The 110,441-nt window shown below is 64.8% G+C and carries 118 protein-coding genes and 4 tRNA genes (1 of these 122 running past the window's edge); 67 read left to right on the top strand and 55 right to left on the bottom strand.

The window, feature by feature from the left end:
• The 25 genes from WFP36_RS14355 to WFP36_RS14235 all read left to right on the top strand — a co-directional run.
• Positions 1 to 248, top strand: the end of a protein-coding gene (locus WFP36_RS14355) for a division/cell wall cluster transcriptional repressor MraZ (protein ID WP_336981423.1). Its footprint begins 259 nt before the window's first position; the window shows 248 of its 507 coding nt (coding positions 260-507); its start codon lies off the left edge, out of view; its stop codon occupies positions 246 to 248.
• Entirely contained in the window at positions 245 to 1,210 is a 966-nt protein-coding gene (rsmH, locus tag WFP36_RS14350) for a 16S rRNA (cytosine(1402)-N(4))-methyltransferase RsmH (RefSeq protein WP_336981421.1), read from the top strand. The genes WFP36_RS14355 and rsmH overlap by 4 nt, the downstream gene beginning before the upstream one ends.
• A 14-nt stretch (positions 1,211 to 1,224) precedes the next feature.
• Positions 1,225 to 1,725, top strand: coding sequence for a hypothetical protein (locus tag WFP36_RS14345; RefSeq protein ID WP_336981419.1), 501 nt, complete (start codon positions 1,225 to 1,227; stop codon positions 1,723 to 1,725).
• Positions 1,722 to 3,446 (top strand): peptidoglycan D,D-transpeptidase FtsI family protein, encoded by a 1,725-nt coding sequence (locus WFP36_RS14340; protein ID WP_336981417.1) that lies wholly within the window; start codon positions 1,722 to 1,724, stop codon positions 3,444 to 3,446. Before WFP36_RS14345 ends, WFP36_RS14340 begins: the two co-directional genes overlap by 4 nt.
• A complete protein-coding gene (locus WFP36_RS14335) occupies positions 3,443 to 4,909 on the top strand; it encodes a UDP-N-acetylmuramoyl-L-alanyl-D-glutamate--2,6-diaminopimelate ligase (RefSeq protein ID WP_336981415.1) in 1,467 nt (488 codons plus the stop codon). Before WFP36_RS14340 ends, WFP36_RS14335 begins: the two co-directional genes overlap by 4 nt.
• Positions 4,909 to 6,387: a UDP-N-acetylmuramoyl-tripeptide--D-alanyl-D-alanine ligase gene (locus WFP36_RS14330; RefSeq protein WP_336981414.1), complete on the top strand. Its 1,479-nt coding sequence runs from the start codon at positions 4,909 to 4,911 to the stop codon at positions 6,385 to 6,387. Before WFP36_RS14335 ends, WFP36_RS14330 begins: the two co-directional genes overlap by 1 nt.
• Positions 6,387 to 7,457: a phospho-N-acetylmuramoyl-pentapeptide-transferase gene (gene mraY / locus WFP36_RS14325; protein ID WP_336981413.1), complete on the top strand. Its 1,071-nt coding sequence runs from the start codon at positions 6,387 to 6,389 to the stop codon at positions 7,455 to 7,457. Before WFP36_RS14330 ends, mraY begins: the two co-directional genes overlap by 1 nt.
• Positions 7,454 to 8,794 carry a UDP-N-acetylmuramoyl-L-alanine--D-glutamate ligase gene (gene murD, locus WFP36_RS14320; protein ID WP_336981410.1) on the top strand — a complete coding sequence of 447 codons (1,341 nt, stop codon included), beginning with the start codon at positions 7,454 to 7,456 and terminating at the stop codon, positions 8,792 to 8,794. The genes mraY and murD overlap by 4 nt, the downstream gene beginning before the upstream one ends.
• A gap of 2 nt (positions 8,795 to 8,796) precedes the next feature.
• On the top strand, positions 8,797 to 10,041 hold the full coding sequence (locus WFP36_RS14315) for an FtsW/RodA/SpoVE family cell cycle protein (protein WP_419716645.1): 1,245 nt from the start codon (positions 8,797 to 8,799) through the stop codon (positions 10,039 to 10,041).
• The gene (murG, locus tag WFP36_RS14310; RefSeq protein ID WP_336981408.1) at positions 10,038 to 11,219 is read left to right on the top strand and encodes an undecaprenyldiphospho-muramoylpentapeptide beta-N-acetylglucosaminyltransferase; all 1,182 of its coding nucleotides are present in this window, start codon (positions 10,038 to 10,040) and stop codon (positions 11,217 to 11,219) included. Before WFP36_RS14315 ends, murG begins: the two co-directional genes overlap by 4 nt.
• Entirely contained in the window at positions 11,216 to 12,631 is a 1,416-nt protein-coding gene (gene murC / locus WFP36_RS14305) for a UDP-N-acetylmuramate--L-alanine ligase (protein WP_336981406.1), read from the top strand. Before murG ends, murC begins: the two co-directional genes overlap by 4 nt.
• Entirely contained in the window at positions 12,631 to 13,563 is a 933-nt protein-coding gene (gene murB / locus WFP36_RS14300) for a UDP-N-acetylmuramate dehydrogenase (RefSeq protein ID WP_419716639.1), read from the top strand. Before murC ends, murB begins: the two co-directional genes overlap by 1 nt.
• A 159-nt stretch (positions 13,564 to 13,722) precedes the next feature.
• Positions 13,723 to 14,649 (top strand): D-alanine--D-alanine ligase, encoded by a 927-nt coding sequence (locus WFP36_RS14295; RefSeq protein ID WP_419716644.1) that lies wholly within the window; start codon positions 13,723 to 13,725, stop codon positions 14,647 to 14,649.
• The gene (locus WFP36_RS14290; protein ID WP_336981402.1) at positions 14,650 to 15,633 is read left to right on the top strand and encodes a cell division protein FtsQ/DivIB; all 984 of its coding nucleotides are present in this window, start codon (positions 14,650 to 14,652) and stop codon (positions 15,631 to 15,633) included.
• Complete coding sequence (ftsA, locus tag WFP36_RS14285) at positions 15,633 to 16,913, top strand: cell division protein FtsA (RefSeq protein WP_336981400.1); 1,281 nt, start codon at positions 15,633 to 15,635, stop codon at positions 16,911 to 16,913. The genes WFP36_RS14290 and ftsA overlap by 1 nt, the downstream gene beginning before the upstream one ends.
• 134 nt (positions 16,914 to 17,047) lie before the next feature.
• The gene (gene ftsZ, locus WFP36_RS14280; RefSeq protein WP_336981398.1) at positions 17,048 to 18,736 is read left to right on the top strand and encodes a cell division protein FtsZ; all 1,689 of its coding nucleotides are present in this window, start codon (positions 17,048 to 17,050) and stop codon (positions 18,734 to 18,736) included.
• 117 nt (positions 18,737 to 18,853) lie between these two features.
• Entirely contained in the window at positions 18,854 to 20,578 is a 1,725-nt protein-coding gene (locus WFP36_RS14275) for an SPOR domain-containing protein (RefSeq protein WP_336981397.1), read from the top strand.
• Positions 20,579 to 20,739: 161 nt separating this feature from the next.
• A complete protein-coding gene (locus tag WFP36_RS14270) occupies positions 20,740 to 21,243 on the top strand; it encodes a type III secretion system chaperone family protein (protein ID WP_336981395.1) in 504 nt (167 codons plus the stop codon).
• 33 nt (positions 21,244 to 21,276) lie between these two features.
• Entirely contained in the window at positions 21,277 to 22,095 is an 819-nt protein-coding gene (gene proC / locus WFP36_RS14265; protein WP_336981394.1) for a pyrroline-5-carboxylate reductase, read from the top strand.
• 112 nt (positions 22,096 to 22,207) lie between these two features.
• The gene (locus WFP36_RS14260; RefSeq protein ID WP_336981393.1) at positions 22,208 to 22,954 is read left to right on the top strand and encodes a Bax inhibitor-1/YccA family protein; all 747 of its coding nucleotides are present in this window, start codon (positions 22,208 to 22,210) and stop codon (positions 22,952 to 22,954) included.
• 182 nt (positions 22,955 to 23,136) lie between these two features.
• A complete protein-coding gene (locus WFP36_RS14255) occupies positions 23,137 to 24,057 on the top strand; it encodes a hypothetical protein (protein ID WP_336981392.1) in 921 nt (306 codons plus the stop codon).
• A 122-nt stretch (positions 24,058 to 24,179) separates the two neighbouring features.
• A tRNA-Ala gene (locus WFP36_RS14250) sits at positions 24,180 to 24,255 on the top strand.
• 132 nt (positions 24,256 to 24,387) lie between these two features.
• The gene (obgE, locus tag WFP36_RS14245; RefSeq protein ID WP_336981390.1) at positions 24,388 to 25,446 is read left to right on the top strand and encodes a GTPase ObgE; all 1,059 of its coding nucleotides are present in this window, start codon (positions 24,388 to 24,390) and stop codon (positions 25,444 to 25,446) included.
• Positions 25,447 to 25,490: 44 nt separating this feature from the next.
• Positions 25,491 to 26,624 (top strand): glutamate 5-kinase, encoded by a 1,134-nt coding sequence (gene proB / locus WFP36_RS14240; protein ID WP_336981389.1) that lies wholly within the window; start codon positions 25,491 to 25,493, stop codon positions 26,622 to 26,624.
• Positions 26,621 to 27,529 carry an NAD-dependent epimerase/dehydratase family protein gene (locus tag WFP36_RS14235; protein WP_336981387.1) on the top strand — a complete coding sequence of 303 codons (909 nt, stop codon included), beginning with the start codon at positions 26,621 to 26,623 and terminating at the stop codon, positions 27,527 to 27,529. Before proB ends, WFP36_RS14235 begins: the two co-directional genes overlap by 4 nt.
• Positions 27,530 to 28,655: 1,126 nt before the next feature.
• Here WFP36_RS14235 and WFP36_RS14230 read toward each other — a convergent pair.
• The 9 genes from WFP36_RS14230 to WFP36_RS14190 form a co-directional block, all read right to left on the bottom strand.
• Entirely contained in the window at positions 28,656 to 29,459 is an 804-nt protein-coding gene (locus WFP36_RS14230) for a phosphoadenylyl-sulfate reductase (RefSeq protein ID WP_336981385.1), read from the bottom strand.
• Positions 29,446 to 29,886, bottom strand: coding sequence for a DUF934 domain-containing protein (locus tag WFP36_RS14225; RefSeq protein WP_336981383.1), 441 nt, complete (start codon positions 29,884 to 29,886; stop codon positions 29,446 to 29,448). Before WFP36_RS14225 ends, WFP36_RS14230 begins: the two co-directional genes overlap by 14 nt.
• A complete protein-coding gene (locus WFP36_RS14220; protein ID WP_336981380.1) occupies positions 29,879 to 31,513 on the bottom strand; it encodes a nitrite/sulfite reductase in 1,635 nt (544 codons plus the stop codon). Before WFP36_RS14220 ends, WFP36_RS14225 begins: the two co-directional genes overlap by 8 nt.
• Positions 31,513 to 31,812, bottom strand: coding sequence for a DUF2849 domain-containing protein (locus WFP36_RS14215; RefSeq protein WP_226796040.1), 300 nt, complete (start codon positions 31,810 to 31,812; stop codon positions 31,513 to 31,515). The genes WFP36_RS14220 and WFP36_RS14215 overlap by 1 nt, the downstream gene beginning before the upstream one ends.
• Positions 31,809 to 32,588 (bottom strand): uroporphyrinogen-III C-methyltransferase, encoded by a 780-nt coding sequence (gene cobA / locus WFP36_RS14210; RefSeq protein ID WP_336981377.1) that lies wholly within the window; start codon positions 32,586 to 32,588, stop codon positions 31,809 to 31,811. The genes WFP36_RS14215 and cobA overlap by 4 nt, the downstream gene beginning before the upstream one ends.
• A 75-nt stretch (positions 32,589 to 32,663) precedes the next feature.
• Positions 32,664 to 33,671 carry a mechanosensitive ion channel family protein gene (locus WFP36_RS14205; protein WP_336981375.1) on the bottom strand — a complete coding sequence of 336 codons (1,008 nt, stop codon included), beginning with the start codon at positions 33,669 to 33,671 and terminating at the stop codon, positions 32,664 to 32,666.
• Entirely contained in the window at positions 33,671 to 34,897 is a 1,227-nt protein-coding gene (gene metC, locus WFP36_RS14200) for a cystathionine beta-lyase (protein ID WP_336981373.1), read from the bottom strand. The genes WFP36_RS14205 and metC overlap by 1 nt, the downstream gene beginning before the upstream one ends.
• 8 nt (positions 34,898 to 34,905) lie before the next feature.
• Positions 34,906 to 35,763, bottom strand: coding sequence for a 3-mercaptopyruvate sulfurtransferase (gene sseA, locus WFP36_RS14195; RefSeq protein WP_336981372.1), 858 nt, complete (start codon positions 35,761 to 35,763; stop codon positions 34,906 to 34,908).
• A gap of 68 nt (positions 35,764 to 35,831) precedes the next feature.
• A complete protein-coding gene (locus tag WFP36_RS14190; RefSeq protein ID WP_336981370.1) occupies positions 35,832 to 36,578 on the bottom strand; it encodes a hypothetical protein in 747 nt (248 codons plus the stop codon).
• Positions 36,579 to 36,693: 115 nt separating this feature from the next.
• On the opposite strand from WFP36_RS14190, the gene WFP36_RS14185 reads away from it, so the two are divergent.
• Both WFP36_RS14185 and queF read left to right on the top strand, forming a co-directional pair.
• A complete protein-coding gene (locus WFP36_RS14185) occupies positions 36,694 to 37,083 on the top strand; it encodes a hypothetical protein (RefSeq protein ID WP_336981368.1) in 390 nt (129 codons plus the stop codon).
• Between the two features lie 70 nt (positions 37,084 to 37,153).
• Positions 37,154 to 37,621, top strand: coding sequence for a preQ(1) synthase (gene queF / locus WFP36_RS14180; RefSeq protein WP_336981366.1), 468 nt, complete (start codon positions 37,154 to 37,156; stop codon positions 37,619 to 37,621).
• On the opposite strand, the gene trxC is transcribed toward queF, so the two are convergent.
• The 9 genes from trxC to WFP36_RS14135 all read right to left on the bottom strand — a co-directional run bounded on the left by trxC (position 37,618) and on the right by WFP36_RS14135 (position 44,921).
• Entirely contained in the window at positions 37,618 to 38,073 is a 456-nt protein-coding gene (gene trxC, locus WFP36_RS14175) for a thioredoxin TrxC (RefSeq protein WP_336981365.1), read from the bottom strand. The two genes, queF and trxC, sit on opposite strands and share 4 nt — an antisense overlap.
• Positions 38,074 to 38,275: 202 nt before the next feature.
• Positions 38,276 to 38,962: an ABC transporter ATP-binding protein gene (locus WFP36_RS14170; protein ID WP_336981364.1), complete on the bottom strand. Its 687-nt coding sequence runs from the start codon at positions 38,960 to 38,962 to the stop codon at positions 38,276 to 38,278.
• Positions 38,959 to 40,164: an ABC transporter permease gene (locus tag WFP36_RS14165; protein ID WP_336981362.1), complete on the bottom strand. Its 1,206-nt coding sequence runs from the start codon at positions 40,162 to 40,164 to the stop codon at positions 38,959 to 38,961. The genes WFP36_RS14170 and WFP36_RS14165 overlap by 4 nt, the downstream gene beginning before the upstream one ends.
• Before the next feature lies 1 nt (position 40,165).
• Positions 40,166 to 41,221 carry an efflux RND transporter periplasmic adaptor subunit gene (locus WFP36_RS14160; protein WP_336981361.1) on the bottom strand — a complete coding sequence of 352 codons (1,056 nt, stop codon included), beginning with the start codon at positions 41,219 to 41,221 and terminating at the stop codon, positions 40,166 to 40,168.
• Positions 41,222 to 41,418: 197 nt separating this feature from the next.
• Positions 41,419 to 41,679: a hypothetical protein gene (locus WFP36_RS14155; protein WP_336981359.1), complete on the bottom strand. Its 261-nt coding sequence runs from the start codon at positions 41,677 to 41,679 to the stop codon at positions 41,419 to 41,421.
• Positions 41,680 to 41,842: 163 nt separating this feature from the next.
• A tRNA-Thr gene (locus WFP36_RS14150) sits at positions 41,843 to 41,918 on the bottom strand.
• 41 nt (positions 41,919 to 41,959) lie between these two features.
• Positions 41,960 to 42,871 carry a hypothetical protein gene (locus WFP36_RS14145; RefSeq protein WP_336981357.1) on the bottom strand — a complete coding sequence of 304 codons (912 nt, stop codon included), beginning with the start codon at positions 42,869 to 42,871 and terminating at the stop codon, positions 41,960 to 41,962.
• A complete protein-coding gene (locus WFP36_RS14140) occupies positions 42,835 to 43,590 on the bottom strand; it encodes a hypothetical protein (RefSeq protein ID WP_336981355.1) in 756 nt (251 codons plus the stop codon). Before WFP36_RS14140 ends, WFP36_RS14145 begins: the two co-directional genes overlap by 37 nt.
• 11 nt (positions 43,591 to 43,601) lie before the next feature.
• Entirely contained in the window at positions 43,602 to 44,921 is a 1,320-nt protein-coding gene (locus WFP36_RS14135; protein WP_336981769.1) for a replication-associated recombination protein A, read from the bottom strand.
• A gap of 105 nt (positions 44,922 to 45,026) precedes the next feature.
• Here WFP36_RS14135 and WFP36_RS14130 point away from each other — a divergent pair, with 105 nt between their 5' ends.
• Complete coding sequence (locus tag WFP36_RS14130) at positions 45,027 to 45,698, top strand: PadR family transcriptional regulator (RefSeq protein WP_336981354.1); 672 nt, start codon at positions 45,027 to 45,029, stop codon at positions 45,696 to 45,698.
• Positions 45,699 to 45,760: 62 nt separating this feature from the next.
• Positions 45,761 to 46,093, top strand: coding sequence for a DUF2218 domain-containing protein (locus WFP36_RS14125; protein WP_336981352.1), 333 nt, complete (start codon positions 45,761 to 45,763; stop codon positions 46,091 to 46,093).
• A 57-nt stretch (positions 46,094 to 46,150) separates the two neighbouring features.
• Here WFP36_RS14125 and WFP36_RS14120 read toward each other — a convergent pair whose 3' ends face one another.
• The 3 genes from WFP36_RS14120 to typA are packed head-to-tail and all read right to left on the bottom strand — an operon-like array spanning position 46,151 to position 50,279.
• Entirely contained in the window at positions 46,151 to 47,308 is a 1,158-nt protein-coding gene (locus tag WFP36_RS14120; protein ID WP_336981350.1) for a glycosyltransferase family 4 protein, read from the bottom strand.
• A 56-nt stretch (positions 47,309 to 47,364) separates the two neighbouring features.
• On the bottom strand, positions 47,365 to 48,408 hold the full coding sequence (locus tag WFP36_RS14115) for a DUF4424 family protein (protein ID WP_336981348.1): 1,044 nt from the start codon (positions 48,406 to 48,408) through the stop codon (positions 47,365 to 47,367).
• Positions 48,409 to 48,449: 41 nt separating this feature from the next.
• Positions 48,450 to 50,279, bottom strand: a complete 1,830-nt coding sequence (gene typA / locus WFP36_RS14110; RefSeq protein WP_336981346.1) for a translational GTPase TypA — start codon at positions 50,277 to 50,279, stop codon at positions 48,450 to 48,452.
• Between the two features lie 389 nt (positions 50,280 to 50,668).
• Between typA and WFP36_RS14105 the strand changes: the two genes are divergently transcribed.
• The 3 genes from WFP36_RS14105 (at position 50,669) to WFP36_RS14095 (ending at position 54,458) form a co-directional block, all read left to right on the top strand.
• Positions 50,669 to 53,347: a TonB-dependent receptor gene (locus WFP36_RS14105; protein ID WP_336981344.1), complete on the top strand. Its 2,679-nt coding sequence runs from the start codon at positions 50,669 to 50,671 to the stop codon at positions 53,345 to 53,347.
• Between the two features lie 106 nt (positions 53,348 to 53,453).
• Entirely contained in the window at positions 53,454 to 53,861 is a 408-nt protein-coding gene (locus WFP36_RS14100; RefSeq protein WP_336981342.1) for a DUF805 domain-containing protein, read from the top strand.
• A gap of 108 nt (positions 53,862 to 53,969) precedes the next feature.
• On the top strand, positions 53,970 to 54,458 hold the full coding sequence (locus WFP36_RS14095) for a DUF805 domain-containing protein (protein ID WP_336981340.1): 489 nt from the start codon (positions 53,970 to 53,972) through the stop codon (positions 54,456 to 54,458).
• Here WFP36_RS14095 and WFP36_RS14090 read toward each other — a convergent pair.
• Positions 54,455 to 56,989: an ABC transporter permease gene (locus WFP36_RS14090; RefSeq protein ID WP_336981338.1), complete on the bottom strand. Its 2,535-nt coding sequence runs from the start codon at positions 56,987 to 56,989 to the stop codon at positions 54,455 to 54,457. The two genes, WFP36_RS14095 and WFP36_RS14090, sit on opposite strands and share 4 nt — an antisense overlap.
• Positions 56,986 to 57,687, bottom strand: coding sequence for an ABC transporter ATP-binding protein (locus WFP36_RS14085; RefSeq protein ID WP_336981336.1), 702 nt, complete (start codon positions 57,685 to 57,687; stop codon positions 56,986 to 56,988). Before WFP36_RS14085 ends, WFP36_RS14090 begins: the two co-directional genes overlap by 4 nt.
• A gap of 59 nt (positions 57,688 to 57,746) precedes the next feature.
• Here WFP36_RS14085 and WFP36_RS14080 point away from each other — a divergent pair, with 59 nt between their 5' ends.
• Together WFP36_RS14080 and WFP36_RS14075 are read left to right on the top strand one after the other, a co-directional pair.
• Positions 57,747 to 58,472 carry an arylesterase gene (locus WFP36_RS14080; protein WP_336981334.1) on the top strand — a complete coding sequence of 242 codons (726 nt, stop codon included), beginning with the start codon at positions 57,747 to 57,749 and terminating at the stop codon, positions 58,470 to 58,472.
• 243 nt (positions 58,473 to 58,715) lie between these two features.
• Positions 58,716 to 59,399: a hypothetical protein gene (locus tag WFP36_RS14075; protein WP_336981333.1), complete on the top strand. Its 684-nt coding sequence runs from the start codon at positions 58,716 to 58,718 to the stop codon at positions 59,397 to 59,399.
• Between the two features lie 88 nt (positions 59,400 to 59,487).
• Here WFP36_RS14075 and WFP36_RS14070 read toward each other — a convergent pair whose 3' ends face one another.
• Together WFP36_RS14070 and WFP36_RS14065 are read right to left on the bottom strand one after the other, a co-directional pair.
• Entirely contained in the window at positions 59,488 to 61,353 is a 1,866-nt protein-coding gene (locus WFP36_RS14070; protein ID WP_336981331.1) for an ABC-F family ATP-binding cassette domain-containing protein, read from the bottom strand.
• A gap of 132 nt (positions 61,354 to 61,485) precedes the next feature.
• A complete protein-coding gene (locus tag WFP36_RS14065; RefSeq protein ID WP_336981329.1) occupies positions 61,486 to 62,085 on the bottom strand; it encodes a hypothetical protein in 600 nt (199 codons plus the stop codon).
• Between the two features lie 284 nt (positions 62,086 to 62,369).
• Between WFP36_RS14065 and WFP36_RS14060 the strand changes: the two genes are divergently transcribed.
• On the top strand, positions 62,370 to 63,140 hold the full coding sequence (locus tag WFP36_RS14060) for a DUF2189 domain-containing protein (protein ID WP_336981327.1): 771 nt from the start codon (positions 62,370 to 62,372) through the stop codon (positions 63,138 to 63,140).
• 418 nt (positions 63,141 to 63,558) lie between these two features.
• Here the strand turns inward: WFP36_RS14060 and recF are convergent, their stop codons facing one another.
• A complete protein-coding gene (recF, locus tag WFP36_RS14055; protein WP_336981326.1) occupies positions 63,559 to 64,644 on the bottom strand; it encodes a DNA replication/repair protein RecF in 1,086 nt (361 codons plus the stop codon).
• A gap of 247 nt (positions 64,645 to 64,891) precedes the next feature.
• On the opposite strand from recF, the gene WFP36_RS14050 reads away from it, so the two are divergent.
• Together WFP36_RS14050 and WFP36_RS14045 are read left to right on the top strand one after the other, a co-directional pair.
• A complete protein-coding gene (locus WFP36_RS14050) occupies positions 64,892 to 65,017 on the top strand; it encodes a hypothetical protein (RefSeq protein ID WP_336981324.1) in 126 nt (41 codons plus the stop codon).
• Complete coding sequence (locus WFP36_RS14045) at positions 65,014 to 65,220, top strand: PspC domain-containing protein (protein WP_336981323.1); 207 nt, start codon at positions 65,014 to 65,016, stop codon at positions 65,218 to 65,220. The genes WFP36_RS14050 and WFP36_RS14045 overlap by 4 nt, the downstream gene beginning before the upstream one ends.
• A 27-nt stretch (positions 65,221 to 65,247) precedes the next feature.
• Here WFP36_RS14045 and WFP36_RS14040 read toward each other — a convergent pair whose 3' ends face one another.
• Positions 65,248 to 65,985: a queuosine precursor transporter gene (locus WFP36_RS14040; protein WP_336981321.1), complete on the bottom strand. Its 738-nt coding sequence runs from the start codon at positions 65,983 to 65,985 to the stop codon at positions 65,248 to 65,250.
• A gap of 90 nt (positions 65,986 to 66,075) precedes the next feature.
• Between WFP36_RS14040 and WFP36_RS14035 the strand changes: the two genes are divergently transcribed.
• The 3 genes from WFP36_RS14035 to WFP36_RS14025 all read left to right on the top strand — a co-directional run bounded on the left by WFP36_RS14035 (position 66,076) and on the right by WFP36_RS14025 (position 68,189).
• Positions 66,076 to 66,152, top strand: a tRNA-Arg gene (locus WFP36_RS14035).
• A 192-nt stretch (positions 66,153 to 66,344) separates the two neighbouring features.
• Positions 66,345 to 67,418 carry a choice-of-anchor A family protein gene (locus tag WFP36_RS14030; protein ID WP_336981319.1) on the top strand — a complete coding sequence of 358 codons (1,074 nt, stop codon included), beginning with the start codon at positions 66,345 to 66,347 and terminating at the stop codon, positions 67,416 to 67,418.
• 456 nt (positions 67,419 to 67,874) lie between these two features.
• The gene (locus WFP36_RS14025; RefSeq protein ID WP_336981318.1) at positions 67,875 to 68,189 is read left to right on the top strand and encodes a TraR/DksA family transcriptional regulator; all 315 of its coding nucleotides are present in this window, start codon (positions 67,875 to 67,877) and stop codon (positions 68,187 to 68,189) included.
• 43 nt (positions 68,190 to 68,232) lie between these two features.
• Here the strand turns inward: WFP36_RS14025 and grxD are convergent, their stop codons facing one another.
• The 7 genes from grxD to WFP36_RS13990 form a co-directional block, all read right to left on the bottom strand.
• Positions 68,233 to 68,562 carry a Grx4 family monothiol glutaredoxin gene (gene grxD / locus WFP36_RS14020; RefSeq protein ID WP_336981317.1) on the bottom strand — a complete coding sequence of 110 codons (330 nt, stop codon included), beginning with the start codon at positions 68,560 to 68,562 and terminating at the stop codon, positions 68,233 to 68,235.
• A 36-nt stretch (positions 68,563 to 68,598) separates the two neighbouring features.
• Positions 68,599 to 68,832 carry a BolA/IbaG family iron-sulfur metabolism protein gene (locus WFP36_RS14015; protein ID WP_336981315.1) on the bottom strand — a complete coding sequence of 78 codons (234 nt, stop codon included), beginning with the start codon at positions 68,830 to 68,832 and terminating at the stop codon, positions 68,599 to 68,601.
• 4 nt (positions 68,833 to 68,836) lie between these two features.
• Positions 68,837 to 69,160 (bottom strand): DUF1476 domain-containing protein, encoded by a 324-nt coding sequence (locus WFP36_RS14010; protein ID WP_336981313.1) that lies wholly within the window; start codon positions 69,158 to 69,160, stop codon positions 68,837 to 68,839.
• A 49-nt stretch (positions 69,161 to 69,209) separates the two neighbouring features.
• Positions 69,210 to 69,812 carry a 3-isopropylmalate dehydratase small subunit gene (gene leuD, locus WFP36_RS14005; RefSeq protein ID WP_336981311.1) on the bottom strand — a complete coding sequence of 201 codons (603 nt, stop codon included), beginning with the start codon at positions 69,810 to 69,812 and terminating at the stop codon, positions 69,210 to 69,212.
• Positions 69,812 to 70,033, bottom strand: coding sequence for a hypothetical protein (locus tag WFP36_RS14000; protein WP_336981310.1), 222 nt, complete (start codon positions 70,031 to 70,033; stop codon positions 69,812 to 69,814). The genes leuD and WFP36_RS14000 overlap by 1 nt, the downstream gene beginning before the upstream one ends.
• Positions 70,034 to 70,064: 31 nt before the next feature.
• On the bottom strand, positions 70,065 to 71,498 hold the full coding sequence (gene leuC, locus WFP36_RS13995; protein ID WP_336981309.1) for a 3-isopropylmalate dehydratase large subunit: 1,434 nt from the start codon (positions 71,496 to 71,498) through the stop codon (positions 70,065 to 70,067).
• Between the two features lie 76 nt (positions 71,499 to 71,574).
• Positions 71,575 to 71,940, bottom strand: a complete 366-nt coding sequence (locus WFP36_RS13990; RefSeq protein ID WP_336981307.1) for a hypothetical protein — start codon at positions 71,938 to 71,940, stop codon at positions 71,575 to 71,577.
• Between the two features lie 186 nt (positions 71,941 to 72,126).
• On the opposite strand from WFP36_RS13990, the gene WFP36_RS13985 reads away from it, so the two are divergent.
• The gene (locus WFP36_RS13985) at positions 72,127 to 72,528 is read left to right on the top strand and encodes an acyl-CoA thioesterase (RefSeq protein WP_336981305.1); all 402 of its coding nucleotides are present in this window, start codon (positions 72,127 to 72,129) and stop codon (positions 72,526 to 72,528) included.
• 16 nt (positions 72,529 to 72,544) lie between these two features.
• Complete coding sequence (locus WFP36_RS13980; protein ID WP_336981303.1) at positions 72,545 to 73,063, top strand: sterol desaturase family protein; 519 nt, start codon at positions 72,545 to 72,547, stop codon at positions 73,061 to 73,063.
• A 6-nt stretch (positions 73,064 to 73,069) separates the two neighbouring features.
• On the opposite strand, the gene WFP36_RS13975 is transcribed toward WFP36_RS13980, so the two are convergent.
• The 11 genes from WFP36_RS13975 to WFP36_RS13925 form a co-directional block, all read right to left on the bottom strand.
• Positions 73,070 to 73,480 (bottom strand): SufE family protein, encoded by a 411-nt coding sequence (locus WFP36_RS13975; protein ID WP_336981301.1) that lies wholly within the window; start codon positions 73,478 to 73,480, stop codon positions 73,070 to 73,072.
• 24 nt (positions 73,481 to 73,504) lie between these two features.
• The gene (locus WFP36_RS13970; RefSeq protein WP_336981300.1) at positions 73,505 to 73,756 is read right to left on the bottom strand and encodes a hypothetical protein; all 252 of its coding nucleotides are present in this window, start codon (positions 73,754 to 73,756) and stop codon (positions 73,505 to 73,507) included.
• Entirely contained in the window at positions 73,753 to 74,037 is a 285-nt protein-coding gene (locus WFP36_RS13965; protein ID WP_336981298.1) for a hypothetical protein, read from the bottom strand. Before WFP36_RS13965 ends, WFP36_RS13970 begins: the two co-directional genes overlap by 4 nt.
• Positions 74,038 to 74,065: 28 nt before the next feature.
• Positions 74,066 to 74,338, bottom strand: a complete 273-nt coding sequence (locus tag WFP36_RS13960; RefSeq protein ID WP_419716643.1) for a hypothetical protein — start codon at positions 74,336 to 74,338, stop codon at positions 74,066 to 74,068.
• Positions 74,338 to 74,673, bottom strand: coding sequence for a hypothetical protein (locus WFP36_RS13955; RefSeq protein WP_336981294.1), 336 nt, complete (start codon positions 74,671 to 74,673; stop codon positions 74,338 to 74,340). The genes WFP36_RS13960 and WFP36_RS13955 overlap by 1 nt, the downstream gene beginning before the upstream one ends.
• 28 nt (positions 74,674 to 74,701) lie before the next feature.
• Positions 74,702 to 75,076: a hypothetical protein gene (locus tag WFP36_RS13950; protein ID WP_336981293.1), complete on the bottom strand. Its 375-nt coding sequence runs from the start codon at positions 75,074 to 75,076 to the stop codon at positions 74,702 to 74,704.
• 2 nt (positions 75,077 to 75,078) lie between these two features.
• Complete coding sequence (locus WFP36_RS13945; protein ID WP_336981292.1) at positions 75,079 to 75,390, bottom strand: hypothetical protein; 312 nt, start codon at positions 75,388 to 75,390, stop codon at positions 75,079 to 75,081.
• 24 nt (positions 75,391 to 75,414) lie between these two features.
• A complete protein-coding gene (pspC, locus tag WFP36_RS13940) occupies positions 75,415 to 75,795 on the bottom strand; it encodes an envelope stress response membrane protein PspC (RefSeq protein WP_336981290.1) in 381 nt (126 codons plus the stop codon).
• The gene (gene pspB, locus WFP36_RS13935) at positions 75,792 to 76,085 is read right to left on the bottom strand and encodes an envelope stress response membrane protein PspB (RefSeq protein WP_336981288.1); all 294 of its coding nucleotides are present in this window, start codon (positions 76,083 to 76,085) and stop codon (positions 75,792 to 75,794) included. Before pspB ends, pspC begins: the two co-directional genes overlap by 4 nt.
• A gap of 3 nt (positions 76,086 to 76,088) precedes the next feature.
• On the bottom strand, positions 76,089 to 76,838 hold the full coding sequence (gene pspA, locus WFP36_RS13930; protein ID WP_419716642.1) for a phage shock protein PspA: 750 nt from the start codon (positions 76,836 to 76,838) through the stop codon (positions 76,089 to 76,091).
• Between the two features lie 143 nt (positions 76,839 to 76,981).
• Positions 76,982 to 77,137 carry a hypothetical protein gene (locus WFP36_RS13925; RefSeq protein ID WP_336981286.1) on the bottom strand — a complete coding sequence of 52 codons (156 nt, stop codon included), beginning with the start codon at positions 77,135 to 77,137 and terminating at the stop codon, positions 76,982 to 76,984.
• A 152-nt stretch (positions 77,138 to 77,289) separates the two neighbouring features.
• Between WFP36_RS13925 and pspF the strand changes: the two genes are divergently transcribed.
• Positions 77,290 to 78,315, top strand: coding sequence for a phage shock protein operon transcriptional activator (gene pspF / locus WFP36_RS13920; protein ID WP_336981284.1), 1,026 nt, complete (start codon positions 77,290 to 77,292; stop codon positions 78,313 to 78,315).
• Positions 78,316 to 78,318: 3 nt separating this feature from the next.
• Here the strand turns inward: pspF and rnk are convergent, their stop codons facing one another.
• Complete coding sequence (rnk, locus tag WFP36_RS13915; protein WP_336981283.1) at positions 78,319 to 78,723, bottom strand: nucleoside diphosphate kinase regulator; 405 nt, start codon at positions 78,721 to 78,723, stop codon at positions 78,319 to 78,321.
• 402 nt (positions 78,724 to 79,125) lie between these two features.
• Positions 79,126 to 79,776, bottom strand: coding sequence for an FABP family protein (locus WFP36_RS13910; RefSeq protein ID WP_336981281.1), 651 nt, complete (start codon positions 79,774 to 79,776; stop codon positions 79,126 to 79,128).
• A gap of 228 nt (positions 79,777 to 80,004) precedes the next feature.
• Between WFP36_RS13910 and rimP the strand changes: the two genes are divergently transcribed.
• The 13 genes from rimP to pnp all read left to right on the top strand — a co-directional run bounded on the left by rimP (position 80,005) and on the right by pnp (position 93,013).
• Complete coding sequence (gene rimP, locus WFP36_RS13905; RefSeq protein WP_336981279.1) at positions 80,005 to 80,595, top strand: ribosome maturation protein RimP; 591 nt, start codon at positions 80,005 to 80,007, stop codon at positions 80,593 to 80,595.
• Between the two features lie 5 nt (positions 80,596 to 80,600).
• Positions 80,601 to 82,250, top strand: coding sequence for a transcription termination factor NusA (gene nusA, locus WFP36_RS13900; RefSeq protein WP_336981277.1), 1,650 nt, complete (start codon positions 80,601 to 80,603; stop codon positions 82,248 to 82,250).
• A complete protein-coding gene (locus WFP36_RS13895; protein WP_336981275.1) occupies positions 82,231 to 83,007 on the top strand; it encodes a DUF448 domain-containing protein in 777 nt (258 codons plus the stop codon). The genes nusA and WFP36_RS13895 overlap by 20 nt, the downstream gene beginning before the upstream one ends.
• 61 nt (positions 83,008 to 83,068) lie before the next feature.
• Positions 83,069 to 85,732 carry a translation initiation factor IF-2 gene (gene infB, locus WFP36_RS13890; protein ID WP_336981273.1) on the top strand — a complete coding sequence of 888 codons (2,664 nt, stop codon included), beginning with the start codon at positions 83,069 to 83,071 and terminating at the stop codon, positions 85,730 to 85,732.
• 35 nt (positions 85,733 to 85,767) lie between these two features.
• Positions 85,768 to 86,163 carry a 30S ribosome-binding factor RbfA gene (rbfA, locus tag WFP36_RS13885; protein ID WP_336981271.1) on the top strand — a complete coding sequence of 132 codons (396 nt, stop codon included), beginning with the start codon at positions 85,768 to 85,770 and terminating at the stop codon, positions 86,161 to 86,163.
• Between the two features lie 68 nt (positions 86,164 to 86,231).
• The gene (locus WFP36_RS13880; protein WP_336981269.1) at positions 86,232 to 86,810 is read left to right on the top strand and encodes a thymidine kinase; all 579 of its coding nucleotides are present in this window, start codon (positions 86,232 to 86,234) and stop codon (positions 86,808 to 86,810) included.
• Positions 86,807 to 87,358: a GNAT family N-acetyltransferase gene (locus WFP36_RS13875; protein ID WP_336981267.1), complete on the top strand. Its 552-nt coding sequence runs from the start codon at positions 86,807 to 86,809 to the stop codon at positions 87,356 to 87,358. Before WFP36_RS13880 ends, WFP36_RS13875 begins: the two co-directional genes overlap by 4 nt.
• Positions 87,359 to 87,394: 36 nt before the next feature.
• On the top strand, positions 87,395 to 88,081 hold the full coding sequence (locus tag WFP36_RS13870; RefSeq protein ID WP_336981265.1) for a site-2 protease family protein: 687 nt from the start codon (positions 87,395 to 87,397) through the stop codon (positions 88,079 to 88,081).
• 95 nt (positions 88,082 to 88,176) lie between these two features.
• A complete protein-coding gene (locus WFP36_RS13865; RefSeq protein ID WP_336981263.1) occupies positions 88,177 to 88,608 on the top strand; it encodes a hypothetical protein in 432 nt (143 codons plus the stop codon).
• Between the two features lie 73 nt (positions 88,609 to 88,681).
• Positions 88,682 to 89,188 carry a DUF2239 family protein gene (locus WFP36_RS13860; RefSeq protein WP_336981261.1) on the top strand — a complete coding sequence of 169 codons (507 nt, stop codon included), beginning with the start codon at positions 88,682 to 88,684 and terminating at the stop codon, positions 89,186 to 89,188.
• Positions 89,185 to 90,201, top strand: coding sequence for a tRNA pseudouridine(55) synthase TruB (gene truB, locus WFP36_RS13855; protein WP_336981260.1), 1,017 nt, complete (start codon positions 89,185 to 89,187; stop codon positions 90,199 to 90,201). The genes WFP36_RS13860 and truB overlap by 4 nt, the downstream gene beginning before the upstream one ends.
• 20 nt (positions 90,202 to 90,221) lie before the next feature.
• Positions 90,222 to 90,491, top strand: a complete 270-nt coding sequence (gene rpsO / locus WFP36_RS13850) for a 30S ribosomal protein S15 (protein ID WP_054532360.1) — start codon at positions 90,222 to 90,224, stop codon at positions 90,489 to 90,491.
• Positions 90,492 to 90,697: 206 nt separating this feature from the next.
• Complete coding sequence (pnp, locus tag WFP36_RS13845; RefSeq protein WP_336981255.1) at positions 90,698 to 93,013, top strand: polyribonucleotide nucleotidyltransferase; 2,316 nt, start codon at positions 90,698 to 90,700, stop codon at positions 93,011 to 93,013.
• A 193-nt stretch (positions 93,014 to 93,206) separates the two neighbouring features.
• Here the strand turns inward: pnp and WFP36_RS13840 are convergent, their stop codons facing one another.
• Positions 93,207 to 93,887, bottom strand: coding sequence for a class I SAM-dependent methyltransferase (locus tag WFP36_RS13840; protein ID WP_336981253.1), 681 nt, complete (start codon positions 93,885 to 93,887; stop codon positions 93,207 to 93,209).
• On the bottom strand, positions 93,871 to 95,109 hold the full coding sequence (locus tag WFP36_RS13835) for a BtaA family protein (protein ID WP_336981252.1): 1,239 nt from the start codon (positions 95,107 to 95,109) through the stop codon (positions 93,871 to 93,873). The genes WFP36_RS13840 and WFP36_RS13835 overlap by 17 nt, the downstream gene beginning before the upstream one ends.
• A 201-nt stretch (positions 95,110 to 95,310) precedes the next feature.
• Here WFP36_RS13835 and WFP36_RS13830 point away from each other — a divergent pair, with 201 nt between their 5' ends.
• The 5 genes from WFP36_RS13830 (at position 95,311) to WFP36_RS13810 (ending at position 100,724) form a co-directional block, all read left to right on the top strand.
• Entirely contained in the window at positions 95,311 to 97,467 is a 2,157-nt protein-coding gene (locus WFP36_RS13830) for a PA5441 family protein (RefSeq protein WP_336981250.1), read from the top strand.
• 28 nt (positions 97,468 to 97,495) lie between these two features.
• A complete protein-coding gene (locus tag WFP36_RS13825) occupies positions 97,496 to 98,200 on the top strand; it encodes a DUF3142 domain-containing protein (RefSeq protein WP_336981248.1) in 705 nt (234 codons plus the stop codon).
• A gap of 110 nt (positions 98,201 to 98,310) precedes the next feature.
• Complete coding sequence (locus WFP36_RS13820; RefSeq protein ID WP_336981246.1) at positions 98,311 to 99,183, top strand: SDR family NAD(P)-dependent oxidoreductase; 873 nt, start codon at positions 98,311 to 98,313, stop codon at positions 99,181 to 99,183.
• 121 nt (positions 99,184 to 99,304) lie between these two features.
• Positions 99,305 to 100,252: an SDR family oxidoreductase gene (locus tag WFP36_RS13815; protein ID WP_336981244.1), complete on the top strand. Its 948-nt coding sequence runs from the start codon at positions 99,305 to 99,307 to the stop codon at positions 100,250 to 100,252.
• Between the two features lie 16 nt (positions 100,253 to 100,268).
• Positions 100,269 to 100,724, top strand: coding sequence for a VOC family protein (locus WFP36_RS13810; protein ID WP_336981243.1), 456 nt, complete (start codon positions 100,269 to 100,271; stop codon positions 100,722 to 100,724).
• 825 nt (positions 100,725 to 101,549) lie between these two features.
• On the opposite strand, the gene WFP36_RS13805 is transcribed toward WFP36_RS13810, so the two are convergent.
• Positions 101,550 to 102,257, bottom strand: coding sequence for a GcrA family cell cycle regulator (locus WFP36_RS13805; protein ID WP_336981241.1), 708 nt, complete (start codon positions 102,255 to 102,257; stop codon positions 101,550 to 101,552).
• Between the two features lie 87 nt (positions 102,258 to 102,344).
• On the opposite strand from WFP36_RS13805, the gene WFP36_RS13800 reads away from it, so the two are divergent.
• Positions 102,345 to 103,223 (top strand): ABC transporter permease, encoded by an 879-nt coding sequence (locus WFP36_RS13800; protein ID WP_336981239.1) that lies wholly within the window; start codon positions 102,345 to 102,347, stop codon positions 103,221 to 103,223.
• A 10-nt stretch (positions 103,224 to 103,233) separates the two neighbouring features.
• Here WFP36_RS13800 and WFP36_RS13795 read toward each other — a convergent pair whose 3' ends face one another.
• On the bottom strand, positions 103,234 to 103,830 hold the full coding sequence (locus WFP36_RS13795; protein WP_336981238.1) for a hypothetical protein: 597 nt from the start codon (positions 103,828 to 103,830) through the stop codon (positions 103,234 to 103,236).
• 105 nt (positions 103,831 to 103,935) lie between these two features.
• Positions 103,936 to 104,316 (bottom strand): heat shock protein HspQ, encoded by a 381-nt coding sequence (gene hspQ / locus WFP36_RS13790; protein WP_336981236.1) that lies wholly within the window; start codon positions 104,314 to 104,316, stop codon positions 103,936 to 103,938.
• Positions 104,317 to 104,495: 179 nt separating this feature from the next.
• Between hspQ and WFP36_RS13785 the strand changes: the two genes are divergently transcribed.
• From WFP36_RS13785 to prfH, 4 genes are all read left to right on the top strand, one after another.
• Positions 104,496 to 104,585 (top strand) — tRNA-Ser (locus WFP36_RS13785).
• A gap of 577 nt (positions 104,586 to 105,162) precedes the next feature.
• Complete coding sequence (locus WFP36_RS13780; RefSeq protein ID WP_336981234.1) at positions 105,163 to 105,525, top strand: hypothetical protein; 363 nt, start codon at positions 105,163 to 105,165, stop codon at positions 105,523 to 105,525.
• Positions 105,522 to 106,622, top strand: coding sequence for an RNA ligase RtcB family protein (locus WFP36_RS13775; protein WP_336981232.1), 1,101 nt, complete (start codon positions 105,522 to 105,524; stop codon positions 106,620 to 106,622). The genes WFP36_RS13780 and WFP36_RS13775 overlap by 4 nt, the downstream gene beginning before the upstream one ends.
• Positions 106,619 to 107,239 carry a peptide chain release factor H gene (gene prfH / locus WFP36_RS13770; protein ID WP_336981231.1) on the top strand — a complete coding sequence of 207 codons (621 nt, stop codon included), beginning with the start codon at positions 106,619 to 106,621 and terminating at the stop codon, positions 107,237 to 107,239. Before WFP36_RS13775 ends, prfH begins: the two co-directional genes overlap by 4 nt.
• Positions 107,240 to 107,345: 106 nt before the next feature.
• On the opposite strand, the gene WFP36_RS13765 is transcribed toward prfH, so the two are convergent.
• Positions 107,346 to 108,242, bottom strand: a complete 897-nt coding sequence (locus WFP36_RS13765) for a beta-keto acid cleavage family enzyme (RefSeq protein ID WP_336981229.1) — start codon at positions 108,240 to 108,242, stop codon at positions 107,346 to 107,348.
• Between the two features lie 165 nt (positions 108,243 to 108,407).
• Between WFP36_RS13765 and WFP36_RS13760 the strand changes: the two genes are divergently transcribed.
• Positions 108,408 to 109,187 (top strand): helix-turn-helix transcriptional regulator, encoded by a 780-nt coding sequence (locus WFP36_RS13760; protein WP_336981227.1) that lies wholly within the window; start codon positions 108,408 to 108,410, stop codon positions 109,185 to 109,187.
• A 241-nt stretch (positions 109,188 to 109,428) separates the two neighbouring features.
• Here the strand turns inward: WFP36_RS13760 and WFP36_RS13755 are convergent, their stop codons facing one another.
• Positions 109,429 to 110,214, bottom strand: a complete 786-nt coding sequence (locus WFP36_RS13755) for a hypothetical protein (RefSeq protein ID WP_336981225.1) — start codon at positions 110,212 to 110,214, stop codon at positions 109,429 to 109,431.
• Between the two features lie 5 nt (positions 110,215 to 110,219).
• A partial coding sequence (locus WFP36_RS13750) for a DUF6152 family protein (RefSeq protein ID WP_336981223.1) occupies positions 110,220 to 110,441 on the bottom strand: 222 nt, incomplete at its 5' end.

Here is a 110,441-nt window from a genome sequence, read left to right as displayed (position 1 = left end):
CCGACCTGCGCCGCATCCAGCTTTTCGGTTTCGTCGAAATCCCCTTCGACGCATCCGGCCGCTTCATCATGCCCGAACATCTGATCGGCCTCGGCTGCCTGACTGACGGCGTGTTCTTCCAGGGCGCGGGCACTTTCTTCACTCTGTGGAACCCCGAAGAACTCTATCGCATGGGCGAAGGCTGGGAAGGCGCGCAGGCCGCCTGCCGTGCGCTCGCCGCCGAAAATTCGAAGGGGAAGAAGGCATGACCGCTTCCCTTCACAATCAGGCCGAAGCCCCGCACATCCCCGTGCTGCTCGACGAAGTGGTGGCCGCGCTCGATCCCCGGCCCGGCGACGTGATCGTCGACGCCACGTTCGGAGCTGGCGGTTATACCCGCCGCCTGCTCGATGCCGGGGCGACGGTCCATGCCTTCGATCGCGATCCCGATGCCATTGCCGCCGGCAGCCGCTGGCCCGAAACGCGCGAAGACCCGCCGCGCCTGATCCTGCACCCGCGCCGCTTCTCCGAAATGGCCGCTGCCATGGCCGAGGCAGGCGTGCCCCAGGTGGATGGCGTGGTGATGGATATCGGCGTTTCCTCCATGCAGCTCGACCAGGCCGAGCGCGGCTTCGCCTTCGCGTCGGACGGTCCGCTGGACATGCGCATGAGCCAGGACGGCGCCAGCGCTGCCGATTTCCTGAACACGGCAGACGAGGCCGAGATCGCCGACGTGCTGTATCTCTATGGCGAGGAACGCCAGTCGCGCCGCGTCGCCCGCGCCATCGTGGCCGCGCGTCCGCTGACGACCACGGCCGAACTGGCTCGCGTGGTGCGCAAGGCGCTGGGCCATCGCCCCGGCGCACCGAAAGACCCGGCGACGCGCAGCTTCCAGGCGATCCGCATCCATGTGAATGCGGAACTGGACGAGCTTGAGGCGGGGCTTAAGGGCGCCGAGACGCTGCTGAAAGAGGGCGGCCGCCTTGCGGTGGTCAGCTTCCATAGCCTTGAAGACCGCATTGTGAAGCGCTTCCTGCGCGATGCTTCCGGCGCTGCCGCCAGCACGTCGCGCCATCTGCCTGCCGCCAATGACGGCACGCCCGCCACTTTCGCGTCGCTGTCAAAGGCGATCCGTCCAACCGAGGCGGAAACCGTGCGCAATCCGCGCGCGCGTTCCGCAACCTTGCGCGCCGCGACCCGGACCGGCGCGCCTGCCAGGGAGGCCGCGTGATGCAGGGTAGCAGGATGAGGAAGATCGGCTGGGCAGCCGTGCTGCTGACCTGCACCAGCGCCTATGGCGCGCTGCACCTGAAGGTCAATTCGGTGAAGAGCGAGGTCCGCCAGGCCGAACGGCGGATCGTGGCCCTGCGCGAACAGAAGCTGATGCTGGAAACCGAATTCGAAACCCGCGCCAACCAGCAGCAGCTGGCCAATTGGAACGAGGTCGATTTCGGCTATCAGGCGCCCACTGCCGGCCAGTTCCTGGAAGGGGAGCGTCAGCTTGCCCAGTTCGGCACGCCGCGTGCCAAGGGCGCGCCGGAGCCGATCACCGTGGCCCATGCGCCGGTGGAGACGGAAGAAAGCATCTTCCCGTCCATGGTTTCGCCCATCACCGGCAAGGCCATTGCCGCCGAAGTACCCCGGGGCAATCCGCCCAAGCCCATCGCGCGCGAGAACCTTTCCGCGCGGCTGGTACGTCCGGCCCAGCGCATCGAGCTTGGCCCGATTGCAGGGGGGGCGGAGTGAACGCACTCACGATCAGCACGGCAATCACCACCGGCCGTGTAGAACTGGTCAACACTCGCCAGCGCTCGCTCTTCACTGCCCGGTTCCGCGTATTGTGGGTGGTGGCGATCTTCACTGTGATCGCGCTCGTCGCCCTGATGCGCATTGCCTATATCGGCGTGGTCCAGCCGGGCCCCTCGCGCACGTCCATGGCAGAGGCACTGCTGCCCCCGCGCGGGGAAATTACCGATCGCAACGGCGTGCCGCTGGCGCGTGCCTTCCCGGCCTATGCGCTGTGGTTCAATCCCACCGCGCTGGACGATGGCGGTTCTCCGCTGGTCAAGTCCCCGGCAGAAGTCGCCGCCGAGCTGGTGAAGATATTCCCCGACATGGATGCGAAGTGGCTCACCGGCCGCCTCGCCAGCGGCAAGTCCGGCTATCTGCGCCGCCGCGTGCTGCCTGAAGAGGCGAACCGCATCCAGGCAATCGGCGAACTGGCGCTGGAAGTCCCGCGCGAGACGGACCGGCATTATCCGCAAGGCACGATGGCGGCCCATGTGCTCGGCTATGTCGGGGCGGATGGGCATGGCCGCGTCGGCATGGAAGAAGTGCTGGACAAGCAGTTGCTCGATCCCGCCCAGCGCGGCAAGCCCGCCATGCTTTCCATCGACAGCCGCGTGCAAGGCGCGCTGGAAGACGAACTGCGCCGGGGCATGCTGGCCGTGAACGCCGTGGGCGCCGCCGGGCTGGTGCTGGACGTGGACACGGGCGAAGTGATGGCGCTCGCCTCGCTGCCGGAATTCGATCCGAACAAGATCGACGCGGCGGGCGAGAAGAACATGTTCAACCGTGTGACGAACCAGGTCTACGAGCTTGGCTCCACCTTCAAGCCGCTGACCGTGGCCGCGGCCATCGATGCCGGCACGGTGACAAATCTTTCGCGCCGTTACCAGTCGGCCCGGCCGCTGGAAATGGGCGGCTTCCGGATTCGCGACAGCCACGTTATGGGGGCGACCCTGAACGTGCCCGAAGCCCTGATCCATTCCTCCAATATCGTGACTGCCCAGGTCGCCGACGAGCTGGGCGGCAAGGCACTGCGGCGTTACATGACCGATCTGGGCATGCATGAGCGGCCCTATATCGAACTGCCCGCGCGCGGTTTCCCCCTTTGGCAAAAGGGCGACTGGCCGCGCCTGACCACGATGACCGTCGGCTTCGGCCACGGCCTTTCGGTCACGCCGCTCCACCTCGCCAGTGCCTATGCCGCGATGGTGAACGGCGGCATCTGGCGTCCGGCCACGCTCTACAAGGTCGAGCCCGGTCACGCGGCCAAGGGGCGCCGCGTGTTCAAGGCCAGCACCAGCGCGCGCATGAACCAGCTGCTGCGGATGATCGCCGTCTATGGCACCGGCAAGAACGCCGATGCGCCGGGCTTCCGCGTGGGCGGCAAGACCGGTTCGGCAGAAAAGCCGGGCGTGGGCGGCTACCAGCGTTCCACGCTGGTTTCGACCTTTGCGGCCGCCTTCCCGATGGATAGGCCGCGTTACGTCGTCATCGCCATGCTGGACGAGCCCAAGGGCACGGCGGCCAGTTCCTATCAGCGCACTGCCGCCTGGAACGCTGCCCCGATCGTCGGCCGGCTGGTCCCCCGGATCGGCCCGCTGCTGGGCGTGATGCCGGATGAAACGCACGATATCGACCTGACCGATCTTGCCCCGCTGGTTGGTGGGAAGAAGGAATGAACCTTGCCCGCCTGGCCGAAGCGGCGGGCATCGCCGTTCCGAACGCTCCTGAAGGGACGGTGACGGGCTTTGCCATCGATCACCGCAAGATCGCGCCGGGCACAGTGTTCGGCGCCTTCCGGGGCGCGCGCTTCAATGGCGAGGATTTCATTCCCGCGGCCATCGCCGCCGGGGCCATCGCCGTGGTGGCGCGGCCCGAGGCGGTCGTGGAAGGCGCTGTGCATATCGCCGATGCCGAACCGCGCCGCGCCTTTGCCCGCCTTGCCGCGCAATTCTTCCAGCCCGTGCCGGAAGTGGTGGTGGCGGTGACGGGAACTAACGGCAAAACTTCCACCGTCGAAATGACGCGCCAGATCTGGCGCATGGCGGGCCAGCGCGCGGCCTCCATCGGCACTCTGGGCGTGACCACTCCGGACGAGAGCGTTTCCACCGGGCTGACCACGCCCGATATCGTCACGTTCCTGTCCAACCTGCATGGGCTGGCGCAGGAAGGCGTGACCCATGTGGCCTATGAGGCTTCCAGCCATGGCCTGTCGCAATATCGCGTCGAAGGGCTGAAAGTGGCGGCGGGGGCCTTCACCAATCTCAGCCGCGATCACCTCGATTATCATCCGACGATGGAGGATTACTTCGCCGCCAAGATGCGCCTGTTCGACGAAGTGGTCGAAGATGGCGGCGCGGCGGTGATCTGGGCGGACGATGACTGGTCGGCCCGCGCGGCAGATCATGCGCGCGCGCGCGGTCTCAGGCCGATGACCGTGGGCGAGAAGGGCGAGGGCATTCGCCTCCTGCGGCGCATTCCCGGCCAGCTGGGGCAGGAACTCGAACTCGATTATGCGGGCGCCGCCTGGAAAGTGAAGCTGCCGCTGATCGGCGGCTATCAGGCCGCGAACGCGCTGGTTTCGGCCGGGCTGGTGCTGGCGACGGGCGGGGACCCGAAGGCGACCTTCGAAGCATTGTCCCGCCTGCAGCCGGTGCGCGGGCGGCTTGAACGTGCGGCTATCACTGCCGCCGGGGCGCCGGTCTATGTCGATTACGCCCATACGCCCGATGCTCTGGAAGCGGCGATTGCCGCCCTGCGTCCGCATGTCGAAGGCCAGCTCATCACCGTGTTCGGCGCGGGCGGGGATCGCGATACCGGCAAGCGCGCGGAAATGGGCAAGGTGGCCGCTCGGGCGTCGGACGTGGTAATCGTGACGGATGACAATCCGCGCAGCGAAGACCCGGCGGCGATCCGCGCCATGGTGCTTTCCGGCGCGCCGGACGCGCGCGAAATCGGTGACCGGCGCGCGGCCATCGCCGCGGCTGTCGCAGAGGCCGGGCCAAAGGACATCGTGTTGATCGCAGGCAAGGGCCATGAACAGGGCCAGATCATCGGTGCGGGAGACGAGATGCAGATCCTTCCCTTCGACGACGTGACAGTGGCGCGCGAATGCGCCGGCAATGCGGGAGGCGCGGCGTAATGGCTTCCCTTCCCCTTCCTGTCGCATGGCTTCCCCAGACTTCCGACGCGCTGCCGCTGGCGCTGTGGGATGCGGTGTCCATCGCCGTCGCCACGGGCGGCAAGCCCAGCGGGCAGTTCCAGGTTTCCGGCGTGGAGATCGACAGCCGCGATGTCATGCCGGGCGACCTGTTCTTCGCGCTGAAGGGCGAGACGAGCGACGGTCACGCCTATCTCGACAAGGCCTTCGCCAATGGCGCGGCAGCCGCCGTGGTGGATCGCCCGATCGACCGCCCGCACATCCTTGTGGAGGATACCGCCGCCGCGCTCGCCATGCTGGCAAAGGCCGCGCGCAGCCGGGTGTCCGCCCGGATCGTCGGCGTCACCGGATCGGTGGGCAAGACGGGCGTGAAGGAAGCGATCTTCGCCGCGCTCGACCGCGCAAGCCGCGGCGCGGCGCACCGCTCTGTCCGCAGCTACAACAACCACGTCGGCGTCCCGCTCAGCCTTACGCGAATGAACGCACGCGCAAAGTTCGCAATTTTCGAAATGGGCATGAACCACGCCGGAGAAATCGCCGCACTGACTGCGCAGGTCCGCCCGCACGTGGCCGTCATCACCACCATCGCGCCCGCCCATATCGAGATGCTGGGCAGCGAAGAGGCGATTGCCGACGCCAAGGCGGAAATCTTCCTCGGCCTCGAAGCGGGCGGCACGGCAGTTATACCTGCGGACAGCCCGCATTTCCTGCGCCTGAAGGAAGCCGCACTGGCGGCCGGGGCAAAGGTTGTCTCCTTCGGCAAGGCGCGCGATGCCGATGTGCGCCTGCTCGATGCCATTCCCCAGGCCAATGGCGGATCGCTGGTAACGGCCGATCTGGGCGAAAACCGCCTGTGCTACACCGTGGCCGAGCCGGGCGAACATTGGGTGACCAATTCGCTGGCCGTGATGGCGGCAGTGCGTGCTGCGGGCGGCGATCTGGGTGCGGCCGGTCTCTCGCTGGCGGAGATGGGCGGCCTCAAGGGCCGGGGTGCGCGCCACCGCGTCGCGGCTCCGGGCGGGCAGGCCCTGCTGATCGACGAGAGCTACAACGCCAACCCCGCGTCCATGCGGGCCACGCTGGCCCAACTGGGGCAGACGCCGGCCACGCGCCGCATCGCCGTGCTGGGCTCCATGCGGGAGCTGGGCGATTTCGGCCCGGCCTTCCACGTTCAGCTCACCGAGCCGCTGGCTGCCGCCAATGTCGACTTCGCATTGCTGGTGGGTGCGGAAATGGATGCGCTGGCGCAGGAATTGGGGAAAGGGGCGGCAAACGCGCTTGGCAAGCCGATTCGCTTCGCCCATTGCAATACGCCGGAAGAAGCCATCGCGGCGCTTGCGGAGTATGGCCTTGCGGGGGGCGACGCGGTGCTGATCAAGGGCTCTAATTCGGTAGGCCTGGCGCGCGTGGTGGCTCACTTCGCCGCGGCCGGGAATGCCGAGGGTCGCAAGGAAGTCTAATGCTGTATCTCATCGCACAATGGCTGGATTTCGAAGGGCCGGCCAATCTCGTGCGCTATCAGACGTTTCGCGCCGGCGCGGTGCTGATCACCGCGCTGCTGATCGGGCTGGTGATCGGTCCGCGCTTCATCAACATGCTGCGCGTGCGCCAGGGCAAGGGCCAGCCGATCCGCGAGGACGGCCCGCAGACCCACCTCGCCAAGCGCGGCACGCCCACCATGGGCGGGCTGATGATCCTCGTCTCGCTGATGCTCTCCATGCTGCTGTGGATGAACCTGGCGAGCCCCTTCGTGTGGGCCTGCATGGCAGTGACGGTGGGCTTCGGCCTGATCGGCTTCCTCGACGATTACGACAAGGTGACCAAGCGCAGCCACAAGGGCGTATCGGGCAAGGTCCGCCTTGCCGCCGAATTCGCCGTGGCGGGCGTGGCAAGCTGGATCATCGTCAGCCAGATCAGCACCAACCTCTACATCCCCTTCCTTTCCGGGGTCAGCATTCCGTTGGGGCCGTTCTATTACGTCTTCGCCGCCACGGTGATCGTGGGCTTCGGCAATGCCGTTAACCTGACCGACGGGCTGGACGGCCTCGCCACCATGCCGGTGGTGATCGCCGCGGGGGCCTTCTCGCTGATCTGCTATCTCGCGGGCCGCGTCGACTATGCGACCTATCTGGGCATACCGCATGTGCCGGGGGCGGGCGAACTGGCCATTTTCTGCGCCGGGATCATGGGCGCGGGCCTGGCCTTCCTGTGGTTCAACGCACCGCCCGCCGCCGTCTTCATGGGCGATACGGGCAGCCTTGCCCTTGGCGGGGCGCTGGGCGCGATTGCGGTGGCCAGCCATCACGAGATCGTGCTGCTGGTAATCGGGGGTCTCTTCGTGCTGGAGACCGCCTCGGTCATCATCCAGGTGTTCTTCTACAAGCGGACCGGCAAGCGTGTGTTCCGCATGGCGCCGATCCATCATCATTTCGAACAGCTCGGCTGGCCTGAATCGACTGTGGTGATCCGCTTCTGGATCATCTCGATCGTCTTCGCGCTGGCGGGCCTCGCGACGCTCAAGCTCAGGTGATCCGCTCAACCCACTTCTCCGGCAAGCGCTACGCCATTCTCGGCCTCGCTCGTTCGGGGCTTGCTGCGGCCGAGTGCCTGCTGGCCAGCGGCGCCGAAGTCGTCGCGTGGGACCGGCAGGACAATGCCCGTGCCGCGGTTGAAGGGCGCGCGCGGCTGGCCGATCCGCTGGAGATCGACCTTGCGGGGTTCGACGGCGTGGTCGTCTCCCCCGGCGTGCCGATCAACGTTCATCCCATCGCCCAGCGTGCCCGCGAAGCGGGGGTGCCGCTGATCGGCGACATAGAACTGTTCGCGCTCGCACGGGCCGACCTGCCGCCGCACCGCGTGGTGGGTATCACCGGCACCAATGGCAAGTCGACCACCACCGCACTGGTGCGCCACCTGCTCGACAGTGCCGGTATCCCCGCGCGCATGGGCGGGAATATCGGCCTGCCGATCCTGGCGGAAGAGCCGCTGACGCCAAACGAGAACGGCACCGGCGTCTATGTGCTGGAACTGTCGAGCTATCAGATCGACCTGACCTACTCGCTCAAATGCGAGGCTGCGGCGCTGACCAACGTCACGCCCGATCATCTCGATCGCTATGCCGGGTTCGAAGCCTATGCCGCCTCCAAGGCGCGGCTGTTCGCGATGCAGGATACAGGTGCCTTCGCAGTCTTCGGCTGCGATGATGCGCCTACCCGCGCGATCTATGAGGCGGAGCGGGCCCGCCGCCCGGCCGGGCGCGTCGCCTGTGTCGACAAAGCCGCGATCCAGCCGCATCAGGCCGAATGGCCCTCGCTGCAGGGGCCGCATAATCTGGAAAACGCGGCCGTCGCCACTGCGCTGGTGGAAGAACTGGGCGTCACGCGCGAGCAGGTGCTGGCCGGGCTCACCACCTTCCGCGGCCTGCCCCACCGGATGGAGCGGCTGGGCGAATATGGCGGCGTGCTGTTCATCAATGACAGCAAGGCCACCAATCCCGCATCGGCCGCGCCCGCGCTCGCCGCATTCCCGCCCAATCCGGACAAGCGCCTGCACTGGATTCTCGGCGGCCTGCCCAAGGGCGACGATCTGGGCGAGTGCGAGCGCTATTTCGGCAATGTCGCCGCTGCCTATACTATCGGGGAGGCCGGCCCCCGCTTTGCCGAGATCCTCGATCCCGTCACTCATGTCGAACGCTGCGAGATGATGGCCGAGGCCGTGCGCCGCGCGATGGAAGCGGCAAAGCCCGGTGACGTTATCCTGTTCTCGCCTGCCTGCGCCAGCTTCGACCAGTTCCGCGATTATGAAATGCGCGGCGATGCCTTCCGCGAGATCGTCAGCTGCCTGACGGATGGGGGTGTCGCACAGTGACGGTGACGCCGAGCCTGTCCCAGCCCTATGTCCCCCATGTGGGGGAGCGTAGCTCGCAGGCTTCGCGCAGGCGGCTCGACAAGCGCAGCCAGCTGCGCATCTGGTGGCGCGAGATCGACCGCGTGCTGCTGGTGCTGGTGCTGCTGCTCATGGCGATCGGCACGGTGGCGGTGGCAGCCGCTTCCCCGGCCAGTGCGCGGCGCCTCTCCACCTCGGCAGTCAAGCTCGACGATCTCTATTTCTACTGGCTGCACCTGCGCTGGCAGTTCCTGGGTATCCTGACCATGCTGGGCGTCTCCATGGCGCCGAAGGACTGGGCACGGCGCGGCGCCATCGTGCTGTGTGCGGCGATGCTGATCGGCCTCGTGCTGGTGCCCTTCGTGGGGTCGGAAGTGAACGGCGCCAAGCGGTGGCTGCGCTTCGGCATCAGCCTGCAGCCGTCCGAATTCCTCAAGCCCGCTTATGCGGTGACGATGGCCTGGATTCTCTCGTGGCGCGTGCGCGATCCGCGCCTGCCGGTGATCGCCATCGCCAGCAGTTTGATGGTGCTGATCGTGGGCCTGCTGATGGCGCAACCCGATTTCGGCTCCGCGATCCTCTATGTCGGCTGCTGGGCCGTGCTGGTACTGCTTTCCGGCATCGACATGCGCCGCATCGGCGCGCTGATGGGCGCGGGCATCGTGGGGATCGGCGCGACCTATCTGCTTTACGACAATGCCCGCCACCGCATCGACGCCTTCCTTGGCGGCGGCACTGCCTATGACCAGGTGGACCTTGCCCGGCGCACGCTGATGGCGGGCGGCTGGACCGGCAGCGGCATGTGGCTGGGCACGCGCAAGCTCTCCCTGCCCGAAGCGCATACGGACTATATTTTCTCGGTGATCGGCGAGGAATTCGGCCTGCTGATCTGCGCCGTGGTGGTGCTGGTCTATCTGGCGATCATCGCCCGCGTGCTGGTGCGGCTGGTGAACGAGGAGGACCTGTTCACTATCCTTTCCGCATCGGGTCTTATCGCGCTGATCGGCGGACAGGCCTTCATCAACATCCTCGTCAACCTCCAGCTCTTCCCCTCCAAGGGCATGACCTTGCCGCTGGTGAGCTATGGCGGTTCGTCCACAATTGCCCTGTGCCTAACTGTGGGGCTGATGCTGGCCTTGACGCGGCGCAACCCCTATCTCAGCCGGGACCGGTTCGATCTCATGGCGGCGCTCGCCAAAGAGGACCGGGACAAGGGAGGGCGGCATTGAGCTCCGCTTCGAAACATTACGTACTCGCCGCCGGAGGAACAGGCGGACATCTGATCCCCGCCTTCGCGCTCGCTACCGAGCTTGAACGGCGCGGGCATCATGTCGCCCTGATCACGGACGAGCGCGGTGCGGCCATTCCGGGCAAGCCGGACTTCCTGCCTGCCCATGTTCTGCCCGCCGGGCGCTTCGGCAAGAACCCGCTCAAGTGGATCGGCGGCGCGCGCGCGGTATGGCAGGGGCGCCAGATGGCTCTGCGCCTGTTCGATGCGTTCGAGCCTTCGGCCGTGATCGGCTTCGGCGGATATCCGGCGCTGCCTGCACTGCTGGCGGCGACTTCCGCCCGTATCCCCACCGTGGTTCATGAACAGAACGCCGTGCTCGGCCGGGTCAACCGGCTGCTGGCGGGCAAGGTGAACGCCATCGCCACGGCCTATCCGCAGGTCGACCGGCTGAAGGACAAGTGGCACGACAAGGTGCACATCGTGGGCAATCCCGTCCGCGCGGAAGTGCTTGCCCTGCGCGATCAGCCCTATCCCGCCTTTACCGAGGACGGGCTGCTGCGCGTGCTGGTGACCGGCGGCAGCCAGGGCGCGCGCGTGCTGTCCGAAGTGGTGCCCGATGGGCTTTCCATGCTTCAGCCCGCCCTGCGCTCGCGCCTGCAAGTAACGCAGCAATGCCGCCCGGAAGATCTGGAAACGGTGCGCCAGCGTTATGCCAGCCACGGCATTCCGGCCGAACTGGGCACCTATTTCGAAGATATGGCCAACCGCCTTGCCGATGCGCATCTGTTCATCGGGCGGGCGGGGGCGTCCACTATCGCCGAACTCACCGCCGTGGGCCGCCCTGCGATCCTCGTGCCGCTGCCTATCGCAACCGACGACCATCAGGCGGCCAATGCCCGCGAAATGGTCAAGGCTGGCGGCGCACGCTCGATCCGTCAGGCCGGCTTCACCGCCAAGGAACTTGCCAAGCAGATACAGGCCATGGCCCAGCACCCTGAAACACTGGCCAATGCGGCCCATGCCGCATGGAATTGCGGCCGCCCCAATGCGGCGAAGGATCTTGCCGACCTCGTCGAGAGCTTCGGCGGCGCCCCGCTGATGGATGTGATCCGCGTGAATGGCGGGGAAACAAAGCCCAACGGGCGCGAGGCGCTGGCCCGGGAGAATGCACAATGAAGGGGGTGGGCACCGATATCGGGACGATCCACTTCGTCGGCATTGGCGGCATCGGCATGTCCGGCATTGCCGAGGTGATGAAGAACCTGGGCTATGAAGTTCAGGGTTCGGATATTGCAGAAGGTCCGTCGGTAGAACGGCTGCGCGCGCGCGGGATCAAGGTGATGATCGGCCATGCGGCCGAAAATCTGGGCGATGCCGCCGTGGTGGTGACTTCCACCGCCGTGCGCCGCACCAATCCGGAAGTGGCCGCCGCGCTGGAGCATCGCATTCCCGTGGTCCGCCGGGCAGAGATGCTGGCGGAACTGATGCGGCTGAAGAACACCGTCGCCGTAGCCGGTACGCATGGCAAGACGACCACCACCAGCATGATCGCCACGCTGCTGGATGCGGGCGGGATCGACCCGACCGTCATCAATGGCGGGATCATCGAAAGCTATGGTTCCAATGCGCGCCTTGGCGCCAGCGACTGGATGGTGGTCGAGGCGGATGAGAGCGACGGTTCGTTCCTGCGGCTGGACGGCACCATCGCGGTCGTCACCAATATCGATCCGGAACATCTCGACCATTACGGCTCGTTCGATGCCGTGAAGAAGGCCTTCGTCGAATTCATCGAGAACGTGCCCTTCTACGGCGCGGCCGTGTTGTGCATCGATCACCCGGAAGTGCAGTCCGTGGTCGGCCTCGTGCGTGACCGGCGCGTGGTCACTTACGGCTTCTCGCTGCAGGCGGACGTGTGCGGCGTGAATGTCCGGCCCGAAGGCGGCGGCAATGTGTTCGACGCCGTGATCCGCCAGCGTGGGCAGGAAGATCGCCGGATCGAAGGCGTGAAACTGCCGATGCCGGGGCGCCATAATGTCCAGAACGCGCTCGCGGCGATTGCCGTGGCGGTGGAAATGGGCTGTCCCGACGATGTAATCCGCAACGGTTTCGCCAAGTTCGGCGGGGTCCGCCGCCGCTTCACCAAGGTGGGCGAGACGGGCGGGGCGACGATCATCGACGATTACGCGCACCATCCGGTGGAGATCAAAGCTGTGCTGGCCGCCGCGCGCGAAGCGACGCAGAACCGCGTGATCGCCGTGGTCCAGCCGCACCGCTTCACGCGCCTGCGCGACCTGATGGAAGAGTTCCAGACCTGCTTCAACGATGCCGACATGGTGTTTGCCGCGCCGGTCTATCCTGCGGGAGAGAGCCCGATCGAGGGCGTGGACAGCCATGTGCTGGTCAGCGGCATCAAGGCGCGCGGGCATCGTTCGGCCGCAGAAGTTTCCGGCGCGGACGAGTTGGCGGGCGTGCTTTCCGGCATCGTGGAGCCGGGTGATATCGTCGTGTGCCTTGGTGCGGGCGACATCACGCGCTGGGCGGCGGGGCTCGCCCCGGCGATCGAGGCAAAGAAGGGCGCGGCCAAATGATGAGCGCGCCTTTCTCCGAAATCGATGAAGTGATGGTTTCGGCGAACCTTCCCGTAAAGGACGTGCGCGGCAAGCTGACGCGCAACGCGCCGCTTGCACCGCTGGTGTGGTTCAAGGCGGGCGGGGCGGCAGACTGGCTGTTCGAGCCTGCGGACCGCGAGGATCTGGCCATTTTCCTGGGCCAGCTTGGCGGGCGAGTGCCGGTCATGGCGCTGGGGCTGGGCTCCAACCTGATCGTGCGCGACGGCGGCGTGCCGGGCGTGGTGGTGCGGCTGGGCAAGCCCTTCGCCAAGGTCGAGCAGGAAGACGCCACCACTCTGCGCTGCGGCGGCGGGGCGAGCGGCATTCTGGTGGCCTCCACTGCACGCGATGCAGGCATTGCCGGGCTGGAATTCCTGCGCGGCATTCCCGGTACGGTGGGCGGCTTCGTGCGGATGAATGGCGGCGCCTATGGCCGCGAGGTTTCCGACATCCTGGTCGATTGCGACGTGATGCTGGCCGATGGCGGTTTCGTGACGCTGACGCCGGACGATCTGCATTATTCCTATCGCCACTCGGCCCTGCCGGATGGGGCCATCGTGGTTTCGGCGCGCTTTCGCGGCCAGCCGGGCGACCCGGCGGCAATCGGCGCGGAAATGGACCGCATCGCCGCCGCACGCGAGGAATCGCAGCCGCTCCGCTCCAAGACGGGCGGATCGACTTTCAAGAACCCCGAAGGCGACAAGGCATGGCGGCTGGTCGAGGCCGCCGGTTGCCGGGGCCTGACCATGGGCGGCGCGCAAGTGAGCGAAAAGCATACCAATTTCCTGATCAACACCGGCAGTGCCACCAGCGCCGATATCGAAGGGCTGGGCGAGGAAGTGCGCCGCCGGGTGTCCCAGAGCCAGGGCGTGGACCTGCAATGGGAAATCCAGCGCGTGGGGAGGCCTTGATGCTGGCGATGCTTCTCCCTTCGTGCGCTCCTGCGAAAGCAGGAGCCCATAGTGTCGCCTCGCCTCGTTCCGCTAGGCTCCTGCTTTCGCAGGAGCGCACAACGCAACGCGGAGGAGGCTACCGTGTCTGAACTCCCCAAGCTTCATATCGCGGTCCTGATGGGCGGCTGGGCCAACGAACGGCCCGTCTCGCTCATGTCCGGCAATGGCGTGGCCGATGCGCTGGAGGCGCGCGGGCACAAGGTGACGCGGATCGACATGGATCGTAGCGTCGCCGCGAAGCTGGCCGAGGCTGCACCCGATGTGGTGTTCAACGCGCTGCACGGCGTGCCCGGAGAAGACGGCACGGTTCAGGGCATGATGGACCTGATGGGCATTGCCTATACCCATTCCGGCCTCGCCACTTCCGTGATCGCCATTGACAAGGAACTGACCAAACTGGTCCTCGTCCCCCATGGCATTCCCATGCCGGGCGGGCGCATCGTGCAGTCGGAAGAACTGTTCGAGCGCGACCCGCTGCCGCGCCCCTATGTGCTCAAGCCGGTGAATGAAGGCTCTTCGGTCGGCGTGGCGATCGTCACGGCGGAATGCAATTACGGCGATCCGATCCGCCGCGATGCCGTGGGCCCGTGGCAGGAATTCGCCCAGCTTCTGGCGGAACCCTATATCAAGGGGCGCGAACTGACCTGTGCGGTGGTGAACGGCAAGGCGCTGACCGTGACCGAACTCGTGCCCAAGAGCGGATTCTACGATTTCGAGGCGAAATATACCGACGGGATGACAGACCATATCTGCCCGGCGGACATTCCGCTGGAGATCTTGGAACTGTGCAAGGCCTATGCGCTCAAGGCGCATAAGGCGCTGGGCTGCCACGGCACCAGCCGGTCGGACTTCCGCTGGGACGACGAGCAGGGGCAGGCGGGGCTTTTCCTGCTGGAAGTCAACACCCAGCCGGGCATGACGCCGCTCAGCCTCGTGCCCGAGCAGGCGAAATATTGCGGCATGGACTATGGGGACCTTGTCGAGGCGATCATCGCCGACGCGCTGGAGCGTGCAGCAGCCTCGCGCGGGGGAAAGGGGGCGTAGGTGGCGCAGACTATCAAGCGCAAGGCTCAGGGCGTTCGCCGCGCAGCGGCGGCCCGGGGCACCGCGCAGAAGGTTAAGCAGGCCCGTTCGACCACCGGGGCGGTGGCCGACGCATTGATGCGCTGGCTGCCCTTTACCGAGGAACAGCTGCAGCGCGTTTTCCTCGCCCTTATCCTGGGCGGGGCAGTGGTGCTGGCCTGGATCGTCGCCAGTCTCGCCGGTCTTCCGGCGCTGGCCAATCAGCAGATCGCCACGCTGGCGGGCGATGCGGGCTTTCAGGTGAACCGCGTGGAAGTGCGCGGCGTCCAGCGCATGAACGAACTCAAGGTCTACGAGCGCGTGTTGGGCGAGCGGGACCGGGCGATGCCGCTGGTCGATCTCGATGCGGTGCGGGTCCAGCTGCTCGGCCTCAGTTGGGTCAAGGATGCGCGCGTATCGCGCCGCCTGCCGGATTCGCTGGTGATCGACATTGTCGAGCGCACGCCCCATGCCGTGCTGAAGAAGGCCGACAAGCTGGTGCTGATCGACGATACGGGCCACGAGTTGGAGCCGGTTTCTGCAGCCGCCGCTCGCGGGGAACTGATTATCGAAGGGCCCGGCGCAGGCCGACAGGTCGCCGCGCTCGGCTCGCTGCTCGATGCGGCACCGGCACTGGAGCCGCAGGTGGCGGGCGCCGAATGGGTCGGCAATCGCCGCTGGAACCTCACCTTCAAGACCGGCCAGGTGCTGGCCCTGCCGCAGGGCGAGCGGGAATCGGCCAGTGCGCTGGTTTCCTTCGCCCGGCTTGACGGGGTAAACCGCCTGCTCGGCGGCAAGGTCGCCACGTTCGACATGCGCGCGCCGGAGCGGATCTACATGCGCATTCCCGGCCGCACGCAGCAGACGCTCGACGCCGGGACGACCACGCCCACTGCCACCGGCACGGACGAGATGGCGGCGAATGCAGGCCAGGCTTCGGGTCAGGACGCGGGGGTGCCCGAATAATGGCGTCCACGCCGCGCATCACCAAGGTTTTCGGTGCGATCAATATCGGCTCGTTCCGCATCTCCGCGATGATCGCGGGGGTGAGCGAAGCGGGCGAGATGATCGTGCTCGGATCGGGCCATCGCGCGGCGCAGGGGATCAAGCGCGGCTATGTCACTGACATGCAGGCCGCGACCTATGCCGTGCGCGATGCGATCGAACGGGCGGAAAAGCTCGCTGGCACCAGCGTGTCGAGCGTGTGGATCGGCTGTTCGGGCGCCGGGCTTTCCAGCAAGATCGCCCAGGTGGAAATCGATATCGGCGGCCGCCGGATCGAGGAAGAGGATATCGAGCATCTCCTCGTCGCCGCCCGCGACGGGTTGCAGCCCGATGGCCGCACCGTGCTGCACGCCCAGCCCGCGCATTACACACTGGATGGAGCGCATGGCGTCTCCAACCCCAAGGGGCTGCATGCCGAAAGGCTGGGCGTCGATATCCACGTCATGTGCGCCGATGGCGCGCCGATGCGCAACATCACCGAAGCAGTGCAGAACGCGCATCTCGATGTGGAATCGGTCGTCGCCTCGCCCGTGGCGGCCGGCTATGCCTGCCTCAGCCAGGAAGAACGCGAGTTGGGCGTGGCGCTGATCGAACTGGGGGCGGAAGTCACCAATGTCTCGGTCTATGCGGGCGGCATGCTGCTGGGCATGATGCCGATCCAGATGGGCTCGGCGGATATCACCGATGCCATCGCTTCCCATTTCGGCATTCGCCGCTTTCAGGCCGAACGCCTCAAATGCGTTTCCGGTTCGGCCATCGCCTCGCCGACCGACCATCGCGAAATGATCCCGGTGAACGGGCCGGGCGAGGAACAGGTGGGGCCGATCGCGCGCCATGCCGATGACAAGAACCGCGTGCCGCGTGCCGAGCTGATCTCGGTCATCACCGGTCAGTTGGACAAATTGGTGAGCGAGATTTCCAAGGCTCTCAAGGCCTTGGGCTTCCCCGGCCAGAACGGCCAGGTCGTGCTGACGGGCGGCGGGGCGGAACTGGCCGGCATCGCGGATTTCGCGCAGGGCTCGCTTGCCCGCCCGGTTCGCATCGGCCGTCCGCCCGCGCTGAAGGGCCTGCCCGAAGCGCATGGCGTGCCGGGCTTTTCGACACTCGCCGGATTGATCCTTTATGCCGCAGCCGATCCGGTTGACGTGCGCTCGATCCGGCAGGGCTATCAGGACACGACCAGGCTGACCGGCTTCGCGCTGGCCCAACGTGTGTTCCAGGCCCTGAAACAGTATTTCTGACGGGATGAATGCGGTTTGAAACGCGCTTGTCAGACTGTGGATAAGGACAGTTACGCTTTGCACCAGCGATTCCCTTTATGGCACAAGTGCAACAATGAGCATCGCCTTGCAGTGCGCCCTCTTGGAGAGCTTCAATGAGCATCAATATCGGCCCGCCTTCGGTTGAAGAACTGCGCCCCCGCATCACCGTGATCGGTGTGGGCGGCGCGGGCGGTAACGCCATCGCCAACATGATCGCCTCCGAGATCGAGGGCGTGGACTTCATCGTCGCGAATACGGACGCGCAGGCGCTGAACAATTCCATTGCCGAACATCGCATCCAGCTGGGGCCGGATATCACCCAGGGTCTGGGCGCGGGCTCGCGGCCCGAAGTGGGCCGGGCCGCCGCGGAAGAAACCGTGGAAGAGCTGGAGCGCGCGCTCGACGGCGTGAACATGGTCTTCATCGCGGCCGGCATGGGCGGCGGCACCGGCACGGGCGCGGCTCCCGTCATTGCGGAGGCGGCCCGGCGCAAGGGCGTGCTGACCGTGGGCGTGGTGACCAAGCCGTTCCTGTTCGAAGGCACGCGCCGCATGCGTTCGGCCGAGGCGGGCATCGAGGAACTGCAGAAGCACGTCGATACGCTGATCGTCATCCCCAACCAGAACCTGTTTCTGGTCGCCAAGGCGGAAACCACCTTCAAGGAAGCCTTCGCCCTGGCCGACGAAGTGCTGCAGCAGGGCGTGCGTTCCATCACCGACCTGATGGTGATGCCGGGCCTCATCAACCTCGACTTTGCCGACGTCCGCTCGGTGATGGGCGAGATGGGCAAGGCGATGATGGGCACTGGCGAGGCCGAGGGCGAGAACCGCGCCCTGGAAGCCGCCGAACGCGCCATCGCCAATCCGCTGCTCGACGGTGTGAGCATGCAGGGCGCCAAGGGCGTGATCATCTCCATCATCGGCGGCGACGACATGAAGCTGCTGGAAGTGGACGAGGCCGCGAACCACATCCGCGAGCTGGTCGATCCCGATGCGAACATCATCTGGGGTTCGGCCTTCAACCCGGACCTGATGGGCAAGATCCGCGTCTCGGTGGTTGCCACCGGTATCGAACAGACCGCCGAACAGGCCGTGCAGGCCTCGCGCCCGCTGGATTTCTCGGCGCCGCGTGGGCCGAAGCGGCCGGTTCTGCCTCTGCCGACCGAGCATGAGCGGGCAGTGGACGCAGCGGCTCTCCAGCCGCAGGCCGCGCCCAGCTTCGCCGCGCCTTCCGCCCCGCCGATGGGGGGCGCTCCCGCCATGCCGCAGGCCTATGAGCCTGCCCCTTCCTATGATGAGGAAGAGGACGAGTATGACGATACCAGCGGCCGTGCCTACGCCTCGCTGACAGGCGACGAGATCCAGACTGGCGAGTTGACGCTCGAGGAAGAGGAAGATGACGGGATGGCCGATGATTGGCTCAATCCCGCAGCATCCCAGCAGACCGGCCTGGGCGGTAGCGAGCTTGAGCTGACGCTGGAAGCGCCCGAAGGCGGCAACGGCAATGAAGACGAGCTTCTGCTCGACGCCAGCCGTCTCGCCGCGCAGGACGAACCGCCGGTTCAGGCCCAGCTTGGCGGTGGCCGCCGGCGGGGTATTCTGGGCGGCGACAGCGGCGCTCCGGCAGCACCGGCGAGTCCGCCCGCAGCGGGCGGCGCGTCGGGTGGGGGTTCCACCCTGTTCGAACGCATGGCCAATCTCTCGCGCGGCGCGGCCAAGGATGCCGTGGACGATGACGACGACGATCCGTCGGGCTCTTCGCTGAGCATTCCGCGCTTCCTGGGGCGCCAGAACAACCAGTGATCGCATGGGCGGGGGACATTCGTCCCCCGTTCAGCCGCGTCGGGGCACCCACTACCCGAGCGGCGCCGCATAAGACCGGCGCGAGCGAAATGTGGGGCTGGAACGGGTTCGGGTGCAGTGACTTCCATAAAGCATAATGCAAAGGCCCATGGGATCGGCATGGCCGTGGCGGTTGCCGCCGGGTTTGCCACCATATCCGCTCCCGCATTTTCCCAGTCTTCCACGGAAGGCCCGTCGCGCGCGGTAGTGCAGCCACTGCCGCCCAAGTCTGCGAGTGACCTGAGCAGTGCGCTTATGCGGCTCTCGGCCAATGCGCTCGATGGCAGGGCGATGCTCGATGCAGGCTGGGCCTCGCTCGACCTGAACGACGTCACGGCCGCTGTCGGCTTCTTCTCCCGCGCGGAAAACCTGCCTGAAACGGCGGCGGAGGCGAAGGCGGGCCTGGGGGCGGCGCAGGTCGCGCGCAAGCGGCCGATCGAGGCGCTGGCCCTGTTTGACGAAGCCGAGAAGCAGGGCGCCAGGCTGGGCGCCCGCGCGGCCGACCGGGGCCTTGCCTACGATATGGTGGGCGACAATCTGCGGGCGCAGCAATTCTATCGCGCCGCGCTTGCGGAAGGCGGCTTGTCGGATGAGAAATCGCAGGAGATCACGCGTCAGCTTGCGCTGAGCCAGGCGATCTCGGGCGATCAGGCCGGGTCGGAGGCAACCTTGCTGCCCCTGCTCAAGCGGCAGGATCTGGCTGCCTATCGCACGCGCGCCTTTGCGCTGGCCGCGCTGGGCAAGACCGACGAGGCCGTGGCGATTGCCGAAGCAGTGATGCCCGCGTCGCTCGCCAGCCGGATCGCGCCCTATCTGCGCTTCATGCCTAAGCTGACTCGCTCGCAGCAGGTGTCGGCTGGCAATTTCGGCAATTTCCCCGATGCCGATGCCATCGGGAAAGACGATCCGCAGATCGCGCAATATGCGGCCCAGGCCAAGTTGCCGCAGGTGGCGGCCGCGCTCGATGCACGCCTGACGCCTACCGGCACACCGCTGGGGGATGGCAAGGCCAAGCCCGCCGCGCCGCCTGCGGGGGCCGTGGTGACGCTGGCCAAGGGTGACAAGCCGGCTTCGAAACCTGCCGAGGTGAAGGCCGTTGCTCAGCCCAAGCCTGCTCCGGTCGAGACGAAGCCGGCAGTCGCGGCAAAAGTGCCAGCCGAGTCCAAGCCGCCTGTGACGCTTGCCAGAACTGAGCCGGCGCCTGCCCCGACTCCCGCTCCGGCACCTGCCGCGTTTTCGGCTCCGACGCCGGCCCCCGCGCCGTTCCAGGCCGCGCTCCCGCCGGTCAATAGGCCTGAGGCGCTGCCGCCTGCTCCGGCAAGCCTGGCGGACGCCTTTGCAGAGTTCGCCGCGCTGCCGGCCAAGGTCGCGCCCGCCGCCGGGGCAGTGGACATCACTCGCATCGCCATCCGCCGCGAGCCTGACAAGAAGGCCGAAGCGGAGAAGGCCAAGGCTGAAGCCGGCAAGAAGGCAGAGGCTGAAAAGAAGAAGATCGAGGCGGAGAAGAAGGCGGAGGCCAAGAAGAAGGCCGCCAATCCCAGCCGCGTTTTCGTTCAGGTCGGGACGGGCCAGAACCGGTCCGCGATCGCCTTCACCTGGCGCAAGCTGCAGAAAGAACAGTCCAAGCTGTTTGGCAGCCGCAAGGGCTATGTCGCCCAATGGGGCCGCACCAATCGCCTGCTGACCGGGCCCTTCGGCAGCACCAAGGAAGCCAATGCCTTCGTCGCCAAGCTCAAGGCGGAAGGGATCGATTGCTTCGTCTTCACCAGCGATGCGGGCGAGCAGGTCGATCCGGTTTCCTGACCGGTTTTTCTTGCCGCAACTCACGCTGGCGCCATTTTTGCACAGCTTGTAAACAGGGTTATCGAGTTTTGCCCAGCGCCGCCTTTGGGGCGGATTGCCGCAGTGCCCCTGCGCAACGCATTGGTTATCGAAGGGTTGCGAGAACCATGGGAAGCTATGCGATGAGGACAAGCGAAGAGGACATCGACCGCGATGACGCGGCCCCGGTCGACATGCTCGCCCAGCTGTTCGACGCGCGCGGCTGGCCGTGCGAATTCGTCAGCGACGACGAGATTTCGGGCGAAATCCAGGGCAGCTGGACCCGCTATCAGGTGCGGGGCATCTGGCGTTCGGAAGACAAGGTGCTGCAGCTCCTCTGCCTGCCCGATATCCGCGTTCCCGATGCCAAGCGGCGGCAGACCTTCGAATTGCTCGCTCTGGTCAATGAGCAGCTCTGGCTCGGTCATTTCGACATCTGGTCCAATGGCGGAGTGCTGCTTTACCGCCACGGGTTGATGCTGGGCGACGATGGCCTGCTCAGCCTGGGTCAGGCGCAATTCGCGGTCGAAAGCGCGGTTGCCGAGTGCGACCGGTTCTATCCCGCCTTCCAGTTCGTGCTGTGGGGCGACAAGAACCCGGCCGATGCACTGGCCAGCGCGCTGGTGGACGCCGCCGGAGAGGCTTGACCCTTTTGCCGCACTAGGTCAGGCGGCAAAACCATGAGCACCTTCACTTCCATTCTCCTCGTCGGCTGCGGCAACATGACCGGGGCCATGCTCCGGGGCTGGATCGCGAGCGGCATTGCCCCGTCGGTCTTCACCGTGGTCAATCCCAGCCCGCGCGAGCTTCCCGAAGGCGTGGCGCAATTGCGCGCCTTGCCCGAAAGCGGCGATTTCGATGCAGTGATGCTGGGCGTGAAGCCGCAGAAGCTGGGCGAAGTCGCGCCGCAAGTGGCGCCGTTGGTCCGGCCGGGCACGGTGCTGCTCTCGGTTCTGGCAGGCGTCCAGATCGAAACGCTTGCGGCCGCTTTCCCCAATTCCGCCGCGCAGGTGCGGGTCATGCCCAATCTCGCCGCCGCGCTCGGCAAATCGCCCGTCGCGCTGGTCGGCGCGGGGCTGGACGAGGCGTCCACCGCGAAAGTCGATGCGCTGATGGCGCCGCTCGGTACCGCCGAATGGCTTGCCGAGGAAGGCCTGATGGACCTCGTGACCGCGCTTGCCGGTTCCGGCCCGGCTTTCGTCTATCGCTTTATCGACGCGCTGGCGCAGGGTGCCGCGAATCTCGGCCTGCCCGCCGAACAGGCACAGCGGCTGGCGCTGGCGACAGTGGAAGGCGCATCGGCGCTTGCGGCTGCCTCGGAACATTCGCCGGGCGAACTGGCGCGGCGTGTGGCAAGCCCGGGCGGGGTGACGCAGGTGGGGCTGGACATCCTCGACCGCGGCAATGCTCTGGCCGATCTGGTCGAGGCGACTCTGCGCGGCGCGCGTGACCGGTCGGTCCAGATGGCTGCCGAAGCCCGCGCTGCTTCCCAAAGTTAACGGAATCGGACCGATCCCATCCGGTTTTCCTTGAAATCGGGGGCAGGACCCTCGATATTCAGCACAGACCGGCCCCGCTTTGGAAGGTCGGCACTGGAGTTAGGAAACGAAAATGGCAGATTGGAACGAACCCCGCCGCTCGCAGCAGGGATTCGGCGCGTCTACCGGCTTTGGCGGCGATCTTGCCGGCCGCACGACTTTTGACGCCGGCCTGCGCAAGCACATGCTGTCGATTTACAATTACATGGCTTCGGGCGTGCTGCTGACCGGCATCGTCGCGATGCTGTTCGCCCGTTCGGGGCTCGCTCTCTCGGTGATGTCGAGCGGGCTCGGTTTCGTGGTCATGCTGGCACCGCTGGCCATCGTCTTCGCGATGAGCTTCGGCGCGAACCGCTTCAGCACCACCACGCTCCAGGCAATGTTCTGGGGTTACGCAGTGCTGATGGGCCTGTCGCTCTCCACGATCTTCCTCGTCTATACTGGGGCTTCGATCGCCACGACCTTCTTCGCCACGGCGGGTGCCTTCGCGGGCCTCAGCCTGTTCGGCTACACCACGAAGAAGGATCTGAGCGGTTGGGGCAGCTTCCTGATCATGGGCGTGATCGGCCTGATCGTGGCCAGCCTGATCAACATGTTCCTGCAGTCGCCTGCCCTGACCTGGGCGGTGAGCGCGCTGGGCGTGCTGATCTTCGCGGGCCTGACCGCTTATGACACCCAGAAGCTGAAGGAACAGTATGCCTATGTCGCCGGCACCGAATGGGCGGGCAAGGCAGTCGTGCTGGGGGCGCTGAACCTCTATCTCGACTTCATCAACATGTTCATGTTCCTGCTGCGCTTCATGGGCAGCAGCCGCGACTGATCCTTTCGGAACAGCGGATTATCGTGCCCGGGGTGCCACTTGGCATCCCGGGCATTTTCATTATTGGTTAGGCACGTTAGGAAGGCCCTTCATCGGGGCGAAAGCTCGCGCGGCATATAAGACGCCGCCAATTCCACCGGGTGAAACATCCGGGAATTCAGGGGGAAGGGGCCCGAAATCGAATGAGCAGGATCGTGCAAATCTCGTTACGCAAGCTTTCCGCCGTTGCGGCCGTTGCTGGCCTTGTCGCCCTTTCCGCCTGTGGCGGGTCCACGCCCCCGCCGCAGCCCGCGCCCCCGCCGCCGGTTGCGATCGTGATCGTGCCCGAGCCGGAACCCGTGCCGATGCGGCCCATCCCGCCGAGCGGTGCGACGGCCGAGATGCTGATCCCCGCGCTGGGCGTGGATGGCGTGCGTCAGACAGTGAATGCCCATCTCGATCCGCTGGAGACGGTGTGGAATTTCCGTTCGGCCTGGAACGTGGCCGCGCTCAATTGCCTCGATCCGCAGTACCAGCCGATCCTTGACGGCTATAAGGCGATGCTGACCAAGCATGCCAAGCGGTTGAGCCGGGTGAATTCCGATCTCGACAAGCAGTATCGCAAGGAATTCGGGGCTGGCGCCAAGGCTACCCGCGCGCGCGAAGCCTATATGACGCAGGTCTATAATTACTTCGCCCTGCCGCCCGCCCGCCAGTATTTCTGCGACGCGGCGCTGAAGGTCGCGCAAGAGGCGCTGCTCACGCCGCCCACCGATGTCGATGCCTTTGCCCTGGCCGGGCTGCCCCGGCTCGAGGCGGCGTTCGAGCAGTTCTACCAGGAAATGGAGAAATACCGAATCGCCGTCGCCGACTGGGACAACAAGTATGGCGCGCTCTACGGCAATGGCGCGGGCGGCCCGACCTATCTGCAGGCGACGTACGGTCCTCCGGCTGCCGTGCAGGGCGTGCAGTCCGGCACTGAGCTGCCTGCGGCACAGGACTATGCCCTGCCTTCCGCGCAGACCAGCTATGCGGCCATTCCGGGCGAGGTTCCGGCATCGGTGCCGGCCCCCGGCGCGCCTGCCGTCTATGCATCGCAGCCGGTGGTCCAGCAGACGCCCTGAACGAAGGGCGAGAACGGGGACCACGACCGGGCCGAAACGAAAATTTGCTCTTTCAAGCGCGATACCTCTTCGCTAAGAGGCGCGCTTCCGCGGGCCGGTTGGCTTCGCGTTCGTACTGGAACGGGGCCGTAGCTCAGATGGGAGAGCGCGTCGTTCGCAATGACGAGGTCAGGGGTTCGATCCCCCTCGGCTCCACCAGTGCGCTGAGAACTGCTCCATCTCAGCTTCCGATCAGCCTCCTTCGGCGAGCAAGGTGGCTTTGAGTAATCCTGTCGGCTAGAAGCCGAACGCAAGGCTGAAGGGCCCTGCCGGCGCTAGAGGCGAACAGACATGCACTTCCTCGACCAGGCCAAGATCTTCATTCGCTCCGGTGCGGGCGGGCCCGGGGCCGTGAGCTTCCGGCGCGAGAAATATGTCGAATATGGCGGCCCCGATGGCGGCAATGGCGGCAAGGGCGGCGATATCGTGTTCGAAGCCGTGCCCGGCCTCAATACGCTGATCGACTTCCGCTATGCCCAGCACTTCAAGGCCTCGCGCGGCGCGCATGGCATGGGCAAGGATCGCACCGGTGCGGCGGCGCCCGATCTGGTGATCCCCGTTCCGGTAGGCACTCAGATCATCTCCGACGAGGATGGCGAAACGGTGCTGGCCGATTTCACCGAAGTGGGCCAGCGCGTCACTCTGCTCGAGGGCGGCATCGGTGGACGCGGCAATGCCAGCTACAAGACCAGCACCAATCGCGCCCCGCGCCAGCACCAGCCCGGCATGCCGGGCGAGGAAATGTATGTGTGGCTGCGGCTGAAGCTGCTGGCCGATGTCGGGCTGGTCGGCCTGCCTAATGCCGGCAAGTCAACCTTCCTCAACGCCGTGTCCAATGCCCAGTCCAAGGTGGGCGAATATGCCTTCACCACTCTGGTGCCCAAGCTGGGCGTGGTGCGGCACAGGAACCGCGAATTCGTGCTGGCGGACATTCCCGGCCTGATCGAAGGCGCGGCGGATGGCGCTGGGATCGGCGACCGCTTCCTGGGCCATATCGAGCGCTGCCGCGTGCTGGTGCATCTGATCGACATCGGCGGGGTGGACCCGGTCGAGGCGATGCGGATCGTGGAGGACGAGCTGGAAGCCTATGGCGGCGGGCTGGACGGCAAGCCGCGTCTGGTGGCGCTCAACAAGATCGACATTTCCGGCCGCGAACTGGCTGGCGATTATGCGAAGGAACTGAAGGCGGCAGGTGCCGACGAAGTGTTCCCCATCTCCGGCGCCACGGGCGAGGGGATGGAGGCACTGCTCGATGCCGTGCTGACTTATCTGCCCGCCAAGACGACGACCGAACGTCCCGACGGCGAAGTGGAGGAAGCGCGCGACGAGAAGCCCTGGTCGCCGCTCTGACGGTGCTTCCAAAGGCGTCGCGCAACGGCTAAGGCCCGCCCGCCATGACGATCACGCATCTCACTGATCTGGCCGATGCGGCCCTCTGCCCCCGCCTTGTCATCAAGGTGGGCTCCGCCCTGCTTGTCGGGCCGGACGGGCAGCCGCGCCGCGAATGGCTCGCCTCGCTGGTGGAAGAGATCGCCGCCGCGCGCGCGCGCGGGCAGCAGGTCGTGGTGGTCAGTTCCGGCGCCATCGCGCTGGGTGCCGCGCGGCTGAAGCTGGAGAAGGGTGGGCGCGGCAATCTGGCCGATGCACAGGCCGCCGCTGCCGTGGGCCAGATCGGCCTTGCGGGCATCTGGTCTGACCTTCTCGCCGGCCACGGCCTCACGGCCGCGCAATTGCTGCTGACGCTGGACGATCTGGAAGATCGCCGCCGCTATCTCAACGCCGCTGCCACGCTGGGCCGCCTGCTCAAGGCAGGTGCGGTGCCGGTAGTGAACGAGAACGATTCCGTCGCCACGGAAGAAATCCGCTTCGGCGATAATGACCGGCTCGCCGCGCGCGTGGCGCAGGCGGCCCATGCCAAGGGCGTGCTGTTGCTGTCCGATGTGGACGGGCTTTACGATCGCAACCCCAGCCAGCCCGGCGCGCAGATGCTGCCGCAGGTGCGCGGGGTGACCGAAGAGATCTATGCCATGGCGGACGATCGCTCCGGCTCCGGCCTTGGTTCGGGCGGCATGACCTCCAAGCTGCAGGCGGCCGAGATTGCCGAGCGGGCGGGCATTGCGCTGGCCATTCTCAACGGCACGCATGTCGCGCCGATCACCCGCGCCATGGGCAATGGTACCGGCACGCTGTTCCTGCCGCTGCGGAAGGACGGCGCGCGCAAGGCGTGGCTGGGCGGGCGCATGCGGATGATGGGCACGCTCACTGTCGATGCGGGCTGTGCCAAGGCACTGGCCAAGGGCGGCAGCCTGCTCGCTACGGGGGTAACCGGCGTGGACGGCAGCTTCGAGCGGGGCGATCCGGTGGTGGTGCAGGATGCCTCGGGCAAGCCCATCGCGCAGGGCCTCGCCGAATATTCCTCCGCCGAATGCGATCGCCTCAAGGGCACGCGTACGGAAGAACATGCCGCGATCCTGGGCTATGCACCGCGCTCGGCCCTGGTGCATCGCGATCAGCTGGTGCTCTTGTGACCATAGCCGTCACCGGCGCGACCGGTTTCGTAGGACAGGCAATGCTGGACGAGGCCGCCCGACAGGGCATCCTTGTCCGTGCCCTCACCCGCAAGCCGCAGAAGCCCCGCAAGGGGGTGGAATGGGTCAAGGGCGACCTTGCCAACCACAAGGCGCTCGCCGCGCTGGTGAAGGAGGCTGAGGCCGTCATTCACGTGGCTGGCGTGGTCAATGCGCCCGATCCGGCATTGTTCGAAGTGGGCAATGTCGCGGGCACGCTGGCGGTGGTGGAAGCGACATTGAAGGCGGGCGTTCCGCGCTTCGTCCATGTGTCTTCCCTTTCCGCGCGGGAGCCGGGGCTGTCGGTCTATGGCGCGTCCAAGCGGCGGGCGGAAAAGATCGTCCGGGCATCGGCGCTGGACTGGACCATCGTGCGCCCGCCCGCGATCTATGGCCCGCGCGACACGGACATGTTCGAGCTGTTCCGCGCCGCTCGTTGGGGCATGGTGCCGGTGCCGGAAGACGGTGCGGCTTCCATGATCCACGTCGCGGACCTTGCCACCCTGCTGTTCGCGCTGGTCCCCTCGGGCGAGGATGTGGCCCACAAGGTGTTCGAACCGGACGATGGCCGCAAGGGCGGCTGGCCGCATAAGGAAATGGCCCGCGCCATCGGCGATGCGGTGGGCCGCAAGGTGCTCGCGCCCGGCCTGTCGAAGCCGATGCTGCTGCGCGCCGCCGCGCTCGATGCCTGGTTCCGCAAGGACAAGGCCCGGCTGACGACCGATCGGGTGAATTACATGAGCCACCCCGATTGGGTCTGCGCCAAGGGCAAGGCCCCGCCGAAAAGCCGCTGGACCCCGCGCATCGACACGCGCGAGGGGCTGAAGGCCACGGCGGCGTGGTATCGCGAGAACAAGTGGCTCTAGGCTGAGGCTTGGCTTTGGGGCTGGGCTGGCCGTCCCGCCTGCTCTCCAACTCCAACCTCCGTTCGTCCTGAGCTTGTCGAAGGACATGCGGGACATTTGCCCGACCACAATGTTCGAGCGCGTCCAGCCCAGAACTCGGCGCGTGTCCTTCGACAAGCTCAGGATGAGCGGGAGTTGGTAAGGGTGCGTTCCTCCCTTTCGTCATTCCCGCGAAAGCGGGAACCCAGCAGCAACCGTTGAACTGGGTTCCCGCTTTCGCGGGAATGACGAAGCGTGGGTACGTAAATCCATCCGGCGGCGACCCGGACTCATACGCCAGTGTTGGAGCATCAAACCAATCGCGCGGCCGGCACGGCGTCAGGATTGGCGCGTGCAGGAGGCGGGCAGAGGATAGCGAAAGGCCGGGCACCTCCACCGTGCGCCTGGCTCTGCCCAATCGGAAACCGGCCGGGAAAGGCGCCCGCGGGCTCGCAGCCGGGCATCCTTTCCTTGCGGGTGATAATCCCGCGCCATTCGTGGTTCATCGCGAACATCCCGGGAAAGCCTGCCCACGTAGGGCCGGGATCGTGAGGGAGCCGGTGAAGCCGCGCATCCGGTAACCGCATCTGGCGCAAGAGGCTTTGCCAAGGGGTAACGCCCCCAAAGACACGCACCCGCACCGGCCGCGTTGTTCGAAGCGAACAAGGGAGGAAAGGCAGTCGACATGCCGCCCTCCGGATTGAACCTTGCGACTTGCTATTGCTGCAAGGTGCGGGGCATATAACCGAAACGGTTCGCGAAGTCAAGGGAAAACGCCAAATGCGCCTGCATTCCATCACTTGTCACCCCGGACTTGCCTGCCCCCGCGTAAGCGGGGGTTCCGGGGTCCAGCTGTCTGGCGGGAAGAAGAAGCGGGATCCCGGAACAAGTCCGGGATGACGAAGGGGTTGAACCCAACCTTCGTCATCCCAGCGCGAGCTGGGATCTGTCACCTCCCGCGCCAAGGCCAGCGATCCCAGCTTGCGCGGGGATGACGAATAAGAAGCGGGCACGCCCCCTCAGCGGCCTTGGCGCTCTCTGCGCGAACCCCAAAACCTCCGCGCGAACCCGCGCAGCCCTCAGCCCGGCTCAGGTCCGGAACGCGGTCTTACAGTGCGGGGTCGAAGCCTTCCGGGGGCAGGCGATAGGCGTCGGGGTTGTTGGGGCTGTGGATGCCGCATTCGGTCTTGTCCCAGCCCTTCCAGCGGCCCGAGCGCGGGTCTTCGCCCGGCGCGACCTTGTGCGTGCAGGGGGAGCAGCCGATCGAGGGATAGCCCTGCGCCACCAGCGGATGGCGCGGCAGGCCGTGTTCCTCGAAATAGGCTTCCAGATCTTCCGCCGTCCAGTCGATCAGCGGGTTGATCTTCAGGCGGCCCTGCTCGTCCGAATTGTCGATCTCGAAGCGCGGCAATTGCGCGCGGGTGCTGGCCTGGAAGGCCTTGCGCCCGGTGATCGAGGCATCGAAGCCCGCCAGGGCCTTGGCCAGCGGCTTCACCTTGCGGATTTCGCAGCAACCGTCCGGGTCCCAGCTCCAGCGCAGGCCCGCTTCGTCCTTGGCGGCGATTTCCTCCGCGTCGGGCGTGAGGATGCGCAGATTCGTGAGGCCGAGGAAGGCCACCAGCTCGTCGCGATAGGCGATGGTCTCGGGGAAATGCTTGTCCGTTTCGAGGAACAGCACAGGCACGGATTTGTCCACCTGCGCCACCAGATGCAGCAGTACCGCGCTTTCCGCGCCGAAGCTGGAGACGACGGCAACGTCGCCCGCCAGATGGTCCTTCAGCACGCTGGAGAGCATCTCAAGCGTTTCCTGCCCGCGGAACATCCGGTTCAGGCGAATGGCATCGCCTTCCGTGAAACGGGCCGACGTATCGATCCGGTCGCGCGGGCGGGAAGACACTTCAGCCTCGTTCATCGACAGGGTGCCTCTTGGCCCAGATGGGCGTGCGGCCGTCGCCGGTGGCCTGATAGACTTCGGGCCAGCGGTCGAGCGCATTCTGCGCATCTTCGGGATCGAAGGGCTTTTCGGGCAGGAAGCTGTCGAAGCCGCAGCGACGCATGTGTGAAAGCTGGTCCACCAGCACATCGCCCACGGCGCGCAATTCGCCCTGATAGCCGGCCTCGCGCAGGATACGCGCGCTGGAATAGCCGCGCCCGTCGCCGAAGCTGGGGAAGTTCACTTCCACCAGCCGCAGCTGTTCGAGGAAGGGCAGCAGGCTCTTCGCATCGTCGCCCGGCTCGATTCGCACGGCGGCGGCATTGGTCTGGTCGAGAAAGGCGTCCACCGTCACGGCGGGGGCGCCGACGGGCTCGTCGTCGCGGAAACGCAGGCTATCAAGCATAGATCGCCTCCTTGAACTTATCCATGCCGATGCGGCGATAGGTATCGAGGAAACGCTCCCCTTCGGTGCGTTCGGCCAGATAGACGCCAGTGGCCTTTTCCACTGCGTCCACGATGCCATCCTCGTCGAAGCCGGGGCCGGTGATCTTGCCGAGAGAAGTATCGTCGCCCTCGCAACCGCCGAGCAGCAGCTGGTAGTTTTCGGTGCCCTTCTTGTCGACGCCCAGAATGCCGATATGGCCGGCATGGTGGTGGCCGCAGGCATTGATGCAGCCGCTGATCTTCAGCTTAAGCTCGCCCAGTTCCGCCGTCTTGCCATTGGCGGCGAAACGCTGCGAAATCTTCTGCGCCACCGGGATGGAGCGGGCATTGGCAAGGCTGCAATAATCGAGGCCGGGGCAGGCGATGATGTCTTCCACCGTGTCCAGATTGGCCGCGCCAAGGCCGGCCGCTTCCAGCTTCTGCCACAGCGTATAGAGATCGGCCTTGCGGACATGAGGCAGCACGATGTTCTGGGCGTGAGTCACGCGCAGTTCGTCGAAGCTGTATTCCTTCGCCAGATCGGCCATCAGGTGAATCTGTTCGGCAGAGGCATCGCCCGGAATGCCGCCAACCGGCTTCAGGCTGATATTGGCGATGATGTAGCCCGGCTGCTTGTGAGCCACGGTGTTGCGCTCCACCCAGAGGGCGAAATCCGGGTCCGACAGGTCCAGATCGTCAGCGGCGGCAGTGTCATAGGCCGGGTCGGTGAAGTGGGCCTTGATCCGCTCCAGCTCGGCAATCGGGGGTTCGATGCCCTGCGTGAGCAGGTGGGCGAATTCCTCCTCCACCTGGCGCGTATATTCTTCCTTGCCCAGTTCATGGACCAGGATCTTGATGCGCGCCTTGTACTTGTTGTCGCGGCGGCCGTAGCGGTTGTAGACCCGCAGGCAGGCTTCCGAATAGGTGATGAGCTGGTCCAGCGGCACGAAGTCGCGGATCAGCGGCGCGATCATGGGCGTGCGGCCCATGCCGCCGCCGACATAGAAGGCCGCGCCGATCTCGCCCGCTGCATTCTTCACGATGCGGATGCCGATATCGTGCAGCTTCATCGCCGCGCGGTCGGTCTCGCTCGCGATCACGGCGATCTTGAACTTGCGCGGCAGGGTCAGGAATTCCGGGTGGAAACTGGACCACTGGCGCAGCAGTTCCGCATAGGGGCGCGGATCGATCAGCTCGTCTGCGGCGGCGCCGGCGAACTGGTCCGAACTGATGTTGCGGATGCAGTTCCCGCTGGTCTGGATCGCGTGCATTTCCACGGCGGCAAGGTCCGCCAGAATGTCGGGCGCGTCTTCCAGCTTGATCCAGTTGTACTGGATATTCTGGCGGGTGGTGAAGTGGCCATAGCCGCGGTCATACTTCTCCGCGATGTCGGCAAGGACGTGCATCTGGGCGGCGTTGAGCGTGCCATAGGGCACGGCCACGCGCAGCATATAGGCATGCAGCTGCAGATAGAGGCCGTTCTGCAGGCGCAGCGGCTTGAACTGGTCCTCGGTCAGCTTGCCTTCGAGGCGGCGGCGGGTCTGGTCGCGGAATTCCGCGACGCGGGTATCGACCATCGCCTGGTCATATTGGTCGTAACGGTACATCAGATCACCCAGTTGCCGGCGTTGGGATCGGCGGGTTTGAGAGTCAGGTCAGGGCGCACGGTGGGGCCCAGCGCGCGGATACGGTCCTTGATATGGGCAGGGCGCACGCCCCGTTCGCCATCGGGTTCCGCGTCGATCGCGTAAGAGGCATTGACCCGGCGGGCCCCTTCCTCGCGCTGCAGGATGGCGTCGGCCTGATCGCCCACATCCACTGCGTCTTCGACATGGATCGACCAGTCATAACCGGTCCACCACACGACGGCCCCGCTCTTGAGGTCGTTTCCGGTAAGAATCTTCATCCCTGCGCCTCCAGCGCCATTTGCCTGAGGGCCGCGTCGTTACGGCCAGATTTCTGCGATGCAACCTCGCCGATCACGATGACGGCGGGGCTCTTCACCTTTGCGCCGGTTACCAGATCGGGCAGGCCTGCCAGCGAAGCGCGCAAAACCCGCATGGTGGGGCGCGCGGCATTCTCGATCACCGCCACCGGGCAATCCGGAGCGACGCCGTCTTCCATCAGCTTTTCCGCGATCAACGGGGCCGTGGTGACGCCCATGTAGATCACCAAAGTGCGGCCCTTGCCGGCAAGGCCGGACCAGTCCTGCTCGGTCAGGCCCTTGCACTGGCCCGCCACGAAGCTGACGATGCTGGCGCTGTCGCGATGGGTCAGCGGAATCTGTGCCGCCGCCGCCGCGCCGATGGCGGCGCTGATGCCGGGGACGACTTCCACCGGAACGCCCGCCGCGTGGCAGGCATCGGCTTCCTCGCCGCCGCGGCCGAAAATGAACGGATCGCCGCCCTTCAGGCGCACCACGGAATTGCCTGCCAGTGCCTCGCGCACCAGCAGGGCGTTGATCGCTTCCTGCGGCATGGTGTGGCGCGAACGGCTCTTGGCGACGGAGACAAGCCGCGCATCGGGGCGGGCCAGCGCCAGGATCGAAGGATCGACCAGCCCGTCATGCACGATCAGCTTCGCCTGCATCAGCAGGCGCGCGGCGCGCAGGGTCAGCAGGTCCGGATCGCCCGGACCGGCGCCGACCAGATAGACCGTGGCGGGAGTTGCGGCATTCTTCATGCGGGCCACATGGGCCCGGTGCCGGGCAAGTGCCAGCGAGAATGGTTTTGGCGGGGGGTAGGTGAGCTTTAGGGGTCAGCCCGCAGGCGTGTCCTTCTCGCTGCCGCGGGCGCGGCTGCGGTCCCGCAATCCCGCCACAAGATCCTCCAATTGCTCGATATTCGTGATGTTGATCTCGCGCTGGGGGAAGGGGATGTGGATGCCTGCATCGCAGAACAGGCGCCAGACGCGCTTGTAGACATCCGAGCGGACGGAACTGATCCCCTCTTCCGGGTCCACGATCCAGAAGCGGATTTCATAGGCGATGCCGTTTTCGCCGAATCCCATCAGCAGCACTCGCGGCTCGGGCGTTTCAAGCACGCGCGGCGTTTCGCGCGCGGCTTGCAGCATCAGTTCCTCGGCCCGGTCGAGGTCGGTTTCATAGGCCACGCTGAGCGGCGCCTTCACGCGCACGTCGCGGGCTGAATAGGACCAGTTCTCCACCTGATTGATCATCAGGTTCTCGTTCGGGATCAGATATTCCTTCTTGTCGCGCGTCACGACGGAAATGGCGCGGATGCCGATCTTGCGGATCTGGCCGAAGCTCTCGCGCCCGGTCATGTCGTTCACCGCGATGACGTCGCCCGGCTTGATCGAGCGGTCCATCAGCAGGATGATGCCCGCCAGCAGATTGCCGAAGGTCTTCTGCAGGCCAAAGCCCAGAGCGAGGCCGAAGGCGCCGGAAAACACCGTGAGCGCGGTGAGGTCGATGCCGAGAATGTCGATCCCGATCAGGATCGCGAGGGCCCAGATCGCGATGGAGACGAGCTTTTCGGCCAGCAGCTTCTGCGTAAGGTCGAGCCGTGTGAGCTTGCCCATCAGCCAGTGCGCCAGCTTGCCGCCCAGCCGCGCGACGATGATGACGCCCGCGATCACCGCGATCACCACCAGCGCGCCCCAGAGCGACAGATGGGTGTTGCCCACCTGCACGCTGTAGCTGTCGAGCCATCGGATATATTCGCCCAGCGTTCCGCTGCCCGAGGCGACCGCGTCTTTCAGCCCCTCCGCGCCCCGCACGGAAGCGTTCGGGGCGGGGGCGGTCATCAGCTGTGAGCCATGGCGGCAAAGCCGCGTTCGAGATCCGCGATCAGGTCCGCCGGGTCTTCCAGCCCGATGGACAGACGGATGCCCCGCCGGTCCGCCGGATCGCTGCCGGGCGGCGGCCAATGCGTGGCACTGCGGGCGCCTTGCGGGTCGAAGGGGATCACCAGGCTTTCGAACCCGCCCCAGCTATAGCCGATCCCGAACAGTTCCAGCGCGTCGATAAAACGCGCGCGCGCGTCATCGTCCGAGCCCTTGAGCACGAGGCTGAACAGCCCGCAGCCGCCGGCGAAATCGCGTGCCCACAGATCGTGCCCCGGTGCGCCGGGCAGCATGGGGCAGAGCACGCGCGCCACTTCCGGGCGGGCGGCGAGCCAGCCGGCGATCTCCAGCGCGCTGGCGCTCTCCCGCTCCAGCCGCAGCGACAGGCTGCGTAGCCCTCGCATGACCAGCGCGGAATCGTCGGGCGAGACCACTTGCCCCAATTGCTGGGACATGCGGCGGATGCGGGTGAAATGCGGTTCAGGCGCGCTGACCGAACCCATCATCACGTCCGAATGGCCGCCGACATGCTTGGTCAGCGACATGATGGAAATATCGCAGCCACGTTCCAGCGCGGGGAAGCCCAGCGGGCTGGCCCAGGTATTGTCGATCATGCTGACGGCGCCCTTGTCCCGCGCGATGGCGGCAAGGGCGGGCACGTCGCACACTTCCATCGTCAGGCTGCCGGGGCTTTCCAGCAACACGGCCTTCGTCCGATCGCAGAACTGCGCGGCGAAACCATCGAGGTCGAGCGGATCGAACCAGCGCGTTTCCACGCCCATGCGCTTCAGCAGCCCTTCGGACAGGGCCCGGCTGGGCTGATAGGCATTGTCCGTCATCAACAGCACGTCGCCCGTGCGCAACACGGCCAGCAGCGCACCTGCAATGGCGGCGACACCGCTGGGATAGAGTACGGTTCCCGCCGCGCCCGGCTCGATCTCGGTCAGCGCCTCGGCCAGCGACCATTGGGTGGGCGCGCCCCGGCGGCCGTAATAGAAATGACCGTCCTCATTGGGGCGGCCTTCCGCCAGATCGGCCGCATCCTCGTAAAGGTGAGTGCTGCCGCGCCAGATCGGCGGATTGACCACGCCGCCTTTGTGGCCGGGAATTCCGGTCCATTCCCGGCGTCGTCCGGCACCCGCCAGCCGTGTGGCAGGCCCCGTTTCCTTGTCGCCGCGATCAGACATGCCGTCTCTCAGCCATCCTGAAGCGCAGCGCCTGTCTCCTTGGGAGTGGCTGGGTCCACAGCCCATTCGCTCCAGCTGCCATCATAGAGCGAAACGTCCTTGTCCTTGCCCAGCAGATGCAGGGCAAAGCAGAGCACGGCGGCAGTCACGCCGCCCCCGCAGGTCGTGGCGACCGGTTGGGAAAGGTCCACGCCGGCCTGCTCGAACGCGGTGCGCAGGCCTGCCTTGTCCTTGAAAGTGCCGTCGGGGTTGAACAGTTCGTAAAAGGGCAGGTTGACCGATCCGGGGATATGCCCGCTGGGCACGCCGGGGCGGAAATCGGGCACCTTGCCGGAGAAGCGACCCGCATCGCGCGCATCCACGACCTGTTCGGCCTTGCTCCCGATATTGGCGAGCATATCGGCCTTGCTGCGCACCTTGCCGGCTTCCTGCCAGGCAGTGAAATGCCGGGTCTTGAGCGTCTGCACGCCTACTTCCAGCGGGCGCCCTTCGGCTTTCCACTTGGCTAGGCCGCCATCCAGGATCGCGACATTCTGCGCGCCGAACAGCTTGAACATGAACCAGGCCCGGCCCGAGGTCTTCACGTCGCTATCGTCATACAGCACGATGCGGCTGCCATCGCCCAGCCCCAGCTTCTGCATGCGGCTGGCGAACATCTCCGCCGTGGGCAGCGCGGCAGGCACCGGGCTTTCCGGATCGACCAGATTGGTCAGGTCCATGAACACAGCACCGGGTATATGCCCGGCCTCGTATTCGGCCCGGGCATCGCGCCCGGCAATGGGCAAGTGACTTGATGCGTCGACGATCCTCAGGTCGCAGGAGCCTATCTCTTCTGCGAGCCAGTCGGTCGAAACCAACGATTCCATTCGCGCGCTCCTCATCGCGTGAATAATCAGGGTTAAACCCCTGCCATTCGCCCGTCGAGGGGGATCGTTCAAAAGATTCTTTGTGTGACTTCTCGGTAAATGCGCGGGCCCATGTCCAGCCGGAAGGGCTGCAATCCCGCGCCGGGGCGAGGTGAACGCTGCCCGACCAGTGCGGTGCGCACCACGGCGCCATTGCCGCCCGAGGCCGCTTCCACCTTCAACCGGGCCAGCGGAACGAACAGCAGGGCGCTGCCCTTGCGGATCGGCCGGATCAGTGGGAAGTTGAGGCGGAATTCGCCATTGATCTGCGCGCTTTCGCCCGGGCGCAGCCGCTCGATCACATGCTGGGGCACCGGATCGCTGTCGCTGGTGGCCAGTTGCTCTTCTTCCGGCAGCGACGCGTGGGCCGAGATCATGTCGCCCATCACGCGGAGGCCTTCCATCACCTCGCCGCTCATATTGGTGAGCGTGACGCGGTAGGACAGAGTCGCCGCAGTGAGCGTGATCACCAGTTCCCGCGCTTCGAGGGCGAGGCTGAGGGCAGCTTCTTCCTCTTCGGGTTCTTCGGGCCAGGCCTGCGCACCATCTTCCGCTGCTGGCTCCTGCGGAGGCGCGGGCCGGGCCGCGGCAGCCGCGGCAAGGTCCGGGCGCTGGATTTCGGGCGCGCGCACTGCCCGCCGGGGGCTCTCGCGCCGCCAGAACCAGATGCCGGCGCCCAGCGCTGCGGCAAAGGCGGCGGCAAGGGCGGCAATCGCCCCGATCCAGTTCCACGGCAGGGCTTCGCCTTCGGGTGCCACTGCCGGGGCTTTGGCCACAGTGGGCGCAGGCGCGTCAATGGTGGCGGGGGCGGGAAGCGGAGCGGTTGGGGGACTAGCCTCGGGCGAAGGACGCGCTGCGGGAGTTTCGCCCGCACTTGCACTTGCGCTCGGCGTGGGTGTCGCTCGCGCGGCAGGAGACGGCGTGGGCGTTGGTGCCGGGCGAGCTGCAGTGGGCGCGGGCGCCGGGGTGCTGGCTGCCGGACGCGGAGCCGGTGCCGGGGCTGGCGCAGGTGTCGGCGAAGGCGGCGTCGCAGTGGAACGCGGCGGCGCTTCGCCGGGTTCGACCGGGCCTGCCGGTGCGGATGTATTGCCCGGCGGAAGCTGGAAATCGCCGACCGAAGCCATGGCCGGGGCGTGGCCCAGCGCAGACAGTGCCGCGCCTGCAAGCAGGGCAGTGGTCCTCTTCCGGCCGTTATTGTTTATGGGAGTTTCGGTCATGACCCCTGTCGGTGTGCCCGTCTTCACTTGCGGGCTGGTAGTCTGGAAGCGCAGGGCGCGCTGAATAGCGGCTGAATCGCCTCCGTCAAACCGGTGACTTGTGCGGCAGGCGCGTTCGCGGCATCACGCGCGGCATGACCGACACACCTGAAACGCTGCAGCCCCTGCATCTCGGCAAATCGAGCGCACTGCCCGCCTCGCCCGAAGCAGCGGTGCTGGACTATGTGCCCAACCCGCGCGCGGGCTCGCTCTACATGATCCGCTTTGCCGCGCCGGAATTCACGTCGCTTTGCCCCGTCACCGGCCAGCCCGACTTCGCCCATCTGGTGATCGACTATGCGCCGGGCGAGACGATCGTCGAATCGAAGAGCCTCAAGCTCTTCCTCGGCTCGTTCCGCAATCATGCCGGGTTCCACGAAGACGTCACCGTTGGCATCGGCCAGCGGCTGGCGGAAGAGATGAAGCCCGTCTGGCTGCGCATCGGCGGCTATTGGTATCCGCGCGGCGGCATCCCGATTGACGTTTTCTGGCAGACCGGCGCGGCGCCCGAAGGGCTGTGGGTGCCGGATCAGGGCGTGGCGCCCTATCGCGGGCGCGGTTAAACACCGCGCGCAGCCTGCCGCGCCCAATTGACGATTGCACTGGCGGGCATCGCGCCGGACTGGCGGGCGATCTCGCGGCCCTTGTGGATCAGGATCATCGTGGGGATGGACTGAATGCCATAGCGGGCGGCCAGTGCCTGCTCGGCCTCCGTATCCAGCTTGCCCAGCCGCATGCCCGGTTCGAGCTGGGCGGCGGCCGCAGTGAAGGCCGGGGCCATCTGGCGGCAGGGCCCGCACCAGCTCGCCCAGAAATCCACCAGCAGCGGAATGTCGCTTTTCGCGGCATGGGCATCGAAATTGGCAGCCGTCAGCGTAACCGGCGCGCCCTGGAACAGGGCGGCGCGGCATTTGCCGCACTTGCCGCCTGCACCCAGCTTCTCGCGCGGAACCCGGTTCAGCGCGGCGCAATGGGGGCAGGCAATGATCAAGGTATGGGGCTTCGTATCTGACATGAAATCACCTCTCACCCGCTAGAGTGGCTGGAGACCTTCCACGAGGCATTGAGGGCTGATCGGGAATGCGATGGATGAAATCCGGAACCTATTGTCAGCTGGTTACGCAAGGAAACGCGAAACCCGGCAAAAAGGCTCTGCCGATAGGACGCGCGCCGATGGTCAAGGCTGTCCGGGCCCAGGCTGCAAACAATACTCGCGCTCATGACCGAACGATCCGGCCGTCGAGCAGTTCGATCCGCCGCCGGCATTGGGCCGCGATATGTTCGTCATGGGTAGAAATCAGAAAACTGGTGGCGGATACCTGATTGATGGAGCGAATGAGATCCATCACCTGATCGGCCGATTGCCGATCCAGATTGCCCGTGGGCTCGTCAGCCAGGACCAGCACCGGATTGTTGATCAGCGCGCGCGCAACCGCCGCGCGCTGCCGCTGTCCCCCGGACATGGCGGACGGCCTGTAATCCCGTCGATCGGCCAGCCCCACGGCGTCGAGCAGTTCCATCGCCCTTTCGCGCATGGCCCGGGTTTCCCGCCCGGCTGCTGCTGCGGCGGGCATCATCACATTTTCCAGCGCCGAAAGATCGGGCAGCAGGTGGTGGAACTGGAAGACGAAGCCCAGGTATCGGCTGCGAAATTCGGTACGCTGCGCATCGCTGGCCTGCATCAGATCGACACCCAGCATCTCGTGCCTGCCGCCGCTGGCGCGCATCAAAGTGCCCAAGATGGTGAGTAGCGTGCTCTTTCCCGAACCTGACGGGCCCAGCAGGGCCGCCATGTCGCCTGCCTCCATGGCTAGATCTATTCCCTTGAGCACAAGCGCTTCCGCTTCGCCCTCGCCAAAGCCCTTCGTCAGGCCGGAGACGGAAAAGATGGTCTCCGCGCTCACTGTCCGATTGCCTCCACCGGATCGATCCGGGCGGCATTGCGGGCCGGAAGGATCGAGGCCAGCATCGCGGCAAGCGTGGTCAGCAGGATAGCCAGCAGGAAATCCCCCTGCGCCCGGTCGATCGGCAGCCCGCCGCTGCGTACTTCGGTGACAGGCGGAAGAGGCAGCAGGGCCAGCCAGGCGGCCAGCGCGCCCACGATCGCGCCGACAAGGCCGATCAACGTCCCTTCCAGGACGAAGACGGAAACCACCAATCCCTTGCTGGCCCCCATGGCGCGCATGATCCCGATTTCCGCTTGGCGCCGCACGATGGACAGCAGCATGGCGCTGGCGATGCCGACCACGATGGTGACAAGAGAGAAGGCCTTGATGATCGTTCCGGTGCGAGCCTGCGCATCCAGCCCTTCGAACAACTGGCTGTTGTCCTCCGTCCAGGCTGTGGCCCTGAGGCCGGTCGACTGGCGCAGGCGCTCCGCAATGTCGGGAGCAGCGGTGGCGGGCTGCACCTTGATCTCGATCCGGGAAATGCCGGTGGGCAGATCGAAAAGGGCGCGGGCCGCGGTGAAGTTCATATAGACGGCCTGCCGGTCCGCACTGGCGACGCCCAGCGTGAATATCCCACCGATGCGGAAACTCCGCGCCCGTCCACGATCCGAGCTGAGGCGCACGACTTGTCCGACCCTGAGGCCAAGGTCGCGCGCCAAGCGGCTGCCGATCAGAATTCCGTCCGCTGGCAGGCTGCTGGTTCCATCCACGATCGCCCCGTCGATGTCCGCGATGGCCGAAAGCTTGCCCGGCATCACGCCAATGACCCCAACCGGCGCCACTGCCTGTCCCCGCTCGACGAAGGCGGAACCGCGAATCTGCGGTGATATGGCGGTAACGCCGCTCGTATTCTCAATGATCGGAATGGCCGGCTGCCAGATCGCGATCTGCTCCCGCCGGCTGAGATCCTTCTGCAGCACTACCTGCGCACTCCCGCTCACCGGTAGTATTGCCGGCTCGCGGTCCGGCCTTTCCAGCACGATATGGGGAATGCTCCCCACCGTGCGTAAGGTCAGGAGGTTGGCGAGCCCGCCGATCAGGGCGCTCATGAAAATGAATACGCTGACACCCAGGGCGACCCCCGCCATCAGCAGCGCGGTCTGGCCCGGATGAGCAAACAGATGCCGGACGGCGAGCTTGACCGCATAGGGGCTCATTCTAGCGAGCCACCTTGACCTTTTCGCCCGGTTGAGCCGCGTTCGGATCGGCCAGCAGGCGATCGCCAGCCCGGATTCCGCCCGTGACGATGACTTCTTCCGCGGGCCAGTCGATGAAGCGGACCGGGCGTTCGCTCACTACGCCATCATTGCCTATCACTCTGGCTTTTGCCTCGCTGCCGGACAGGATCAGGGCGCTTCGCGGGACGCTGATTGCCCTTTCGCGCCGTTCGATCACGAGGTTGACGGTAACGGTTAGGCCCGAGGGCGCATCCACCACCGGGTCCACAAGGCTGAGGCGCACATCGCGCGCACCGGTTGCCGGATCGACCCGTGGCTCCACATGGGCCACAACGGCCCGAAGCTCTCTCGCCTGCCCCGGCAGGCTGATCCGCGCCTCCATGCCGGGGCGGATCTCCGTGGCATAGATCTCGTCCACTTCCACGGTCACTTCCGGTCGCGACAGATCGGCCAGCCGGTAAATGATGCTATCGAGGCCGACCGTCTGCCCCGGGTCGACCGGACGCTCCATGATCACCCCGGAAAAGGGCGCGCGCAGCACCCGGCGGTCGCGCTGTTCGCGCGCCTGCACCACGCTCGCCCGGCGCCTGCTGAGTTCGCGTGCGCCTTCTTCGACCGCGAGGCGTCGCTGCTCGACCTCGCGTTTCGTGGCGAACTGCCCCAGCGCCTCGAAACGGGCAAGGTCGCGCCGGGCCTGAGCCAGGGTCGCCTGCTGTGCCTGGACCGACGCCTCCGCTTCCGCGATCGCGGCGGTTTCAGGCGCGTCATCGATCCGGGCCAGAACCTGCCCTTCCGTAACCCGGTCGCCCACATCGAAGGGCAAGGCGACAAGCTCGCCGCCAAGGGACGGACGGATATCGACCTGAAGCCGGGGCCTTATCCGGCCATTGACAGCCAGAATACGGGTCGCTGGTTTCGCCTCGATACGGATCGCCGCCACTTCGAGTTCACGCGGCGCAAGCATCCAGTATCCGGCACCGGCCAGAACCAGCACGATCAACGCCGCGGCAAGTATCTGTTTTCGAGTGAGCTTCATTCTCGCGCGCCTTATCACAGGCGAGAGAGGGTGTAGCGATCAAATGCAGTCAAGATGTACGTGTGGCATCATCAAAGAGGTCGATTGACCTTTGGCTATGTCGCCAATTCGAGTCGGTTCTTGGCCCGATGAAAGGAACGGCGGTTTTCCGAGAGCACATTTCGCTGGAGCCAAGACCGCGCTTGAGGCCCGGAACGTCAGGCGGGCGTTTCGACAAGCTCGGCGATTTCGAAAGCGAAGCTCTTCCATCCTCGCGTCCGCGCTGCCTCTTGGGCTGGCTCCCGTTTGCGGCGAGCCTCGGCGAGTGAACGGCTGTGCCCCCAGAACACCTCTGTCTTGCCGTTCTCAAGCTCTGCCACAATTCGCCAGTAGTGAGTAAAGCCGTCGGTCGTCGGCCCGATGGTTTTCACATAGCCGTCGGGCATGGTCGCAGTCAGATACCGCCGCCGTTTCTTCATAGGCGCCCCATTCACCCAGTTCCCTCCCAATGCAATACGGGCGATCGTTTCCAAGGAGGGGCCCGCGCAGGGCGCTTCCTGCACAGTCCGCGACCGTGACGCACAGGGTGAATGCCGGGCGAAATTTCTGTCGCCCAGTCCAGGTATAAGTCGTTGAAATATATGGTGCCGGCTACAGGATTCGAACCCGTGGCCCCCTGATTACAAATCAGGTGCTCTACCAACTGAGCTAAGCCGGCCCGTGGCGCCGATGGTGCGCCCTATGCGTCGCTCCTCTGCTCTAAAGTGCGCCGAAGGTCCAGCCTTCGGTTTGGGCGATTTCCTCCGTCATGGTCGCGGGGTGCCAATATTCGGGGCGATGGGCCACTTCGCGCAGCCAGGCGGCGGTAAGCAGGGCGTCGCTGATGTGGTCGGCCACCGGCCCGCTGCCGGGCACAGGCTGGCTGTCGAGAGCGGAGAGGGCCTCGTTCAGTTCCTCGATTGTCCGCAGCTTGGTCCGGCCGGCGCGGCGTCCCGCGTGAATGGCGGCGAGCGAGGTGTAGATTTCCACCACCGCCGAACCCGTTCCTCCGGGCAGGGGATCGACCGGCCAGACCGGCACGCGGCCTGCCAGCCGATGCAGTACGCGCATGCCCGTAAGGCTCGATTTGCCGACCTGCGCTGCGCCGACCAGATTGAAGTTGGAATAGGGGTTACAGCCCGCCTCGCGCTGGGCGTGCTCGGTCACGCGGAAGCGGCCCCTTCCGCCGCCGAACAGATCGCCTTCCTCGCCCCGGTGGCGGAAGAAGCGGCGGGCTTGCTCATGGCCGACGAAGCTGGAGGAGGCGAGATGCTGGTCGCCGGTGCAGATGCGGTCGATCAGGGCCCATAGTTCGCGGGCATCGGCCGGGCTTTCGCTCCAGCCGGGAAAGAACGCGCCCCGATCCGCGAAAGGCAGCGACATGCCGAGATCGAGCCCAGCAAGGGTGCCTTCGGGCATCTGCACTGCCAGCCAGTCCAGCGCTTCGGCGCGGGACCAGCGATGGCCGGGGCGCACCAGTTGCGGGGCTGTGTTGCCGGCAGAGCAGATCGCCACGGCAATGCCCCGGTGCCGTTCCCCCGCCGCGCCGGACCAGTCGAGCGCGGCAAAATGGCTGAAGCGCGTCACGCAGCTAGTCACTGGGCGGGGCAGGCGCCCGGCTTCAGCGCCCATTTGCCGGATTGTGCCGCGTGCCACGGATCGCGCGGGGCCGTATCGTAATCGGCGACGTCCTCGGGATAGTCCTCACTCAACAGGACGGACAGATTCACGCAGGCATCGCCAGCCCAGCCTTCCAGACGCCAATCGCCCGAGGGCACGCCTTCTTCCACCTTGGCGAGTTGGCGCAGGCCGACAGGCTCGATATCCCACACGCCGAATGCGTTGAACCCGCCAAAACCGGATTCGCTGAAATCGACCGAGGCGAAGCGCGTGCCGGTAGGCGGGGAAAGCGGTGCCGTGCCGGTTTCGAGCACCTGCCCGTTCCCGCTGCGGTCCACCAAGATATAGCCAAACGCCTCATATCCGCCCCAGGCGAAGGCGAGGAAGCGCTGATCGTGCGAGACTTTCGCGTCCTCGATCCCTTCCATCCAGCCGGTGTCCACGCAGATGGTGCGGCCAGTGGCGGTGGAGACCGCGAAATGGTCCATGTCCGATTTCACCAGCCCTTCGAAGGCAGGCGGGATGGGGATGGGCGCCTTGCGCTCGCGATAGTCCTCATCCGTCAGTTCGGAAGGCGGGCAGGCGGCGAGATCGGGCTCGGCGGCGGCTACGGCTGCGGCTGTCTGGGTGGCAGGCGCGGAGGGAGCCGCTTCCCCGGCATCGCTGCACCCCGCGAGCAGGGCGATTGCGGCAAGCATTCCGGCATTGCGGCGCAAGTCTGCCTTGCTCATGTCGAGCTTCCTCACTTGCCGCGCTGGGCGCGCAGCTTGTTCCAATAGGCGATCCGTTCGATCACCTGCCGCTCGAACCCACGTTCGACCGGTTCGTAATAGGTCTGCGGCTCCATGCCTTCCGGCCAGTAATCGTCGCCCGAGAAGCCCTCTGCCGTGTCATGGTCATAGGTATAGCCCGTGCCATAGCCGATATCCTTCATCAGCTTGGTCGGCGCGTTGAGGATATTGGCGGGCGGGGCGAGCGAGCCGGTTTCCTTCGCGCTCTTCCACGCGGCTTTCTGTGCCTTGTAGGCCGCATTCGATTTGGGCGCGGTGGCGAGATAGAGGCAGGCCTGCACGATCGCCACTTCGCCTTCCGGGCTGCCGAGGAACTCATAGGCTTCCTTGGCCGCGAGGCACTGCGTCAGCGCCTGCGGATCGGCGAGGCCGATATCCTCGCTGGCAAAGCGAACGAGACGGCGCAGCACATAGAGCGGCTCTTCGCCCGCAGTGAGCATACGCGCCATGTAATAGAGCGCGGCCTGCGGGTCCGATCCTCGCAGGGATTTATGCAGGGCTGAGATCAGGTTGTAGTGCCCGTCGCGATCCTTGTCGTAGACGGCGACGCGGCGCTGGAGGAACTTGCCGAGCGCGGCCGGGTCCAGCGGCTCGGGTATCTTCGCGGCGTAGAGCGTTTCGGCCTGATTGAGCAGGAAGCGCCCGTCGCCATCCGCGCTGGCCACCAATGCCTCGCGCGCTTCGGGCGCAAGGGGCAGGGGGCCTTCCAGCTCCTCCGCGCGGGCGAGCAGGACGGAGAGCGCCGCCGCATCCAGCCGGTGCAGGATCAGCACCTGCGCCCGGCTGAGCAGAGCGGCGTTGAGGGCGAAGCTTGGATTCTCGGTAGTCGCGCCCACCAGAGTAACCGTGCCGCGCTCCACGAAGGGCAGGAAGCCGTCCTGCTGGGCGCGGTTGAAGCGGTGGATTTCGTCCACGAACAGCAGGGTGCGCTGCCCGGCCTTGGCGGCCACTTCCGCTTCGGCAAAGGCCTTCTTGAGGTCCGCCACGCCGGAAAACACTGCGCTGACGGCGGCAAAGCGCATCCCCACCGCGTCGGCCAGCAGACGGGCGATGCTGGTCTTGCCGGTGCCCGGCGGCCCCCACAGGATCATGCTGGAAAGCCGTCCGGCGGAGACCATGCGGCCGATGGCGCCTTCGGGCCCGGTGAGATGTTCCTGCCCGATCACGTCCGCAAGGGTGGAGGGGCGCAGCCGGTCGGCAAGGGGCGCGTCCTCGCGCGGCGCGTCGGGCGCGTTGGCGGGCGGCAGGTCTTCGGCAAACAGGTCGGACATTTGCCCCACCATAGGCGGGGCGGAGGAATTTTGCATCGGCTCTTGCAAAGTCCTATCTAAGATATATCTTAGAGCTATCGAGATATGCAGAATAAGGAATCATACATGCATAATCACACTGGTCGCTGCGGCGATCGTTCCGAACGCCATGGCCGCCATCGTGGTATGCGCGGCGGACCGGGCGGGCCCCTGTGGGGCAAGATGGAAAAGCTCGCGGCCATGGGGCGCGGCGGATTTGGCGGTAGCTGGGGCGGCGCCTTCGGTTGGGACGAATTCGGTGGCGGCTTCGGCGGCAGTGGGCGCAAGGGCCGGCGTGGCCGGATGTTTGCCGGGGGCGAGCTTCGCCTTGTGCTGCTCAAGCTGATCGCCGACGAACCGCGTCACGGTTATGAGCTGATGAAGGCGCTGGAAGAACTGACCGGCGGCACTTACTCGCCCAGCCCGGGTACGCTCTATCCCACGCTTTCCCTGCTGTCGGACGAGGGCATGATTGCCGAAAGCGCCGATGGCGAGGGCAACCGCAAGGCCTTCGAGGCAACCGATGCGGGCCGGGCCGAACTGGCCGAGCGCGCGGAAGAAGTCGAAGCTCTGCTGAAGCGCCTTGCCGAACTGGGCGATGCGGGCGAGCGCCAGCATTCGCCGGAAGTGATGCGCGCGCTGATGAATTTCGGCGGCGTGCTCAAGCATCGGGTCTTTGCGGGCAAGCCCGACAAGGAGACGATGCAGGCCATTGTCGATATTATCGACGAAGCGGCCAAGCGGATCGAGCGCGCTTGAACCGACTGGAAATGCTGCGCCGGCGCCATAATCTGGTGCCGGTGCCAGCCATGGAGGCAATCATGAGTTCGACCGCAATCGCCGCGACTACTGCCATTGTGCCGACCGCCAGCGGCAGCCGCTATCTGCAGCAATTGTGCAAGCACTGGTCCCACAGCCTGGAAGTGGAGTTCACGCCCGAACACGGCACGATCCGCTTCCCGGCGGAAGGCCGCGCCGGGACGTTTCCCGGTGACGCGCTCGTCACCATGGATGCCAGCGCAGATGCGCTGGAGGTTCGGATCGAAGCGAGCGTGGCCGAGCAGCGGGACGTGATGAAGGGCGTGGTTGCCAGCCATCTCGACCGCTTCGCCCATCGCGAGGCGCCTTTGCCCTTCGAGTGGCGGGATGAGTAAGGGCCACTCAACTAGGGCTCAGGACGAACGGATGGAGTGCCTGAGGCGGGCGGGACCCTAGCGCTTTCCCGCCGCCCGCTGGCCGATCAGCCTGATATAGGTGTCGGCCACGGCCTGATTGATCCGGTCCCAGTCGAAATCGAGGCTGCGTGCTTCCCCTGCGGCGCCGTGCTGCGTGCGCAACTCAGAATTTTCCACATAGGCCTGCACCGCGTCGGCATAGGCGGGGATGTCTCCCGGCGTGATGAGCCGCCCGCTGACGCCGTCCGCCACCAGCACGTCGCTGCCCGTGGCGCGCGCGGCGACCACCGGCAGGCGGCAGGCCATGGCCTCCAGCGTGACATTGCCGAAGGTCTCAGTGATGGAGGGGTTGAACAGCATGTCCATGCTGGCCACCGCGCGGCCCAGATCCGCGCCTGCCTGAAAGCCCGCGAAACAGGCATCGGGGACGCGTTCGGCAAACCAGCCGCGGGCCGGGCCTTCGCCCACCACCAGCACTTTGTGCTTCACGCCGCGCTGTTCGAGTTCGGCAATTGTGTCGGCAAAGACGTCCAGCCCCTTTTCCATCACCAGGCGGCCAAGGAAGCCCACGGCCACCTCGTCATCAGCAATGCCGAAGGAGCGGCGCCAGGCAAGGTCGCGCACGTCGGGGTTGAAGATCGTGCGATCCACCCCGCGCGACCAGATGCCGATATCGCCGTTCATCCGCTGCTCGTGCAGCACGTCCACCATGCTCTGCGACGGGGCGACGAGGGCATCGCAGCGGCGATAGAGCTTGCGCAGCCAGTTCTCCACCGTCGGCTCGAGGAAGCCGAGCTTGTAATAGCGCGGATAGGTCTCGAACCGTGTGTGAACCGAAGCAAGCACCGGAATATTGCGGTCGCGCGCCCATTTCGCGGCTTGACGGCAGGCGAAATCGGGGGCGGCAATGTGCACCACGTTGGGCGCGAAACTGGCAAGGTCTTCCCGGTTCTGGCGCGAGAGACCCGTGGCGACGCGATATTCGCTGCGGCCCGGAATGGCGAAGGAAGCGACCCCCACCAGATCGCCCGTGGGCGGGAAGTCCGGCTTGTCGACCACCGGGGAATAGACGCGCACGGCGGCGCCCTGGCGCAGCAGATAGCCGACCAGCCGGTTCAGCGCCTGGTTCGCGCCATCGCGCACCATATTGTAGTTGCCGCTGAACAGGGCAATGCGAAGCTGGGAAGTGTCCATGCCGGGAGGGCTCTAGAGGCGGCTTTTACGTGCCGCAATGGCGGGGCGGGGCTTGTTCACTCTTCGGGTTCGTACCACTGGACGATCAATATATCGAGATCGCGATCGGGCTCGTAGCCGGTCTTGCGTATCTCGAACTGCGTGGGGGAGATCTTCTTCACTCCATCCATGCAGAAGCTCACCAGATTGTCCGGGCGGCCCTTGTCCACCACCAGACGGAAATCCTTGATCGGTCCGCGCCAATTGGCTCCGCTGGAAAGGACGTAGCCGATCCAGGTCTCGCCATAATAGCTGTAATCCTCGCCCGCCTTGGCTTGCTCGGCACGCTGGCGTTTCTTCACGCCGGCCAGGAAGGCATCATCGGTACAGAAACGTTCGCGATAATGGGCCTTCTGGTCCGCCCATTGCGGATCGTCGAGTTGATGGAGCAGCCCACCCACCGATCCGCCGATGATCGGGGTGTAACGATGCGAGACACTGACCGTCGCATGGGCGGGGAAGGTCTGCTGGCGGGTGATGTGCCATTGCACCTGCCAGGCCGGGCCGTAATCGTTGCCGCCCCAGCCTTCTTCCTTCACCAGCAGGCCCTTGGCCGCAAGGCGGCCCGCTTCGGCTTCGGGCAGGGCGGCGATCCGTTCGACGAAATCGTAATCCTGATACCATTCCAGCGGGAAGCCTTCGGCCTCCACCAGCGCGGTCACATCCTTCCCGCCTGCGACGGCGCGGACGACTGTCTGCCATTCGGCAGGCTTGCCGTCGATGGTGGTGGAAAAGCCCAGCCGGCTCCAGTCGGGCCAGCTGCCATATTCGACCCATTCCTGGTCCTGTCCGGGCAAGGCAGGCAGGGGGAAGCTCACCAGCACTGTCTGCGGATCGTCCGAATGATTGGTGTAGGTGTAGTCTACCCGCACTTCCTCGGCCGAGATGAACAGCTCTTCGCGGTCCATGCTGACGGCATCGTTGGCCTTCAGCGCCAGCCCGCCCACGGCCCATTCCGCTTCGGAATCATTGGCGAGGGCGGGAAGAGGTGCCAGCGAAAAGCAAACGGCCGCAGCGGCGAGAAGCCGTGCGGCCGGAAGCTGGGAAAGAAGGCGCGGCATAAGCGGATGATGCCCGTGCCGCGCGGCAGGGCAAGCGGATTTTATGCCGCTTCCTTGCGCTTTGCCTTCTTGCGCTCGTTCGGATCGAGGATCGCCTTGCGCAGACGGATGGACTTGGGCGTCACCTCCACCATCTCGTCATCGTCGATATAGGCGATGGCCTGTTCCAGCGTCATTACCCGTGGCGGGGTGAGGCGGATCGCGTCGTCCTTGCCGGTCGAACGGAAGTTCGTCAGCTGCTTCGACTTCATCGGATTGACCTCAAGGTCATCCGGCTTGGCATTTTCGCCGATCAGCATGCCTTCGTAGATCTTTTCCTGCGGGCTCACGAACAGGATGCCACGTTCCTCAAGGCTGTTGAGGGCATAGCCCACGGCCTCGCCGGTGCAGTTGGAGATCAACACGCCGTTCTGGCGGCCTTCGATCTTGCCCTTGTAGGGGCCATACTTCTCGAACAGGCGGTTCATGATGCCGGTGCCGCGCGTGTCCGAGAGGAATTCGCCGTGATAGCCGATCAGGCCGCGCGACGGGGCGGAGAAGGTGATGCGCGTCTTGCCGAGGCCCGAGGGGCGCATGTCGGTAAGCTCCGCCTTGCGGCGCTGCATCTTCTCCACGACCGTGCCGGAGAATTCATCGTCCACGTCGATCACCACGGTTTCGTAAGGCTCGGTACGGTTGCCCGCCTCGTCCTCGCCGAAGATCACGCGCGGGCGGGAAATGCCCAGCTCGAAGCCTTCGCGGCGCATGGTTTCGATCACGACGCCCAGCTGGAGTTCGCCGCGACCGGCAACCTCGAAGCTGTCCTTGTCGGCGCTTTCGGTGACGCGGATGGCCACGTTGGTTTCCGCTTCGCGCATCAGGCGATCGCGGATCATGCGGCTGGTCACCTTGTCGCCTTCGCGGCCGGCAAGCGGGCTGTCGTTGACGGCAAAGCGCATCGCCAGGGTCGGCGGATCGATCGGCTGGGCCTTGATCGGCTCGGAAACCTGCGGGTCGGCGATGGTGTTGGCGACGGTGGCCTTTTCCAGGCCGGCCAGCGCGATGATGTCACCGGCGCGGGCTTCGTCCACCGGCACGCGCTCGAGGCCGCGGAAGGTGAGCACCTTGGTCGCGCGGCCCACTTCGATCACCTTGCCGTCCATGTCGATGGCGCGGATCGGATCGTTGACCTTGAGCGTGCCCGACTGGACACGGCCGGTCAGGACGCGGCCCATGAAGTTGTCGCGGTCAAGCAGGGTGGCGAGGAAGGAGAACGGCGCATCGACGTCGAGGTCCGGTGCGGGAACGTGCTCCACGATCTTCTCGAACAGCGGGGTCAGCGTGCCGTCGCGTGCGTCCGGATCGTAGCTGGCGTAGCCGTTGCGGCCCGACGCATAGAGGACGGGGAAGTCGAGCTGCTCGTCATTGGCGTCGAGGCTGACGAAGAGGTCGAACACTTCGTCGAGCACTTCGGCGTGACGGCCATCGGGACGGTCGATCTTGTTCACGACGACGATCGGCTTGAGGCCGAGGCCGAGCGCCTTGCCGGTGACGAACTTCGTCTGCGGCATCGCGCCTTCCGAGCTGTCGACCAGCAGGATCACGCCGTCGACCATCGAGAGGATGCGTTCCACTTCGGCGCCGAAGTCGGCGTGGCCGGGGGTGTCGACGATGTTGATGCGGTGGCCGTTCCACTCGATCGAAGTCGGCTTCGCAAGGATGGTGATCCCGCGTTCCTTTTCCAGATCGTTGGAATCCATCGCACGCTCTTCCACGCGCTGATTGTCGCGGAAGGTGCCGGATTGGCGGAATAGCTGGTCAACCAGGGTGGTCTTACCGTGGTCAACGTGGGCAATGATCGCAATATTGCGCAGGGCTTCTTGGCCGGGCATCGGTCAGGCTCTTTGGGTTTGCAGGTTGTCTGAAGGCTTCGGACACAATTCGCCCGGGCGCCGCGCCCCTATACGTAATGCTGCATTGCGGCAAGTATAAACGGTGGAAAAGCGCGATAGGGTCATAATCGAGACTGACGGGCGAAAGTGCCGTTCATTGTCCCTCGCGTGCGATCCTATGTGTCGGACAGTCCAGTGTTCCGTAGCGGCACGTGTCGATGGTGTTACCGGCAGGCAACGCCCGGTTACGTGTGAAACCTAGCGACTTATTGGAGATTGTGTGAACTCCGCGGTAACCTTATGATCGCTAAAGGAGTCCGGGCTTTGTCGGCAATCCTCGAAAAGAAGGCGCTGCGGCAGGGTCTGGGGATGGAGAGATGGAGCCTCACATGAAGATCACCGTTTTTGGTCGTGCATCTGCATCACGCGCGACCCTGTTGCTTGGCGTTGCCGGTCTTGCTCTGGTGGCCCCCTCCGTGGCCTATGCGCAGGAAGAGGAAGAACTCGCCGAACCTGCTGCCGACGAGCCGGGCTCCGGCAACGAGATTCTGGTCACCGCGACCAAGCGCGAACAGACCCTGCAGGATGTTCCGGTCGCGGTCTCGGTCACGACCGGCGAAACGCTGGAACGCGCCCAGATTCGCGACCTGAAGGATCTGCAGATGGTCGTGCCTTCCCTGCGCGTGACCCAGCTGCAGAGTTCCGCCAACACCAATTTCATCATTCGCGGCTTCGGTAACGGCGCGAACAATGCCGGTATCGAACCCTCGGTCGGCGTGTTCATCGACGGCGTCTATCGCAGCCGCACCGCCTCGCAGGTGAACGACCTGCCTAATGTCTCGCGCATCGAAGTGCTGCGCGGGCCCCAGTCGACCCTGTTCGGCAAGAACGCTTCGGCGGGCGTCATCTCGATCGTGACGGAAGAACCGCAATTCGATCTCGGCGGCTCGGTCGAGGCGGGTTATGGCAATTACAACGCAGTGGTGCTCAAGGGCTATGTCACCGGCCCGCTTTCGGACAATGTGGCGGCCAGCATTGCGGGCGGCTGGTCCGGCCGCGATGGCTATAACAAGGACCTTGCCACTGGCGACCGCACTAACGAGCGTAACCGCTGGTTCGTGCGCGGCCAGTTGCTGATCGAGCCTTCGACCGACTTCAAGGCGCGGATCATCGCCGATTACGACAGCATCGACGAGAATTGCTGCGGCGTGGTCAATCTCAAGCGCGCGCCTTCGCCGGGCGCGACGGACGTAGTGGATGCGCTGGGCGATCTGCCGGATGCGAACCATCCTTTCGCCAATGTCGTCTACAACAACTACAATTCCACCAACGACATCAAGAACTGGGGCGTTTCCGCGCAGCTCGATTACAATATCGGGCCGATGACGCTGACCTCCATCACCGCCTATCGCAACAACCAGGCAGTGACGGCGCAGGATGCCGACTTCTCCAGCGCGGACCTGATCTATCCGCTGGCGGCCGATATCAATCTCGACACCTTCACGCAGGAACTGCGCATGACGGCCGAGATCGCCGACAAGGCGAGCATCCTGCTGGGCGCCTTCTACATCAAGGAGAAGGTGGACCAGACCGGCGAGCTCAAGTGGGGCACCCAGGCCCGCGCCTATGCCAATGCGCTGATCAGCAGCCTGTCGGGCGGCAGCCAGAACATCACCACGCTGGAAGCGACGCTGGGCACGCTGGAAGGCAACCCGTCCAAATATACCAACAAGTTCTTCGCCTATCAGACCGGCAATGACGAGACGTTCACGCTGGACAGCGAAGCGATCTCGATCTTCGGCCAGTTCGATTACGAGGTCGTGCCGGGCCTGACCGTGACCCTGGGCGGCAATTACACCAAGGACGTGAAGGACTACACCGCCAACATCGTCGGTTCGGACGTCTTCTCGACGGTCGATCTGGTGGCCGACGGCAATACCGCCATCTATGCGCAGGCACTGGCCACCACCATCGGCGGTCCGATGTTCCTCAACCTTGGCCGTCCGGCCACGCAGCAGGAAATCGGCCTGTTCGCGCAGGGCAATCCGGCGGCCTTCGGCCTCGCTTCGGGCGGCGCCCAGGCCTATGCCGATGCCAACGACACCAATGCGGCGGTCAACCCGCTGCTGGCGCTCAAGCCGCTGCAGTATCTGCCGCCCTTCCTCAACGTGCCGAACTCGGTGGAAGACGGCCATGTTTCGGATGACGATTTCACCTACACGATCCGCCTCGCCTACGATGTGAGCCCGGAAGTGAACATCTATGCGAGCTATGCGACCGGCTTCAAGGCGGCCTCCGTCAACCTCTCGCGCGACAGCCGGCCCTTTGCGGCCGATGCCGCGGCGCTGGGTTCGGCGGGCCTGCTCAAGGTCAACCAGACCTTCGGCACCCGCTACGCCGATCCCGAAAAGTCGACCGTCTACGAATTCGGCCTGAAGGGGAACTGGGGCGTCGGCTCGGCCAATGTCGCGGTGTTCAAGCAGGAGATCGCAGGCTTCCAGTCGAACATCTTCACCGGCACCGGCTTCGCTCTGGCCAATGCGGGCAAGCAGTCGACCTTCGGCGTCGAATTCGAAGGCATGGTGGAACCGACCGACGGGCTGAACTTCAATCTGGGCGTCACCTATCTCGATCCGAAGTATGACGACTTCGTCTTCTCGGCGGTGGGCGATCTTACCGGCACGCGTCCCTCGGGCATCCCCGAATGGACCGTGGTGCTGGGCGGCCAGTACGAGGTCGACATGGGCAATGGCGACGCGCTGTATCTCAACGCGTCCTACCACCACGAATCCAAGGTCCAGATCGTGGAAGGCCTGCCCGGCTATCTCGCCGGCGGTCAGGCCGCCGCGATCGCTGCTGCGGCGCAATTCACCCGCACGGTGAACGATGTCTCCGCATCGATCACCTATGCGATGGATTCCGGCCTGGAATTCTCGCTGTGGGGCCGCAACCTGCTCGACGATCGCTATCTGCAGCAGGTGTTCGACTCAGTGGCTCAGCCGCTGTCGATCTCGGGCTATACCAACCAGCCGCGCACCTGGGGCGGCTCGGTGCGCTTCAAGTGGTAAGCACAACTACCTGAAGCGATAGGGAAAGGGGGTCGCGCGCCCCCTTTTTCTTGCCCGGGAGCCCGGCCTGTGGTGGTCTCCCACGAAACGATTCGGGGGGATCTGCATGTATTGGATGTTCTTGCCGTTCCGGCGTTATTTCGACTTTTCCGGCCGTTCGCGGCGGCTGGAATACTGGATGTTCATCCTGTTCAATCTGATTCTGATTTTCGCGCTGGGGACACTGGCCCTGGTTCTTGTAGAGAGGACGGGCAGTGGCGGCGAAGCCGGGTTCGGCTTGCTCTCCATTCTGCCGTTTATCTATGTTCTGACGATGGTGTGCCCGATGCTGGCCGTTCAGGTGCGGCGCTTTCACGATCAGGACAAATCAGGCTGGCATGTTCTGCTGGGCCTCATCCCTTATGTCGGAAGCTTCATCATACTCTTCTTCATGGTGCAAAAGGGCACGCCGGGCGAGAATGCCTACGGCCCGGACCCGCTGGGGCCAGGAATCGATATTTCCGACTTCATGTGAAGCGGAATAGCTGGCGGAACCGGTCGCATCCGCCCTCAACAAAGCTACGGCAAGGGCCGGGCTTTCTTCGCAGACCTGCCGGACGGGCGGGAATTGGGGGAATTGACGATGAATTGGATGTTTTTGCCCTTCAAACGGTATTTCGACTTTTCGGGACGGTCCCGGCGCATGGAATTCTGGATGTTCAACCTCTTGAACTTCATCATCGCCTGCGTGTTGGTGGGGCCCTTCTATGTCCAGATGATCAGTGCGGTTTTTACCAGCGCCGAAATGGCCAATCAGGGCGCCGAATTTAACGAAAACATGATGGTCGCTTCGCTCATGTCGAGCCCGGTTTCGCTCGCGATGGTCGGGCTTTACGGCCTTTACGCCTTGTTCGCGCTGATCCCGTCACTCGCCGTCACCGTGCGGCGCCTGCATGACCGCAACCTTTCGGGCTGGTGGTATCTGGGCATGATCGTCGCCTCGCTCATCCCGCTGGTCGGCTTTATCGCGGGCATTGCCTTCCTCGTCATAATGTTCCTCGACGGCACGCCCGGTTCCAATCGCTTCGGGCCGGACCCCAAGGGCCGCGCTGACGTGGAAGCGTTCTCCTAAAGCTCTCTCAGCGCCTGGGCGGGGCGTGCCCGCAGCAGCGGAAGCGACCCGCCCAGCGCGAAACCCAGCACCAGTGCCAGCCCGGCACCCAGCACCGCCAGAATGCGCGGCCAGTGGGGCAGCCAGTCGAATTCGAACAGCTGGACGATAACCAGCCAGGCAAGGGCGCTGCCCAGCACCAGCGCCACACCCGCCAGCACCAGCGCCAGAAGGCCATATTCGGCCAATTGCAGCAGCAGCAACTGGCGGCGGCTGGCGCCCAGCACGCGCAGGATCACATTGTCGTACAGGCGGCTGGCCCGCGCTGCGGCAATCGCGCCGAGCAGCACGGCCAGCCCCGCCAGCACGGCCACCGAAGCGGCCGCGAGGATTGCCGCGCCGACCTGGCCCAATATCGCCCGCGCCTCGCTCAACACCTGCCCGACTTCGATCACCGAGCTTGACGGGAAAGCGCGCACCATCTGGCGCAGCAGCGGGCCCGTGGCGGCGCCATCGGGCAGGTCGATCGTGGCGGCGAGGTTATGCGGCGCGTCGGCAATGGCGTTGGGGCTGAAGACCAGCACATAGTTGAAGCCCATCGAATCCCAGTCGATCCGGCGGAAGCTGGAAATGCGCGCGCTGCGCTCCACCCCCAGCAGGCCGACGGTGATGTAATCGCCGAGCTTGAGATCGAGCGCCTTGGCAAGGTCCTCGTCGATGGAGACCAGGGGTTCGCCAGCGTAGTTCTGCGGCCACCATTTGCCTGCGGTCACGGTATTGCCTTCGGGCACGCCGTCCGAATAGGTCAGCCCGCGTTCGCCGCGCAGGGGCCAGGCGCCTTCGGGAATCTCCTCGAGATCGGCCACGCGGATCGTCTTGTCCTTCGGGCCATAGGCCAGGATCTTGCCGCGCAGGGTGGGCACGCTGCGGATTTCCGCCTTCGGGCTTTCCTTGCGCACGAGAGCGTCGAACTCGGCGATCCGCGCGCGCGGTATGTCGAGCACGAAATAATCGGGAGCCATCTGCGGCACGCTGCGCTGGATATTGGCATCGAGGCTGGTCTGCACGCCTGCCAGCAGCACGAAGGCGGACAGGCCGAAGCCCAGCGCAGTGACCAGCGCGCCGGTCTGCGCGCCGGGTCGGTGGAGATTGGCGAGCGCATTGCGCAGCAGCGGGTTGCGCGGGCGCGGGGCGCGTTCCGCCGCGCGGCGGATCGTCCAGCCCAGCAGGGCGAGTATGGCCAGCAAGCCTGCCGCGCCGCCCATGAACATGGCGCTGAGGCCGGGCTGAGGCGTGCCGATCAGCGCCAGCGCGGCAATTGCCACCAGTCCGCCGCCAACCGGCAGCAGCAGCCCGCGCCATTCGCGGGCGAGCGGCGCCACGCGTTCCCGCATCAGTGCCATGGCCGGAAAGCGCCGCGCCTTGACCAGCGGCGGCGCGGCAAAGATCAGCGCCACCAGCAGGCCGAAGCCTGCCGCGCGGGCCAGCGCCGCCGGATCGATCACCAGACCTGTCTTTACCGGCAGCAGCGAGCCCAGCGCCCAGCTGAGCAGCGGCGTGATGGCGATGCCCGCCGCAAGCCCGGCAAGGGCCCCCGCCAGCGCTGCCGCGCCCAGTTGCAGGGCATAGATACGGGCAATGTCCCGGCTGGTGGCGCCGAGGATCTTGAGCGTCGCGATACTCGTCCGCCTTGCCTGGAGATAGGACGACACGCCGCCGCCAATGCCGATCCCGGCAATCACCAGCGCGGCAAGGCCCACCAGCACGAGGAATTCGCCCATGCGCGAAACGAAGCGGTCCGCGCCCGGCGAGGCATTGTCCGAATTGCGGAATTCGAACCCGGCGGAAGGAAACAGTTCCTCGATCTTCTTCGATACGCCTTCGGCATCGTAATCGCGATCGAAGGCGATGCGATACTTGCCCTGATACATCGCGCCCGGAGCCACCAGGCCGGCCCGCGCGGGCACGTCCAGTGCCACGATCACCGTGGGGCCAAGGGCAAAGCCTTCGCTCAGCCGGTCAGGCTCTTCCCCGATTATGCCGCCCACGGTGAGCGTCAGCGTGCCGAGCTTGAAACTGTCGCCCGGCCCGATGCCCAGCCGTTCCGCCGCGCCTTGCGCCAGCCACGCCTCGCCTGCGGGAGGAGGCCCGGCCTTGCTGCCGTCTTTCAGGGTGAAAGTGCCGAACATCGGCCAGTTGTAATCCACGGCCTTCAGCTCGATCGGCGCGGCCATGTCGCCCGCACTGGCGGTGGCCTGCATTCGCAGCCCGCCCGAGACAGTGCCATAGCCGTTCATCACCATCAGTTCCGGAATGGTGGGCGCGCGTTGCCACAGGCCGATTTCCAGATCGCCGCCCAGGATTTCCTTGCCCCGGCTCTTCAGTTCGCCTTCGATGGCACCGGTCAGCGATCCGATCGCCGCCAGGGCGCCCACGCCCAGAAACAGGCAGACCAGCAGCAGCCGAAGCCCGCGGAACCGGCGGTGCAGGTCTCGCCGGGCAATGGCCCAGGCAGTGGCCCAGGGCAGGGCAGTGGATGCAGTGCGGGTCATCGGGCGGCCGTGTCGCTCACGATCCGTCCATCGCCCAGGGTCACGATCCGGCCGCAACGCTCGGCCAGCGAGGGATCGTGCGTGATGATCACCAGGGTCGCCCCGGTTTCGGCGCGACGGGCGAAAAGCAGTTCGACGATATCCTTGCCGGTCGCGCCGTCCAGATTGCCGGTGGGCTCGTCGGCGAAGATCAGGGTCGGGCGCGGGGCAGTGGCGCGGGCGATGGCCACGCGCTGCTGCTCGCCGCCGGATAGCTGGGCAGGATAGTGAGTCAGCCGGTGGCCGAGGCCCACGGCCTCAAGCTCCGCTGCGGCGCGCGGCCAGGCATCGCCTTCGCCCGCAAGCTCCATCGGAGTGGCGACGTTTTCCTGCGCACTCATGGTAGGCAGCAGGTGGAAGGCCTGCAGCACGATGCCGATCCGGCCCCGGCGCGCGGCGGCCAGCGCATCCTCGTCCATCGCGGCGAAATCCTGCCCGGCGACCGACAGGCTGCCGCCGCCCGCCCGTTCCAGTCCGGACAGCACTGCCATCAGCGAGCTTTTGCCCGAGCCGGACGGGCCGAGCAGCGCCACCGTCTCCCCCACATTCACGGTGAGGTCTATGCCCTTGAGGATTTGCACGGCCGCCTCCCCCTCGCCCAGAGTGAGAGTGAGATTGCGGGCTGCAATTGCGGGCTGGGTCTGATCGGGGCTTGTCACGGCCCAGCGATGGCATAGGGATCGCTGCCTGAGCAAGTGTACCCAAGGGAGTTTGGCCGATGCGCCAATGGTGTTTGTCGATTGCCCTGGCGGTCAGCCTGTCTGCCGCCCTTGCCGGATGCGGCAGCGAGGCGCCGTCTCCTGCCCCATCGGAAACAGCGGAAGCGCCCGAAAACGTGCCGGTAATGGGCCCCGAACGCCCGATCCTCGCCTTTGGGGACAGCCTGTTCGCAGGCTATAATGTCGAACAGGCGGAAGCCTATCCGGCCAAGCTGGAACTGGCCCTGCGCGCGCAGGGGATCAATGCAAGGATCGCCAATGCGGGCGTCTCCGGCGATACCAGCGCGGCGGCGGCCCAACGCTTCCTCTTCACGCTCGACAACCAGCCCGTCCAGCCCCAGCTCGTGATCGTGGAACTGGGCGGCAACGATCTGCTGCGCGGCCTCAGTCCAAGGGAAACACGCGCAAACATCGCAAACATCCTGAAAGAACTGAAAGCCCGCAAAATCCCGGCCCTGCTGATGGGCATGCGCGCCCCGCCGAATCTTGGCGCCGAGTTCCAGCGCGAGTTCGATGCCATCTATCCTGCCTTGGCAAAGGAATACGGTGCCGCGCTGGTGCCGTTCTTCCTTGAGGCAATCTATGACAAGCCCGACCTGCTGCAGGACGACAAGATCCATCCCACCGCGCGCGGGATCGAGGAACTGGTCGCTGCCACTTCGGCCGATGTGGTGAAGGCATTGCCGGAGGCCGAGGGCGGCAATCTTGCCGCGCCTCCGAAATGAAGGGCGTAGGACAAGCAGCCCTGTCCTAAAGGGCAGCGGGATGTCCGAAAGGACAGGTCGAACGAATAGCCGTTAGAATTATCTTCCTCTCATCCCTGAACCATCGCTCAGAAGAGAGGAAAGATCATGGCTTTGCTCAAACATTCGCTTATAGCTGGCGCCGCAATATTTGCGGTTGCCGCTGCTTCGCCGGCCTTGGCTCATACTAAGGCAGGCCAATTCTCGCTCGCAGTTGACGGGGGCATGGATTTTGCTGTCGATGGCACCATGCATGGCGGCGAAAATGTCGACATCGCCAATCTCGGCATCCTCAACCCCGCGCTCAACGGCATTCCGGCCGAACTCCAGATCGGCGAGCGCAGCCAGCAGGACGTCTATGACGATGCCTGGGGGATCGGCGCCGAGCTTGCTTACGGCCTGAGCGACAGCTCCGAACTGTTCGGTTCGGTCCGCTATCTCGAAGCGCAGGGCAACAAGATCAATGTCGGTCAGGCAGCGGCGGGTGCGCCGGTGAATGCCAGCCTGCCGGTGTTCGGCGATTTTTCCGACTATAAGGCGCTCTCGGTGGAACTTGGCTTCCGTCAGTATCTGATGCCCGAAAGCAGCATTTCGCCATATCTGGCGGGCCGGTTGGGCGTCGCGCGGATTTCGGAGATTTCTTCCACCTTCACTGTCCCCGATGCCGGAATTACCCTGACTGATACGCCCTTCTCGGATTCGTCCTGGGTGTTCTCGGCAGGTGCCGATCTGGGCCTGTCGATCAAGGTGAATGAAGGCTTCTTCCTGCAGCCGGAAGTCGGCCTGCATTACGCCGACGGCGCCTCTGGCGATGACAGTGCGCTGGGCGGGCTGGGCCTGTCTTCGATCAACGATGCCGGTTCGCGCCTGTCGGTCCCGGTCCGGGTGAGGGCCAAGTTCGCATTCTGATCTTTCCCCGGTCAGCCCTGACTCCCTCAGGCTGATTGAGATGGGCCTCGCCGTCCCCCCTTATCCGCGGCGAGGCCCATTTTCGTTTCTAGCCGGCACCTTCCAGCTGTTCGCTCAGCGCGAGCCATTCAGCCTCGACCCGTTCCAGTTCCTCCGAGACCTTCGCCCTCTGGGTAAGTAGCTCGGTCATGGTCTTGCCGGCGAGGTGGGATGCCGAATTGGCCGGTTCATACATGGCACGGTCGATCTCGGTGCATTGGGCCTGCAACTTGGCCATCGCCTTCTCGGTCCGGGCAATCTCCGATTTGATTAAGCGAGCCTGCGCCTGCGATTTGCCGGACGGTTTGGCAGTCGCTTTGGCCGATTTGGAGGCGCCATCCTTCTTCGGCTGGTTCCGCCCGAGCACGAAGTCGATATAGTCTTCCATGCACCCGGAATAATCCTTCGCCGTGCCCTCATCGACCAGCACCAGCCGGTCGGCTGTCAGTTCGACCATGTGGCGGTCGTGACTGATCAGGATCACGGCCCCGGAATAGTCGTTCAGCGCCTGCACCAGTGCCTCTCGTGCGTCGACGTCGAGGTGGTTGGTCGGCTCGTCGAGGATGAGCAGATGCGGCGCGTCGCGGGTGATGAGCGCCAGGGCCAGCCTTGCCCGTTCGCCGCCCGACAGCTGGCTCACCAGGGTGGTCGCGCGATTGCCGGAAAAGCCGAACCGGCCCAGTTGCGCACGCACCGCGCCGGGCGACAGGCCTTCCATCGCACGGGTCATATGCTCCAGCGGCGTGGCATCGGTAGCCAGTTCTTCCACCTGATACTGAGTGAAATAGCCGACCTTCATCCGGCCCGAGGCATGCATCGCTCCTTCGATCGGCGGCAACTGGGCCGCCAGCAGGCGGGCCAGCGTGGTCTTGCCGTTGCCGTTGCGGCCCAGCAGCGCGATCCGTTCATCCGGGTCGATCCGCAGGTTGAGGCGGCGCAGCACCGGCTTGTCCGCCGAATATCCCACCGAGGCGAGATCCAGCGAGATCAGGGGTGGACGCAATTCGCCCGGATCGGGGAAATCGAAGCTCAGCGAAGGATCGTCGATCAGCGCGGCGATGGGCTGCATCTTCGCCAGCATCTTGGCGCGGGACTGGGCCTGCTTGGCCGTGGAAGCCCGCGCGCTGTTACGGGCGACATAATCCTGCAGCCGGGCCCGCTGCGCGTCCTGCGATGCCTTGGCGGCGGCAAGCTGCGCGGCCCGTTCAGCCCGCTGGCGCTCGAAGCTGTCATAGCCGCCGGGATAGAGCGTGAGCTTGCCGCCCTGCAGGTGCAGGATGTGGTCCACCACATTGTTCAGCAGATCGCGCTCGTGGCTGATGACCACCAGCGTCGCCGGATAGGATTTGAGGAAGTTCTCCAGCCACAGGGTCGCTTCCAGGTCGAGGTGGTTCGACGGTTCGTCCAGCAGCAGCACATCGGGCTGCGAGAACAGCAAGGCGGCCAGGGCGACGCGCATTTTCCAGCCGCCGGAAAAACTATCCAGCGGGCGGCCCTGCATCTCCTCGTCGAAACCGAGGCCGGTGAGAATGCGGGCCGCGCGGGAAGGGGCGCTATAGGCATCGATGGCCAGCAGCCGGTCGTGAACGTCGCCCAGCCGATGCGGATCGGTGCAGGTTTCCGATTCCTCGAGCAGTTGCGCCCGCTCCACATCGGCGGCGAGCACGGCCTGTTCCGGCGTGATCGACCCGTTGGGCGCTTCCTGCGCGATATAGCCCAGCCGCGTGCGGCGCGGCATCTCGATCTCGCCCTCATCGGGATCGAGCTGGCCGATCATTGCCTTCATGAGGGTCGACTTCCCGGCCCCGTTGCGGCCGATCAGCCCCACCCGTCCACCGGGCGGAATCGCCGCGCTCGCGCGGTCGAGGATGGTCCGGCCACCAAGCCGCACGGTAACGCCATTGATTGTCAGCATGCGCGGCCCCTAGCAGCACTGGCCGCTGAGCCCAAGCTGCGATCATTGTTTAGGGACTTTGGAAGTAGCCCGGCGGCTCATAGGTTGGGCAACCGGGCTGGATGCCACCAAACTCAAAGGGCAAGTCGGTTGTTAAGGCACGACTTTTGCAATCGGCTCCTTCGTGAACACGTTCACTACCTGGCCTACAGGCATGACTGCGGAGCGGCCGGTGATAATCATCGAACCCAACAATGCGCCTGCGGTGTTGCCGCGACCCTCTTGACGGTGGGCGCCGCGCAGAGCGAAGTCGCGCCCATTTACGCGAACACGGTCGAATGAAAGTTCGAACTTGGCGGATTTGCCGACAATGCCTTTGCCAGTGCGCCAGGTGACAGTTGCAGTCACCGGTGAACCACGCGGGATGATGACGGCGCCGTCCTGCACGACATCTTCCACCACGAGGAATTCACGCGTGGTGCCTTCCTTCATCTTCTTCGAAGTGATCTCTTCTGCAGGAGTTACCAGTACCAGTGTATTAACTGGCAGAATGACTTGTTTGCTGGAAGATGCGACAGGTGCCGGAACGAACATTTCCGCCCGCGTTTCAAGCGCCGGTTGAGCCGGTGCTACATCCAACGGTGCAGTTTGCGTCTTGGCTGGCACCAGAACGCCAGACTCGTCGGCCGCCAAGGATGGAGTTGCAGCCAAAATGCCCGCCAAACTGGCGGCTGTGATCCCGTGATATTTCATAGTGCCCCCGTCTTCTTGTGAAGACGCTAAGAGTAATTCATCTGGGTCAACCGTGGATAGTGCAATCTCCCTCCACGCAGCACCCAAGTAGTTTCCCTCAGGGGGATTGCTGTGCCTGAGGGGGCGCGGTGGCTCGTGGCGCTATGCTTGACCTTCGTGTTGGTGGCCGCCTGAACGGACAGGTCCGCGCCTCGACCCGGCAAAGATTGTGGACCGAAATCTTGCCCGGCCCCGGCACTTCATGCACCATCGGTGAAACTTCCACGGAGAGGGAGTGCAAGGGGATGGGCGAGCAGGTTCAGATCGTTCCGGTAAAGGTCGCGGGCGATTTGCGGATGGGGGATCTTTCGGCCGCACTGGCGGCGGGATGGAAGGACTTCAGGGCATATCCGGCCTTCGGGCTGTTCTTTGCGGCGATCTATGTCGCGGCGGGCATGTTTTTGTATTTCGCGCTGTTCTCGTGGGGCCAGATCGGTTGGCTGGTTCCTGCGTCGGCCGGCTTTCCGCTGCTGGCGCCGTTCATCGCAGTGGGGCTCTATGAAGTCAGTCGCAGGCGTGAGGCCGGCTTGCCCATGAGTTGGGGAGCGGTGCTGGGCGCCCTGCGCGGGCGGGGCGACGAACAGGTGCTGATGATGGGCGGGTTCGTCTTCGTCGGCTTCACGTTCTGGATCATCCTTGCCCACGGTATCTTCGCGATATTTCTGGCCGAATCCGGGCTCGGTTCTGAATCGCTGGAAATCTTCCGTACCAGTGCGGGTATCATGATGCTGGTGGTAGGCGGAGCGGTTGGCGCCCTTATGGCGCTGGCCTTCTATTCGATCACCGTGATGAGCCTGCCCATGCTGGTGGATCGGGAGGTCGATTTCCTCACCGCGATCATCGTCAGTCTTGCCGCCATGCGCGCCAACGGCTTCGTGCTGGTGGTGTGGGCGGTGCTGATGTCGATTGCCCTGTTCGCGGCAATGGTTCCGATGTTCCTCGGGCTGCTCGTCGTACTGCCCGTGCTGGGCCATGCGACATGGCATCTTTATCGTCGGGTGGTTCCGGCGAACTAGGCGGCGTGGACCAATTCCAGCGTGAGTTTCCATAACCGCTTTTCGGAATTTCAACCAAGCAGCTGCCAATCCGGATACGACGACATGGCGGTCATCCCCAACCTCCGTTCGTCCTGAGCTTGTCGAAGGACACGCGCCAGCGCTTGCCCAACAAGGGGATATTGGGCGACGGTTTCCCGTGTCCTTCGACAAGCTCAGGACGAGCGGGTGTGGTGGCTTGGGATAAGGATTCTACTCACTCACCTTCGTCATTCCCGCGAAGGCGGGAATCCAGCGGCAACCGTTGATCTGGATTCCCGCCTTCGCGGGAATGACGAATTGGGGACTGGCAGCTCTCCACCCCGTTCCTGTCATTTAGGCCGCAGGCTGTACTCCCAGATATCAGGCGCTCACTCAGGCCTGAATTTGTCCACGCCGCCTAGACTCGTTCCACTTGTCCTGCCGCCACGCGCCAGCAGGCCGCTTCCTCGCGGATTTCGGCGAAGGGGGCGAGTTCCGTGCCGGTGAGCCAGACCTGTGCCTTGCCGCTGCGTAGCCGCTCGAACAGGGCAGCGCGGCGCAGGGGGTCGAGATGGGCGGCGACCTCGTCCAGCAGGAGGAGGCTTGGCCGTTCTCCTGCGGCAAGGCCTGCATGGGCCAGGGTGATGGCGATCAGCATCGCCTTCTGCTCGCCAGTGGAACACAGGGCGGCGGGTTGGCCCTTGCCAGCCATCACCACTTCCAGTTCGTCGCGCTGAGGGCCGGTGAGAGTGCGCTGGGTGGCACGGTCGCGGCGGCGGCCGGCGGCGAGCGCTTCGGCCAGTGTGATCGCATCGAGCGGGCCGCCGGGTACATAGGTAAGCACCGGACGGGCAAAGGGTTCTTCCGGCAAGGCGGCAAGTTCGGCGCTCAGCCGCTCGACCAGCGATGCGCGACCACGGGCAAGGGCTGCGCCGGCCTCCGCCAGCTGGGCCTCCACAGCGTCGAGCCAGCGCGGATCGGGCTCATGCGGACCGGAGAGCAGGCGGTTGCGTTCACGCAGGGCCGCCTCGTGCCGGGCCGCGAGGCGCGCGTGGCCGGGATCGAGCGCCAGTGCGAGCCGGTCCATGTAGCGCCGCCTCGCCCCCGCGCTGTCGGCAAACAGGCGGTCCATCGCCGGGGTGAGCCAGGTGAGGGCCAGCCATTCGCCAAGGCTGACCGCGCTGGCAGGGGCACTGTTGATCTGGACGAGACGACGGCTTGGCTGGGCAGCCTCCGTGCCGGTGCCCAGTGCCACGGGTTCCGCGCCATCGCGCTGGCTCAGGCGCGCGCTGACCGTGAAGCCGCCAGGGCCGCCGCTGCCCGCCATGTCGGATAGCGCCGCTCGCCGCAGGCCGCGCCCGGGGGCGAAAAGCGAGATCGCTTCCAGCACATTGGTCTTGCCCGCGCCATTTTCGCCCACGAGCAGGTTGAAGTGCCCAGTGCCATCGATCGCACTGGCCCGGTGGTTGCGAAAGGCGGCAAGGGTGATCCGGTCGAGCGCCATCGGCAGCGGCGATAGACCGCCGCAGGCAGGCAGGCCAATGGAAAATATGCGAGTCGGAAATGGCCCCGCCTAATGTTGGTGAAATTTCCCAAATTATAGCGCGTGCATTTGGCCTGATTTGCATTTCGGGCGGGTGTTGCTTCAAGAAATCCGCGAAAATCGGCCAGTTTCTTCAAACTGGCACGCCTCCTGCAATCACCTGTGCATCGGCGGAATGGTCCGCCAGTTCGATTGAGGGAACTTCGAAATGCAGAACATCACTTCCACCACCAGCCGGATCGCCGCGGGCGTATCGGCCTTCGCGCTGTCCGTATTCCTGATCGCTGCCAGCTTCGTGCCGCAGGGTGCCTTCGTGCCGGGGATCGTGGCGTGAGCGCGTTCGACGGCAACGGCTCGCCGGTGAAGGCTTTCCATCTCGACCGGATCCACGGCAAGATACTGGGCGTGTGCAGCGGGATCGGGAATTACGCCGGGATCGACCCCACGCTGGTCCGTATCGGCTTTGTCGCGGCGACCCTGCTGGGCTTCGGCGCACCGGTGCTGATCTATCTCGCCATCGGGATCATTGCAGACTGACGGGGGGCGTGCGCGCCCCCCGCGGCATCAGGCGTTTTTCGCGAAGGGCGAGAAATCGGTGTCGCTGTCGAACACGTCGACGCCTTCGCGCCGCTTGAGGAAGCCGACCACCGCATAAGTAACCGGGGTGAGCGCGGCTTCCCAGACAGTCTTGATCAGCCATTGCGAAAGAACGACCTGCATCAGCTGCTCGGGCGGCCAGCCGGCCAGGCCATAAAAGGCCAGCGGGTAGAAGATCAGGCTGTCCAGCCCCTGGCCGACCACTGTGGAGCCGATCGTGCGCACCCACAGGAAACGGCCGCCAGTGATAAGCTTGAGCTTGGCCAGCACGAAGCTGTTGGCAAATTCGCCGGCCCAGAAGGCCAGCATGGAGGCGGCGACGATCCGCCAGCTGTTTCCGAATACGAATTCGTAGGCTTCCTGCCCCGGCCAGCCATCGGCGGGAGGCAAGGCGACGACGACTGCCGCCATGAAGGCCATGAAGATCAAGGCGGCAAAGCCGGTCCAGATCACGCGCCTTGCATTGGCATAGCCGTAAACTTCGGTCAGCACGTCGCCGATGATGTAGCTGACGGGGAAGAACAGCACCCCGGCACCGAACGACCACTCCATGCCGCCGGGCAGAGTGACGTAACTGGGCTTGGACGCTCCGATCAGGTTCGACAGCAGCAGAATGGCGACGAAGGCCGCCATCAGATAGTCGAGATAGCGGAAATGCCGGCGCCCGCCCGCCTGGCCTTCGATGCGTTTGGTGTGTTCGCCCATGCAGCATTGCTAACCCGAAAACACCGCCGGGCATAGATACCCAAAAAGGCGTTCCCACCGGGGCGCCGCATGCTCTATGGGCACCACCACGCGCCCGTAGTTCAACTGGATAGAGCACGAGCCTTCTAAGCTTGGAGTTGCAGGTTCGAGTCCTGCCGGGCGCGCCACCACACTCTCGATCGCGGGATTGTCTCGCTCACCTGCTGGCGAAGCTGGCCCGTTCGCCCCAGGCCGCCCGCGCGTTAACCTTTTCGAGTGCGGTCTGTGCCGGATTGAAACGGTATTTAATCGAACGCATAAATCTTGACGGAATAGGTTAAGGGGCAAGTCCCCCCGTTGAATTCATTCAGAGAATCCCTGTGTCCACCAAATTCAGACTGACCATCGCCGCGGCAGCCGCGGCGTTTGCCCTCTCCGTTCCCGCCTTCGCTTCGACGCCCACCGGCACCGATATCCTGCGCGAATGGAATCTCGTGGTGCTGGGCGATCTCGTCTCTTCCTCGGAAGTGGAAGGGCGGACTTTCGTAGGCGGCGACCTTTCGGGCAATTCCTCGAACTATAATATTTCGAGCATTCCGGCCTCCACCACCGGCACGCCGGGCCTGACCGTGGTGGGCGACGTGAATGGTGGGACGAAGAACCTCAACAATGGCTCCGGCGCGATTGTGGGCGGCAACGTCAACAGCGGCTTCAACCTGAACGGTGCGGCCCAGACGGTTCAGGTCGGCGGTACGATCAGCAATACCAACGTCAACCAGAACACCGTGAATTCGGGCCTTTCGGCTTCCGATCCGGCCTTCACGCAGAACCTGCAGCAGGACAAGAGCCTGATCACCACCAGCATGACCGGCCTCTCCTACGATCTGAGCACGCTTTCATCGAACAGCGATTTCTCGATCCAGGGCAACAAGGGCGTGTTCACTGCCCAGCCGGACGCCAATGGCGTGGCGGTGTTCAACATCAGTTCGGCCGACCTCGATTCCATCGGCGAGATTCAGTTCAATCTCAACGGGGCCGACACCGCGATCGTGAATGTCAGCGGCACGAACATCACGCTCAACGACAATTTCCTGGGTGGGACGAACAATCTGGGCGAGAGCGTGATCTGGAATTTCCCGGATGCGGAAAAGCTGACGCTGACCACGGCATTCGGCGGGTCGGTGCTGGCACCCAAGGCGGATGCCCATACCTATAATTACATCCAGGGTTCGGCGGTATTCGGCAGCCTGGTCCAGGACGGCGAGATGCATGTCGGGACCTATGACGGCGGCTATCATTACGAACCGCCCTCTTCGAGCAGTTCGGGCGGATCGTCCTCGGGCGGGTCGTCTTCGGGAGGCACGCAGGTGCCGGAACCGGGGATGCTCGGGCTGTTCGGGGCAGGACTCGCCGCGCTGGCCTTCTGGCGCCGTCGACGCATGAAGGCAGCCTGAAACTCCTATCCACTAACTCACATCCACTGGGGGGGGCGGCCAGAGGTGCCGCCTCATCCGGAGCCTCGAACCCACCGCACGCACGAGTGCGCGGCGGCGCCTGCTGTGATTTTCGCTGAGTGGGAAGGAAAAGAGGCGGAACCGGGAGACCAGGTTTGGGGGACAGGGACGGTCCCGCCTCTATTTCGAAGACTAGGAGTACCAGGAGAACAGGTACGCCGATGATATTGCAACCACCGTGCCAATTCGCGCCTGTTTCACTTTCCCGCGCATCACGATGGTTTGTGCAAAGTTAACGAGATGCGAGGCTGTAAGGCAGGCCGACACATTTCGACGATCCGGCCCAAATGCGTGTCGGAATCTTGACGCTGGCTTTTGATTGGGCGCAATGTCCCCCGGCGGAAAACCGCGCAGAAAGCTCTGGAAACGCCAAGAACACCAACGCAGGATGGACGGATGAGCGATTACAGCGAAGTGGAACAGGCGCTCAAGGCGCGCCTTGCCGAACTGACCGAGCGTGCGGAAGAGATCGAGGACGATCTGCGTCACCCGCTCGACGCGGATTCGGAAGAGCAGGCTATCGACCTTGCCGATGACGAAGCCCTCGCCGGGGTCGATACGGTGCTGCGTAATGAGATCATGGCCACCCGTGCGGCGCTTCAGCGCATCGAGGACGGGACTTACGGCACTTGCGCCAATTGCGGGGACGACATCAGCGAGATGCGCCTCAAGGCGCTGCCCACGGCCACGCTCTGCATCAATTGCGCGTGATGTAAGGAAAAAGCCTCGGACGATGGCGTCCGAGGCTTTTCGATCAGTCTGCCTTGGCGACCTGCGCGTCCTGCATCAGTTGCTGCAGTTCGCCGGCTTCGAACATCTCCATCATGATGTCGCTGCCGCCCACGAATTCGCCCTTCACGTAAAGCTGGGGGATGGTCGGCCAGTCGGAGAAGTTCTTGATGCCCTGGCGGATTTCCATGTCCTGAAGCACGTCCACGCTATCATAGGCGACGCCCAGATGATCGAGGATCGCCACCGCGCGGCTGGAAAAGCCGCATTGCGGGAACAGTGGGGTGCCCTTCATGAACAGGACGACATCGTTCGAATTGACGATGTCGGAAATGCGGGCGTTGGTATCGGACATGGGTTGAATCCCGGAAAGTTCGTTTGGTGCTGACCGTCAGTTGGGAACGGCGGTAGTCAGTTGCAAGGCATGGAGCGCGCCGCCCATGCGGCCGCCCAGTGCCTCGTAGACGAGCTTGTGCTGCTGCACGCGGCTCTTGCCGACAAAGGCGGCCGAAGTGACGCGGGCGGAATAATGATCGCCGTCGCCCGCAAGGTCGGTGATTTCCACCGCCGCGTCGGGCAGGGCGGCCTTGATCAGCGCCGCAATATCGTCAGCCGCCATCGCCATGAGGTCAGACTTCGCCCATCAGCTGGCGGCGGGCTTCGACGGTCTTCTCGTCAAGCGCGGCGCGCACGCCGGCCTCGTCGATATCGATCCCCGCGCCGACCAGATCGCCCAGCACCTTGCGGATCACGTCCTCATGGCCGGCTTCCTCGAAATCGGCCTGGACGACCGACTTGGCATAGGCCTCGGTCTCTTCGGGGGTCAGCCCCATCTTGCTGGCAGCCCACAGGCCCAGCAGCTTGTTGCTGCGCGCGGCGATGCGGAAGGTGGTTTCCTCATCCATTGCATATTTGCGCTCTTCAGCGCGTTCGCGGTCCTGGAAGTCGGTCATCTAGAGAATCCCTCGAAAGAAAGCTGAAGTCAGATAACGCGCGATGCGCTCATGCGGCAAGGCCGGTTCCCTTGGCGAACCAGGGCATGTCCTTTGCCTGCCGGGCCTCATAGGCCGAAATCGTATCGCTGCGGGCAAGGGTGAGGCCCACTTCGTCGAGCCCTTCGAGCAGGCAGTGCTTGCGGAAAGGGTCGATCTCGAAGGTGAAGCGATCCTGGAAGGGCGTGGTCACCGTCTGGCTCTCGAGGTCGATCGAGATCGGGTCGGTCTCGGCCACTTCCATCAGCCGGTCGATCGCTTCCTGCGGAAGGACGACGGTGAGGATGCCGTTCTTGAAGGCATTGCCCGAAAAGATGTCGGAAAAGCTGGGGGCGATCACGGCCTTCACGCCCATGTCGAGCAGGGCCCAGGCAGCGTGTTCGCGGCTCGATCCGCAGCCGAAATTGTCGCCCGCCACGATGATCGGCGCGCCCTTCACATCCTCGCGGTCGAAGATATTGGCCGGGTCCTTGCGCAGCGCTTCGAAAGCGCCGCGGCCAAGGCCCTCGCGGCTGATCGTCTTCAGCCAGTGGGCGGGAATGATGATGTCGGTATCGACATTCTTCATCCCGAAAGGATAGGCGCGGCCTTCAACCTGGCGCACGGGTTCCATCAATCGGTCTCCGGTGGCTCGCCCGAGGGAATGGGCGGCAATTGTTCGGGCTTGTTCTTGTGCTTGCGGCGGTTGGCGAACATCAGCGCGGCGGCGACGGCGGCGGAGCCGATCCCGATCGCAGCGCCCGCAATGGCCGCCTTCGTGCCTACGCCCATGCCGGAATCGGACTTGTCGGCCCGGTTCTTCGACTTCTCGCTCTTCGGTGTTTTGTCGGTCATGGCAGAAAGATGGGGTAGGCCGCGCTTGCGGTCAATCCACCAGCTCCCTCACATCGGTAAGGCGGCCGGTGACGGCGGCAGCGGCCGCCATTGCCGGGCTGACCAGATGCGTGCGCGCACCGGGGCCCTGACGGCCCACGAAGTTGCGGTTGCTGGTGCTGGCGCACCTTTCGCCTGCGGGCACCTTGTCGGGATTCATGCCGAGACAGGCCGAACAGCCCGGTTCGCGCCATTCCAGGCCCGCTTCGATGAAGATCTTGTCCAGACCTTCTTCCTCGGCCTGATGCTTCACCAGGCCGGAGCCGGGCACGACGATCGCCCATTTGACGTTGTCGGCCTTCTTGCGGCCCTTCAGTACCTCGGCGGCGGCGCGCAGATCCTCGATGCGGCTGTTGGTGCACGAACCGATGAAGATGTTCTGGACTTCGATGTCCGTCATCTTCTGGCCCGGCTCCAGCCCCATATAGTCGAGGCTGGCCTGTGCGGCCTTCTGCTTGGAAGGATCGGCGAAGCTTTCCGGCGCCGGAACCACGCCGCCGATGGCGACGGTGTCTTCCGGGCTGGTGCCCCAGGTGACAGTGGGCTGCACGTCGGCGGCGTCGATCACCACGCTCTTGTCGAAGGTCGCGCCTTCATCGGTGCGCAGGCTGGTCCACCACGCCACGGCGCGATCCCAATCCTCGCCCCTGGGCGCGTATTCACGGCCCTTGAGATAGGCGAAGGTCTTTTCGTCAGGCGCGACGAGGCCCGCGCGGGCGCCGCCTTCGATCGACATGTTGCACACCGTCAGGCGGCTTTCGATCGACATGTCCTCGAACACCTTGCCGCGATATTCGATCACATGGCCGGTGCCGCCGGCCGTGCCAATCACGCCGATGATGTGCAGGATCAAATCCTTGGCGGTCACGCCGGGCAGCAATTCGCCTTCGACGCGGATTTCCATCGTCTTCGATTGCTTGAGCAGCAGCGTCTGCGTGGCGAGCACATGCTCCACCTCGCTGGTGCCGATGCCGAAGGCCAGCGCACCCACGCCGCCATGGCAGGAAGTGTGGCTATCGCCGCAGACGATAGTGGCGCCGGGCAGGGAAAAGCCGGTTTCCGGCCCCACCACATGCACGATGCCCTGGTTGATGTCGGTCGGGCCGATATAGCGCACGCCGAATTCGGGCGCGTTCTTTTCCAGCGCGGCGAGCTGCTGGGCGCTTTCCGCATCCGCGATGGGAATGCGCTTGCCCGCTGCATCGAGGCGCGCGGTGGTCGGCAGATTGTGATCGGGAACCGCCAGCGTCAGCTCCGGGCGGCGGACCTTGCGGCCGCTGAGGCGCAGGGCCTCGAATGCCTGCGGGCTGGTCACCTCGTGGACGAGGTGGCGGTCGATGAACAGGATGCTGGTGCCGTCTTCACGGCGCTCGACTTCGTGAGCGTCCCAGATCTTCTCGTAAAGGGTGCGGGGTCGGCTGGCCATGGCGGGCGACCTAGGCTCGCCGGCCCCGCAAGACAAGGGAGGAAAAATTGGCCGGGCTCAAGCCGGGCCTTGATTGTCACCGGCGATGGTCGCCGGGGCGGCCCTGCGGTGCGCGGTCACGGTCGGCCACTTCGCTGGCGATCTGGCGCTTCACCGTGTTGATCCGCTGGTCGAGGATCTGCCCTTCAGCCCGGGTCAGGCCGTTGCGGGCATAGCGGGCATGCAGGTCCTGCAGCTGGTCGACCTTGCGTTCGAGGCGCTCGGCCTCGCGCGGCGAGATCAGGCGGCGTTCCTGCGCCCGGTCGATCTGGCGGTCGAGCTGGGCGATTTCCTGGCGGTAATTGTCACGGCCCTGCCACGGGGCGGCAGAGGCGGGGACGGCGGCGCCCAGCACCAGCGAGGCTGCGATGGCGGGGGCGATCAGCTTGGCGAGACGGTTCATGGCTTTCATCCTTCGCTAGTTCAAAACTTCACGGCTTGTTCCGTGTGTTCAGAAATAGGGCTGATTAGATGAACGGCGGAGATACGGACGGTCGCACAATTGCGGCGAATTGTAACAAAATGTCTTTGTTGCACTGCAGCAGCGGGAGTCATTGAAACGTCGCCAAAGGAGATATAACTTACAAGTATGTCAGCAGCCCCGTACAAGTTCCCGATCACGATCCTGCCCAGCGATATCGATTTCATGGGCCATGTGAACAATGCCCGCTATCTCAGCTGGGTGCAGGATGCCGTGCTCTCGCACTGGAAGAAGCTGGCCCCGGCGGATACCGCTGCCTCGCGCCTTTGGGTCGCACTGAAGCACGAGATTACCTACCGCAAGCCCGCGTTCCTTGATGACGAGGTGATTGCCCGCACCGTGCTGGAACAGGTCCATGGCGCGCGGGCCTTCTATCACACGATCATCGAGCGCGGGGAGGAAGTGCTGGCCGAAGTGCAGTCCTGCTGGTGCTGCATCGATGCGGAAACCCTGCGGCCTGCGCGGATCGGTGAAGAAATTCGCCGGTTCTTTTTCCCGCCGAAGGATTGAACTATAAGGCAGCGCGATGGACGCGCTTCTTCCCCTGCTTATCGTGATCGCTACCGCCGCTGCCATGGAAGGCGTGGCCTGGGGCAGCCATAAATATATCATGCATGGCTGGGGCTGGGGCTGGCACCGCGACCATCACGAGCCGCATGACAATCTGCTGGAGAAGAACGATCTCTACGCCATTGTCGGCGCCGCGCTGAGCATTTCCATGTTCGCCGTGGGCAGCCCCTGGGTGATGGGCGCGGATGCGTGGTGGCCGGGCACCTGGGTCGGGCTGGGCGTGCTGGTCTACGGGATCATCTACACGCTGGTACATGATGGCCTCGTTCATCAGCGCTATTTTCGCTATGTTCCGCGCAGCGGCTATCTCAAGCGACTGGTGCAGGCCCATAACCTCCACCACGCGACCGTGGGCAAGGAAGGCGGGGTCAGCTTCGGCTTCGTGATCGCTCGCGACCCGGCCAAACTGAAGGCCGAATTGAAGCGACAGCGCGAGGCGGGCGTCGCCGTGGTGCGGGAAAGCGCGGGGGCGTAACCCGGTTCAGCCCGCCGCCGCGATTCGAGCGGCGTGTTCCTTCACCAGCGCAATCATGTTGGGCACGCCCTGCGTACGATTGGAGCTGAGCTGCTTTTTCAGTTCGAACGGTTCCAGCGCGGCGGTGATGTCCATGTCCGCCACTTCCGCTGCCGGCTTGTCCTGTACCGCGCTCAGCACCAGCGCGACGATGCCCTTGGTGATCGCGGCGTTGCTGTCGGCCAGGAAGTGCAGCGCATCGCCGGCCTGTGTGGGATAGACCCAGACCTTGGCCGAGCAGCCGCGCACTAGTGTGGCGTCGGTCTTCAGCGCATCGGGCATGTCTTCCAGCTCGCGGCCGAGTTCGATCAGCAGGCGATAGCGTTCGTCGCCTTCAAGGAATTCGTATTCTTCGCGGATGTCGTCGAGGCTGCGCATGGGCGCGGCTCTAGCAATCCTGGCCTAGAGGTCCACCCCCGAAGCGATGGCTTCCAGCTTGCGGATGCGTTCCTTGAGGTCCGCCAGTTCGATCCGCGCGGCACCTTCGCCCGCGCGGCCTTCGATCTCGACATGGGGGCGGCGGGCATCCAGTTCCTTGCCTTTCAGGGCCAGCCAGCCCTGCCAGCCGCGCAGGGCGGTGGCGGAAAGGATCGCCAGGCCCAGCAGTGCCATGCAGGCGATCAGGAGGTCGTCGCTCAGGATTTCGCTTATCATCGGGCGTCTCCCTTGTGGACGGCTTCGGGGCCGCGCAAGCCTTCGATTTCCTCGGCAATGGCCCGGGCATCGCGGCCCGGTCCGGTGTGAGAATCGGTGGCGATACGTTCGAGCACCTTCACGCGCTCGCGCAATTCGGCGATCTCGCGGTCGCGGACGGCCAGATCCTGCTCGTCGCGCGGCAGCGGATGGCGGCTGCCTTCCGATTTATAGCGCGCGATGCGGATGGCCGCGAAAGCCAGGATCGCGACGATGGCAACAAGGGCGGTTCCGAAGCTCATGTCATGTCCTCAAGATATGGCGTCGCGATCAGTTCACTTTGGGATCGCGCAGGTCCTCGATCTCGGCCGCCAAATGCGTTCCCTTGTCGGTCGCGATCCGCTCCAGCACCCGCATGCGGGCTTCCAGCCGCTCGACATGGGCTGCGTATTGCGCGGCCTTTTCCGCGGTCTGGTCGGCCATCAGCTCAAGCTGACGTTCGCGGAAGGCCATGAAGCGTTTGAAGCTCTGGCCAGCGACAATCACCAGCGCCATCAGGGCGCCGACAACCGCGACGAGGCCGATTGTTTCACCCGGTCCCATCATTGCACATTCCCCTCTTTCCTGACCTCGACCGTCTTTGCGGGGGCAGTATCCCGGAGAGCCTCGATCTCGCTCGCCAGATTGTAGCTGCGGTCGGTCACGATGCGTTCGAGCACTGCCAGCCGATCTTCCGAGGCTTCGAGCCGGTCGACCAGCCGGGCGTTTTCGAACCGCAGCGCTTCCACTTCCTCGCTCTCGCGCTGGGCATGCCCACGGTGGCCGCGCGGACCGCGCTGCCCGGTGTCGCCGTGGCGGGCGCGGATCCATCTGTTCACCACGCCGGTGATCATCGCCATGGCGATGATCGCGAGCACGAATTCGGCACCATATTGCATCTGTCGAACTCCTTCTGCCGGGCGCGGCTCAGTTCACGGACTTCTCGCGCGTCGGGTCGGTGACCGGAGTCGGTTCCACCTCGCGCAGGTTCTCGATCTGGCGCGCAAGGTCGAAGCCCTTGTCGGTGACGATCCGTTCCACCACCGCCATGCGGTCTTTCACGGAGGCCAGTTCCGCCCGCAGCGAGGCGTTTTCCTGGGTCAGCAGGCGCACGCGCTGCATCGCCTCGGAATTGAGTTCCGGCTTGAGCGACTGGCCCCACATGCCTTCCAGCGGATAACCGTGCTGGATACGCAGCTTGGTGGTGTGCACCCAGCCAAGGATACCGGCCATGCTGACCACGAAGGCCCCGCCCACGATCCAGCCCAGATAGGGCAGGAAGTTCTGAAAACCGCTTTCCATCGTCAAATCCTCTCTCTGGCCTGCCCGTCCTGCAGCGCCTCCACCTTGCGGGTGTCGCGCAGCGCCTCGATCTGGCTGGCCACATCATATCCCTTGTCCGTCACGATCCGCTCGAGCACTCGCACGCGCTGCTCCAGTTCCTTGACCTGGCTGGCATATTGCGCAGCTCGTTCGGCCGTATCCTGCGCCACCGTGCCCATGCGTATCTCGGCCAGCTTTTGCTGATGCCTGGTCCAGATCGCCAGGATCGGGATCGTCATGCCGAATATGATGCCGAAGATCGGGATCAGCGGCCCCAGTGTATCAGGTCCCATGGTCTTCCCCCCGGATGCCGCGCTTCAGCGCAGGCGTTCGATCTCAGCCGAAAGGCGCGGGTTGCTGGAAACGTAATAGCTTTCCACCTCGGCCAGGCGCCGGTCGATGTCCCGGAAGCGGGCGCGGATTTCGCGCGCAGTGCGCTTGGGCGACTGGCGGACGCGCTGCCAGTATTGCTGCTCGTCCCGGTCGACATAGAGATCTGCTGGCTTCTTGTTCAGCAGGAAGCCGGCGATGATGTAGCCCGGTACCGTAAGGCCGGACATCGGCGTGACCAGTGAGATCAGGAAGCCGAGGCGGACCCACAGGACATTGATCCCGGTGTAGTCCGCGATTCCCGCGCAGACGCCGAAGATCTTGCCATTTCGCTTATCACGGTAAAGCGTGGTGCGTGGGCTGTTCACGGGCGGTCTCCCTTTTCCTTGAGCATGCGGTCGAGTTCGCGCAGCCGCTGATTGTCTACATCCAGATCGTGGCGGATCCGTGCAGGTTTGAATTCGGGGTTGTCCGAAGCGACCAGCCGCTCGACCGTGTCCATGCGCTCGTCCAGGCGGCGCGCGAGCTGGTAAAGCTCTTCCAGCAGCGCCTCATCGTCGCTGGTGATGGTGGCGGCGGTTTTCCACTTGGTGATGTAGTGGAAGATGATCCACGGAAGGCCGATGAAGATGGATACGATAGCGAGCACTTCTTCCACGGCTTAACCCCCCTTGCTCTCGCCGCTCATGCCGAGCGCGCGCTTCATTTCTTCCAGTTCCTCGTCGATCTTGTCCGATCCGGCGAGGGCGTTGATCTCGTCGGCCAGGCTCGGCTGGCCGCCTTCGGCGATCCGCAGCGCATCGGCACGGCCTTCGGCATAATCGACCCGGCGTTCCAGCTGGTCGAAGCGGGCCATTGCCTCGTCCACGCGCTCGGTGGCCAGCAGAGTGCGCAGCTTCACGCGGTTCTCCGCGCTTTCCAGGCGCGCGGCGATCTGGGTCTGACGGCTGCGGGCTTCGCGCAGGCGGTTCTGCAGCTTCTGGATGTCGTCCTCATAGGCGCGCAACGCATCGTCCAGCACGGTGATTTCGGCCTTGAGCTGCTCGGCCATGTCGGCGGCCTTGCGCTTTTCGACCAGCGCCGCGCGGGCCAGATCCTCGCGCGCCTTGGAGAGGGCGAGCTGGGCCTTTTCGCCCCAATCCGCCTGCAGCCGTTCCAGCTTCATCGTGTGGCGGTGCATTTCCTTCTGATCCGCGATCGTGCGCGCCGCGCTGGCGCGAACTTCCACCAGCGTTTCTTCCATTTCCAGGATGATCATGCGGATCATCTTGGCCGGGTCTTCGGCATGATCCAGCAGGTCGCTGAAATTGGCAGCGATGATGTCGCGGGTACGCGAGAAAATGCCCATCCAGGGAACTCCTCCAAAGTTTGCATTACGGTTCGGATTAGGGTTGCGCCGCAGCCGCTCCACCTCGGAATCGAGGCGGTCGCGGCGCGGCTCGTCTCCGTTGAGGACCGGAGCGCGGGTGCCGGGACGGGGGGACTGGGTCCCGTCCAGGCGGATGGCCCGCCGCTCCGGCCCGATCGGGCTGAGCGAAGTGTCTTCCGGCTTGCTCACGCCAGCTCCACGCCCTGGGCGGCGAGCGCGAGCGGCACAGGTGCGGCCTGCAGCTGCTGGCTCAGGGCAAGCATGTTGAAGGCCAGCATCGCGGCAAGGCTGATGATCGCGGCCTTGCCCAGCTTGCTGCTGAAAAAGTGGCGGTCAAACATGGTTCGGTTCCCTCCAGAATTCATGCCACGAAGATAGCAAGGGGCGTGCCAATCTGTGGGGAGGAAGGAAATCGGCCAATTCCGCTGTTGCGGGGCGAGAGGGTGTTGGGAATTATTGCCACCTGTTGGGAAAATGCGCTAGAAGCTGGTGTATGGATCGGGGCAACCAGTTCATCGGGCAATCCGGCGCCTTTCTCGACGCGGTCGAGCGCGCCAGCCGCGCCGCGCCCATGCGCCGCCCGGTGCTCGTCATCGGAGAACGCGGGACGGGCAAGGAACTGATCGCCGAACGTCTTCATCGCCTTTCCAACCGCTGGGAAGAGCCGCTGGTCACCATGAACTGCGCGGCCCTGCCCGAAACCCTGATCGAGGCAGAACTCTTCGGCCACGAGGCTGGGGCTTTCACCGGTGCTACCAGAGCACGCGAGGGAAGGTTCGAGGAAGCCGACCGGGGCACGCTTTTCCTCGACGAACTGGCGACCCTGTCGATGGGCGCGCAGGAGCGCCTGCTGCGAGCGGTGGAATATGGCGAGGTTACCCGCATCGGTTCATCCCGGCCGATCCGGGTGGATGTGCGCATCGTTGCCGCGACCAATGAAGACCTGCCGCGCATGGCAAGGGAAGGGCGCTTTCGCGCCGATTTGCTCGACCGGTTGAGTTTCGAGGTCATCACTCTGCCGCCCTTGCGGGTGCGCGAAGGGGATATCGCGGTGCTGGCCGAATATTTCGGCCGCCGCATGGCCGCGGAACTGGGGTGGGAGGCCTGGCCGGGCTACGCGCCGCACGTCCAGCGCCAGCTCGACGACCATGCATGGCCCGGCAATGTGCGCGAATTGCGCAATGTGGTGGAGCGCGCCGTCTATCGCTGGGACGACTGGGAAGAGCCGATCGGCCATGTCCAGTTCGACCCGTTCGACAGCCCGTGGAAGCCGGTGGGCGAACGTGTGCACAAGAGCGCCGAGGCTGCGCACAGGCCTGCCGAACCGGCGCCTGGCATGGCAGATCATGGCCATGACAGCGTGACCGATCTGCGCGCGGCAGTCGATGCGCATGAAAGGGCGATCCTCGAGCACGCTCTCGGCCGCTACCGCTGGAACCAGCGGCAGACGGCCAAGGCGCTGGGGCTAACTTATGATCAGCTGCGCCACTGCATCAGGAAACACGGCCTGGTGCAGTAGGCGTCAGTTCGGCTGGGACACCTTGCGGATGGTGAGCACGCGCTCGCTTCCGTTCCGGCCTGGCCAGATGATCGACTGGCCTTCCGCCAGCCCGATCAGCCCGGCGCCGACCGGAGTGAGGATCGAAAGCTTGCCGGCCGCGATATCGGCCTGGCCCGGATAGACGAGTTGCACGGTATGGCCCTCCTCATGGGCATCGTCGGCGAATTCCACTGTGCTCATCATGGTCACGATACCGGCGGGGATCTTGTCGGGTTTATGCAGCCGTGCCCGGTCGATTTCCCGGAGCAGCAATTCGCAGGCTTCGGGGAAGCGTTCGTCATTGCCGATGGCAAGATTGGCAAGGCTTTCCGCCTCGCTTTCGATCATGTGGATTGGCGGCCTGCGCGAGGCCTTAGTATTCGTCATGGTGCTGGCACCTCCAGATGGGGGGGATAATGCGACTGTGGCGCCGCATTCGATCTATGGAGTTCGCCCCGGGCACGGGGCGTGTGCACACCGGACCCGGGGCTAAGTGCCCGCGAGGAGTTGACCACCCAGATGTCGGAAGAAGTGCCGGTTCATGCGCGCAGGCTGTCACCGGCGAGGCCGCAAGTCAATCTCCGCCGTGCTGGATGACGAGAGTGAGAAAGCGAAGGCCTTGTCCTATGACCAATCCGGATCACCACATCCGTTCGTCCTGAGCCTGTCGAAGGACACGGGAAGCCATCAGCGCCATTCCCTTTTTCGGGCAAGCGCCAGCGTGCGTCCTTCGACAGGCTCAGGACGAGCGGATGTCATGGATTGGGGCCGAGGGGATGCCCTTGCCCCTTATCCCGCTTCCTGCCCGCGCACGATCTTGAGCCAGGGGTTCATGTCCACTTCGCCCACCTTTGTCAGGCGGTTATTGTCGCGATGGTGGAAAGGTTCGGTCTGGCCGCGCACGGCAAGGACGGTATCTTGCACATAGCTCCAGCTGCCATCCTCGTGGAATTCCACTTCTATGGTGTAGGAATCGGTGCGGAAGGCCTGTTCGAGGAAGAAGGTGGAGGCAATCCCGTATTCGGTGGTGCCGCGCGTCGCCGTCAGCTTCAGCCTGGTGTCATTCGGCCCGGCATGGCCCGACGCGAGCGCCACCTGGCCGCGCGGGATCGCCAGCGATTGCATGATAAGGCCCGTGGCCGGTTCCCACAGCCAGTAGCCCACCTGATCGTGGAAAGTGATGTCCTCGTCCGGCGTGTTGACGTGGAGATGATAGCGCAGGCCATAGAGAAGCTGCGGCCCGTTCGATTGCGGGTCGATCGGCTGCATCACGATACGTTCGTAATAGTCGCTCTCGTCCGGCCCTTCCGCCTTGGGCGCGATGTCCGTGCCGCGATTGCCTTCCCAGATTCCCGCCAGGCGCCGTAGCGGGCCGAGATTGGCCAGCGTGTCGGGGTCCACATCCTCCTGCTCGGTGAAGATGTCCTCTGGAATCTGCATTCTTCGCTCCAATCCGCAAAAGGGCCGCCTGCCCTTGTGCAAGCAGTCAAACAGCCCAGCGTCAAGCAAGACTCGGCGCTGTGCGAGGTCTCTTCACTTTCCCTTGCGTTTTGCCGTTCGCACGCCTAATTAAAGGCCATCCCGACATTGTGATTCACGGTTTGGATGCTGGCGCCGCAAGGGGCCGGCCCGAAACGCGTTTCGCACTGTCCGTCAACCGGAGACCGCATGGCCGATATTGCGCGCCTTACCGAAGTGATCGAGCCCGAGGCTAAAGCCCTGGGGTTTGATCTTGTGCGCGTGAAGATGATCGGCGCCGAAGCGGGCGAGGGCGAGCCTGCCTTGCAGATCATGGCGGAAGACCCGGCGACCGGGCAGTTGGTGATCGAACAGTGCGCCGCATTGTCGCGCCGCATTTCCGACCGGATGGACGAGCTGGAAGAAGCCGGTGAAGTGCTGGTGGAGGGCGCCTATCGCCTTGAAGTCAGCTCCCCCGGCATCGATCGTCCGCTGACCCGGCCCAAGGATTTCGCGAACTGGGCGGGCCACGAAGTGCGCATTGCCCTGGCCGAGGCCGTGACCGGCGACGATGGCAAGCCGCGCAAGACCGTGAAGGGCGATCTGGCCGGAATCGACGGCGATGTCGTTACGGTGGACGATGCCAAGGTCGGGCGGGTGCAATTCCCGCTGGAACTCATTCATTCGGCAAAGCTTGTCCTTACCGACCGGCTGATTGCCGCAACCCGCCCGCTCGACACTTCCGGCGCTGAGGAAGTGGATGAAGGCGCAGACGAATTTCTCGAAGAAGAGGAAGGCTGATACCAATGGCCAGTGCGATTTCCGCCAATAAGGCAGAGCTGCTCGCGATTGCGAACTCCGTTGCCAGCGAGAAGATGATCGACAAGTCGATCGTCATCGAAGCAATGGAAGAGGCGATCCAGAAGGCGGCCCGTGCCCGCTACGGCGCCGAGAACGACATCCGCGCGAAGCTCGATCCCAAGACCGGCGACCTGCGCCTGTGGCGCGTCGTGGAAGTGGTCGAGGAAGTGGAAGACTACTTCAAGCAGGTCGATCTCAAGCAGGCCCAGAAGCTCGACAAGAATGCCGGCCTGGGTGACTTCATCGTCGATCCGCTGCCGCCGGTCGATCTTGGCCGCATCGACGCGCAGAGCGCCAAGCAGGTGATCTTCCAGAAGGTCCGCGATGCCGAGCGCGAACGCCAGTACGAGGAATTCAAGGACCGCGCGGGCGAAGTCATCACCGGCGTGATCAAGTCGGTCGAATTCGGCCATGTGATCGTCAATCTCGGCCGCGCCGAGGGTGTCATCCGCCGTGATCAGCAGATCCCGCGCGAAGCCGCCCGCGTGGGCGAGCGTGTGCGCGCGCTGATCCTCAAGGTGGAACGCAACAGCCGCGGCCCGCAGATCTTCCTTTCCCGCGCGCATCCGGAGTTCATGAAGAAGCTCTTCGCGCAGGAAGTGCCCGAAATCTATGACAACATCATCGAGATCAAGGCCGCTGCCCGCGATCCGGGTTCGCGCGCCAAGATCGGCGTGATCAGCCGCGACAGCTCGATCGACCCGGTCGGCGCCTGCGTCGGCATGAAGGGCAGTCGCGTTCAGGCCGTGGTGCAGGAACTGCAGGGCGAAAAGATCGACATCATCCCCTGGAGCGAGGACACCGCGACTTTCGTGGTCAACGCCCTCCAGCCCGCCACCGTCAGCCGCGTGGTGATCGACGAGGAAGAAAGCCGCATCGAAGTGGTGGTGCCGGATGACCAGCTGTCGCTGGCCATCGGCCGCCGCGGCCAGAACGTGCGCCTCGCCAGCCAGCTGACCGGCTCGCAGATCGACATCATGACCGAGGCCGAGGCTTCGGAGAAGCGCCAGAAGGAATTCGCCGAGCGCTCCAAGATGTTCGAGGAAGAGCTGGACGTGGACGAGACGCTCTCGCAGCTGCTCGTTGCCGAAGGCTTCGCCGAGCTGGAAGAAGTCGCCTATGTCGGAATGGACGAGCTGGCTTCGATCGAAGGCTTCGACGAGGAACTGGCCGAGGAACTCCAGAACCGCGCCAGGGAAGCGCTCGACCGCCAGGAAGAGGCCGCCCGTCAGGAACGCCGCGCCCTGGGCGTGGAAGATGCGCTGGCCGAAATCCCGAACCTCACCGAAGCGATGCTGGTCACGCTCGGCAAGGCCGGGATCAAGACGCTTGACGATCTGGCCGATCTCGCCACGGACGAACTGATCGCCAAGAAGCGCAACGAGCCCCGCCGCCGTGGCGACGGTCCGCCGGCGCGCCGCAATGCCCGCACCGAGGACAAGGCGGGCGTGCTTGGCGAATATGGCCTGACCGAAGAGCAGGGCAACGAGATCATCATGGCTGCCCGCGCACACTGGTTCGAAGACGAAGAACCGGCTGCTGACGTCGGATCAGACAATTCTGGGGAGGCCGCCGATGCGGACACCCCGCAATGAGCCGCTAGGTTCCGACATTCCCGCACTCCGCCCGCCGCGCAACCGCGCGGCCGGGACGGAGGAGGCGACTCCCGAGCGCAAGTGCGTTCTCACCGGCCAGAACGGCTCGCGTGACGAATTCCTGCGTCTGGCGATTTCGCCTGCCGGGCCGGATGGAACTTGCCAGGTCCTGCCCGATGCACTGGCGCGTGCGCCGGGGCGGGGTGCCTGGATCGGCGTGACTCGCGCCCAGCTCGACGAGGCGCTTGCTTCCGGCAAGCTGCGCGGCGCACTGGCTCGTGCCTTCAAGGGCGCGAAACTCTCGATCCCCGAGGATCTTGGAGCCATGGCGGAAGATGCGCTGACCCGCGCACTTCTTCAGCGCCTGGGCCTCGAAATGCGCTCGGGAAAGCTTATATTGGGTTCTGACCGCATCGCGCAGCAGGCGCGGGGCGGTGCCATTGCCTGGCTCGGCCATGCGGCCGATGCGAGCGACGATGGCTGCAGAAAGCTCGACCAGGCCTATCGCGTCGGCATGGATGCCGAAGGCTCGGGCCTTATGGGCGAGCGCTTGCCACTGGACCGCGCGGCTCTGTCTGTGGCATTGGGCCGCGAGAATGTCGTCCATCTGGCGCTGGCTGACCACGGGTCGGCCGAAAGGGTCGCAATTCCCTTAAGGCGCCTGATGCGCTTCACGGGGGCACATCCTGCGGCTGAAGGCACTTCCCCGGAAGGGGCGGCGAACGGCGCCGCGCATCATGCCGTGGTTACCGGCTAAGGCTGGCGGTTAACCCCGGCAGTGACGACGAATAGAGAATACGAAGGATAGATTGAGGCGTATGAGCGACACCGACAACAAACCGACGCTGGGCCGCAAGCCGCTGGGGCTGAAGCGTTCGGTCGAAGCGGGCGAGGTCAAGCAGACCTTCAGCCACGGCCGCACCAACAAGGTGGTCGTGGAAGTGAAGCGTCGCAAGATCACCAAGCCCGGCCAGGCTCCGGAGGCTGCGGCCCCGGCGCCCGCTCCCGCGCCTGAACCCGCGCCGCAGCCGGTCGTCCAGGCTCCGCGGCCCGCCGCGCCGCGTCCGGCCGTTTCCACCGAAACCCGGCTCGAACAGCAGGAACGCCTGCTGCGCGAGGCCGAGGAAGCGCGCCTTGCCGCGCTGGAAGAGGCCAATCGCCGCGAGCAGGAAGAACGCCTGCGCGCAATCGAGGAAGAGAAGCGCCGCGCCGAGGAAAACCGCAAGGCCGAAGAGGAAGCTGCTGCCAAGGCTGTTGCCGAACCGGAAGTCGCGCCTTCCTCAGCCGCGCCCGCGCCCGCCGCTCCCAAGGCCGAGCCGGAACCCGAGCCGGAGGCGCCTGTCGCTGCTGCCGCTCCGGCTCAGGACAAGGCCGCCGCTGCGGTTGCACCCGCGCCGCGCATGTTCACGCCCGTCGTCCGCCCCGAGCCCAAGCGCCCGGAAAAGACCGAGGCTGCTCCCAAGACCGACAAGCCCGAGAAGAAGCGCGAGGACAAGAAGCCGGCCGGCGGCGGCCGTGGCAATGAACGCAACGACCGTGGCGGCGGCGGTGGTGGCGGTAGTGCCGCCAGCCTCGCCGATCGTCGCCGTGGCGGCAAGCTGACCGTCAATCGCGCGCTCAACGAGGATGAAGGCGCGCGCGCCCGCTCGCTCGCCGCGCTCAAGCGTGCGCGCGAAAAGGAACGCCGTGCTCACTTCTCCGGCCAATCGCAACAGCGTGACAAGCAGGTTCGCGACGTGGTGGTGCCTGAGGCGATCACGGTGCAGGAACTCGCCAACCGCATGGCCGAAAAGGGCGCGGATCTGGTGAAGGCCCTGTTCAAGATGGGCATGATGGTCACCGTCAACCAGACGATCGACCAGGATACGGCGGAACTGCTGGTCACCGAATTCGGCCACAATCTGCAGCGCGTTTCGGAAAGCGATGTCGATATCGATACGTCCGAGGACTTCGATGCCGAAGGCACGCTGAAGCCGCGTCCGCCGGTGGTCACGATCATGGGCCACGTCGATCACGGCAAGACCAGCCTGCTCGACGCGCTGCGCGGCACCGATGTGGTGCGGGGCGAGGCCGGTGGCATTACCCAGCATATTGGCGCCTACCAGATCACCACCAAGGGCGGCGACAAGATCACCTTCCTCGATACGCCGGGCCACTCCGCCTTCACGGAAATGCGCGCGCGCGGTGCCAATGTCACCGATATCGTGGTGCTGGTGGTGGCCGCCGATGACGGCATCATGCCGCAGACGATCGAGGCGATCCGTCATACCAGGGCCGCTGGCGTGCCGATGATCGTGGCGATCAACAAGTGCGACAAGCCGGAAGCCAATCCGCAGCGCATCCGCGAACGCCTGCTCGAACACGAAGTCGTCGTGGAAGAGATGAGCGGCGATGTGCAGGACGTGGAAGTTTCCGCCAAGAGCAAGATGGGCCTCGACGATCTGATCGAGAAGATCATGCTCCAGGCCGAACTGCTCGAGCTGAAGGCCAACCCGGATCGCGACGCGGAAGCTACCGTGATCGAAGCCAAGCTGGACAAGGGCCGTGGCCCGGTGGCCACCGTGTTGATCAATCGCGGCACGCTGAAGACTGGCGACGTCTTCGTGGTCGGCACCGAAAGCGGCCGTGTCCGCGCGATGATCGACGACAAGGGCCGCCAGATCAAGGAAGCGCCGCCCTCGCTGCCGGTGGAGGTCCTCGGCCTCGCAGGCGTGCCGATGGCGGGCGACAAGCTCACTGTGGTCGAAAACGAACAGCGTGCGCGCGAAGTCTCCAATTACCGCAAGGAAAAGGCGACCGAGAAGCGTACTGCCATCGCGCCTGCCAGCCTCGACACCATGTTCTCCGCCCTGAAGGACAAGGAGAATGTGATCGAGTTCCCGCTGGTGGTGAAGGCCGACGTGCAGGGCAGTGTGGAAGCGATCAACAATGCGCTCCACAATCTGTCCAACGACGAGATCAAGGTCCGCATCCTGCATTCGGGCGTGGGCGCGATCACCGAAAGCGACGTGACGCTGGCTTCGGCTTCCGGCGCGCCGATCATCGGCTTCAACGTCCGCCCGAACGCCAAGGCGCGCGAACTGATCGACCGCAACAAGACCCGGATGATGTATTACGACGTCATCTATCACCTGACCGAGGAAATCGCGAAGGAGATGGCGGGCGAACTGGGGCCGCTGCGGATCGAAAACGTCATGGGCCGCGCCGAGGTCAAGCAGGTGTTCCCCGCGGGCAAGAAGGACAAGGCCGCCGGCCTCCTCGTGCTCGAAGGCATCATCCGCAAGGGCTTCCATGCACGCCTTACCCGCAACGATGTCATCGTTTCCAAGACGGTCATCGCCTCGCTGCGGCGCTTCAAGGAAGATGTGGACGAAGTCCGCGCCGGTCTGGAATGCGGCGTGGTGCTGCAGGATACGAACGACATCAAGGCGGGCGACATGCTCGAAGTGTTCGAGATCGAGGAACGCGAACGGACTCTCTAGTCCGTTCGCACCTTCCCTCGCGGAAGGAGTACTAGATGGCAAAACAGCAACAAACGCCCGAACAGCACTCGGTTCGCCTGCTCAAGGTGGGCGAACGCGTGCGCCATATCCTGTCCGAGCTTCTGGCTCGGCAGGAAGTGCATGACGATACGCTTTCGGCCCATTCCGTCTCGGTCACCGAAGTGCGGATGACGCCGGACCTGCGCAATGCGACTGTCTATGTGAAGCCGCTGCTGGGTGAGGACGAGGAAGTGGTGGTGAAGGCGCTGCGCCAGAACACCGCCTATTTCCAGCGCGAGGTGGCCAAGCGCCTTGGCCTCAAATTCGCGGCCAAGCTGCAGTTCCGCTCCGACGAGAGCTTCGATGAGGCCGACCGGATCGAGCGCCTGCTGTCCGACCCGCGCGTGTCGCGCGATCTCGCCGAGGACTGAGGCGCTTTTCACGCTGTGATGCAGGGCAGGGCTTCGACAGGCCCGGCCCGAGCGGCTATGTCCCGCCCATGGCCAAGCTCTATTTCTACTATGCCAGCATGAATGCGGGGAAATCGTCCACCCTGCTGCAGGCGGAATTCAATTATCGCGAGCGCGGCATGGCGACGATGCTGTGGACCGCCGCGTTCGATACGCGTTCTCAGGGCAAGCCGATCGCCAGCCGCATCGGGCTGGAAGCCTCGGCCAATTTGTTCGACGCGAATACCGACCTCTGGACGCAGGTGAGCATGGCCAATGTCACGCGCGATCTGGCCTGCGTGCTGATCGACGAGGCGCAGTTCCTCACCAGGGAACAGGTCTGGCAATGTGCGCGGCTGGCGGATGAGGCGGGCATTCCCGTGCTCTGCTATGGGTTGCGCACCGATTTCCGGGGCGAACTCTTCCCTGGATCGGCCGTGCTGCTGGGCATTGCCGATGCGCTGATCGAGTTGAAGGCCGTATGTCATTGCGGACGCAAGGCGACGATGAACCTGCGCGTGGACGAGAGCGGCACGGCAGTGCGCGATGGCGCCCAGACGGAGATCGGCGGGAACGAACGCTATGTCGCCCTGTGCCGCAAGCATTTCACTGAGGCGATCGGCTCATGAATGACGGGCTCCATGTTCCGCTGGCCGATGGCGAATTGCGGCTCGAGCCGCTGTCGGAGCAGCATCGCGAAGGGTTGCGCGCGGCGACGGCAGCCGATGGCGAGATTTGGGCGATCTACCCGACCAATTATGCCGGGGCTGCGTTCGATCCCCAGTTCGACAGCCTGCTGGCCGCCCCGCCGCAGCGCCGCGTCTATGCGATTATTCTCGATGGCCAGCTCGCCGGGATGACCGCCTGGATCGAACGCGGTGCGCCTGGCTGGGCCGTGGAGATCGGCAACAGCTTCATCGCGCCCGAATTGCGCGGCACCGGGCTCAATGGCCGGATCAAGCGCCTGATGCTCGGCCATGCTTTCGCCTGCGGAATCAGGCGCGTGGAATTTCGCGTGGATGTGCGCAACGCCCGTTCGCAGGCGGCCGTGCTCAAGCTCGGCGCCCGGAAGGAAGGCGTGCTGCGGGCCGAGCGGATCACCTGGAACGGCCATGTGCGCGACACGGCGGTGTTTTCGATCCTGTCCGACGAATGGTCGGAAAGAACCGATCGGTAGCTTGGCCTTTCGGGTGGCGCAGCCTATCTGAGTGGCATGACCGAAACGCTTATGTCCGCGCTGGTGCTGATCCCGGCGCTGATCCTTGCCATCGTCTTTCACGAAGTCTCGCATGGCTGGACCGCGCTGGCGCTGGGCGACAGCACCGCACGCGACATGCGGCGGCTGAGCCTCAATCCTATTCGCCATGTCGATCCGCTTGGCACGGTGATCCTGCCCGGGGCGCTCGCGCTGATGGGCGCGCCCGTCTTCGGCTGGGCAAAGCCGGTGCCGGTCGACGCAAGGCGCCTGCGCAACCCGCGCTATGGCATGATGGCCGTGGCAGCGGCCGGGCCGGCCAGCAATCTCGTGCTTGCAGGTGTCGGTGCCGTGGTGCTGGGCCTGCTGGGGCGCGGCTTGCAGGCACCGCCCGAGGGGATGCTGGCGCTGGCGATGATGGGCGCGCAATATTTCATCCTCATCAACATCTTCCTTGCCCTGTTCAACCTGCTGCCGATCCCGCCTTTCGATGGATCGCACATCGTGGAGGGTCTGCTGCCGCGCGATGCGGCGCGTGCCTATGCGAAGCTGCGCCCGTGGGGGCTGCCGCTGGTGTTCATGCTGCTGCTGGTGCTGCCCAGCCTGATACCGGGCTTCGACCTTGTCGGCCGTTTCCTCGAACCCGTCGTGACGCGAGTAGAGGATGTATATTATGGCATTGCCGGCTGGGCTGCGGGCGCCTGATCGGGGCTGAGGGAAACGCGCTTCGCCGCCGTCCTTGAAACATCCCCCGCGCCGCACGACATAGACGGTGAGTGGGAGACAGAAAGGAAGTTACGATGAAGCTTTCATTCGGATTCCCGGCCCTGCTGGCCCTGGCGGTTGTTTCGTCTCCGGCCTTTGCGGAAGAGCAGCAGGCAACTGCCCAATCCACCGAGAAGGTTGCAGAAGCCTATATCCCCTTCGCCAATCACGGCGGCGTGCGCGATTGGCGGGCGGACGGGCGCGAGGTGATCTATTTCCAGGATTCGCATCGCCGCTGGTACAAGGCCGAGTTGTTCAGCCCGGCCAGCGATCTGCCCTATACTCTGTTTATCGGCCTCGACACCGGCGCGAGCGACAGGCTCGACCGCTGGAGCAATGTCTATATTTCCGGGCAGCGTTACCCTCTGAAGTCGCTCGTACCGATCGAAGGACAGCCGCCGAAGAAGGCGAAGAAGGGCAAGAAGCCGGAAGCTGCAGAGGAAGCGGGAAGCAGAACGGACTATTGATATTTACCCGGATAATATATTGACTATTTGATCCGGGTAAATATATGCGGTGCCCGTAAGGAGCCAACCGCATATGGACGTCACCGTTTTCCTCAAGGGCGAGCCGATTGCCCGTGGCCCGGCCGAAGATATGGCCGAGCGCCTCAAGGGCATTGAGCCGCCTGAGCGGGCGGACGACCTGCTGGCGTTCGACGATGAGACCGGGCGCCAGATCGATCTCGACCTGCGCCCTGCGGAGCAGCGCCCGCGTGGCCGCCCCTCCTTGGGAGTGAAGGCGCGCGAGGTAACTCTGCTGCCGCGCCATTGGGACTGGCTCAGTGCCCAGCGCGGCGGTGCTTCCGCCACGCTGCGGCGGCTGGTGGATGCGGCACGGTCGCAGGCCAAGACGCCCGAGCAATGCCATGACGCCGCCTATCGTTTCCTCAGCGCCATGGCGGGCGACCTGCCGAAATTCGAGGATGCCGTGCGCGAGATTTATGCCGGCAATCCGGTGGGATACGATCATTTCACGCAGGGCTGGCCCGAAGGTATCCGCGCCCATGGCCGCGCGCTGGCCTTCCCGGAAGGCGCCGCACAATGAGCGTCCATGGCTGGATCATTCTCGACAAGCCGGTTGGACTTGGTTCCACTCAGGCCGTGGGGGCAGTGAAGCGCAACATGCGCGAGGCGGGCTATGGCAAGGTCAAGGTGGGCCATGGCGGCACGCTCGATCCGTTGGCCGAAGGCGTGTTGCCTATCGCGCTGGGCGAGGCGACCAAGCTGTGTGGGCGGATGCTGGACGCCAGCAAGATATACGAGTTCACCGTGAAGTTCGGCGAGCAGACCGATACTCTCGACGCCGAAGGCGAAGTGATCGCCACGAGCGATGTGCGTCCGACTGTGGCGGAACTGGAAGCCGTGCTGCCGCGCTTCACCGGCCCGATCGATCAGGTGCCGCCGGTCTATTCGGCGCTCAAGGTGGATGGCAAGCGCGCCTACGATCTCGCGCGGGCAGGGGAAGAGGTGGAGCTGAAGACGCGGGCGGTGACGGTGCATGCGCTGGAAATCCTCCCCGGCACGGGGAGGGGGACCATGCGCAGCATGGTGGAGGGGCAGGCGCCGGATGGCGCTTCGCTGACCGGTTCAGCCCCGCCGCAGGTGCCCCTCCACCGTCCTGGGGACGGTCCCCCTCCCCGTGCCGGGGAGGATCTGGCTGAAATCACCCTCGTTGCCCATGTCTCCAAGGGCACCTATATCCGCAGCCTCGCGCGTGATATAGCGCTGGCGCTGGGCACGGTCGGCCATGTCACCATGCTGCGCCGGGTCAAGGCCGGGCCGTTCACGCTCGATCAGGCGATTTCGCTGGACAAATTGAACGAAATCGGCAAGGGCGCGCCCCTTGAAGACGTAATCCTGCCGCTTGAGGCGGGGCTGGACGACATCCCGGCCCTCGATCTCTCTCCGGAAGCGGTGGTGGCGGTCCGACAGGGCCGTGTCCTCACCGGAATGCCCCAAGGTGACGGGTTGTACTGGGCGAAGGCGGGAAGTGTTCCCGTGGCGCTGGTCGAACTCGAAGCCGGGACGGCGAAAGTCGTCCGGGGTTTCAATCTTTAGCGATGTCGCGGAGCAATATTATGTCGGTTACCGCCGAAAAGAAGACTGAAATCATCCAGGGCAATGCCCGCGTCGAGGGCGACACCGGTTCCCCCGAAGTGCAGGTCGCGATCCTCACCGAGCGTATCCGCAACCTGACCGAACACTTCAAGGCGCACCACAAGGACAACCACTCGCGCCGCGGCCTGCTGATGATGGTCAACAAGCGCCGCAGCCTGCTCGCCTATCTCAAGAAGAAGGATGTCGAGCGGTATAACTCGCTGATCCAGAAGCTGGGTCTGCGCAAATAAGAGTTTCTCAAGGGCGGCTCCTCGGGGCCGCCCTTTCGCTTTATGCGGGTTCTGCCCTTGCAGGGCCCATCAAGGGATGAGGTTTCCTTCGCAATTCGGCGAAGGGGCCTGGGGCAGTGAAAAGGCCCCATACCGGACCGGGACGGCTTACCCGGTAACAGAGGCCCCGCGCCGCAATAGGGCCGCGCGGGACATAAGGAAAATACATGTTCGACGTGAAAACCGTATCGCTGGAGTGGGGCGGAAAGACCCTCACTCTGGAAACCGGCCGCATTGCGCGCCAGGCCAATGGCGCCGTTCTGGCCACCTATGGCGAAACCGTGGTGCTGTGCGCCGTGACCGCCGCCAAGAGCGTGAAGGAAGGGCAGGACTTCTTCCCCCTTACCGTTCACTATCAGGAAAAGTTCTCCTCCGCCGGCCGTATTCCGGGTGGCTTCTTCAAGCGCGAACGTGGCGCGACGGAAAAGGAAACGCTGGTTTCCCGCCTGATCGACCGCCCGGTGCGCCCGCTGTTCCCCGAAGGTTTCTATAACGAAATCAACGTGATCTGCCAGGTCATGTCCTATGACGGCGAAAGCGAGCCCGATATCGTTGCGATGATCGCAGCTTCGGCCGCCCTGACGATCTCCGGCGTGCCCTTCATGGGCCCGATCGGCGCGGCTCGCGTCGGCTTCAAGGATGGCGAGTATCAGCTCAACCCGTCCCTGTCGGAAGCGGCTGAAGGCCGCCTCGACCTCGTCGTCGCCGGCACGCAGGACGCGGTGATGATGGTCGAATCCGAAGCCAAGGAACTGACCGAAGACGAAATGCTGGGCGCCGTGATGTTTGCCCATGCCGAATCGCAGAAGGTCATCAAGGCGATCATCGATCTGGCCGAAAAGGCCGCGAAGGATCCGTGGGAAGTCGATCTTTCGGACAACACGTCCGAAATGAAGGCCAAGCTCAAGGATCTGATCGGCGCCGATATCGCCGCAGCCTACAAGCTGACCGACAAGTCGGCGCGCTCCAATGCGCTGAACGAAGCCCGCGCCAAGGCGAAGGCCGCGTTCGCGGATGAAAGCGCCCAAACCCAGATGGTCGCCAACAAGACCATGAAGAAGCTGGAAGCTGAAATCGTGCGTACCGCCATCATCAAGGATGGCCAGCGCATCGACGGACGCACCACCACGCAGGTCCGCCCGATCGAAAGCATGGTCGGCTTCCTGCCGCGCACCCATGGTTCGGCGCTGTTCACTCGCGGTGAAACGCAGGCGATCTGCACCACCACGCTGGGCACCAAGGACAGCGAGCAGATGATCGACGGGCTTGGCGGCCTGTCCTACGAAAGCTTCATGCTGCACTACAACTTCCCGCCCTACTCGGTCGGTGAAGTGGGTCGCTTCGGCGCTCCGGGCCGTCGCGAAGTCGGCCACGGCAAACTGGCATGGCGCGCTCTGCACCCCGTGCTGCCTTCGAAGGAAGACTTCCCCTACACGATCCGCGTCCTGTCGGACATCACCGAGTCCAACGGTTCGTCCTCCATGGCGACCGTGTGCGGTGGCTGTCTGTCGATGATGGACGCCGGTGTTCCCATCGAACGCCCGGTTTCCGGCATCGCCATGGGCCTGATCCTGGAAGGTGACGAATTCGCTGTGCTGTCCGACATCCTGGGTGACGAAGATCACCTGGGCGACATGGATTTCAAGGTGGCCGGTACCGAAGCGGGCATCACCTCGCTCCAGATGGACATCAAGATCGCGGGCATCACCGAAGAGATCATGAAGCAGGCCCTCGCTCAGGCGAAGGAAGGCCGCGCGCATATCCTTGGTGAAATGACCCGTGCCCTGGGTTCGGCCCGCACCGAGCTTTCGGCTCACGCCCCGCGCATCGAGACCATGCAGATCGACAAGTCGAAGATCCGCGAAGTCATCGGCACCGGCGGCAAGGTGATCCGCGAGATCGTGGCCGAAACCGGCGCCAAGGTGGATATCGACGACGAAGGCCTGATCAAGATCTCGTCTTCGGACCTGACCCAGATCGAAGCCGCCAAGAAGTGGATTCTCGGCATCGTCGAGGAACCGGAAGTCGGCAAGATTTACAACGGTAAGGTCGTCAACATCGTCGACTTCGGTGCCTTCGTGAACTTCATGGGCGGCAAGGACGGTCTCGTCCACGTCAGCGAAATGAAGAACGAACGCGTCGAGAAGCCGACCGATGTCGTCTCCGAAGGCCAGGAAGTTAAGGTCAAGGTCCTCGAGATCGATCCGCGCGGCAAGGTTCGCCTGTCGATGCGCGTCGTCGATCAGGAAACCGGCGAGGAACTGGAAGACACCCGCCCGCCGCGCGAACCCCGCGAACCGCGTGGCGATCGCGGTGACCGTGGCGACCGCCGTGGCCCGCGCCGCGACGGTGACCGTGGCGGCGATCGTGGTGGCCGTGGCGGCGACCGTGGCGGCCGCGACCGTGGCCCGCGCCGCGAACGCAGCGACCGCGACGAGGGCGGTAACCCGGATCACATGCCGGCCTTCCTCAAGGACGACTAAGTTCGGGCTTGCCTGAACTGCAGGAATTCAGGGCCGCGGGGGCAACCTCGCGGCCCTTTTTCTTGGGTTGTTTCCTGGGGGGCGGCCCAACTTACATTCGTCATTCCCGCGCAGGCGGGAATCCAGCAACGGCCGTCGAACTGGATTCCCGCCTGCGCGGGAATGACGAAATAAGGGGGAGGGAAGCTGCCGCTCAGGCCGCCGGGCGGCGCAGCACCATTGCGCGGGCATAGTCGCGATAGAGCGACGTGGTCTCGCAAGTGAGGCCATGGCGTGCGGCGAGTTCCTCGCCCACCGCGAACAGTTCCGCGCGCGGGGTCACGTGGAAGCGGGCGAGCCAGGCCTTGAGCAGGCGGGCGAACCAGCGGGGCAGGCGTTCCTGCTGGCCGAAATCGACCACGTGGATTTCTCCGCCCGGAGCCAGCAGCGGGCAGGCATGGGCCAGCGCCTCCCGCCAGGGCGGGATCATCGAGAGGGTGTAGGAAAACACGATCCGGTCAAACCGCTCGCGCCCGAACAGAGCCTTCGCATCGAAGCTGGCGGCATCCCCCTGGGCGAGCGTGCAGCGCCCGGTCAGTTCCTCGCGTTCCAGCGTGGCATGCGCCGATTTGAGCATCTCGGCCGAGATATCGAGCCCGCAGAACCGCGCCTCGGGATAGTGTCGTGCGGCCAGTGCCAGATTGCGCGCCGTGCCGCAGCCGACTTCCAGCACCTGCCCGCCGCTGGGTACGTCCAGCCCGGCGATCAGCCGGTCGCGCCCCAGCAGGTAATATTTCCGGGTCAGGTCATAGATGTGGCGCTGGAACGCGTAGACCGCGTCCATCTGCGCCGCATGGCCCGCAGCAGGGGCGGCGGCCTCAGTCGCGCCGGACATAGAGATGCGTGCCGCCATAGATGCTGGAGCGATCCTGCTTCGTCAGTTCCGCCGAGCGCTCTTCGCGATAATCCCACATGTCCAGCAAGCCCCGCGCCAGCCTGCCGGGAAGCAGCGAAGGCTCGTCCGCCGTGCGGAACAGCACTCGTGCGCCGGGGGCGGCAGTGCGGCAGATCTGGCCCCACAGCTCGTTGAGCTGGCGGTCGGTCATCCAGTCCTGCGCGTCGAGCAGCAGGAACTTGTCCACGCTCTGCGCCTCCTGCTTGAACAGATGGTCGGTCATGTTGGCCTGGATCACGTCCAGTCGCTCGATCCGTTCGCGCAGGGCATCGTAATGGCGTTCCTGCAGATAGGGCGGCAGGCTGGCCTGCGGGACCTTCTCATAGGCGCGGCCAAAGGCCTGCCAGGCGAAATAGTTTTCCGCGAAGGGAAAATCGCAGGCGAGCTTTTCCAGCCTTTCGCGCAGCACGGTGGCCATGCTGCGCCCGGCGGCCAGCTTGTCATATTGCGCGGGCGGGATGCCCAGCCCGAACAGCGAGGCGGGGTGGTTGGTCAGCAGCCGGATCAGCGGCTTGTCGAAGATCGGCACGAAATGCGCTTCGAAATGGGCGCGCTGAGCTTCCACGCCTTCGGCCTGGAGGATATCGCGCGGGTTCACCCCGTGCAGCCGGGCGAGGAAATGGGCAAGGCCGATGAAATTGCCCAGCAGGCCATAGCGATAGGCGCCGCGTGCGAAGATGGAGATGCGCCTGCGGCCCATCAGGTCCCGCGCTTCCCAATAGGCGCGCGAGCGTTCGTCGAGATGCGGGGCGATGTAGCGGCGATAGGCCTGCACATTTTCCTTCGCGTCGGCATCGCCGAAGAAGCGGCGGAAATGGGCATAATCCGGCAGATGCGTCACCGCCACGCGCTTGAGATTGCCCAGCGCGACATGGGCGGAATTGAGGTCCACCGCCGTCACCTGCGCGGGGCCCGCGGTGAGATAGCTGAGCGCATTGCAGCCGCCGCTGGAGATGGTGACCAGCCGGTCCCCCTCTTTCACGTCCAGCCCGGCCATATCCTCTTCCGGGTCTTCCCAGATCTGCGGATAGACCAGCCCCCGGAAGGCGAGGGCAAAGGCCCGTTCGAGCAGGGCCGTGCCGTTCAGCCCCTTGGAACTGACGGCGGCGCCGTGGATCAGCTTGCCGCCCGCAGGCGCATCGAGCGATGCTTCGCGTTTCATCTGAGCAATATCCTGTCTCGCGGGGGCGGCCCGTGCCGCGCCCCGCTTCACGGATGACGCCCATATGAGCGCTGCATGACCCTACCGCGACGAAACCGTTACAGTTTTGCGGATTTCCACAAGACTGATGGCCCGCTTCGCACTTGCCAGATGCCATTGCGCGCGGGAAAATGCCTGCCTGCTTGGCGCGGAGGATTAGGAATGCGGATTGGGCGGCTGGCGATGGCTCTGGGCGTTGCGGCGGGCGCATGGGCGGCTGCAGGGCCGGCGGGGGCAAGCGGCGACTATGGCTGTTCGGTGGGCTGGATGCTCGACCGGGCGGGGCAGGACTGCGCCAATTCCGTCGTCATGTCCCCCGGCAACGACACGCGGGTGAACCTCGCGCTGCTGCTGCGTGACCGGGCCGGGCTGGCGAGCAGGCCGGGCGACTATCCGGTGCAGGAATGGGATCAGGGCTTCGGCCGCAATTTCTTTGACTGGAACATCTTCACGCAGGCCTCCTACCCGGAGAGCCAGTGGGAGGATAACGATTATTACGGTAGCCGCTGCGTCAGCCTGAAGGGCGGCGATGCTGCCTTTGCCGGAGCGGTGGCGGCCAATGGCAAGCTGTCCGTGGCGGATCGCGATGCCTTGCTGGCCGCCCGCGCGCAGCTGGCGCCGATCTGCTCCAGTTTCGGGGCGGATTACTGGGTGAGGCAGCGGGACGGCACCAGTGCCCCGGCGCCTGCCTGGCCGGTGGGCGTCACCAGCAAGCCGGGCAAGGAATTCGTCTCCTACCTCGTCGCTTCCGCCGCCTTCTATGGCGAGGATTGGGAGGCTGCGCGCAGCGGCTTTGCCGCCCTGGCGCAGGCGAGCGATCCGTGGGTGAAGGAAACCGCACGCTACATGCAGGGGCGCGTGGAACTGAACGCGGCGCAGGCTGCTTCCTTCGACGATTGGGGCTTCTTCTCCGGCGCGGAATCGACCGACAAGGCAGCCACGCAGCGCGCGGGCAAGGCGCTGGCGGATTATCTCAAGGCCTATCCCAAGGGCGCCTATGCAGCGTCGGCCAAGGGGCTGCAGCGGCGCGTGCTGTGGCTGGGTGGCGATCTTGCCGGGCTGTCCGATGCCTATGAGGCGCTGCTGGCCGCCACGGTGCCCGGCAGCGCGCTGGAAGAGGCCCTGATCGAGGAGATCGACAACAAGCTGCTGCTGGCCAAGGGCGCGGAAAGCGCGATCGATACGCCGCTGCTGCTGGCCACCTACGATCTGATGCGGATGCGCGATCTGGGCCTGGATGCGGAAAGTGGCGAAGAGGCCTATGCCTATGGCCCCAAGCCCATCGACGAGGGCGAGCTTGCCGCGCAGGAGCCGCTCTTCAAGGGGCGGGAGGATCTCTACCAGTTCCTGCGCGCGAACTGGTCCTTCTATATCGGCGGCAATGCGCAGGACGTGCTGGAGCGCATTCCCGATGCCACTGCCACCACGGCCCATTCGGCGCTCGATTTCAGCCGTCAGGTGCTGCGCGGGCAGGCACTGGCCGCATTGGAGCACCCTGGCGAGGAAGCCTTCTGGCGGCGGCTGATCGGCGGATCGGGCGGCCTGTATCAGCGGCCCACGGCCGAGCTTGGCCTCGCGCTTCACTGGGATCGTGCCGGGCAGGCCGGCAAGGTGTTCGGCGCGGATTCCCCGGTGCAGGACGGGATGATCCGCAAGCTGCTGATCGAAAGGACCATCGGGCCTGACATATTGCGCAAGGAAGCGGGCAATGCCGCCCGCCCTGTGGAGGAACGGCAGCTGGCGCTGTTCACTCTGCTCTACAAGCAGCTCTCGCGCGGTTTCTATGCCGGGTTCCTGAAGGACCTGCCGCTGGTGCCGGCGGGCGCGGATGTGGAAGGCGGGCTGTGGAGTCTGTCTACGTCCGAAACGGTGCCGGTCGGCCTGTTCGCCACGGGGCGGTTCAGCGACGGCTATACCTGCCCCACGCTCGGCCAGACGGCGGCGGCGCTGGCGAAGAACGCCAGGGACGTGAAGGGCCGCCTGTGCCTGGGCGAGTTCTATCGCCTCAACGGCTTCGACGATTTCTATCTCGATTACGGCAGGTCGGAGGCCGGTTCGCTCGGCAGCGGGAAGGAACTGTTCCCCGGCACGCCGATCCCGCGCGGCAGCTTCTACAGCGCGATCATCGCCGATCCCGCCGCGGCACGGGGCGACAAGGCCTATGCGCTCTACCGCGCGGTGCGCTGCTATGCCCCCTCGGGCAACAATAGCTGCGGCGGGGATGAAGTGGCCATCGAACAGCGCAAGGCATGGTTCAACACGCTGAAGCGCCAATATGCCGATACGAAATGGGCAAGGGAGCTGGAATATTACTGGTAGGGCGCGCCCCTTCCGGCTCGCGGCGCTGGTGGCAGCCCTGCTGCTGACGGCATGCGGGCAGGGCACGCCCGATGCGGGCCGGGTCAGCGCCTCTGCCCATGATGCCTTCTTCCTGTGGGCCGGAGTGAAACCCCCGTCCGAACTGGATCGGGCAAGGACGGTCTATGTGCTGGCGGGCGAAGTGCGCGCGGCCGATAATTCGCGCTTCGTCCCCCTGCGTCCGCAGCCGCCCCGTGCCAGCCATGCCGATGTCTGGCTGGTGCTGCGGGTGGAGCGGATCGACTGGACGCCGGAAGTGACCCGCCAGCTGCTGCGCGAGATCGCCCGCTGGCAGGCCGCCGGGGCCAATCTGCGCGGGGTGCAGATCGACTTCGATTCCGCCACGCTCCACCTCGATCGCTATGCGCAATTCCTCCAGCACTTGCGCAGCGACCTGCCCCGGGGGATGCGGCTTTCGATCACCGGGTTGATGGACTGGAGCGCCAATGGCGATCCCGCCGCGCTGGCGAAGCTGGGCACTGTGGTGGATGAGATCGTGGTGCAGACCTATCAGGGCCGCACGACCATTCCGGGCTATGAAAGCTATCTTGCTTCCCTTTCCCGCCTGTGCCTGCCCTACAAGGTGGCGCTGGTGGATGGCGGGGAATGGCGCGCGCCCAAAGGGCTGGCGAATGACCCGCATTTCAAAGGCTATGTGGTGTTCCTGCTGCCCGAGAGCGGGCGGGCCGTCTGAACCGGGGCTGCCTGAGCGAGTGGGCCGAACCGTGCGGCGCTTCGTTCCTGTCCATGGACGCTGCGCTCCGGCTCTGCCAAATTCATGCAAATACCTAACGGGAGCAGTCGATGCCGATTCAGTCATTCGAAGGAAAAATTGCGTTCATCACCGGCGGAGCGAGCGGGATCGGGCTCGGCATCTCCAAGGTGCTGGTCGAACGCGGCGCGCAGGTGGTGATTGCCGATTTGCGGCAGGATCATATCGACCATGCACTGGCGGAGTTCGCGGGCGGCGGCAGGTCCAATGCCGTCTCCGCGCTCCAGCTCGATGTCACCAATCGCGAGCAATATCGCGAGGCCGCCAAGAAGATGCTCGATGAGTTCGGCGGGATCGACATTCTGGTAAACAATGCCGGCGTCGGGCTGGAAGGCCCGCTGCTGGAAGCGACCTATGCCGATTACGACTTCGGTTTCGGCGTGAATGTCGGCGGGGTGATCAACGGCTTCACCGAATTCCTGCCGCAGATGGTGGCCCATGGCCGGGGCGGGCACATCGTTTCCACCGCCAGCCTTGCCGCCGAAGTGGTGATGCCGCCGCAAATGGCGATCTATGCCGCCAGCAAGGCCGCCGTGTGCCATTTCTGCGAAGCGGCCAAGGGCGAACTGGCCCAGCACGATATCGGCGTTTCGATCCTGCTGCCGGGCCCGGTGAAGTCCAATATCCATGAGACGATCGACAACCGGCCCGCGCATCTGCGCGAAGGCAGCGGCTTCACGGCCAGCGAGAAGAAGCTCGCCCGCCGGATCGTGGGCGACAACTGGATGGAGCCGGTGGATGTCGGCAATCTGGTGGCCGAGGCGATCCTTGCCAACACCACCTATGTCGTAACGCACGGCATGTACAAGGATGCCATGCGCGCCCGCGCCCAGGCCGTGCTGGACGCCACGCCCGACCGGATGGAAGTGGTCGACAGCTTCGGGAACTATCGGGAAGAAGAATAATACGCGTCATTGCGAGGGGCCGGAGGCCCCGTGGCAATCCAGGGCGTAACGCTTTGAGCCATGGATTGCTTCGTCGGCCTTGCCTCCTCGCAATGACGAAAGACAAACGGAGAGGAACAACATGCAGGAACTGACAGGCAAGGTGGCCTTCATCACAGGCGGCGCGAACGGGATCGGCTTCGGCATGGTCCGCGCCTTTCTGGCCGAGGGGATGAAGGTGGTAGTGGCCGACTGGAGCACGTCTCACATCGAGAACGCCAGGGCCGCGCTCAAGGGCAATAACGCCGCCCATTTTATCCGCACCGACGTGGCCGACCGGGCCAATCTGAAGGCCGCGGTGGACGAGGCGCTCGACGTGTTCGGCAAGATCCACGTGTTGTGCAACAATGCCGGGATCAATGGCGGCGGTACGGCCGACGATCCCGATTTCACCGATTTCGACCGCGTGATGGCTGTCAATTTGGGCGGGGTCATCAATGGCAGCAAGATCGTGGTGCCGATCATCAAGGCGCAGGGCGAGGGCGGGCATGTGGTCTGCACCTCCTCCATGGCCGGGATCGTGCCGCTGCCGGGCTTTGCCGCCTATTCCACCTCGAAATATGCCGTGCGCGGTTATGCGGAGAGCCTGCGGATGCAGCTGGCGCCGTTGGGTATCGGCGTGTCCTGCCTGTTCCCCGGCGCCACGCGCACCGGCATGCTTCATCCGCCCGAGGACGAGCCGGAAACCGACTTCAACGAGGAAGCGGCGGGCACCTTCCAGAAGGCCCTGTGGGATGCCGCCCGCGCGGCGATCGATCCGCTCGACACCGGCCGCGCCGTGGTGGACGCGATCAGGGAAAATCGCTTCCACATCTTCACCAACCGCGAATTCCTGCCCGAAGTCCAGCAGCGCAATCGCGAGATGGAAGAAGCTTTCCCGCAGCAGGAACCGCCGCAGGGCCGGGTGGTGTTCGAGAGCATGCGCGCCGACATGGCCCGCAACCTCCTCGCCACCGGTAACCGCCCCGTGGTAAGGGAAGAGGACGCCGAGGGCGGCGGGCTGGCATTCAGCTCCAGCGAACGCAACTGACCGATGGAGACCGGCGATGCGGGCAAAGGTTGTGGTTCTGGCGGGTCTGGCCTTTCTGGCTGCCCCGGCTTCGGCGCAGGCCCAGCCTGAAATGCCCGCGCCGCTGGTCTATTTCCACATCGCCGGGCCTGACCTGGCAAAACAGCGTGCCTTTTATGCCGGGATGTTCGGCTGGACCATCGGCGAGGATGGCAGCCTGACCATTCCCGCCCAGCCGGCCATGAGCGGGATGCTGCAGGTCGAACCGCCCAATCTCGGCCCGGAAACCGGCAGCGCGCTCTATTTCGGCGTGGTGGACGTTACCGCCGCGCAGGCACAGGCAATGGAGCTTGGAGGGGCGGTGGTGTTCCCCCGGCTGGAAGTTCCCGGCGTGGTCGTGCTCGGCATGATTACCGATCCTGCGGGCAACCGGGTGGGCCTGATCGAGTGGAAGGATGGCAAACCCGTGGTGCCTGCGGTTCCGGGCAACTAGGTTGCGGGGGAATGACGAAGGTAAGTGAGTAGAATCCTTAGCCCGAGCCACCACGCCCGCTCATCCTGAGCCTGTCGAAGGACACGGGAAACCGTCAGCCCCATATCCCTTTGTTGGGCAAGCGCTGGCGCGTGTCCTTCGACAGGCTCAGGACGAACGGGTGAGGATTGAAGAATTTGGTTCTCCATCTTGACAAAACGAACCATATTGGCTATATGGCTGTCCGCCAGTAACCAACTGGCACCAGCGGCGGGTCGGGGGCGCTTTGCGCTTCGCTCTTGTGCTCCTCCGTTTCCGGGCCGGCGTTTCGGGTGAGCCGGGTGAGGTGAGGCGGATAGCAACGCCTCGCTCGCCTTTCACGGAAGCGTCCGCACCTTCTGCCGGCACAGGCGCCGGCTCTCGCCGAATGTCACGGCGCGGGCCGCGCGGGTAGCGCCGGGGGCGGCTCACTTGCGAGCCCTTCGTCGCCCCCCGTCTGAGCCGGAAAGGGCCGAGCGGCGAGTTCTCGCGGACTTTACCCGCCATTCGCAGACAAAACCGCGTCACCGGGCTCCCATGCGGGCGCCCCGAAACACCGGCCCGGACCCGTCCGACTGGTTTTCTCCCCCCGGCGTTATTCCGCATTCGCCAGCGGAGGATGGGGTTTGTCTGCCTACTTTGTCATCCCGGCCCCCTCGTCATCCCGGCGCACGCCGGGATCGCTGGCGGCTGGGCGCCCGGATCGCAGCGGTCCCGGATCAAGTCCGGGACGACGAAGGACGACGAAAAAGGCGCCCCGAATGATCTCCGGGGCGCCTTTCGAATCGGTATTACTGCCTCAAACCCTCAGCGCACTCGCGGGCCGCCGAAGGGCAGGGGCGGAGGGGGACGGCGGGCACCGCGCGGCAGCTGGGCCTGATAGGCGCGGCCGCAATGTTCCACGCAATAGGGGAAGCCGGGGTTCACCTTCTCGCCGCAGAAGTGGAAGTCGGGTTCGCCCGGATGGCCCATCGGCCAGCGGCAGACCCGGTCGTTCAGATCGAGCAGGCTGGTCTTGTCCGCGATTTCCGGGCTCGGCTTGGCGGGCACCAGGCGGCGCGGCGGGGCGGGCGGGATCGGGGCCTGCTGGTCGCCGGGGCCCTGGCGCAGGAAGCCGCCGGGGCCGACCGAGACGATCTTGGGCATGGGCTCGCCAGTGGAGCCGGGCAGCGGCTGGCTCGGCGTGGCAGAAGCGCTGGCCGGGGCGGCGGGCTTCTCGGCCACCGGGCGCGGCGCGGGCGCGACGGGCTTGGCAGCCAGCACCGGCTTTTCGGCGGGCGGCGCCTTTTCCTTCGGCTTGGGCGGCTTGGTTTCCTTCTTCCGCGCAGGCGCCTTCTCGCCGCCGTCCTCGTTCGCCTTCACCGGCGAGGGGCGCGACTTCAGGCCAAGGCGGTGCGCCTTGCCGATCACGGCATTGCGCGATACGCCGCCCAGCTCTTCAGCGATCTGGCTTGCGGTGGCGCCGCCTTCCCACATCTTGGTCAGGGTGGCGATCCGTTCGTCGGTCCAGCTCATGTCCGCTTTCAATTCCTCAACAAAACATACGCGGGAAGGGCCTCACCAGCCTTGTCAGCGCAAGCGACTGCCGATAGTCGCCAGTAAATGGCCGATCAAGCCCCGACGACATCCGAACAGGCCCGCGCGACGGGCGAAGTGAAGCGGCCTTTCCTGCCGCATGGAACGCCCGTGATCGGCGGATTGAACCGCATCGGGCTGTGGACTCTCTATATGAAGGAGGTCCGCCGTTTTCTCAAGGTCCAGACCCAGACTGTCTGGGCCCCGGCAGTAACAACCTTGCTGTTTCTGGTGATTTTCACCGTTGCACTGGGCCGCGGCGGGCGCGAAGTGCTGGGCGTACCCTTTGCCAGCTTCGTGGCGCCGGGCCTGATCATGATGGGCATGATGCAGAATGCCTTCGCCAATTCCAGCTTCTCGCTGCTGGGCGGCAAGATGCAGGGCACCATCGTCGATTACCTGATGCCCCCGCTTTCCGAAGGCGAACTGATGATCGGCATTGTCGGCGCGGCGATGACGCGCGCGATCATGGTGGGCCTTGCCGTGGCGGCGGCAATGCTGCTGTGGCCGGGCGTGAGCCTGCAGGCGGCGCATCCCTGGGCGATTGTGTGGTTCGGCCTGATGGGGTCGATGCTGCTGGCGCTGATGGGGCTGATGACGTCGCTGTGGGCCGACAAGTTCGATCATGCCGCGGCGGTGACCAATTTCGTGATTCAGCCGCTCTCGCTACTGTCGGGCACGTTCTACGTGATCCACAACCTTGCCCCGGCCTTCCAGGCGGTGAGCCGCGCGAATCCGTTCTTCTACGTGATCTCGGGCTTCCGCTTCGGCTTCCTGGGGGCCAGCGACATCGGCAACACCAACCAGGCCGTGCTGGGCGCGGCAGTGGGGCTGGGCCTGTTCAATCTCGTCTTCGGCTTCATCTGCTATCGCGTGCTCAAGAGCGGATGGAAGCTGAAGAGCTGATCCGCGCGGATCAGGAACCGCCCCCGTCGAAAGTCCGTATCTGGCGGCGTACGTCCCGCATCGTGGCGCCCGCGGACAGCATCGTATCGTCCACATCCTCGCCGCGCTTCATGCTGTGGCACAGCGTCTCGTCCGCGCCGCCGTAATCGGGATCGCTGGTATCGCAGGGGCAATATTCGCCCAGGCAGCGCGGAGTGCCGGCCGGTTCCGGCGGCGCTTCGTAATCCGCCGCTAGCGGCACGGGGGCTGGGGCGAGGTGGGCGGCGTCGACTGCCGAATCGATCGCCGCATCGCCTGAGCCATCCGTGCCGTAGCAACGGCCGGTCATTTCGCTGAACTGCTCATCCGCCAGCAGCACCGCGCCCGTATCGGCGGCGTGGTAGAAAGGCTGGAAGCCGACATAGGCGCCATAGCCGTTCTTTGAATTATACTCGCCCCGCATCAGGGTCGGGTCGTCCGGACAGGCGGAAACTTCGCGGAACTGCGTGGAATCCGGATCTTTCATGATCTGGCGGACGGCGTCTTGTGCCTCGCTGGCCTGCCGGTTGCAGGCGGCGGCAAGGCAGCAGAACAGCGTCAGGCTCAGCAGGCGGAGATTGCGGTGCATCCCCCCTGCATATGGCCTCGATGAAGGCGTGTCTCGCCTCGATCGGTCCGAAAAGGCCTGCGTCTTGCGAGTTCCGGCCAGCCGAAGCCGGCCGGGCAGCGCCGATCAATGCGTCAGGCGGCGGCGCAGGCGATAGCGGCCGTCGGCGAAATCGTCGAACAGCTGGGCCACGCTGGGGTGATCCACCGGGCCGCCTTCGCTGTCGGCCATCAGGTTCTGCTGGCTGACATAGGCGACATAGGACGAATCGTCGTTTTCGGCGAGCAGGTGGTAGAAGGGCTGATCCCGGCGCGGGCGCATGTCCTTGGGAATCGCCTCGTACCATTCCTCGCTATTGGCGAAGACGGGGTCGATATCGAAAACAACGCCGCGAAAATCGAACAGCTTGTGCTTCACCACGTCGCCAATGGCGAAACGGGCTTCGGCATGAAGGGGGGCGTCGATTCGGCGGCCGGCCTGGGCAGAAAAGAAATGGGCACGATCCATGGGCCTGAATATAGTTGGCCCGGAAGGCGAAACAAGCCGCGCAATGGGGCACTCCCCCTATTTGTCATGGTTTTGGAGGGCAGTGGCAAGCTTTGGGGCTTGGCAAGCGCCCGCCCTTGAGCTAACCGCCCGCTTCCCGGCCCCGGGCGCGCACTCGCCGCACCCGAAACACCCGATACGGAGAGGTGGCAGAGAGGTCGAATGCGCCGCACTCGAAATGCGGTGTACGGGCAACCGTACCGTGGGTTCGAATCCCACCCTCTCCGCCAGTCGCCGCTTCTTCGCGGACTTTCCCGAACTCATATGAACGATAGAAGCCCAGGATTTTAAGGCTTTTCGGCAGATTTGCCCTTCACTGACGTATGGTGGAAATCGCTTCCGGCCAGCGCATAAACTATGACTGATCTTTGGCTGGGTTCGGCCGATCTGACTGAGCAAGGCTGAGACCGCCTCGCGCCTTCGTGGGCGTATCGCGCGTCAAGGGGGCTCGGCTTCATGGTTGGTTCTGGCTGCAGATGAACAGTATGGTTTTCGAGCATCACTTTTGAAGAAATGCCGCGCGGACTAAAAGCTGCCCTTGTGCTCTGCACCCATCCTAATTAGCCGCGATGCCAGCCAGCACCGGCCTGTTCTAACCCAGGAAAGGAGAAGACCATGCGCGCAGCATCCGCCCGTAACCACCGTCACATCCTACTTCCCTGTGTTCAGGAACAGATTGCATGGGCAATTTTTGCAAGGGCGAATTCAAACGCCTGATTGCTTCCGGCGGCATCCGCGCCGCTGACTTCTTCAAATACTGCGTCACTACCGCTTCGCCGACCGCCCCCTTCCACAGGGAGGTTCGCCATGCGCAATGACATGTTCAAAATTATAGTCGAGCGCCCACGCTGGGGCGCAGGGCATGCCGCATCTCCTAAACTGAAAAGGATGGCCCACGCCGGCGTACACCGCATCGGGCTTAAGCGTCGTGCCTCTATCGGCGCTCGTTATACCAAGATGCATATCGAAGACTTCGTGCTTACCCGAATTTCCCTGGGTCGGCACGGCGAATGGATGTTCGAAGGCCAGGTCCTGGGAGCGCGCACGGGTCGATGCTTCCGGCGGCGAGAGCTATTTGTCGATCCGCAGGACGGCATCCTCAAGGACATGGCCGTCCTGAAAGAGATGCTGGTGTCGGGACCTTGCCAGGGCAAGGGAGACGCACGATGAGCACGACCTCTCTGATCGCCCGCGATCCTGCACGTTTCGATCCTACGGCGCTGGACCAGTTGGAAGCCTGCGCGCGCTACGAAGGCATGGAGCGCATCGTCGGCCTGCCCGACCTTCACGCAGGCAACGGCATTGCGGTGGGCGCGGCCTTCTGGTCGCAAACGCGCATCTGGCCGCATCTGGTGGGTAGCGACATTGGCTGCGGCATGGCCTTGTGGGAGCTGGACTGGGCGCTGCGCAAATTCCGCCTTGGGACGGTCGAACGAAAGCTGCACGGGCTGGACGCGCCGTGGGACGGCGATGGGGTCGCCGCCCTGCAGCAAGCGGGATTGCCGCCGAAACTGGCCAGCCCGGCGCTGGGCACGATCGGCGGGGGCAACCATTTCGTCGAGCTCCAGCGGATCGACACTGTCGTCGACGCGGTGCGCTTCGCCGCGTTGGGTCTGAGGGCGGACCGCGTTTGGATGATGGTCCACAGCGGGTCGCGCGGGCTGGGCCAGGCGATCCTGCAGGCGCACCAACCGGCGCGCATCAGCGAAGGGCTGCAAGCGAAGAGCGAAGCGGCCCGAGCCTATATTGTCGATCACGATGACGCCTTGGGTTGGGCCATAGTGAATCGCAGGATCATCGCAGAGCGCTTCTGCGATAGCCTCGGCATGGAAGGGCGGCGCGTCCTGGACATCTGCCACAACAGCGTCACCCCGCATCTGGGAGGATGGCTACATCGTAAAGGCGCAGCGCCGGCCGATCGCGGCTTGGTTGCCATCCCGGGTTCGCGCGGCGATTTCAGCTATCTGGTGGAGCCTGTCGATGAGGGGGCCGATCGGGCGCTGCATTCGCTGGCCCATGGTGCAGGCCGCAAATGGAGCCGCAAGGATGCTCATGCCCGCCTCTCGCGACGGTTCAAGGTGGCCGATATGCAGCGCACCGCCCTGGGCAGTCATGTGATCTGTGAGGATCGCCGCCTGATCTTTGAGGAAGCGCCCGATGCCTACAAGGACATCGCCATGGTCATAGCAGATCTGGAGCAGGCGGGCCTGATCCGCGTGATCGCCAAACTGCGCCCCCTGCTGAGCTACAAGACGAGGGCGGCATGAGCGAAGCGATCCTGCATATCACGGCGGGCAAAGGACCGCAGGAATGCCGTTGGGTGGTGGCGCAACTGGCCCGCGCCTTCGGCCGCGAGGCTAGGTCGGCAGGGCTGGCCTGTACCGTGCTCGATGGGCTGGAGGACTTGCCCGCCTCCCTGCTGTTGCGCATCGAGGGCGAAGGCGCGGCAGCTTTTGCCGCCCCGCGCATCGGGACGGTCCAGTGGGTTGGCACCAGCCCGTTTCGGCCTTCCCACAAGCGCCGGAACTGGTTCGTGGGCGTTGCTTTGGCGCCGGAGGTCGAGGCGATCCGTGACTTGAGCGAGGAAGACATCGACTATCAGGCGATGCGCGCCAGTGGACCGGGCGGGCAGCATGTCAACAAGACCGATAGTGCGGTGCGCGCCACTCACCGCCCGACCGGCCTCGTCGCTACGGCGCAGGAGCAGCGATCCCAGCATGCGAACCGCAAGCTGGCGCGGCTGAAACTGGCTATCATGCTGGAGGCGCGACGTGAAAGCGCCGACGATGACGCGCGCAAATCCCAATGGCAGGCACATCAAGTGCTTGAGCGTGGCAATGCCGTCAGGGTCTATACGGGCGACAAATTCACCCTGGTGAGATAGCCCGCGGGAGCAGGGCAGCAATTCGATTTGCGGCTCTGCTCCCGCCCGCAAGGCCGCTATTTGCTTGCCCGATGGCGGCGTCTGATCGTGGTCAGACTGACATATCTCAAATCCCGAAGCGTGCCCGGGCTTCGTCCACGCTGGCCGGCTGCATTCCGAACAAGGCGCCGATCTTCGCCGCTGCTTCCACCATCTCGTGATTGTGGCGGGCGATGCTCCCATCGGGCAGGTATAGGCTATCCTCAAAGCCGACCCGCACCAGATCGCAACCCATCGACAGGCCGAGCGTGATCATCGGGAACATCGCCCTGCCGGTGGAGGTCATGCCCCAGATGGCCTGCGGGAAATAGCGCAGCCCTTCTTCCACGTTGAACAGGAGGTTGCGGGCAATCGCCGGCACGGCGCCATAGCCGCCGCCATGCAGCAGCCAGATGTTGTCCCGATGGCGGTCGAACAGCCCTTCCTCGGCATAGCGCAACAGGCGGTGCAGGGCGCTCGCCTCGACCACTTCGTATTCGAGCGCGGAGTGGCGGGCATAGACTGCCTGGATTGTCTGCTTGAGGAACTCGGGCGAGTTCACATAGGGTGTCTCGTTGAGATAGCCGCCTTCCGGGTGATAGAAGTCGGCTGAGCCCGCGGCGACGCCGAACAGGTCCGGAGCGGGCTGAATATTGAGCAGCCCCAGCCGCTCTTCGTCGCTCGGCCAGATGAAGCCGCCGGTCTTCGGATCGCGGCGGATACCGATACCGTTGGTGGTCTGGATCAGCACCGGGCATCGGGCCCGGATTTCGCGGATGATCTCCGCATAGATCCCCGGGTCGCCGCTGTTCTTCCCGTCGGGTCCGCGGGCATGCACATGGACAAGTGCCGCGCCTGCCTCCCAGCAGCGCGCCGCAGCTTCGCCCAGTTCCGCCGGCTGCTTGGGAACCACAGCGCCATTCCGGTTCTGCTGCATGCCGCCATTGAGGGCGACAGTGATGATGAACCTGTTGCCGGGGAGCATGACCTTCCTTTCGCTGCCACTGCCTTGGTGACCGAACCTCCGGCTGGGGTCTGTCCTCTCCCAAGAGGACAGAGGCGGCGACAGCACATGCGAGAAGCGTTACGGTCAGTTCCTTCCGAGACGGCACCAGACCGACCGGGCAGGAGCAGAGCAAGGGAGCAGGATGTGGCCGAGATAAGGACCATCACAGACTGGCGCATGCACTCGCCATTGCTGGGCGCCTATGACAAGCTGCTGGGTACGCTCGGCACTGAGGAATTCGGTTCCACCGTGCGCGATTGCATCCTCCTTGCGACGGCAGGTGCCCACCGGCTTTACCTGTTCGAGGCGCAGGGGCGCGACCAGAGCAGTCTGCAGTATCATTTCTGTGAGCCCGGCCTGACCCGCCTTCTGCCTGCCTATGCCGACCGTTATCTGCGTCTGGATCCGGTATGCGATGCCTATGAAGCCGCACCGTCCGAAGGCGACATGGCCTTGCTGCGCATCCGCCCGGCAGACATCCCCTCGGCTGGCTTTCGGCGGCAGTTCTTCGACGAACCGGGGATTGTCGAACGGGTATCGGTGATCCAGCGCGGTCGCGGGGAATGGCGGGTCATCAACGTCGCACGCCATTCGCAGAACGGCTGCTTCTCGGACGAAGAACTGTCGGTGCTGGTCGGCATTGCTTCGCTTGCCCTGCCGATGCTGCCCTTCAACCGGCAGCCTCATGCCGCCACTTCGCAACTGACTGTGTCCCAGCTGGAAGACCGTTTTGCCGCCCGCTTCGATGATCTCACCTTGCGCGAACGACAGGTCTGCGCCCGCGCGGCGATTGGCATGACGGTAGAAGCCACGGCGATCGACCTGGCCATCGCCAAGACTTCGGTGCTGACCTATCGGCGCCGGGCATACCAGCGCCTGCAGGTTACGAGCCCGTTCGAATTGTGCTCATTGGTTACCCATTAGGGTGCGGCACCCGCATTGAAGGTGTGAGGGACCCGCTCAGGCCCCGAATAAAAATTGGCGCCGGCTCCAGGGAGGTTGGGTGGGGCCGGCGCCGTCCAGTCGAAGGCTGATACCCTTCGGTTGGTCCTGGTTGGTGGAGCAACTCATCTTGCCGACGTGACCCGGTCCGCCAGAACTGCGAGGGCGAAGCCACTCGCCTTTGGCAAAAGCAGGCGGACGCTGGCAGATGGCGTTGTCGGGGTCATTCGAACTCGGTTTCCCCGTCGAGGTTCACCGGATTGCGGTTGTTTTCCGAACACTGGAATTCATAGAGGACGCCGTAGCGGTCGCGCCTGTAGGTCACGGTGGCTTTGAAGGGCTCTGCCAGCGCGTCGGGGTCTTCCATCACCATCTCGTTCACCAATGTGTCCGGCTTGGCCGGATCGAGATGGATGCGTTCGGTGATCCGAAACTTGTCGGAATGCAGCGCGCCATTGGCGAAGGGCAGCATATCGAGCGCGCCGATCGTATCGACCACCAAGGTATCGCCTTCCCAGTGGCCGACGGAGTGCCCCATATAGGTGGGATCCAGTTCCTCCAGCGGCGGATGTTCGCGTCCGTCGGTCCAGATCGTGCGGGTCTGCATCCAGGCTTCCTGGTTGATCGTGACCCGGCCCGGCGAGAAGATGAATTCATAGGGATATTGCGCGAGTTGCATGATGCGCGGCATTCCCGGAGGCGCGCAGTTTGAACGATTTCGCTTCTCCACTCCGTCATTTGCCGAGACGTCGGCGCGCCACGCTTCCCAGTCGGTTTGATACTTGCCTTTGAGCTTGGGCTGGGCCGTGGGGCCACCGCGATTGAGGAACCATACACCTCCCCAATCGGGCATGGCGTCGAGTTCCGCATAATGCCCCTTGGCAAAGCCGGCGCCCTCGCCTTCGGAAAGACCGTCAGGCGGAGCGGAGCCCCCGGATTGGGCCTGTGCGCCGCCAGTGGCAAGGCATGCCGCCGCGCAGGCCAGCGCGATTTTTCTGGTCCAGTGCATGAAGGCTATTTCACCTCGCCCAGGGTCGAGCCATTGGCAAGGCGGACGCCGACATAGGAGCCGCCCTTGCTGCCATTGCGCAACGGGTGGATGTAGAGCTTCACCTTGTCTCCGGTCTTCAGCGTTGTGCGCTTCCAGCCGCTCTGTTGCAGATTATTTGGGCTGGTCATTTCGATGGTCCAGCGTTCGGTCTGGCCTTTGACCGGCACGTCGATCTCGATGAAGGC

The sequence above is a fragment of the Fulverythrobacter fulvus genome, from assembly GCF_037154085.1.
In the GTDB taxonomy this organism is placed as follows: domain Bacteria; phylum Pseudomonadota; class Alphaproteobacteria; order Sphingomonadales; family Sphingomonadaceae; genus Andeanibacterium; species Andeanibacterium fulvum.
The sequence above is the reverse complement of the archived record's forward strand: the minus strand, read 5'-3'. Positions and strand labels throughout refer to the sequence as shown.

Coding starts and splice junctions, on each gene's coding strand:
- rsmH (WP_336981421.1), top strand. CDS start 245: ATGACCGCTTCCCTTCACAATCAGGCCGAAGCCCCGCACATCCCCGTG.
- WFP36_RS14345 (WP_336981419.1), top strand. CDS start 1,225: ATGAGGAAGATCGGCTGGGCAGCCGTGCTGCTGACCTGCACCAGCGCC.
- WFP36_RS14335 (WP_336981415.1), top strand. CDS start 3,443: ATGAACCTTGCCCGCCTGGCCGAAGCGGCGGGCATCGCCGTTCCGAAC.
- WFP36_RS14330 (WP_336981414.1), top strand. CDS start 4,909: ATGGCTTCCCTTCCCCTTCCTGTCGCATGGCTTCCCCAGACTTCCGAC.
- mraY (WP_336981413.1), top strand. CDS start 6,387: ATGCTGTATCTCATCGCACAATGGCTGGATTTCGAAGGGCCGGCCAAT.
- murC (WP_336981406.1), top strand. CDS start 11,216: ATGAAGGGGGTGGGCACCGATATCGGGACGATCCACTTCGTCGGCATT.
- murB (WP_419716639.1), top strand. CDS start 12,631: ATGAGCGCGCCTTTCTCCGAAATCGATGAAGTGATGGTTTCGGCGAAC.
- WFP36_RS14295 (WP_419716644.1), top strand. CDS start 13,723: ATGGGCGGCTGGGCCAACGAACGGCCCGTCTCGCTCATGTCCGGCAAT.
- ftsA (WP_336981400.1), top strand. CDS start 15,633: ATGGCGTCCACGCCGCGCATCACCAAGGTTTTCGGTGCGATCAATATC.
- ftsZ (WP_336981398.1), top strand. CDS start 17,048: ATGAGCATCAATATCGGCCCGCCTTCGGTTGAAGAACTGCGCCCCCGC.
- WFP36_RS14270 (WP_336981395.1), top strand. CDS start 20,740: ATGAGGACAAGCGAAGAGGACATCGACCGCGATGACGCGGCCCCGGTC.
- proC (WP_336981394.1), top strand. CDS start 21,277: ATGAGCACCTTCACTTCCATTCTCCTCGTCGGCTGCGGCAACATGACC.
- WFP36_RS14260 (WP_336981393.1), top strand. CDS start 22,208: ATGGCAGATTGGAACGAACCCCGCCGCTCGCAGCAGGGATTCGGCGCG.
- WFP36_RS14255 (WP_336981392.1), top strand. CDS start 23,137: ATGAGCAGGATCGTGCAAATCTCGTTACGCAAGCTTTCCGCCGTTGCG.
- obgE (WP_336981390.1), top strand. CDS start 24,388: ATGCACTTCCTCGACCAGGCCAAGATCTTCATTCGCTCCGGTGCGGGC.
- proB (WP_336981389.1), top strand. CDS start 25,491: ATGACGATCACGCATCTCACTGATCTGGCCGATGCGGCCCTCTGCCCC.
- WFP36_RS14230 (WP_336981385.1), bottom strand. CDS start 29,459: ATGAACGAGGCTGAAGTGTCTTCCCGCCCGCGCGACCGGATCGATACG.
- WFP36_RS14225 (WP_336981383.1), bottom strand. CDS start 29,886: ATGCTTGATAGCCTGCGTTTCCGCGACGACGAGCCCGTCGGCGCCCCC.
- WFP36_RS14220 (WP_336981380.1), bottom strand. CDS start 31,513: ATGTACCGTTACGACCAATATGACCAGGCGATGGTCGATACCCGCGTC.
- WFP36_RS14215 (WP_226796040.1), bottom strand. CDS start 31,812: ATGAAGATTCTTACCGGAAACGACCTCAAGAGCGGGGCCGTCGTGTGG.
- cobA (WP_336981377.1), bottom strand. CDS start 32,588: ATGAAGAATGCCGCAACTCCCGCCACGGTCTATCTGGTCGGCGCCGGT.
- WFP36_RS14205 (WP_336981375.1), bottom strand. CDS start 33,671: ATGACCGCCCCCGCCCCGAACGCTTCCGTGCGGGGCGCGGAGGGGCTG.
- metC (WP_336981373.1), bottom strand. CDS start 34,897: ATGTCTGATCGCGGCGACAAGGAAACGGGGCCTGCCACACGGCTGGCG.
- sseA (WP_336981372.1), bottom strand. CDS start 35,763: ATGGAATCGTTGGTTTCGACCGACTGGCTCGCAGAAGAGATAGGCTCC.
- queF (WP_336981366.1), top strand. CDS start 37,154: ATGACCGACACACCTGAAACGCTGCAGCCCCTGCATCTCGGCAAATCG.
- trxC (WP_336981365.1), bottom strand. CDS start 38,073: ATGTCAGATACGAAGCCCCATACCTTGATCATTGCCTGCCCCCATTGC.
- WFP36_RS14165 (WP_336981362.1), bottom strand. CDS start 40,164: ATGAGCCCCTATGCGGTCAAGCTCGCCGTCCGGCATCTGTTTGCTCAT.
- WFP36_RS14160 (WP_336981361.1), bottom strand. CDS start 41,221: ATGAAGCTCACTCGAAAACAGATACTTGCCGCGGCGTTGATCGTGCTG.
- WFP36_RS14155 (WP_336981359.1), bottom strand. CDS start 41,679: ATGAAGAAACGGCGGCGGTATCTGACTGCGACCATGCCCGACGGCTAT.
- WFP36_RS14145 (WP_336981357.1), bottom strand. CDS start 42,871: ATGGGCGCTGAAGCCGGGCGCCTGCCCCGCCCAGTGACTAGCTGCGTG.
- WFP36_RS14140 (WP_336981355.1), bottom strand. CDS start 43,590: ATGAGCAAGGCAGACTTGCGCCGCAATGCCGGAATGCTTGCCGCAATC.
- WFP36_RS14135 (WP_336981769.1), bottom strand. CDS start 44,921: ATGTCCGACCTGTTTGCCGAAGACCTGCCGCCCGCCAACGCGCCCGAC.
- WFP36_RS14130 (WP_336981354.1), top strand. CDS start 45,027: ATGCATAATCACACTGGTCGCTGCGGCGATCGTTCCGAACGCCATGGC.
- WFP36_RS14125 (WP_336981352.1), top strand. CDS start 45,761: ATGAGTTCGACCGCAATCGCCGCGACTACTGCCATTGTGCCGACCGCC.
- WFP36_RS14120 (WP_336981350.1), bottom strand. CDS start 47,308: ATGGACACTTCCCAGCTTCGCATTGCCCTGTTCAGCGGCAACTACAAT.
- WFP36_RS14115 (WP_336981348.1), bottom strand. CDS start 48,408: ATGCCGCGCCTTCTTTCCCAGCTTCCGGCCGCACGGCTTCTCGCCGCT.
- typA (WP_336981346.1), bottom strand. CDS start 50,279: ATGCCCGGCCAAGAAGCCCTGCGCAATATTGCGATCATTGCCCACGTT.
- WFP36_RS14105 (WP_336981344.1), top strand. CDS start 50,669: ATGAAGATCACCGTTTTTGGTCGTGCATCTGCATCACGCGCGACCCTG.
- WFP36_RS14100 (WP_336981342.1), top strand. CDS start 53,454: ATGTATTGGATGTTCTTGCCGTTCCGGCGTTATTTCGACTTTTCCGGC.
- WFP36_RS14095 (WP_336981340.1), top strand. CDS start 53,970: ATGAATTGGATGTTTTTGCCCTTCAAACGGTATTTCGACTTTTCGGGA.
- WFP36_RS14090 (WP_336981338.1), bottom strand. CDS start 56,989: ATGACCCGCACTGCATCCACTGCCCTGCCCTGGGCCACTGCCTGGGCC.
- WFP36_RS14080 (WP_336981334.1), top strand. CDS start 57,747: ATGCGCCAATGGTGTTTGTCGATTGCCCTGGCGGTCAGCCTGTCTGCC.
- WFP36_RS14075 (WP_336981333.1), top strand. CDS start 58,716: ATGGATTTTGCTGTCGATGGCACCATGCATGGCGGCGAAAATGTCGAC.
- WFP36_RS14070 (WP_336981331.1), bottom strand. CDS start 61,353: ATGCTGACAATCAATGGCGTTACCGTGCGGCTTGGTGGCCGGACCATC.
- WFP36_RS14065 (WP_336981329.1), bottom strand. CDS start 62,085: ATGAAATATCACGGGATCACAGCCGCCAGTTTGGCGGGCATTTTGGCT.
- WFP36_RS14060 (WP_336981327.1), top strand. CDS start 62,370: ATGGGCGAGCAGGTTCAGATCGTTCCGGTAAAGGTCGCGGGCGATTTG.
- recF (WP_336981326.1), bottom strand. CDS start 64,644: ATGGCGCTCGACCGGATCACCCTTGCCGCCTTTCGCAACCACCGGGCC.
- WFP36_RS14050 (WP_336981324.1), top strand. CDS start 64,892: ATGCAGAACATCACTTCCACCACCAGCCGGATCGCCGCGGGCGTATCG.
- WFP36_RS14040 (WP_336981321.1), bottom strand. CDS start 65,985: ATGGGCGAACACACCAAACGCATCGAAGGCCAGGCGGGCGGGCGCCGG.
- WFP36_RS14025 (WP_336981318.1), top strand. CDS start 67,875: ATGAGCGATTACAGCGAAGTGGAACAGGCGCTCAAGGCGCGCCTTGCC.
- grxD (WP_336981317.1), bottom strand. CDS start 68,562: ATGTCCGATACCAACGCCCGCATTTCCGACATCGTCAATTCGAACGAT.
- WFP36_RS14015 (WP_336981315.1), bottom strand. CDS start 68,832: ATGGCGATGGCGGCTGACGATATTGCGGCGCTGATCAAGGCCGCCCTG.
- WFP36_RS14010 (WP_336981313.1), bottom strand. CDS start 69,160: ATGACCGACTTCCAGGACCGCGAACGCGCTGAAGAGCGCAAATATGCA.
- leuD (WP_336981311.1), bottom strand. CDS start 69,812: ATGGAACCCGTGCGCCAGGTTGAAGGCCGCGCCTATCCTTTCGGGATG.
- WFP36_RS14000 (WP_336981310.1), bottom strand. CDS start 70,033: ATGACCGACAAAACACCGAAGAGCGAGAAGTCGAAGAACCGGGCCGAC.
- leuC (WP_336981309.1), bottom strand. CDS start 71,498: ATGGCCAGCCGACCCCGCACCCTTTACGAGAAGATCTGGGACGCTCAC.
- WFP36_RS13990 (WP_336981307.1), bottom strand. CDS start 71,940: ATGAACCGTCTCGCCAAGCTGATCGCCCCCGCCATCGCAGCCTCGCTG.
- WFP36_RS13985 (WP_336981305.1), top strand. CDS start 72,127: ATGTCAGCAGCCCCGTACAAGTTCCCGATCACGATCCTGCCCAGCGAT.
- WFP36_RS13980 (WP_336981303.1), top strand. CDS start 72,545: ATGGACGCGCTTCTTCCCCTGCTTATCGTGATCGCTACCGCCGCTGCC.
- WFP36_RS13975 (WP_336981301.1), bottom strand. CDS start 73,480: ATGCGCAGCCTCGACGACATCCGCGAAGAATACGAATTCCTTGAAGGC.
- WFP36_RS13970 (WP_336981300.1), bottom strand. CDS start 73,756: ATGATAAGCGAAATCCTGAGCGACGACCTCCTGATCGCCTGCATGGCA.
- WFP36_RS13965 (WP_336981298.1), bottom strand. CDS start 74,037: ATGAGCTTCGGAACCGCCCTTGTTGCCATCGTCGCGATCCTGGCTTTC.
- WFP36_RS13960 (WP_419716643.1), bottom strand. CDS start 74,338: ATGGGACCGGGTGAAACAATCGGCCTCGTCGCGGTTGTCGGCGCCCTG.
- WFP36_RS13955 (WP_336981294.1), bottom strand. CDS start 74,673: ATGCAATATGGTGCCGAATTCGTGCTCGCGATCATCGCCATGGCGATG.
- WFP36_RS13950 (WP_336981293.1), bottom strand. CDS start 75,076: ATGGAAAGCGGTTTTCAGAACTTCCTGCCCTATCTGGGCTGGATCGTG.
- WFP36_RS13945 (WP_336981292.1), bottom strand. CDS start 75,390: ATGGGACCTGATACACTGGGGCCGCTGATCCCGATCTTCGGCATCATA.
- WFP36_RS13925 (WP_336981286.1), bottom strand. CDS start 77,137: ATGTTTGACCGCCACTTTTTCAGCAGCAAGCTGGGCAAGGCCGCGATC.
- pspF (WP_336981284.1), top strand. CDS start 77,290: ATGGATCGGGGCAACCAGTTCATCGGGCAATCCGGCGCCTTTCTCGAC.
- rnk (WP_336981283.1), bottom strand. CDS start 78,723: ATGACGAATACTAAGGCCTCGCGCAGGCCGCCAATCCACATGATCGAA.
- WFP36_RS13910 (WP_336981281.1), bottom strand. CDS start 79,776: ATGCAGATTCCAGAGGACATCTTCACCGAGCAGGAGGATGTGGACCCC.
- rimP (WP_336981279.1), top strand. CDS start 80,005: ATGGCCGATATTGCGCGCCTTACCGAAGTGATCGAGCCCGAGGCTAAA.
- nusA (WP_336981277.1), top strand. CDS start 80,601: ATGGCCAGTGCGATTTCCGCCAATAAGGCAGAGCTGCTCGCGATTGCG.
- WFP36_RS13895 (WP_336981275.1), top strand. CDS start 82,231: ATGCGGACACCCCGCAATGAGCCGCTAGGTTCCGACATTCCCGCACTC.
- infB (WP_336981273.1), top strand. CDS start 83,069: ATGAGCGACACCGACAACAAACCGACGCTGGGCCGCAAGCCGCTGGGG.
- rbfA (WP_336981271.1), top strand. CDS start 85,768: ATGGCAAAACAGCAACAAACGCCCGAACAGCACTCGGTTCGCCTGCTC.
- WFP36_RS13880 (WP_336981269.1), top strand. CDS start 86,232: ATGGCCAAGCTCTATTTCTACTATGCCAGCATGAATGCGGGGAAATCG.
- WFP36_RS13875 (WP_336981267.1), top strand. CDS start 86,807: ATGAATGACGGGCTCCATGTTCCGCTGGCCGATGGCGAATTGCGGCTC.
- WFP36_RS13870 (WP_336981265.1), top strand. CDS start 87,395: ATGACCGAAACGCTTATGTCCGCGCTGGTGCTGATCCCGGCGCTGATC.
- WFP36_RS13865 (WP_336981263.1), top strand. CDS start 88,177: ATGAAGCTTTCATTCGGATTCCCGGCCCTGCTGGCCCTGGCGGTTGTT.
- WFP36_RS13860 (WP_336981261.1), top strand. CDS start 88,682: ATGGACGTCACCGTTTTCCTCAAGGGCGAGCCGATTGCCCGTGGCCCG.
- truB (WP_336981260.1), top strand. CDS start 89,185: ATGAGCGTCCATGGCTGGATCATTCTCGACAAGCCGGTTGGACTTGGT.
- rpsO (WP_054532360.1), top strand. CDS start 90,222: ATGTCGGTTACCGCCGAAAAGAAGACTGAAATCATCCAGGGCAATGCC.
- pnp (WP_336981255.1), top strand. CDS start 90,698: ATGTTCGACGTGAAAACCGTATCGCTGGAGTGGGGCGGAAAGACCCTC.
- WFP36_RS13840 (WP_336981253.1), bottom strand. CDS start 93,887: ATGTCCGGCGCGACTGAGGCCGCCGCCCCTGCTGCGGGCCATGCGGCG.
- WFP36_RS13835 (WP_336981252.1), bottom strand. CDS start 95,109: ATGAAACGCGAAGCATCGCTCGATGCGCCTGCGGGCGGCAAGCTGATC.
- WFP36_RS13830 (WP_336981250.1), top strand. CDS start 95,311: ATGCGGATTGGGCGGCTGGCGATGGCTCTGGGCGTTGCGGCGGGCGCA.
- WFP36_RS13820 (WP_336981246.1), top strand. CDS start 98,311: ATGCCGATTCAGTCATTCGAAGGAAAAATTGCGTTCATCACCGGCGGA.
- WFP36_RS13815 (WP_336981244.1), top strand. CDS start 99,305: ATGCAGGAACTGACAGGCAAGGTGGCCTTCATCACAGGCGGCGCGAAC.
- WFP36_RS13810 (WP_336981243.1), top strand. CDS start 100,269: ATGCGGGCAAAGGTTGTGGTTCTGGCGGGTCTGGCCTTTCTGGCTGCC.
- WFP36_RS13805 (WP_336981241.1), bottom strand. CDS start 102,257: ATGAGCTGGACCGACGAACGGATCGCCACCCTGACCAAGATGTGGGAA.
- WFP36_RS13800 (WP_336981239.1), top strand. CDS start 102,345: ATGGCCGATCAAGCCCCGACGACATCCGAACAGGCCCGCGCGACGGGC.
- WFP36_RS13795 (WP_336981238.1), bottom strand. CDS start 103,830: ATGCACCGCAATCTCCGCCTGCTGAGCCTGACGCTGTTCTGCTGCCTT.
- hspQ (WP_336981236.1), bottom strand. CDS start 104,316: ATGGATCGTGCCCATTTCTTTTCTGCCCAGGCCGGCCGCCGAATCGAC.
- WFP36_RS13780 (WP_336981234.1), top strand. CDS start 105,163: ATGCGCAATGACATGTTCAAAATTATAGTCGAGCGCCCACGCTGGGGC.
- WFP36_RS13775 (WP_336981232.1), top strand. CDS start 105,522: ATGAGCACGACCTCTCTGATCGCCCGCGATCCTGCACGTTTCGATCCT.
- prfH (WP_336981231.1), top strand. CDS start 106,619: ATGAGCGAAGCGATCCTGCATATCACGGCGGGCAAAGGACCGCAGGAA.
- WFP36_RS13765 (WP_336981229.1), bottom strand. CDS start 108,242: ATGCTCCCCGGCAACAGGTTCATCATCACTGTCGCCCTCAATGGCGGC.
- WFP36_RS13755 (WP_336981225.1), bottom strand. CDS start 110,214: ATGCACTGGACCAGAAAAATCGCGCTGGCCTGCGCGGCGGCATGCCTT.